104 protein-coding genes and 1 pseudogene (2 of these 105 cut by a window edge) are annotated in these 114,610 nt (G+C 70.0%); 66 read left to right on the top strand and 39 right to left on the bottom strand.

Going from position 1 to position 114,610, the window contains the following annotated elements; translation table 11 throughout:
• Positions 1-110: the 3' portion of a YceI family protein gene (locus tag OG607_RS16105; RefSeq protein WP_405723804.1), read on the top strand. The gene continues 463 nt to the left of window position 1, outside the view; only the last 110 of its 573 coding nucleotides appear in the window; its start codon lies beyond the left edge, outside the window; it ends in the stop codon at positions 108-110.
• A 98-nt stretch (positions 111-208) separates the two neighbouring features.
• Entirely contained in the window at positions 209-1,474 is a 1,266-nt protein-coding gene (locus OG607_RS16100) for a PP2C family protein-serine/threonine phosphatase (RefSeq protein WP_405723803.1), read from the top strand.
• Positions 1,475-1,540: 66 nt separating this feature from the next.
• On the opposite strand, the gene OG607_RS16095 is transcribed toward OG607_RS16100, so the two are convergent.
• Together OG607_RS16095 and OG607_RS16090 are read right to left on the bottom strand one after the other, a co-directional pair.
• On the bottom strand, positions 1,541-2,122 hold the full coding sequence (locus OG607_RS16095) for a Uma2 family endonuclease (RefSeq protein ID WP_405723801.1): 582 nt from the start codon (positions 2,120-2,122) through the stop codon (positions 1,541-1,543).
• A 77-nt stretch (positions 2,123-2,199) separates the two neighbouring features.
• On the bottom strand, positions 2,200-2,754 hold the full coding sequence (locus tag OG607_RS16090) for a hypothetical protein (protein WP_405723799.1): 555 nt from the start codon (positions 2,752-2,754) through the stop codon (positions 2,200-2,202).
• Positions 2,755-2,963: 209 nt separating this feature from the next.
• On the opposite strand from OG607_RS16090, the gene OG607_RS16085 reads away from it, so the two are divergent.
• The 5 genes from OG607_RS16085 to OG607_RS16065 all read left to right on the top strand — a co-directional run bounded on the left by OG607_RS16085 (position 2,964) and on the right by OG607_RS16065 (position 13,279).
• Positions 2,964-5,144, top strand: a complete 2,181-nt coding sequence (locus OG607_RS16085; RefSeq protein ID WP_405723797.1) for an N-6 DNA methylase — start codon at positions 2,964-2,966, stop codon at positions 5,142-5,144.
• A gap of 97 nt (positions 5,145-5,241) precedes the next feature.
• A complete protein-coding gene (locus tag OG607_RS16080; protein ID WP_405723795.1) occupies positions 5,242-7,251 on the top strand; it encodes an N-6 DNA methylase in 2,010 nt (669 codons plus the stop codon).
• Positions 7,248-8,483, top strand: coding sequence for a restriction endonuclease subunit S (locus OG607_RS16075; protein WP_405723793.1), 1,236 nt, complete (start codon positions 7,248-7,250; stop codon positions 8,481-8,483). The genes OG607_RS16080 and OG607_RS16075 overlap by 4 nt, the downstream gene beginning before the upstream one ends.
• On the top strand, positions 8,480-11,677 hold the full coding sequence (locus OG607_RS16070; protein WP_405723792.1) for a type I restriction endonuclease subunit R: 3,198 nt from the start codon (positions 8,480-8,482) through the stop codon (positions 11,675-11,677). Before OG607_RS16075 ends, OG607_RS16070 begins: the two co-directional genes overlap by 4 nt.
• 546 nt (positions 11,678-12,223) lie before the next feature.
• Positions 12,224-13,279 (top strand): EcsC family protein, encoded by a 1,056-nt coding sequence (locus OG607_RS16065; RefSeq protein WP_405723791.1) that lies wholly within the window; start codon positions 12,224-12,226, stop codon positions 13,277-13,279.
• Between the two features lie 125 nt (positions 13,280-13,404).
• Here OG607_RS16065 and OG607_RS16060 read toward each other — a convergent pair whose 3' ends face one another.
• Together OG607_RS16060 and OG607_RS16055 are read right to left on the bottom strand one after the other, a co-directional pair.
• Positions 13,405-13,617, bottom strand: coding sequence for a DUF397 domain-containing protein (locus OG607_RS16060; protein WP_405723790.1), 213 nt, complete (start codon positions 13,615-13,617; stop codon positions 13,405-13,407).
• Positions 13,614-14,465, bottom strand: coding sequence for a helix-turn-helix domain-containing protein (locus OG607_RS16055; RefSeq protein ID WP_405723788.1), 852 nt, complete (start codon positions 14,463-14,465; stop codon positions 13,614-13,616). The genes OG607_RS16060 and OG607_RS16055 overlap by 4 nt, the downstream gene beginning before the upstream one ends.
• A gap of 146 nt (positions 14,466-14,611) precedes the next feature.
• On the opposite strand from OG607_RS16055, the gene OG607_RS16050 reads away from it, so the two are divergent.
• The 4 genes from OG607_RS16050 to OG607_RS16035 all read left to right on the top strand — a co-directional run bounded on the left by OG607_RS16050 (position 14,612) and on the right by OG607_RS16035 (position 17,961).
• On the top strand, positions 14,612-15,085 hold the full coding sequence (locus OG607_RS16050; protein WP_405723787.1) for an ATP-binding protein: 474 nt from the start codon (positions 14,612-14,614) through the stop codon (positions 15,083-15,085).
• A 105-nt stretch (positions 15,086-15,190) separates the two neighbouring features.
• Complete coding sequence (locus OG607_RS16045; RefSeq protein ID WP_405723785.1) at positions 15,191-16,801, top strand: serine/threonine-protein kinase; 1,611 nt, start codon at positions 15,191-15,193, stop codon at positions 16,799-16,801.
• 205 nt (positions 16,802-17,006) lie between these two features.
• Positions 17,007-17,747, top strand: coding sequence for a hypothetical protein (locus tag OG607_RS16040; protein WP_405723784.1), 741 nt, complete (start codon positions 17,007-17,009; stop codon positions 17,745-17,747).
• A 55-nt stretch (positions 17,748-17,802) separates the two neighbouring features.
• The gene (locus OG607_RS16035) at positions 17,803-17,961 is read left to right on the top strand and encodes a hypothetical protein (RefSeq protein ID WP_405723782.1); all 159 of its coding nucleotides are present in this window, start codon (positions 17,803-17,805) and stop codon (positions 17,959-17,961) included.
• Positions 17,962-17,976: 15 nt separating this feature from the next.
• On the opposite strand, the gene OG607_RS16030 is transcribed toward OG607_RS16035, so the two are convergent.
• Positions 17,977-18,474, bottom strand: coding sequence for a DUF4232 domain-containing protein (locus OG607_RS16030; protein WP_405723780.1), 498 nt, complete (start codon positions 18,472-18,474; stop codon positions 17,977-17,979).
• 75 nt (positions 18,475-18,549) lie between these two features.
• Complete coding sequence (locus tag OG607_RS16025; RefSeq protein ID WP_405723779.1) at positions 18,550-20,328, bottom strand: FtsX-like permease family protein; 1,779 nt, start codon at positions 20,326-20,328, stop codon at positions 18,550-18,552.
• Between the two features lie 175 nt (positions 20,329-20,503).
• On the opposite strand from OG607_RS16025, the gene OG607_RS16020 reads away from it, so the two are divergent.
• From OG607_RS16020 to OG607_RS15980, 9 genes are all read left to right on the top strand, one after another.
• The gene (locus OG607_RS16020; RefSeq protein WP_405723778.1) at positions 20,504-21,754 is read left to right on the top strand and encodes a sensor histidine kinase; all 1,251 of its coding nucleotides are present in this window, start codon (positions 20,504-20,506) and stop codon (positions 21,752-21,754) included.
• Positions 21,715-22,401 carry a response regulator gene (locus tag OG607_RS16015; RefSeq protein WP_405723776.1) on the top strand — a complete coding sequence of 229 codons (687 nt, stop codon included), beginning with the start codon at positions 21,715-21,717 and terminating at the stop codon, positions 22,399-22,401. Before OG607_RS16020 ends, OG607_RS16015 begins: the two co-directional genes overlap by 40 nt.
• A 264-nt stretch (positions 22,402-22,665) precedes the next feature.
• The gene (locus tag OG607_RS16010; protein ID WP_405723774.1) at positions 22,666-23,583 is read left to right on the top strand and encodes an LAETG motif-containing sortase-dependent surface protein; all 918 of its coding nucleotides are present in this window, start codon (positions 22,666-22,668) and stop codon (positions 23,581-23,583) included.
• Between the two features lie 234 nt (positions 23,584-23,817).
• Positions 23,818-25,056 carry a M14 family zinc carboxypeptidase gene (locus OG607_RS16005; protein ID WP_405723772.1) on the top strand — a complete coding sequence of 413 codons (1,239 nt, stop codon included), beginning with the start codon at positions 23,818-23,820 and terminating at the stop codon, positions 25,054-25,056.
• A 29-nt stretch (positions 25,057-25,085) separates the two neighbouring features.
• Positions 25,086-25,943, top strand: a complete 858-nt coding sequence (locus OG607_RS16000; RefSeq protein WP_405723770.1) for a DUF4190 domain-containing protein — start codon at positions 25,086-25,088, stop codon at positions 25,941-25,943.
• 77 nt (positions 25,944-26,020) lie between these two features.
• Positions 26,021-26,776 (top strand): GntR family transcriptional regulator, encoded by a 756-nt coding sequence (locus OG607_RS15995; RefSeq protein WP_405723768.1) that lies wholly within the window; start codon positions 26,021-26,023, stop codon positions 26,774-26,776.
• Between the two features lie 109 nt (positions 26,777-26,885).
• Positions 26,886-27,332 (top strand): RpiB/LacA/LacB family sugar-phosphate isomerase, encoded by a 447-nt coding sequence (locus OG607_RS15990; RefSeq protein WP_405723766.1) that lies wholly within the window; start codon positions 26,886-26,888, stop codon positions 27,330-27,332.
• On the top strand, positions 27,329-27,496 hold the full coding sequence (locus OG607_RS15985; protein ID WP_405723764.1) for an SPOR domain-containing protein: 168 nt from the start codon (positions 27,329-27,331) through the stop codon (positions 27,494-27,496). Before OG607_RS15990 ends, OG607_RS15985 begins: the two co-directional genes overlap by 4 nt.
• 10 nt (positions 27,497-27,506) lie before the next feature.
• Positions 27,507-27,929: a (deoxy)nucleoside triphosphate pyrophosphohydrolase gene (locus OG607_RS15980; protein ID WP_405723762.1), complete on the top strand. Its 423-nt coding sequence runs from the start codon at positions 27,507-27,509 to the stop codon at positions 27,927-27,929.
• Here the strand turns inward: OG607_RS15980 and OG607_RS15975 are convergent.
• Both OG607_RS15975 and OG607_RS15970 read right to left on the bottom strand, forming a co-directional pair.
• Positions 27,820-29,115, bottom strand: coding sequence for an MFS transporter (locus tag OG607_RS15975; protein ID WP_405723760.1), 1,296 nt, complete (start codon positions 29,113-29,115; stop codon positions 27,820-27,822). The two genes, OG607_RS15980 and OG607_RS15975, sit on opposite strands and share 110 nt — an antisense overlap.
• Entirely contained in the window at positions 29,112-29,699 is a 588-nt protein-coding gene (locus OG607_RS15970; RefSeq protein ID WP_405723758.1) for an ArsR/SmtB family transcription factor, read from the bottom strand. The genes OG607_RS15975 and OG607_RS15970 overlap by 4 nt, the downstream gene beginning before the upstream one ends.
• 175 nt (positions 29,700-29,874) lie before the next feature.
• Between OG607_RS15970 and OG607_RS15965 the strand changes: the two genes are divergently transcribed.
• Entirely contained in the window at positions 29,875-32,499 is a 2,625-nt protein-coding gene (locus OG607_RS15965) for a SpoIIE family protein phosphatase (RefSeq protein WP_405723756.1), read from the top strand.
• A gap of 131 nt (positions 32,500-32,630) precedes the next feature.
• Positions 32,631-35,258 carry a SpoIIE family protein phosphatase gene (locus tag OG607_RS15960; RefSeq protein WP_405723754.1) on the top strand — a complete coding sequence of 876 codons (2,628 nt, stop codon included), beginning with the start codon at positions 32,631-32,633 and terminating at the stop codon, positions 35,256-35,258.
• 422 nt (positions 35,259-35,680) lie between these two features.
• On the opposite strand, the gene OG607_RS15955 is transcribed toward OG607_RS15960, so the two are convergent.
• From OG607_RS15955 to OG607_RS15940, 4 genes are all read right to left on the bottom strand, one after another.
• Entirely contained in the window at positions 35,681-36,448 is a 768-nt protein-coding gene (locus tag OG607_RS15955) for a succinate dehydrogenase/fumarate reductase iron-sulfur subunit (RefSeq protein WP_405723752.1), read from the bottom strand.
• The gene (locus OG607_RS15950) at positions 36,445-38,364 is read right to left on the bottom strand and encodes a fumarate reductase/succinate dehydrogenase flavoprotein subunit (protein WP_405723750.1); all 1,920 of its coding nucleotides are present in this window, start codon (positions 38,362-38,364) and stop codon (positions 36,445-36,447) included. The genes OG607_RS15955 and OG607_RS15950 overlap by 4 nt, the downstream gene beginning before the upstream one ends.
• 1 nt (position 38,365) lies before the next feature.
• Complete coding sequence (locus tag OG607_RS15945) at positions 38,366-39,190, bottom strand: hypothetical protein (protein ID WP_405723748.1); 825 nt, start codon at positions 39,188-39,190, stop codon at positions 38,366-38,368.
• 74 nt (positions 39,191-39,264) lie between these two features.
• Positions 39,265-39,555, bottom strand: coding sequence for a hypothetical protein (locus OG607_RS15940; RefSeq protein WP_405723746.1), 291 nt, complete (start codon positions 39,553-39,555; stop codon positions 39,265-39,267).
• Between the two features lie 274 nt (positions 39,556-39,829).
• Here OG607_RS15940 and OG607_RS15935 point away from each other — a divergent pair, with 274 nt between their 5' ends.
• Positions 39,830-41,551: an ABC transporter family substrate-binding protein gene (locus OG607_RS15935; RefSeq protein ID WP_405723744.1), complete on the top strand. Its 1,722-nt coding sequence runs from the start codon at positions 39,830-39,832 to the stop codon at positions 41,549-41,551.
• Here OG607_RS15935 and OG607_RS15930 read toward each other — a convergent pair.
• Complete coding sequence (locus OG607_RS15930) at positions 41,538-42,707, bottom strand: hypothetical protein (protein ID WP_405723742.1); 1,170 nt, start codon at positions 42,705-42,707, stop codon at positions 41,538-41,540. The genes OG607_RS15935 and OG607_RS15930 overlap by 14 nt on opposite strands.
• Positions 42,708-42,918: 211 nt before the next feature.
• Between OG607_RS15930 and typA the strand changes: the two genes are divergently transcribed.
• From typA to OG607_RS15890, 8 genes and pseudogenes are all read left to right on the top strand, one after another.
• Positions 42,919-44,784, top strand: a complete 1,866-nt coding sequence (gene typA / locus OG607_RS15925; RefSeq protein ID WP_405723740.1) for a translational GTPase TypA — start codon at positions 42,919-42,921, stop codon at positions 44,782-44,784.
• A gap of 629 nt (positions 44,785-45,413) precedes the next feature.
• A complete protein-coding gene (locus tag OG607_RS15920; RefSeq protein WP_405723738.1) occupies positions 45,414-47,027 on the top strand; it encodes an ABC transporter substrate-binding protein in 1,614 nt (537 codons plus the stop codon).
• Positions 47,028-47,181: 154 nt separating this feature from the next.
• Positions 47,182-48,108: an ABC transporter permease gene (locus tag OG607_RS15915; RefSeq protein ID WP_405723737.1), complete on the top strand. Its 927-nt coding sequence runs from the start codon at positions 47,182-47,184 to the stop codon at positions 48,106-48,108.
• On the top strand, positions 48,101-49,042 hold the full coding sequence (locus OG607_RS15910; protein ID WP_405723735.1) for an ABC transporter permease: 942 nt from the start codon (positions 48,101-48,103) through the stop codon (positions 49,040-49,042). The genes OG607_RS15915 and OG607_RS15910 overlap by 8 nt, the downstream gene beginning before the upstream one ends.
• Positions 49,043-49,053: 11 nt before the next feature.
• Positions 49,054-50,112 carry an ABC transporter ATP-binding protein gene (locus tag OG607_RS15905; protein ID WP_405723733.1) on the top strand — a complete coding sequence of 353 codons (1,059 nt, stop codon included), beginning with the start codon at positions 49,054-49,056 and terminating at the stop codon, positions 50,110-50,112.
• Positions 50,108-51,136 (top strand): annotated as a pseudogene (locus OG607_RS15900) (ABC transporter ATP-binding protein); the annotation flags it as partial. The gene OG607_RS15905 and the pseudogene OG607_RS15900, both read left to right, overlap by 5 nt.
• A gap of 102 nt (positions 51,137-51,238) precedes the next feature.
• Entirely contained in the window at positions 51,239-51,658 is a 420-nt protein-coding gene (locus tag OG607_RS15895; RefSeq protein WP_405723731.1) for a hypothetical protein, read from the top strand.
• Positions 51,655-52,032: a VOC family protein gene (locus OG607_RS15890; RefSeq protein ID WP_405723729.1), complete on the top strand. Its 378-nt coding sequence runs from the start codon at positions 51,655-51,657 to the stop codon at positions 52,030-52,032. The genes OG607_RS15895 and OG607_RS15890 overlap by 4 nt, the downstream gene beginning before the upstream one ends.
• Here the strand turns inward: OG607_RS15890 and OG607_RS15885 are convergent.
• Positions 51,987-52,865: a GNAT family N-acetyltransferase gene (locus OG607_RS15885; protein ID WP_405723727.1), complete on the bottom strand. Its 879-nt coding sequence runs from the start codon at positions 52,863-52,865 to the stop codon at positions 51,987-51,989. The genes OG607_RS15890 and OG607_RS15885 overlap by 46 nt on opposite strands.
• A gap of 169 nt (positions 52,866-53,034) precedes the next feature.
• Between OG607_RS15885 and pip the strand changes: the two genes are divergently transcribed.
• On the top strand, positions 53,035-53,949 hold the full coding sequence (pip, locus tag OG607_RS15880; protein WP_405736805.1) for a prolyl aminopeptidase: 915 nt from the start codon (positions 53,035-53,037) through the stop codon (positions 53,947-53,949).
• On the opposite strand, the gene OG607_RS15875 is transcribed toward pip, so the two are convergent.
• From OG607_RS15875 to OG607_RS15850, 6 genes are all read right to left on the bottom strand, one after another.
• On the bottom strand, positions 53,937-54,854 hold the full coding sequence (locus OG607_RS15875; protein ID WP_405723725.1) for a GNAT family N-acetyltransferase: 918 nt from the start codon (positions 54,852-54,854) through the stop codon (positions 53,937-53,939). The two genes, pip and OG607_RS15875, sit on opposite strands and share 13 nt — an antisense overlap.
• Before the next feature lie 77 nt (positions 54,855-54,931).
• Positions 54,932-56,626, bottom strand: coding sequence for an ABC transporter family substrate-binding protein (locus tag OG607_RS15870; protein ID WP_405723723.1), 1,695 nt, complete (start codon positions 56,624-56,626; stop codon positions 54,932-54,934).
• Between the two features lie 61 nt (positions 56,627-56,687).
• Complete coding sequence (locus tag OG607_RS15865; RefSeq protein WP_405736802.1) at positions 56,688-58,811, bottom strand: dipeptide ABC transporter ATP-binding protein; 2,124 nt, start codon at positions 58,809-58,811, stop codon at positions 56,688-56,690.
• A 5-nt stretch (positions 58,812-58,816) separates the two neighbouring features.
• Entirely contained in the window at positions 58,817-59,776 is a 960-nt protein-coding gene (locus tag OG607_RS15860) for an ABC transporter permease (protein WP_405723721.1), read from the bottom strand.
• A 56-nt stretch (positions 59,777-59,832) separates the two neighbouring features.
• Positions 59,833-60,813, bottom strand: coding sequence for an ABC transporter permease (locus OG607_RS15855; RefSeq protein ID WP_405723719.1), 981 nt, complete (start codon positions 60,811-60,813; stop codon positions 59,833-59,835).
• Positions 60,814-61,533: 720 nt separating this feature from the next.
• Positions 61,534-62,271, bottom strand: coding sequence for an SAM-dependent methyltransferase (locus OG607_RS15850; protein ID WP_405723717.1), 738 nt, complete (start codon positions 62,269-62,271; stop codon positions 61,534-61,536).
• 187 nt (positions 62,272-62,458) lie between these two features.
• Between OG607_RS15850 and OG607_RS15845 the strand changes: the two genes are divergently transcribed.
• The 9 genes from OG607_RS15845 (at position 62,459) to OG607_RS15805 (ending at position 73,447) form a co-directional block, all read left to right on the top strand.
• Positions 62,459-62,986 carry a SigE family RNA polymerase sigma factor gene (locus tag OG607_RS15845; protein WP_405723715.1) on the top strand — a complete coding sequence of 176 codons (528 nt, stop codon included), beginning with the start codon at positions 62,459-62,461 and terminating at the stop codon, positions 62,984-62,986.
• The gene (locus OG607_RS15840; protein ID WP_405723713.1) at positions 62,979-63,656 is read left to right on the top strand and encodes a hypothetical protein; all 678 of its coding nucleotides are present in this window, start codon (positions 62,979-62,981) and stop codon (positions 63,654-63,656) included. The genes OG607_RS15845 and OG607_RS15840 overlap by 8 nt, the downstream gene beginning before the upstream one ends.
• 141 nt (positions 63,657-63,797) lie before the next feature.
• On the top strand, positions 63,798-65,441 hold the full coding sequence (locus OG607_RS15835; protein ID WP_405723712.1) for an ABC transporter substrate-binding protein: 1,644 nt from the start codon (positions 63,798-63,800) through the stop codon (positions 65,439-65,441).
• Positions 65,442-65,511: 70 nt separating this feature from the next.
• Positions 65,512-66,435 carry an ABC transporter permease gene (locus OG607_RS15830; protein ID WP_405723711.1) on the top strand — a complete coding sequence of 308 codons (924 nt, stop codon included), beginning with the start codon at positions 65,512-65,514 and terminating at the stop codon, positions 66,433-66,435.
• A gap of 23 nt (positions 66,436-66,458) precedes the next feature.
• Positions 66,459-67,445 (top strand): ABC transporter permease, encoded by a 987-nt coding sequence (locus tag OG607_RS15825; RefSeq protein ID WP_405723710.1) that lies wholly within the window; start codon positions 66,459-66,461, stop codon positions 67,443-67,445.
• 14 nt (positions 67,446-67,459) lie between these two features.
• Positions 67,460-68,458: an ABC transporter ATP-binding protein gene (locus OG607_RS15820; protein ID WP_405723708.1), complete on the top strand. Its 999-nt coding sequence runs from the start codon at positions 67,460-67,462 to the stop codon at positions 68,456-68,458.
• Positions 68,451-69,473 carry an ABC transporter ATP-binding protein gene (locus OG607_RS15815; protein ID WP_405723706.1) on the top strand — a complete coding sequence of 341 codons (1,023 nt, stop codon included), beginning with the start codon at positions 68,451-68,453 and terminating at the stop codon, positions 69,471-69,473. The genes OG607_RS15820 and OG607_RS15815 overlap by 8 nt, the downstream gene beginning before the upstream one ends.
• A gap of 269 nt (positions 69,474-69,742) precedes the next feature.
• Positions 69,743-70,510 carry a BTAD domain-containing putative transcriptional regulator gene (locus OG607_RS15810; RefSeq protein ID WP_405723704.1) on the top strand — a complete coding sequence of 256 codons (768 nt, stop codon included), beginning with the start codon at positions 69,743-69,745 and terminating at the stop codon, positions 70,508-70,510.
• 33 nt (positions 70,511-70,543) lie between these two features.
• Positions 70,544-73,447: a BTAD domain-containing putative transcriptional regulator gene (locus OG607_RS15805; RefSeq protein WP_405723702.1), complete on the top strand. Its 2,904-nt coding sequence runs from the start codon at positions 70,544-70,546 to the stop codon at positions 73,445-73,447.
• A 214-nt stretch (positions 73,448-73,661) separates the two neighbouring features.
• On the opposite strand, the gene OG607_RS15800 is transcribed toward OG607_RS15805, so the two are convergent.
• The gene (locus OG607_RS15800; protein ID WP_405723700.1) at positions 73,662-75,038 is read right to left on the bottom strand and encodes an IS1380 family transposase; all 1,377 of its coding nucleotides are present in this window, start codon (positions 75,036-75,038) and stop codon (positions 73,662-73,664) included.
• Between the two features lie 487 nt (positions 75,039-75,525).
• Positions 75,526-75,993 carry a hypothetical protein gene (locus OG607_RS15795; protein WP_405723698.1) on the bottom strand — a complete coding sequence of 156 codons (468 nt, stop codon included), beginning with the start codon at positions 75,991-75,993 and terminating at the stop codon, positions 75,526-75,528.
• 191 nt (positions 75,994-76,184) lie between these two features.
• Here OG607_RS15795 and OG607_RS15790 point away from each other — a divergent pair, with 191 nt between their 5' ends.
• Positions 76,185-77,216 (top strand): hypothetical protein, encoded by a 1,032-nt coding sequence (locus tag OG607_RS15790; protein ID WP_405723696.1) that lies wholly within the window; start codon positions 76,185-76,187, stop codon positions 77,214-77,216.
• A gap of 17 nt (positions 77,217-77,233) precedes the next feature.
• Here the strand turns inward: OG607_RS15790 and OG607_RS15785 are convergent, their stop codons facing one another.
• The gene (locus tag OG607_RS15785) at positions 77,234-79,405 is read right to left on the bottom strand and encodes an alpha/beta fold hydrolase (RefSeq protein WP_405723694.1); all 2,172 of its coding nucleotides are present in this window, start codon (positions 79,403-79,405) and stop codon (positions 77,234-77,236) included.
• A gap of 222 nt (positions 79,406-79,627) precedes the next feature.
• Between OG607_RS15785 and OG607_RS15780 the strand changes: the two genes are divergently transcribed.
• From OG607_RS15780 to OG607_RS15745, 8 genes are all read left to right on the top strand, one after another.
• Positions 79,628-79,822 carry a hypothetical protein gene (locus OG607_RS15780; RefSeq protein WP_405723692.1) on the top strand — a complete coding sequence of 65 codons (195 nt, stop codon included), beginning with the start codon at positions 79,628-79,630 and terminating at the stop codon, positions 79,820-79,822.
• Between the two features lie 297 nt (positions 79,823-80,119).
• Positions 80,120-80,998 (top strand): N-acetyl-1-D-myo-inositol-2-amino-2-deoxy-alpha-D-glucopyranoside deacetylase, encoded by an 879-nt coding sequence (mshB, locus tag OG607_RS15775; protein WP_405723690.1) that lies wholly within the window; start codon positions 80,120-80,122, stop codon positions 80,996-80,998.
• Positions 80,995-81,363, top strand: a complete 369-nt coding sequence (locus tag OG607_RS15770; RefSeq protein ID WP_405723688.1) for a DUF6113 family protein — start codon at positions 80,995-80,997, stop codon at positions 81,361-81,363. The genes mshB and OG607_RS15770 overlap by 4 nt, the downstream gene beginning before the upstream one ends.
• A 194-nt stretch (positions 81,364-81,557) precedes the next feature.
• Positions 81,558-83,585, top strand: coding sequence for a hypothetical protein (locus OG607_RS15765; protein WP_405723686.1), 2,028 nt, complete (start codon positions 81,558-81,560; stop codon positions 83,583-83,585).
• Positions 83,586-83,717: 132 nt separating this feature from the next.
• A complete protein-coding gene (locus tag OG607_RS15760; protein ID WP_405723684.1) occupies positions 83,718-84,659 on the top strand; it encodes an ABC transporter ATP-binding protein in 942 nt (313 codons plus the stop codon).
• Positions 84,656-85,396, top strand: coding sequence for an ABC transporter permease (locus tag OG607_RS15755; RefSeq protein WP_405723682.1), 741 nt, complete (start codon positions 84,656-84,658; stop codon positions 85,394-85,396). The genes OG607_RS15760 and OG607_RS15755 overlap by 4 nt, the downstream gene beginning before the upstream one ends.
• A 24-nt stretch (positions 85,397-85,420) precedes the next feature.
• Complete coding sequence (locus OG607_RS15750) at positions 85,421-86,653, top strand: sensor histidine kinase (protein WP_405723680.1); 1,233 nt, start codon at positions 85,421-85,423, stop codon at positions 86,651-86,653.
• 84 nt (positions 86,654-86,737) lie between these two features.
• Positions 86,738-87,355 carry a response regulator gene (locus OG607_RS15745; protein WP_405723678.1) on the top strand — a complete coding sequence of 206 codons (618 nt, stop codon included), beginning with the start codon at positions 86,738-86,740 and terminating at the stop codon, positions 87,353-87,355.
• A 21-nt stretch (positions 87,356-87,376) separates the two neighbouring features.
• Here OG607_RS15745 and OG607_RS15740 read toward each other — a convergent pair whose 3' ends face one another.
• Together OG607_RS15740 and OG607_RS15735 are read right to left on the bottom strand one after the other, a co-directional pair.
• Entirely contained in the window at positions 87,377-88,225 is an 849-nt protein-coding gene (locus OG607_RS15740; protein ID WP_405736799.1) for a tetratricopeptide repeat protein, read from the bottom strand.
• Positions 88,226-88,241: 16 nt separating this feature from the next.
• Entirely contained in the window at positions 88,242-89,213 is a 972-nt protein-coding gene (locus OG607_RS15735; protein ID WP_405736796.1) for a GNAT family N-acetyltransferase, read from the bottom strand.
• A gap of 140 nt (positions 89,214-89,353) precedes the next feature.
• Between OG607_RS15735 and fdxA the strand changes: the two genes are divergently transcribed.
• Together fdxA and dapC are read left to right on the top strand one after the other, a co-directional pair.
• Positions 89,354-89,674 (top strand): ferredoxin, encoded by a 321-nt coding sequence (gene fdxA / locus OG607_RS15730; protein WP_003985062.1) that lies wholly within the window; start codon positions 89,354-89,356, stop codon positions 89,672-89,674.
• A gap of 101 nt (positions 89,675-89,775) precedes the next feature.
• Complete coding sequence (gene dapC / locus OG607_RS15725) at positions 89,776-90,918, top strand: succinyldiaminopimelate transaminase (protein ID WP_405723676.1); 1,143 nt, start codon at positions 89,776-89,778, stop codon at positions 90,916-90,918.
• Positions 90,919-90,994: 76 nt separating this feature from the next.
• Here the strand turns inward: dapC and OG607_RS15720 are convergent, their stop codons facing one another.
• Both OG607_RS15720 and OG607_RS15715 read right to left on the bottom strand, forming a co-directional pair.
• On the bottom strand, positions 90,995-91,459 hold the full coding sequence (locus OG607_RS15720) for an ATP-binding protein (RefSeq protein WP_405723675.1): 465 nt from the start codon (positions 91,457-91,459) through the stop codon (positions 90,995-90,997).
• A 227-nt stretch (positions 91,460-91,686) separates the two neighbouring features.
• Entirely contained in the window at positions 91,687-92,697 is a 1,011-nt protein-coding gene (locus tag OG607_RS15715) for a heavy metal transporter (RefSeq protein ID WP_405723673.1), read from the bottom strand.
• 51 nt (positions 92,698-92,748) lie between these two features.
• On the opposite strand from OG607_RS15715, the gene dapE reads away from it, so the two are divergent.
• Both dapE and OG607_RS15705 read left to right on the top strand, forming a co-directional pair.
• Complete coding sequence (dapE, locus tag OG607_RS15710; protein WP_405723671.1) at positions 92,749-93,822, top strand: succinyl-diaminopimelate desuccinylase; 1,074 nt, start codon at positions 92,749-92,751, stop codon at positions 93,820-93,822.
• 298 nt (positions 93,823-94,120) lie between these two features.
• Positions 94,121-94,933 (top strand): TIGR00730 family Rossman fold protein, encoded by an 813-nt coding sequence (locus OG607_RS15705; RefSeq protein ID WP_405723669.1) that lies wholly within the window; start codon positions 94,121-94,123, stop codon positions 94,931-94,933.
• Positions 94,934-94,951: 18 nt separating this feature from the next.
• On the opposite strand, the gene folP is transcribed toward OG607_RS15705, so the two are convergent.
• Positions 94,952-95,812 carry a dihydropteroate synthase gene (folP, locus tag OG607_RS15700; RefSeq protein WP_405723667.1) on the bottom strand — a complete coding sequence of 287 codons (861 nt, stop codon included), beginning with the start codon at positions 95,810-95,812 and terminating at the stop codon, positions 94,952-94,954.
• A gap of 127 nt (positions 95,813-95,939) precedes the next feature.
• Between folP and OG607_RS15695 the strand changes: the two genes are divergently transcribed.
• Complete coding sequence (locus tag OG607_RS15695; RefSeq protein ID WP_405723665.1) at positions 95,940-96,284, top strand: DivIVA domain-containing protein; 345 nt, start codon at positions 95,940-95,942, stop codon at positions 96,282-96,284.
• Positions 96,277-96,873: a DNA-3-methyladenine glycosylase I gene (locus OG607_RS15690; protein ID WP_405723663.1), complete on the top strand. Its 597-nt coding sequence runs from the start codon at positions 96,277-96,279 to the stop codon at positions 96,871-96,873. The genes OG607_RS15695 and OG607_RS15690 overlap by 8 nt, the downstream gene beginning before the upstream one ends.
• 241 nt (positions 96,874-97,114) lie before the next feature.
• On the opposite strand, the gene OG607_RS15685 is transcribed toward OG607_RS15690, so the two are convergent.
• Positions 97,115-97,897, bottom strand: a complete 783-nt coding sequence (locus OG607_RS15685; RefSeq protein WP_405723661.1) for an enoyl-CoA hydratase/isomerase family protein — start codon at positions 97,895-97,897, stop codon at positions 97,115-97,117.
• A gap of 267 nt (positions 97,898-98,164) precedes the next feature.
• On the opposite strand from OG607_RS15685, the gene OG607_RS15680 reads away from it, so the two are divergent.
• Positions 98,165-98,332 carry a DUF3117 domain-containing protein gene (locus tag OG607_RS15680; RefSeq protein ID WP_018561471.1) on the top strand — a complete coding sequence of 56 codons (168 nt, stop codon included), beginning with the start codon at positions 98,165-98,167 and terminating at the stop codon, positions 98,330-98,332.
• Between the two features lie 89 nt (positions 98,333-98,421).
• Here OG607_RS15680 and OG607_RS15675 read toward each other — a convergent pair whose 3' ends face one another.
• The gene (locus OG607_RS15675; protein ID WP_405736794.1) at positions 98,422-99,129 is read right to left on the bottom strand and encodes an O-methyltransferase; all 708 of its coding nucleotides are present in this window, start codon (positions 99,127-99,129) and stop codon (positions 98,422-98,424) included.
• Between the two features lie 108 nt (positions 99,130-99,237).
• On the opposite strand from OG607_RS15675, the gene sigE reads away from it, so the two are divergent.
• The 5 genes from sigE (at position 99,238) to OG607_RS15650 (ending at position 103,410) form a co-directional block, all read left to right on the top strand.
• Positions 99,238-100,002: an RNA polymerase sigma factor SigE gene (sigE, locus tag OG607_RS15670; RefSeq protein ID WP_329312884.1), complete on the top strand. Its 765-nt coding sequence runs from the start codon at positions 99,238-99,240 to the stop codon at positions 100,000-100,002.
• Positions 99,999-100,778: an anti-sigma factor family protein gene (locus OG607_RS15665; protein WP_405723659.1), complete on the top strand. Its 780-nt coding sequence runs from the start codon at positions 99,999-100,001 to the stop codon at positions 100,776-100,778. Before sigE ends, OG607_RS15665 begins: the two co-directional genes overlap by 4 nt.
• A gap of 75 nt (positions 100,779-100,853) precedes the next feature.
• Positions 100,854-102,218 carry a S1C family serine protease gene (locus OG607_RS15660; protein ID WP_405723657.1) on the top strand — a complete coding sequence of 455 codons (1,365 nt, stop codon included), beginning with the start codon at positions 100,854-100,856 and terminating at the stop codon, positions 102,216-102,218.
• A 98-nt stretch (positions 102,219-102,316) separates the two neighbouring features.
• Positions 102,317-102,754: a sec-independent translocase gene (locus OG607_RS15655; protein WP_405723655.1), complete on the top strand. Its 438-nt coding sequence runs from the start codon at positions 102,317-102,319 to the stop codon at positions 102,752-102,754.
• Positions 102,755-102,777: 23 nt separating this feature from the next.
• A complete protein-coding gene (locus OG607_RS15650; protein WP_405723653.1) occupies positions 102,778-103,410 on the top strand; it encodes a hypothetical protein in 633 nt (210 codons plus the stop codon).
• Positions 103,411-103,443: 33 nt separating this feature from the next.
• Here the strand turns inward: OG607_RS15650 and OG607_RS15645 are convergent, their stop codons facing one another.
• Genes OG607_RS15645 through OG607_RS15635 form a run of 3 tightly spaced genes read right to left on the bottom strand, consistent with a single transcriptional unit; the run spans position 103,444 to position 106,372 of the window.
• A complete protein-coding gene (locus OG607_RS15645) occupies positions 103,444-104,598 on the bottom strand; it encodes an Mrp/NBP35 family ATP-binding protein (RefSeq protein ID WP_405723651.1) in 1,155 nt (384 codons plus the stop codon).
• Between the two features lie 42 nt (positions 104,599-104,640).
• Positions 104,641-105,132 (bottom strand): DUF1003 domain-containing protein, encoded by a 492-nt coding sequence (locus OG607_RS15640; protein ID WP_405723649.1) that lies wholly within the window; start codon positions 105,130-105,132, stop codon positions 104,641-104,643.
• The gene (locus tag OG607_RS15635; protein ID WP_405723647.1) at positions 105,122-106,372 is read right to left on the bottom strand and encodes a magnesium transporter MgtE N-terminal domain-containing protein; all 1,251 of its coding nucleotides are present in this window, start codon (positions 106,370-106,372) and stop codon (positions 105,122-105,124) included. The genes OG607_RS15640 and OG607_RS15635 overlap by 11 nt, the downstream gene beginning before the upstream one ends.
• A 174-nt stretch (positions 106,373-106,546) precedes the next feature.
• Here OG607_RS15635 and OG607_RS15630 point away from each other — a divergent pair, with 174 nt between their 5' ends.
• Entirely contained in the window at positions 106,547-107,236 is a 690-nt protein-coding gene (locus OG607_RS15630) for a hypothetical protein (RefSeq protein ID WP_405723645.1), read from the top strand.
• 126 nt (positions 107,237-107,362) lie between these two features.
• Here the strand turns inward: OG607_RS15630 and OG607_RS15625 are convergent, their stop codons facing one another.
• Positions 107,363-107,902 (bottom strand): hypothetical protein, encoded by a 540-nt coding sequence (locus tag OG607_RS15625; RefSeq protein ID WP_405723644.1) that lies wholly within the window; start codon positions 107,900-107,902, stop codon positions 107,363-107,365.
• 71 nt (positions 107,903-107,973) lie between these two features.
• Here OG607_RS15625 and OG607_RS15620 point away from each other — a divergent pair, with 71 nt between their 5' ends.
• On the top strand, positions 107,974-108,852 hold the full coding sequence (locus tag OG607_RS15620; protein ID WP_405723642.1) for an alpha/beta fold hydrolase: 879 nt from the start codon (positions 107,974-107,976) through the stop codon (positions 108,850-108,852).
• On the opposite strand, the gene OG607_RS15615 is transcribed toward OG607_RS15620, so the two are convergent.
• Positions 108,849-109,757, bottom strand: a complete 909-nt coding sequence (locus tag OG607_RS15615; RefSeq protein ID WP_405723640.1) for an NYN domain-containing protein — start codon at positions 109,755-109,757, stop codon at positions 108,849-108,851. The two genes, OG607_RS15620 and OG607_RS15615, sit on opposite strands and share 4 nt — an antisense overlap.
• 235 nt (positions 109,758-109,992) lie before the next feature.
• On the opposite strand from OG607_RS15615, the gene OG607_RS15610 reads away from it, so the two are divergent.
• Entirely contained in the window at positions 109,993-110,133 is a 141-nt protein-coding gene (locus tag OG607_RS15610; protein ID WP_405723638.1) for a hypothetical protein, read from the top strand.
• A 69-nt stretch (positions 110,134-110,202) separates the two neighbouring features.
• Here OG607_RS15610 and OG607_RS15605 read toward each other — a convergent pair whose 3' ends face one another.
• The 4 genes from OG607_RS15605 to OG607_RS15590 form a co-directional block, all read right to left on the bottom strand.
• A complete protein-coding gene (locus tag OG607_RS15605; RefSeq protein WP_405723636.1) occupies positions 110,203-110,817 on the bottom strand; it encodes a MarC family protein in 615 nt (204 codons plus the stop codon).
• A 34-nt stretch (positions 110,818-110,851) separates the two neighbouring features.
• Positions 110,852-111,715: a PHP domain-containing protein gene (locus OG607_RS15600; protein ID WP_405723634.1), complete on the bottom strand. Its 864-nt coding sequence runs from the start codon at positions 111,713-111,715 to the stop codon at positions 110,852-110,854.
• A gap of 85 nt (positions 111,716-111,800) precedes the next feature.
• Positions 111,801-112,442 carry a DUF6758 family protein gene (locus OG607_RS15595; RefSeq protein ID WP_405723632.1) on the bottom strand — a complete coding sequence of 214 codons (642 nt, stop codon included), beginning with the start codon at positions 112,440-112,442 and terminating at the stop codon, positions 111,801-111,803.
• A 69-nt stretch (positions 112,443-112,511) separates the two neighbouring features.
• On the bottom strand, positions 112,512-113,096 hold the full coding sequence (locus OG607_RS15590) for a suppressor of fused domain protein (RefSeq protein WP_405723630.1): 585 nt from the start codon (positions 113,094-113,096) through the stop codon (positions 112,512-112,514).
• Between the two features lie 442 nt (positions 113,097-113,538).
• On the opposite strand from OG607_RS15590, the gene OG607_RS15585 reads away from it, so the two are divergent.
• Positions 113,539-114,610, top strand: the 5' portion of a protein-coding gene (locus OG607_RS15585) for a magnesium and cobalt transport protein CorA (RefSeq protein ID WP_405723628.1). Its footprint extends 44 nt past the window's final position; 1,072 of the gene's 1,116 nt are visible here — the first part of the coding sequence; the start codon lies at positions 113,539-113,541; its stop codon lies off the right edge, out of view.

Here is a 114,610-nt window from a genome sequence, read left to right as displayed (position 1 = left end):
GCGTCGTCCAGTCCGAGTGGGGCATCAAGCCGTATTCAGGCCTCCTCGGCGCCCTGAAGGTCCGTGACGCGGTCGACATCGAGTGCACCGTCGTTCTGCCGAGAGGCTGAGCGGAAGGGCTGCGGCCATGAACCGGCGATATCGGCCATCGGCATCAGGGACGGAGAAGCGCCGGCCCGAACCCGCCGCGGATCCCGGGCCGCGGGCCATGGCCGAGCGGCTGGCGAACCCCTCCCGCCTCCAGGAGCAGTGGCAGGGGCTGCTGGACGCTGTGCTGGCCATCAGCCGCGAACTGGACCCGGACGTGGTGCTGCACCGGATCGCCACCACCGCGATTGAGCTGGTCGACGCCCGTTACGGCGCGCTGGCCGTCCTGGACGAGGACGGCGTGCGGCTGTCGGACTTCGTCTTCGTCGGGCTGAGCGAAGGGCAGCAGGCCCGGATGGACCAGTGCCCCCTGCCCTCCGGCAAGGGACTGCTCGGGCAACTGCTCCGCCGCCCCGGACCGCTGCGGATCGCCGACGTCCCCACCCATCCCGGGCACTCCGGTTTCCCGCCCGGCCACCCGCGCATGCACTCCCTGCTCGGGGTCGCGATCACCGTGCGCGGGCGGGTGTACGGCAACCTGTACCTTACCAACAAGCGGGGCGGGCGGCCCTTCGACACCGATGACGAGGCCGTCGTGGTGGCGCTGGCCGGCGCGGCCGGGGTAGCCATCGAGAATGCCCGCCTGTACCAGCGTGTGCAGCGCAACGCCGAGCAGTTCCAGCGCCTGCTTCTGCCCCAGCTGCCCGATCTGCGTCCCTTCACCGCTGCGGCGGTCTACCGCCCTGCTGTCGCGCCCGCCCACCTCGGCGGAGACTGGTACGACGCCCTGCTCCTGCCCGACGGCGCCTGCGCAGCCATCATCGGCGATGTGATCGGCCACGACCTGTACGCCGCGGCCGCCATGGCCCAGATCCGCAACATGCTGCGCGCCCTGGCCTACGACCGGTGCACCCCGCCCAGCGCCATCCTCACCCAGCTCGACCGTACGCTGCTGGCGATCACCGAGGGCGCCATGACGACCGCGTGCCTGGCCCGTATCGAACCCCCCGGCCCGGACTGCCGGCACTGGATGCTGCGCTGGAGCACCGCCGGACACCTGCCGCCGCTGCTGCTCCTGCCCGACGGTGCCACCCGCTACCTGTACGCGGACCCCGGCATCCCCCTCGGCGTCGACGCCGGGCGGCCCCGGCCCGACCACACCCACTCGCTGGCCCCCGCGACCACCGTCATCCTGTTCACCGACGGCCTCGTCGAACAGCCCGGACACCCCCTGGACGCTGGACTCCACACCATCGCGGCCGTCGCGTCGGCCAACGCAGGGCAGCCCCTGGACCGGCTGTGCCGGACCCTGGCCGACAACCACCCCAGCGACGGACATGACGACATGGCTCTGCTGACCTTGCAGTTCCCAGCCATCGCAACGTGAGCAAAGGGACCCGGATGCGACGGTGCCGCGCCCGACGGAGATGGCGTGCTGACTTGGTGCTGACCTCTAGCTGCGCCGTGGTGGGGTGAGCTTGTCGAGGTCCAGGCTGATCTCGAAGGGCAAGGTGAGTTCCAGGACGCCTCGGAAGATACCGGCAGGTGCATAGGCGCCGGTCGGTTCGTCGAGTTCGTAGACGTGGACGACGGGAGCGCCGCTCTCGTCCTCGACGCACCAGTAGTGCGGGATGCCGGCCTCTGCGTACTTGCGGAGCTTGACCGTCCGGTCCCGGTGCGCGGACTCGGGTGAGACGACCTCGATGACGAGTCGTACCTCGTTCGGTGTGAACCAGGTACGGTCTCCGTCGTAGTCGGCCGTCGTCAACAGGAGATCCGGTTCGGGCCGGTTTCGCTCGTCGAGCTTTATGGTCATCTCGCGGCCGACGCTGACATCGGCAGGTGCCTGCTCCATGAGGGCGACGGTGAGCATGGTGACGAGGTGGCCGTGCCACCACCGCTGGGGCCACATCATGAAGACGAGGGCTCCGTCGATGAGCTCGGTGTGGCGAGGCGCCTCGGGGAGGCGGTCCAGGTCCTCCGCGAACCAGCCTTCCGCGCGCGGCGGGCGCATCCAGCCGGGCAGCGCGGTCATGGCTCAACCGTAGCGACTCGACCGGGCCCGGGCCACGAGATCGTCAACGGGGCGACCGCCCGACCTGAGAGCCCGGATCAGCCGGCCTTCGTCCACTTCTGACAGCCGTTGGTCTTGAAGACCTCGCCCTTGCGGAGGGTCACCAGGCCCGATCCTTGGAGGTTGTTGTTGGCGATGATCGAGTCGAAGTCACCGCTGGAGTCCTTGGCCCGCTCCCAGTAACAGCCCCAGGAGTCCGCAGGGCCGGCGGTCTTGTAGGTCCCGGCTGCGATGTCCGTGCCGACCAGGTATTCGCCGTCCCCCGCGAAGCTGGTCGACGGGCCAGGTCTCTTGGTCTTCTTCGGCTTGGCGGTCGCGGTCACTGTCTCGGTCACGGTCGGTGCGGGGGCCGCCTCGGCGGTGACCGTGGCCGTCACCGCAGGTCGCGGCTTCGCGGAGTCGGCCGGGGTGGCAGCGGCGGCCGTGCCGTTCTTGCCGCTGGCACTCCCGATTCCGCTGCCGAGGGAGAAGGCGACGAGCGCGGTCGCGCCGTAGGTGAGCCAGGCCTTGCGACGCGACCGCTTCGGGGCGGGCGGCTGCGGTATGGGGCCGTAGGCGCGAGAAGGGCCGAAGGGCGGCGTGGTCGGGTTCATGTTTCCTGCTCCGATCGGTTGGGCGCGGCAGGCGAGGCCATGGATCAGGCCGCCTCGGCGCATGCCTCACAGAAGGGCGCGCAGAGGAGCACCTCACCCTGGAAGCTTCTACAGGTAAGCATGAACGTGAAAGCACCGTCAAACGTCTTGACGGATTTGACGCATGGCATAGGGTGTTTACTGTTCACTCCAGAAAGGTCCAGGAGCCCATGCCAAAGCCATCAGCAGAGGTGACAGCAGCGGAGGTCTCGCGCATCGCGGGTGTTACGCGCGCCACCGTCAGCAACTGGCGTCGCAGGCATGACGACTTCCCGGCTCCGTCCGGCGGCACCGAAACCAGTCCCCTCTACGACCTGGAGCAGGTACGCGCCTGGCTGCAGGCCCGTGGCCAGTCCGTCGCCGCCACGCCCTCGGAAGAACTGCGCACCACGCTGCGGCTGCACGGGGCAGGAAGCGGCGTGGCGGCCCGGCTGCTTCCGCTGGTACTCGCCGCGTCCCGTCGGAGTGAGGACGAGCTCACCGCCCTCGCCGGACTGTCCGACGCGGATCTCGTGGCCCGAGCGGACTCAACAGCCGCCGAACTCGCCGACACGGTCCCCGGCACGGCGAGCCTGCGCTACGAGCCGAAGGACGCGGATGTCCTGCGCGCCCTGGTTCTCTGCGTACGCGGCGCGGGCGGCCAGGCGACGTTGCGTGTTCTGGCTGAGCGCGAGTTGGAGGACAGCGCTGCCAGCGGCACGTACGAGACTCCCGTGGTGCTGGCCGAATTGATGGCACGCCTGGCCACCACCACCCCCGACTCGGCCGCTTCCCTCCCCGTCCGTGTCCTCGACCCCGCATGTGGCAGCGGGACTTTGCTGCTGCAGGCCCATCTGCTCGGCGCGGATGGCTTGTACGGACAGGACTCCGTGCCGGTGCAGGCGCAGCGCAGCGCCGTCGGGCTGCTGCTCGCCGCACCCGACGCCGAGGTGGTCGTGCAGGCAGGGGACAGCCTGCGCTCCGACGCGTTCCCGGACCTTCTGGTCGACGCGGTGCTCTGCAACCCGCCGTACGGCGACCGCGACTGGGGACATGAGGAGCTGGCGTACGACCCACGCTGGGCCTACGGCGTCCCGCCGCGCGCCGAGTCAGAACTGGCCTGGGTACAGCACGCCCTGGCCCACCTCGTCCCCGGCGGGTACGCCGTGCTGATGCTGCCGCCGGCCTCCGCCTCCCGTACGTCTGGTCGTCGGATCCGTGCGGAACTCGTCCGCAGCGGCGCCCTGCGTGCCGTGATCGGCTTGCCTCCGGGGGCCGCCCAGCCCCTGCACATCGGGCTCCAGGTGTGGGTGCTGCAACGACCTGAACCGGGCGGCCAGGAGCGGAAATCGGTGCTCTTCGTCGACGCGGGCGGCGTGGGCGGCGCGAGCGACGGCAACGACGACCGACGCGGTCGCGGGACGGCCCGAGGGCGCGGCAAGCGAGGCCCAATCGACTGGGACCAGCTCAGCGCCGCAGTCGTCCCCCGATGGACGGCTTTCGCCAAGGCCCCCGACACGTTCGCCGACGCCCCCGGAACAGCCCGCGCCGTCCCGGTCGTCGACCTCCTCGACGAGTTCGTCGACCTCACCCCGGCCCGCCAAGTCCGCGCCACGGCCGCCGACATCGATCCGGCCGCGACCGCCCGCCACACCGGCGCGTCACTGCGCCGACTCACCGGATACGCCGACACCCTGGCCCGCGCCGCCGACCGCGGAGCCTGGAAGCCGGCCGGTGACATGGCGCGCGAATGGCGTACGGCGACGGCCTCCGACCTCGCCCGGGGCGGCGCACTGGAGATCCTCCGCGCCGTGCCCGACAGCCGGGAGTCCCGCGACGAGACCTGGCGGGCCCGGCACGCGGGCCGACCCGTCCTCACAGGTCACGACATCGCCCGCGGCCTACCGGCGTCCGGCGAACTTGCCACCCTCCCTATCGAGTCCGCCCCGGTCATCGCCGCCGGTGACGTACTCGTACGCGCGCTCGCCGAGGAGCACGGACTCATGGCCCGAGTCGCCGACGACGCGGACGCCGGAGTTCTGCTGGGCCACGACGTACACCTGTTGCGGGCGGACGGCGGGCGGCTCGACCCATGGTTCCTCGCCGGCTTCCTGGGCTCCGAGGACAACCTCGCCACCGCCTCCACCGGCAGCACGATCCTCCACATCCAGCCGGGACGGCTGCGCGTTCCGCTGCTGCCGTTGGAGGAACAGCGGCGCTACGGCGAGGCGTTCCGGCACATTCACGAACTGCGGTCCGCCGCCCGTGCCGCGGCCGACCTCGCCGAGGAGACAGGGCGTGCGCTGGTCGCCGGACTGGCGGCCGGTGCGCTCCTCCCGCCTGACGGTCAGGGGCACGGCCAGTCGGGCTGAACGGCACCACGGCATGCCCACCTCCACCACACTTGTCCGTACCGTCACCGCCACCAGGCGGGCAGGCGGGACTGCTCGGAAGGAACCGGGGAACCCCTTGAACAGCAGCAAGCACACGGAACTGGCGAACCACGCCTGGTCCGTCGCCGACCTTCTGCGCGGCGACTACAAACAGTCCGACTACGGCAAGGTCATCCTGCCGTTCACCGTGCTGCGCCGCCTGGAGTGCGTCCTGGAGCCGACGCGCGACGAGGTCGTCGCGACCGTCGCCAAGTTCGCGGGCCAGGAGATGGACCCTGGCCACTTCCTGCGCCGCGCTTCCGGCCACTCCTTCTACAACAAGAGCGACCTCACGCTGCGGAAGATCGCTGCCGACCCGCAGAACGCGGCGAAGAACCTGCAGATCTACGTCGGCGCCTTCTCCGACAACGCCCGCGAGGTCCTCGACAAGTACGAGTTCAACCAGCAGGTCAGGAAGCTCGACGGCGCGAACCTGCTCTACCAGGTCATCGGCAAGTTCACCGACCTCGACCTGCATCCCGATGTCGTGCCCAACCACAACATGGGCTACATCTTCGAGGAGCTGATCCGCCGCTTCGCCGAGCAGTCGAACGAGACCGCGGGTGAGCACTTCACCCCGCGCGAGGTCATCAAGCTGATGGTCAACCTGCTGGTGGCCCCCGACGCGGACGCGCTGATGCTGCCCGGCGTCGTGCGTACGGTCATGGACCCGGCCTGCGGCACGGGCGGCATGCTCAGCGCGGCGGACGACCGCATCAAGGCCCTCAACCCTGGCGCGACGGTCGAGGTGTACGGGCAGGAGCTCAACCCCGAGTCCTGGGCGATCTGCCGGTCCGACCTCATGATCAAGGGCCAGGACCCGGAGAACATCGCCTTCGGCAACTCCTTCAGCGACCCCGGGCACTCCCGAAAGAGGTTCGACTACCTCCTCGCCAACCCGCCGTTCGGCGTGGAGTGGAAGAAGGTCAAGGACGAGGTCGAGTACGAGCACAAGTCGCTCGGCGACGCGGGCCGCTTCGGCGCGGGCCTGCCACGCATCAACGACGGCTCGTTCCTCTTCCTCCAGCACATGATCTCGATGATGAAGCCGGTCGACGTGAACGGTGGGGGCGGCTCCCGCATCGCCATCGTTTTCAACGGCTCGCCGCTCTTCTCGGGCGCGGCCGAGTCCGGTGAGTCCAACATCCGCCGCTGGATCCTGGAGAACGACTGGCTGGAGGCGATCGTGGCCCTCCCCGACCAGCTCTTCTACAACACCGGCATCTCGACCTACTTCTGGATCCTCACCAACCGCAAGGACGCCGACCACAAGGGCAAGGTCGTGCTGCTGGACGCGCGCGATTACTGGCAGAAAATGCGCAAGTCGCTGGGCGACAAGCGCAAGGAGTTGGGCGACGGGACGAACGGCCGCACCAACCACATCGGCGACATCACGCGGCTGTACGCGGAAGCCGTCCAGGTCGCCAAGGACCCCGCGCACCCGCTGCACGGCAAGGTCAAGGTCTTCGCCAACGAGGACTTCGGCTACCAGCGCATCACCGTCGAACGTCCGCTGAAGCTGCGCTTCGACGTTACGGAGGCGACGTTGGCGGCGCTGGCGGAGTCCAAGCCGGTGGCGAGGCTGGAGCGGAGCGAGGAGTTCGTGGCGGCCCTGCGCCCGTTGCTCGGCTCGTCGTGGATGACGAAGTCCGAGGCGTTCATCGCACTCAAGGACGCGGTCGTGGCGGCCGGCCTGACGTGGCCCTCCGGTGCGCCCTTTGCGAAGGCGGTACGGGAGGCAGTCGGGGTACGGGATGCCGAAGGCGAGGTCCAGAAGATCAAGGGCGCGCCGGAGCCGGATGCGGACCTCCGGGACTACGAGAACGTCCCGCTCGGCGAGGACGTCGAGGACTACCTCAAGCGCGAGGTGCTGCCGCACGTCCCGGATGCTTGGATCGACCACACGAAGACGAAGATCGGGTACGAGATTCCGGTCACTCGGCATTTCTACGTGTACGAGCCGCCGAGGCCGTTGGTGGAAATTGATGCGGAATTGAAGTCACTAGAGGCGGAGATTCAGGCTCTGCTGGGGGAGGTGACAGGGTGACGAAGGCTACGCTGCCACTCAAGGCTTTCGCTGAGGAAGCGCAGACAGGGCCATTTGGTTCGCAACTGCATTCGGAGGAGTACATCGAAGACGGAGTTCCGGTCATCAATCCGTCCAACATCAAAGATGGGCGACTAGTTGCTGATCGATTTTCAACAGTTAGTGAGGAAACCTCACATCGTCTGAGAGTGCATCGTCTCCGCGCCGGTGATCTAGTGTTCGCGCGCCGAGGAGAGCTTGGGCGTGCCGCTGTTGTTTCCGGACGAGAAGAGGGATGGCTATGCGGTACAGGATCTATTCGGGTACGCGTGAATCATGACCAACTAGATCCGCATTTTGCTGGATACGCATTGCAGAGCGCTGAAATTCGGAGCTACTTCGAGCAGCGAGCTGTCGGCAGCACCATGGGGAATCTAAATACGACGATTGTTCTTGGCGCCCCCATCCGAAATGCTCCGTTGGAGGAGCAGCGGCGCATTGCCGACTTCCTCGACGTCGAGGTCGGGAAGATCGACGATCTAATTTCCAAAAAGCTTCGCCTTATTTCGCTCATGGAAGAGCGAATTAATAGCCGCATCCTGGAACAGGTGGGAGCGAGTCAACTTGTTCGGTACTCGACGGGTACTCCTGTTCTGCCGATTCGCCGAATCCTGATCAAGGTGATCCGGCCAGCTGTCAAGAACGAGGGTATTGTCACCGCCTTCAGGGATGGTCAGGTGACGGAGCGTGGCCAACGGCGGGCTGAGGGGTACACTCTCTCCGCGTCCACGGAGGCGCAGGGGCAATACGTCCAAGCAGGGGACGTGGTGGTCCATGGCCTTGATGGCTTTGCTGGAGCTATCGGAACGTCGGAATCGAACGGGAATTGCAGTCCCGTTTACCATGTGTGCGTCCTGTCCGGGGATGGTGATGCGCATTTCATGGGTAGATTCCTTCGACTTCTTGCCATCCAGGGATACCTGGGAAATTTTGCAACTAGCACGCGGGAGCGGGCGGTTGACTTTCGCAACTGGGACCTCTTCGGAAGAATCCCCGTCCCCGTTGTCCCGGCGCCAGAGCAGCGGGAAATTGGCGCGTGGATTATCAAGCTGCGCCCACTCCGCAATGCAGTTGAGCGCTCCAAAGCGCTGGCGGCCGAACGTCGCCAAGCCCTGATCACAGCCGCCGTAACCGGCCAGTTCGACGTAACTACCGCCAGCGGGCGCAACGTAACGGGCGGAGTGCCGCGATGAGCCCCATCCACACCGAGTCTGCCTTCAGCGACGCAATCGTCGCTGCCCTGGTCGAGCGTGGCTGGCGCGAGGCACGCCCGCAGGACTACCGGGCCGATCTCGGCCTGGACACCAACGAGTTGTTCACCTTCATAGGGGCCACCCAGCCCGACGAATGGAACGAGCTGCTGACCGTTTACGGCAGCGACCCGAACGAGGCCCAGCGCGGATTCGCCGGTCGCGTCGACCAGGCCATCGCCACCAACGGCCTCTTGGACGTCCTCCGCAACGGCGTCAAGGACCGCGGCGTCCTTCTCCGCGTCGCCTACTTCAAGCCGAACCTCGTCGCCCACGATTCCATCCTTGACGGCTACAGGGCCAACCGCCTCACCGTCGTCCGCGAACTCGAGTATGCGACGAAACAAGCGGACTGGGGCAACCGGCTTGACCTCACCCTCTTCCTCAACGGAATCCCCGTCGCCACGGCCGAGTTGAAGAACCCGCTGACTAAGCAGGGCGTGGAGCACGCAAAGGAGCAGTACCGCACCGACCGCGACCCGACCGAGCTGATCTTCACGCGCCGCGTCGTGGCCAACTTTGCCGTGGACCCGGACCTGGTCTTCGTTGCCACCCAACTCAAGGGCAAGAACACCCGCTTCCTCCCCTTCAACACCGGCTCCAACGGGCCCGGCCAGCCGGGCGGCGCCGGCAACCCGGACCCGACCGCCTTCGGCATGTACGCGACCTCGTATCTCTGGGAGCAGGTCTGGCAGCCGGACAACTGGCTAGACCTGCTCCAGCGGTTCGTGCACCTGCACAAGAGCAAGACGCCCGGCGGCGGCAGCACCAAGACGATGGTCTTCCCACGGTTCCAGCAGTGGGACGCGGTCAAGAAGCTCACCGCGCACGCCGCCACCCACGGGGCGGGGCACGACTACCTGGTCATGGCTTCGGCCGGCTCGGGCAAGTCGAACACCATCGGCTGGCTCGCTCACCGCCTCAGCGACCTGCACACCCCCACCGACCCCGGCGAGCTCGACGCTGAGGCCGTGGCCAAGGGCCTCAAGCCGGGCGTGCCGGTCTTCGACAAGGTCATCGTCATCACCGACCGCCGCAACCTGGACGCCCAGCTCCGCGAAACCGTCGGCAATTTCGAGCAGACCGCAGGTCTCGTGGTAAAGATCGACGAGAAGCTCGGAGCGAAGGGCGAGCAACTCGCCAAGGCCCTCTCCCGCGACACGGGGAAGATTGTCACGGTCACCCTGCACTCCTTCCCGGCGCTGCTCGACTACCTCCAGCGCAACCCCACCGAGATCCAGGGCAGCCGGTTCGCGATCATCGTGGACGAGGCGCACTCCTCGCAGTCCGGCGACGCCGCCACCGCCGTACGGTCCGCACTGCGCGACCTCGGCCTGGACTCCGACTCGGACGACGAGGGCGCGACCACGGTCAAGGCCCCGGCCGCCACCCTCGACGAGCAGCTCAGGAAGAAGGCCGAGCAGCGCTCTCGCGCCGCGAACCTCTCCTATTTCGCCTTCACTGCCACGCCCAAGGCCAAGACCCTCGAACTCTTTGGCACACTCCAGGACATCGACGGCAGGGCGACCTACCGGCCCTTCCACACATACTCCATGCGGCAGGCGATCGAGGAAGGGTTCATCCTCGACCCGTTGCGCAACTACGTCACGTACAACACGTACTGGAAGCTGGTGAACCGGAACCCCGACGAGCGGGAGGTCGACCCGTCGAAGGCGAACAGCCTGCTCGCCCGGTACGCGCTGACCCATGACTCGACGGTTGCTCAGCACGCCCAAGTGATCGTGGAGCACTTCGTGGCGCACAGCCGTGGTCGCATCGGCGGGCGGGCTAAGTCGATGGTCGTCACCGCCTCGCGGCAGTCCGCCGTGCAGATGGCGCGAGCGATCAAGAGCTACATCAAGGACCGGGACTACGACACCAAGTACCCCGACCTGGGCGTCCTGGTCGCTTTCTCGGGCTCGCTCACCGTCGACGGCGAGGAGACCACTGAGCCGAAGGAGAACGGCGGCCTGTCGGAGAGCGCGCTGCCGAAGGCGTTCGCGTACACGCGCGCCGACGACAAGGCGGTCCGCGCCGGCGGCGCGGGCCAGCGGGAGTACAAGATCCTGGTCGTGGCGGAGAAGTACCAGACCGGTTTCGACCAGCCGCTCCTGACGACGATGTACGTCAACAAGACGCTGGCCGGCATCTCCGCTGTCCAGACGCTGTCCCGGCTGAACCGGACCGCCGAGCGTAAGTCCCAGGCAGACCTGGCCGTGCTGGACTTCGTCAACGAGGCCGAGGACATACAGGATTCCTTCCGCCCGTACTTCGAGGAGGCGATGACCCTCCCCTCCGACCCGAACCTGCTCTACACCGCGCAGAGCCGGGTCATGCAGGCGCCGATCCTGTCCGGGCAGGAGATGGACGAGTTCGCTGCCGCGTACTTCGCCGCCAAGGAGAAGGCAGCAGGCTCACAGTCCAAGTGGGAGAAGCTCCACGCCGAGCTCTACCGGCTGCTTTCCCCCGCCGTGGCTCGCTTCTCGGCACTCCTCGAAAGCGAGGATGAGGACGACCAGGAGACGGCGGAGGACTTCCGCGCCGACCTCAACGACTACGTCAGGAAGTACGGCTTCCTGGCGCAGATCGTCCCCTACCGGGACGCCGAGCTGGAGCGGCTGCACCTCTACGGCCGCTACCTCCTCAACCGGCTGCCGCGCCGCGCGGACGGCGGCGTGGACATAGGAGAGATCGACCTCAGCCATATGCGGGTGGAGAAGACCGGCGAGTACGACGTCTCCCTCACGGCAGAGGGGGCGACGATGATGAAAGGCTTTGGTGACGGCTCGGGTGGCGCGAAGGAGGAGGAGAAGTCGCTGCTCTCCCAGCTGATCGACAAGTTCAACGAACGCTTCGGCACGGAGTTCACCGAGCAGGACGTCATCCGGCCATTCGAGGAGGCCAAGGCCGACCCCAAGGTGCGGGCGGCGGCCGTCGTCAACGACGAGGACAACTTTGGGCTCGTCTTCGACAACGTCTTCGCGGACAAGATGGCCGACCACATCGACACCATCGCGGGCATGGGCCGCCAGTACTTCGGCCCCGACAAGGGCTTCAAGTCCAGCCTGGACCGCAGTGCCCGCAAGGCCGCGTGGCGGATGATCCGCCGCGAAGAGGGCCTGGACGACGGCGTCTGATGCGTATGCCCCGGCTGGACGTGCCGGCCGGGGCGCCCTTTGGAGAACGTCGTGAGCACAGCCGGACCACTGCACGGAGCTGGTCCCGCGCCCCGAACGTACCCCCGACGCCGTCCGCGTGGTGCTCGCCCGGATCGCCCCTCACCGCCTGGACGAGATGGAAAGCACAAGGAAGAAGCACTCGCCGCCGCCATTCGGGCCAGCAGGATCGGGCACCTCAAACGGCATTGGATCTGCATCACGGTCCGGGGCCAAGCGGTATTCACCGCAGTGGGCGGTTCCTTCAGCCCGTCGCCCAAGGATGTCCCTTGAATCTTCCACAGACCTCGGCGAACGCGTATTCTGCTTCATGATGTTCCTCCCGGGAGACTCACCAGCACTAACTAGCGTCCCCTGGACGGGAGTTACGCCACTCACCGTAGCGACCCGGCGAATCTGGCTGAGGTCACAGCGGGAAGCTACAAGGAGTTCGTCGCCCAGCGGCGCAGACTCATGGCCGCGATCATGCGGGACTGCTTCCAAGCACTCTGATACTGAGGTGACGACATGATTCTCTCTGCTTACGAACAACTTGAGTGGGACCGACTCCAGAAGCGAAAGGCGGATTCCCTCAACAAGCAGGCGAGGAACCTACTTCCGCAGTCGGCCCGGGACCGACTCGCTTCGCTCGGCCAGAAGGCGATGAACACCCCGGGTGCCGACAAAGTGGTTGCCGCCTACGGCGGAGCCGCAAGGGGTCTCGGCAAGGCTGTGGGAGACACCGCAAGCCGGACAGTGAGCAAGAGACGAGTCGTTGAGCAGTTTCGACGTGCCGGACACGATATCGCCGGGTTGGACGAGATCCGCGAGCTCGACCTGCGGGTCGTCGATGACGTCGCGAGGCACAATTTGGTTCGGTACGGCCACGCGCTCTCGGCAGCGGCAACTGGCCTTGGATCCGCTGCAGCCGTGACAGGCGGAGAGGTGCTCGCCAGCGCCGGAACAATCGCCGGTGCAGGGGCGGGTGCCGCACCCGGATTCGGAACCGTAGCCGGGGCGATGGCCGCCGACACTGCAATGATGCTCGCCCTTGCCACTCGAACGGTCGCCGCCACAGCTCTCTACTACGGCTACGGCCCAAACGATCCCGAAGAGGAACTCTTCGTGATGTCCGTGATTGCTCTCGGAATGTCCACGGGCACATCCGCGAAGACGGCCGCGTACGCCGAACTGTCTCAACTCACCCAGTTGCTAGTAAGGAACGCTCCTTGGGCCAAGTTGAACGAGAAGGTTCTCACCAAGATCGCCCAGACCTTCGCAGCGAAGTTCGCGCAGCAGCTACCGAAGAAGAAGCTCGGGCAGTTCGTGCCCATCGCTGGCATGGCTGTTGGCGCTGGGCTGAGCTACATGCTCATCGATCGAATCGCTGTTTCGGCGCGCGACGCGTATCGCGAACGCTTCTTGATCGAGAAGTCAGGCGGGGACCTGACCGGTGACCCGAACTACGGCGACGCCGACCTCGCGCAGGACGATGACGCGATCGGCGTGATCGAACTGCTCCGGGAGGAGGATGCTCTGCCGACGTCTACCCCGTCCGACGCCGAGGACCAGTCGGCCAACTGAGCTCGGCGAAATACCGCAGTGATACCGCAGCAGAACCGTTAGAGACCCGAATCAGCCGTCGCCGACCCCGTGGGTGCCCGGCCGCCTGTGCGACTGAGCGCCCACGAGGGTTACGAATGTAGGGCTCAGATGGTCTGGTCGGCGGCCAGCCGAACGAGCCCGGCCCATGCTTGGGGGGTGACTGTCAGGACCGGTCCGGACAGGTCCTTCGAGTCCCTGATGAGTACGGCGTTCAGGGCGGCTGCGACCTCCAGGCACTCACCACCCCCGCCGCCGCTGTAGCTGCTCTTGAACCAGGCCGACTCCGGCACAGACGCCTCGGCGCGCTGAACGCTCATTTCTCTCCCAGCAGTTCCTCGATGAAGGCCAGCGACTCACGAGGGGTGAGCGCCTGTGACCGGAGGATGCCATATCGGGCGTTGAGCTCACGGATCTTTCCGACGCTGGTGTAGAGGCGGCTGTCGTCCTGGACCTCGGTGTACGCGATACGTCGACCCTCGGCGGTGTCAATTAGGTTGAAGGGTCCGCTCAGCCCAGCATGGTCCTCTCGGTCAGTCGGCATAAGCTGAATCTCCACGTTGCGGTTCTGTCCAACCAGCAGGATCTGCTCCAACTGCCCACGCAGCGTTGCCCGTCCACCGATGGGCTTGCGCAGCACCACTTCCTCGATGATGAAGCTCAGCAGTGGGGCTGGGCGGCGAGTGAAGACGTCCTGCCGCGTCATTCGGGCTGCCAACCGCTGTTCAATGACGTCGTCATCCAGCAGTGGGCGCTGCATCTGGAAGACGGCCCTCGCATACTCCTCCGTCTGCAACAGGCCCGGCACAGCGTGAGCCGCGTACACGTACAGGCCGACCGCACCGGCCTCCAACCGCGCCATGTCCCGGAAGAACGCCGGATACTGTGCCCGCCCCACCTCCTCCGTCAGCGCCTTGAGGACGCCCCCGGCGTCCAGCACCTCGTCCGCGCGGTCGATGAACCTGGGGGAAGGGATCCGCCGTCCCTGCTCGAAGGACGCGATCGACTGGGCCGCGTAGCCCGTGAGCTTCCCGAACTCCGGCCGTTCTAGGCCCGCCCGGACCCGCAGCAGCTTTAACTGCCGCCCGAACGCCGTCACCACGCCAGACCCTGGCTCGTCCTCCGGCCTCGGCCCGGCGTCTTCCCGTACGCCATCGCCCTGTTCCATCGGCACCGCCTCCCCGTTCCAACGCCGCGCCCCGAGTCGCGTCACGCGGTACGCCGCGTACACCTCACCACCCCGCCGCGTACAACCCGCACGCGGCGGTGCGTCACCACTGGTCACGCTACGCCACCGCCGGAACCGTTGAGGGCATGAACGATGAGACCAATCCCCTCTCCGGCATCGTCAATCCCGCTGTCCCCACCCTCCACTTCGCCATGCGGTTCAGCTCCACCCCGCGCGGTGCGCGACTCGCCCGGCGTCTTGCGGGGCAGCGGCTCGATGCTTGGGGCATCCCCTACGACTGCGACGCCCACCACTGCCTGACGCTGATCGTCGCCGAGCTCGCTGCGAACGCCGTCCGGCACGGCCGGGTCCCCGGTCGCGACTTCCACCTCTCGCTAACCTCAGCCGTGGCCTGGGACGCCACGACCGTACGCATCGAGGTCACCGACACCCGTACCGAGCGCGTACCCGTCGTCGTAGGAGCAGTGACGGAGGTCCGCGACTCCGGACGCGGGCTGCTCCTCGTGGAGCACCTCGCCCACCGGTGGGACTGGCACCCGCGCGCCAACGGCCCCGGCAAGACGGTCTGGGCGGAGTACGTCCTGCCGACGAAAGGCTGACCGGTCACCGCGCACTCGCACCTCGCAATCGCTGGACGGAAGATCGACGTAGCGGTATGACTTGACCCCTGACTGTGACCGTTCCACACGCACACCGGGGGCACTGTGCCGCAGGAGGCGATCTCCGACCGCTACGAGCTCTTGGAGGAGCTCAGCCACGGCGGCATGGGCGATGTGTGGCGCGGCTATGACGCCGTGCTGGACCGGCCGGTCGCCGTGAAGCTGATCCGGCAGGCTTCGGTCATCTCCCCGCAGTTGGCCGAGGAGTTCGCCAAGCGGTTCAAGCGCGAGGCCCGCATCACCGCGCGCATCCAGCACCCGGGCGTGCCGCAGGTGTACGACGCGGTGCTCGACGAGTCGTACGAGCGGCTCTTCCTCGTCATGGAACTGGTCGACGGCGTACCGCTGTCCGCCTACATTCACCCCGGCCGCCCGCTGCCGGTCAGCTGGGCGGCCGCCGTCGCCGCGCAGGTCGCGACCGTGCTGTCGTACGCGCACGACGTGCCGGTCATCCACCGCGACCTCAAGCCGGGCAACATCCTCGTCGCCCGCGATGGCACCGTGAAAGTCCTCGACTTCGGCATCGCGGCGATTCTGCGCACCGACGTCACCAAGCTGACCGCGACGGGCAGCCCCATAGGCACCCACCAGTACATGTCCCCCGAGCAGGTGCGCGGCGGACGCATCACCCCGCAGACCGATCTGTACGCGCTGGGCTGTGTGCTGCACGAACTCCTCAGTGGGCACCTTGTCTTCGAGGCGGACAGCGAGTACCTGGTGATGTACCAGCACGTCAACGCCGCCCCCACCCCGCTGCGGCAGCTGCGGCGCGATGTCCCCGAGGCGCTGGAGGAACTGGTCCTGCACCTGCTGCGCAAGGCGCCGGAGGCGCGGCCCGCCGACACGCAGGAGGTGTACGCGCGGCTGCTGCCGTTCCTTCCACCGCCGGGCCAGGAGCCGGGCGCGGCCGACGCCGGGCCGGCCGGTGCTCCCGACCCGACGGGAGTCTTCCGTCACCCGTTCGCACCCCGGGCCCGCACCCAGGCCCCGGCGGCCGGTGGCCTGACGCCGACGGCCGTCGACCCGGGGGCCCAGCCGGTCCCCGTCCCCGCCCAGCTGCGTGAGGACATCAAGGCGGCGTACGCCCATTCCAACGCCCTCCTGGAGGAGGAGCGCTTCGCGCAGGCCGCTGAGGTGCTCGGCGAGGTCATCGAACCGGCCGCGCTCGCCCTCGGCTCCGAGAGCAAGCCGGTCCTCGGGCTGCGCCGCCAGCGGGCAGCCATCCGCCTCCTTGGCGGTGACTACCGGGCCGCTCTGCCCGAGTTCGACGCGCTCGCCGACGCGTACGCCCGCATCGCCGGACCCACCGGCAAGCAGGCTCGCGCCTGCCGCGCCCAGGCCGCCCGCTGCCGTGCCGAACTCGGCCAGGTCACCGCCGCACTCGCCGCGCTCCAGGGCGTGCTGAACGTCGTACGGACCGTCGACAGCGACGTCAGCGAGGAGGCCGTGGAGCTGCGGCACAACATCGGGATGCTGCTCCTCGCCCAGGGCCGGGCCGCCGAGGCCCGGCAGGTCCTCGAACCGCTCCACCAGGACATGTGCATGGTGTTCGGCCCCGACGACGAGATGACCGTCGAGATCGCCGAGGCACTCGCCGTGATCCGTCTAGGCCTCGACGGCGATAGCGGCGCAGCAGCCGGCGACGCCGACGGATGAACCGCTCGCACACCCGCAGCCACCGGACGCACGCAGCGCACACGCAGAACGGGACCCCATGCCGCATCTCACCTTCGACATCGGCTTCTGCGCCCAGCTCGGGTCGCCTACCCGAGGGGCGCGTGGGCGAACGGCGGCCGGGTAGGCGGTTGGGTGCCGGAGGACGTACGGACCGGTACGCCGACGATGTCCACAGGAGGCTTCCATGGAGCTCAGGATCGTCAATCGGAGTGGGAAATTCCGTCCCCCGCGGCTGGTGGAGCCGCCGGCCTCGGGGTATCTGCACTTGGCCGCCGCGGTCGAGCCGCCGGCCGGCCGGATCCCGCGACCAGGCAACAGCCCGAGCAAGGAGGCGCTGCTCGGCACGCTCAAGGCCGCCGCGGGCGATCTGAACGGCGCGACCGCGGTGAAACGGGCCAGCGTCTACCGGGGGCTGACGGTGCCGCCGCCCGTCGGGTTTGCCCGGCAGGCCGGGCACCCGGCGCGGTACGACGTGGTGATGCTGGTGGAGACCGAGTCGCAGGACGACATCGAGGAGGTGCGGGGCAGCCCGACGTACAAGGACGTCCTGGGCCTGCTGGAGGACACGTCGGCGGATGTGCACACCATGGCCGCGCGCTGCCGCAAGTGCATCGGGGACGTGGACCGCAGCCGCCAGGGTCTGTTCCTGTTCAACTACTTCGTGGGCGCGGACCCGGAGGTGTCGTACGAACTGTGGGACCACCTCGCCGGCTGGTTCACCGCCGAGACCGGGCTGGACAACTCCCTGCTGCTGGAGCCGCTGGGCGAGGCCGACTACCTGTTCGTCAACCACGCCCGCTGGGACCTGGCGGCGCCGGCGCTGGCCGTGCGGCAGTTCACCAAGCCCAGCTTCTACCGCTACGTACTGTCCAACCTGCGGGTCAACAGGACCGGAGCGATGCCGTTGCTCTACCACCTCGCCTGACAGCGCGGACAACGGACAACGGACAACGGACAACCAGGAGCAGGGAGGCGCCGCCATGGACGACAAGCGGTCGGAGGAGCCGGGCACGGACACCGGTGTTCCCAAGGACCCGCCAGAGCCGCCCGACACCGCCAGGCGTGAGGACGAAGTCGTCCAGGTGCCGGGCACGGCCACGGAGGACGGCGAGGCCGAGGAGCCCGAGCCGCCCGACTGAGGCGGGGAGACCGTCCTACCGGGCGGTGACGGGGCTGACCTGGAAGATGTTGGAGCAGACCCGCCACCGCGCGGGGATCAGAACGGAGCGGTGGGAGCCCGGCGGGTACACCCGCAGGTAGGTGCCGGTCGGACGGCAGGGGCCGCCGATGGGGCCGTTGGCGGTCCGGATGACGGCGGTGACGGTGTGGCCGCGGGTCACCCTGACGGTGCGGTAGGACTGGCCGCTGTGGGTGGCGGCGGGGCCGATCTGCCGGTGGGCGGCGTTCAGGACGCTGACGCCGGGGTAGCCGCGCAGGGTGCAGCTTCTGGTGCTGGTGTTGGTGAACCGGATCGACCAGTACAGCGAGCCCGCCGCCGCGTCCTTGCGGCCCATGGACAGGTGCAGGTCCCTCACCGAGCAGGTGCGTGGGCCGGGGGCCGCTTGGGCTTGGACGGCGCCGAGGGCGGCGCCTCCGCTGGCGAGCACGGCGGTCAGTGCGACTGCTGCGGCGCGTTGGGAGAGGGGGAGCATGGCACAACACCTCCACTGCGATTCATGCTGCTTTGCGTACATATCTAACGACACGTGACGATATCGGATGGTTGCTTATGTCGCGAGATCGGGACCGTGGCACCGGATGCGCGTCACCCACATGGCGGGCAGCGCCGTGAACACCGCCGCCAGGCCCGCGCAGACCGCCGTCACCGCGCCCATCGCCCGCCAGGGGACGACGGCGGGGGAGCCGACGCCGAGCAGTGCGAGGGCGCAGCGCAGGGCGGTGAGGTTGAGGAGGGTGACGGCGGTGCCGAGGAGGGCGCCGGTGGTGACGGTGAGGAGGGATTCGGCGGTGAGGAGGCGGAGGATCTGGGGGCGGGTGGCGCCGGCGAGGCGGAGGAGGGCGAGTTCGGGGGAGCGGTGGGAGGTGGCGAGGGTGAGGGTGTTGGCGAGGGAGATGGCGGCGTAGAGGAGGGAGAGGCCGAGGACGAGGAGGAAGCCGAGGCGGGTGTAGCGGTTGGTGCGGGGGTGGGTGGCGGCGAGCCAGGCGGCGGTGGTGCGGACGGTGGCGTCGTAGGGGGCGGCGGCGTGGCGGAGCCGGGTGGCGGCCGCGGCGGAGGGTGCCTGCACCTCGATGCGGGTCACGGCGGCTCCGGGTGCGTTGCGCGGGGTGACGTAGGCGGCGTTGTCGCCGGTGCCGGTGCGCATGACGGCGACGATGCGCAGGCTCCGGTGGGTGCCGTCGGCGAGGCGGAGGGGGACGGAGGCGCCGAGGGTGTGCCGCTCCCATTCCTGGGTGACGATGATGCCGGCGTCGTCCAGGTCGGCGACGGACCCTGCGGCCAGTGGCAGGCGGGCGACCTGGGCGAGGGCGGCGGGGTCGGCGGCCCAGGCCTCGGTGCGGACTTCGACGAACCCCTCCTCCAGGACGGTGAGTTCGGTGGCGGCCAGGGGGAGTGCCGGCGCGCCGGGCACGTCGAGCCGGGCGGGCAGCCGGTCGCCGGTGAGGACGTAGTCCGTGGAGGCGGTGCGGGACCGGGCTTCGGCGGCCTTGGCGGCGCCGATGGTGGCGGCGGAGCCGAGGAGGGAGCCGGTGAGGCCGACCATCACCAGGACGGGCGCCGCGACGGCGGACGTGCGGCGGATGCCGGCCGAGGCGTTCTCCCGGACGAGCCGGCCGGCGTACGCGGTCAGCCGGGCCGGGGCCCAGGCCAGTGCCCGCAGCAGGGGGCGTACGAGGACCGGCGCGAGCAGCCCGACCGCCGAGATCAGCAGCATCGGCTGCCATGTGTACGTCTTCCGCTTCAGCAGGTCCCCCGGGTCGAAGCCCAGCCGCCACCCCGTCAGCCCCGCCGCGCACACCGCCAGCCCCGCGCCCCACGCCCACCGTCCCGCCGTCATGGCCTGCTCCTCCACGGCCGCCTCCCGCAGTGCCTCCAGAGGCCCCACCCGGCCCGCCCGGCGGGCGGCGGCGTACGTCCCGGTCAGCGCGACCGCCAGCCCCGTCCAGAAGGCGGCGTGCAGCGGCCAGGTCTGATGGCCGATGGCGTACGAAGCCGGGGCCAGCCCGTGTGCGATCGTCCACCGGGCCATCAGCGGCGCCCCCGCCTTCCCGAGTGCGCACCCGGCGGCCGAGCCGGCCACCCCGACCGCAGCCGCCTCCGCCAGCACGAGCCGCCGCAGCTGGCCGCGCGTCGCCCCGGCCAGCCGCAGCAGTCCGAGCTCACGGCGGCGCGCGGCGATGGCGTACGAAAAGGTGGAGGCGACGACGAAGGCCGACACGAAGGTCCCGATACCGCCGGCCGTGCCCAGCAGGGCATTGAGCGCAGCTGTGTCGGAGGCCGCCAGGCCGAGGCCCGTCATGGTCATCAGGGCGACCCCCAGGGCCACCGCCAAGAGTGTTCCCAACTGCGTTGGCCAACGGCGCCGTAGCGACCGCATCGCGATTTTCAGCATGCTCGCAAGCCAAGCGCCGGGCGGGCGGCCGGTCAGCGGGGCGGGGGCGAGTGGTGAGGGTATGGCCAGCCCTACCGCGCGGGGAGCGGGCCTCTCCTACGGTGGCGGGATGCGGATTCCCTGGCGGCCGGCCGCCTACCTGCTCAGCGGAGGTCTCACCGGCGCCGCCGCCTTCACCGTCATGCTGTTGCTCGCCGCCGCCGGCACCGCCCTCGCGCCCGTGCTGGTCGGCCTCCCCCTGCTGGCCGCCCTCGCGCTGTCCGGCGTGCCGTACGCGGCCGTCGAACGCCGCCGGCTGCGCCTGCTGGACCCCCAACCCGTGGCCGACCCCCACCGGGACCCGGACCGCACCGGCATCACGGCCTGGGCGGGTACGCGGTTCGGGGAGCGGGCGACCTGGCAGGAGCTGGGGTACGCGGTGCTCGCCGCCACCGTGCTGTGGCCGCTGGAACTGCTGGCGGTCGGCGGAGCCTTCGCGGTGCCGACGGATCTGCTGGCGACGCCGTTGCTGCTCGCGGCGGACGGTGAGCAGGCCAACCCGCTGAAGCTGCACGCCGTCACGGGATATCCGGCGGCGCTGGCGTGCGCGGCGGCAGGCCTGCTGCTGCTCCCGGCGCTCCTGTACGCCCTCGGCCCGGTGGCCCGGGCCCGGGCGGCGCTGGCCCGGTGGCTGCTCACGGCGGGCGGGACGGCGGAACTGGCCGCCCGGGTCACCGAACTGACGACGTCCCGGGCCCGGCTGGCGGCGGCGTTCGACGCGGAACGGCGCCGGATCGAGCGGGATCTGCACGACGGGGCCCAGCAGCGGCTCGTCGCGCTGTCCATGACGCTCGGGCTGGCCCGGCTGGACGCGCCGGCCGGCAGCCCGATCGCCGGTCAGCTGGCCAAGGCGCAAGCCGAGGCAGGGCAGGTGCTGGCGTCCCTGCGGGAGCTGATCAACGGCATCCATCCACAGGTGCTCACCGACCGGGGGCTGCCGGACGCGCTCGCGGACGCGGCGGACCGCTCGCCGATACCGGTGGAGACACAGGTGGACCTCCCCGGGCGGCTGCCGGAGGAGGCCGAGTCGGCCGCGTACTTCGTGGTCTGCGAGGCGCTCGCCAACGCGGCCAAGCACAGCGGTGCGAGCGGCGTCACCGTCACCGGCGGCCACGACGGCTCGCGGCTGACCGTCGAGGTGCGCGACGACGGCCGGGGCGGCGCGGACGCCGCGCGCGGCACCGGGCTCACGGGACTGGCCGACCGGGTCGCCGTCGTGGACGGCAAACTGACCCTGACCAGTCCGACCGGTGGCCCGACCCTGCTGCGCGTGGAGATCCCTTGCACCCTCCGCTCCCTTCGCACCCTCCGCTCCGAATAGTCCTCGCCGAGGACTCCGTCCTCCTCCGGGAAGGCCTCGTCGGCCTGCTCGCCCGCTTCGGGCACGAGACGGTCGCCGCCGTCGGCGATGCGGACGCCCTCGAAGCGGCCGTCGCCGAGCACGGTCCCGACATCGTCGTAACCGACGTGCGCATGCCGCCCGGCCACTCCGACGAAGGCCTGCGGGCCGCACTGCGCATGCGCGAAAACCGTCTGCGCGAAAACCGGCCCGCCCTCCCCGTCCTGGTCCTCTCCCAGTACGTCCAGCGCTCCTACGCCGCCGAACTCCTCGACTCCGGCGACGGCACGGCCGTCGGCTACCTCCTCAAGGACCGCGTCGGCCACATCGAGGACTTCCTCGACGCCGTCACCCGCGTCGCCGCCGGCGGCACCGTCATCGACCCCGAGGTCGTACGCCACCTCCTCGCCCGCCGCCGCGACCCCCTCCAGCGCCTCACCGCCCGCGAACGCGAAGTCCTCGCCCTCATGGCGGAGGGCCATTCCAACGCCGAGCTCTCCCGCCGCCTCTCCGTCACCGACGCGGCCGTCGGCAAGCACATCGGCAACATCCTGATGAAGCTCGACCTCCCGCCCGCGCAGGAGACCCACCGCAGGGTCCTGGCCGTGCTGACCTACCTGAGGTGCTAGCCTCCCTCGAACAGGTGGGCGGTGCGATTTGTACGCCGGAGCACTACTCGAACGTAATGTGACTGCCCGTTATCGAACTGTGTGTCTCGGCAGGTTGACAGGCTTCTATGGGACCAACAACGATGCGTGATGCGCCTGTGGCTTCAGTGCCCAGGGCTTGCTAGACCACTCCTGCTCGGCACTGCTTCCGGCCTGCTCTCGTACGGGGAGAGCGGTCGGCCCCCCTCGCGTTGCCGGGCCACGTATCGCCAGATTGGTAACTGCATGTCCATATCGAGACGTGTCACCATGCGGCGGCTGCTCGGCGTCAGCGCCGCAGCTCTCGCTCTCTCCGTCGCGGGCTCCACCGCCGCCTACGCCTGTGAAGGCGGCAAGGGCTGGGACAAGGGCACCCCGGCCGGTTACAAGCCGGGCAACGGCGGAGGCACCAAGACCTCCACCGACAAGTGCGAGTTCTCCGTGGACGGCACCGCCTGGTACTCCTCCGTCAAGGTCGACGAGGTCAACCTCAAGCCCGCAGACGACGGCAAGGTCCACGTCCAGGTCCGGACCGCCTCGGACTCGGCGTCCTGCACCGCGTCGCTCGCCTCGTACCGCACGCACGGGCCCACCTGGCAGACCTCGGGCAAGCAGGTCTTCCACGACTGGGACACCGTGTCGGTGAAGGCCGGTCAGACCGACACCCTCGACGTCGCCTTCCCGGACGTGAGCTGCTACGCGCAGATCGACCTCTACTACGGCAACACCAAGTACGACGGCAACTACAACGCCAACGACGGCTACACCCACGGCGACCTGCCCGAGGGCCCGGACCACGCGGTCATCGGCGACAAGAAGATCGCCTGGTGGAACGGCGGTACGAAGGACTGCACCACCCAGACGGTCCCCTCGGACAGCCCCACTCCGACGCCCACGCCGTCCTCGGTGGAGTCGACCCCGGCCACCTCCGAGTCGGCGACCCCCAGCCCGTCGGAGTCCTCGGCCTCGCCGTCGGACTCGGAGTCGACGACCACCTCCTCCGCCTCCGCCTCGGAGTCGACGACCACCACCACCGGTGACGACCTCGCCGAGACCGGCAGCAACGGCACCGGCGTCATCGCCGGCGGCGCCGCGCTGCTCCTGGTCGCGGGCGGCGGCGTACTGTTCGCCACCCGTCGCCGTCAGGCGGCCCGCCGCCACTGACGTACGTCAAAGGCAGTGCGAGGGGCGCGTCCCGGCCGGGGCGCGCCCCTCGCGCATGAGTGACTGAGCGCGACGGAAGCCAACCGAGCTTCAACAAACAACAACGCGCTCTAGCCTGCGGTGTGCGCGAATTGGAAGAATCCGTCCCCAGACCGCACCAACGCTCCGGGGGACTTGATGAAGGCATCGGGGGAGAGCGTCCTCTGCGACGATCGCTATCCGACAGTGGACGAGGTGACCGCGTCAGCCCGCTCGCTGGCGGTCCGGATGCCATCGCTCTGCCGGCTCCGGCAGGTCGGCACGTCCCGGGGCGGAGAGCCGCTGTGGCTGCTGTCCATAGGCCACGGCCGCCGCAACGTCCTGGTCGTGGCGGGCCCGCACGCCAACGAGATGATCGGCGGCGCCACCGTCGTACGGCTCGCCGAGCGGGTCACCACCGAGCAGCCCCGGCTGCTGGCCGGAGCGGACGCGTCCTGGCACTTCCTGCTGTGCGCCGACCCGGACGGGGCCCGGCTCAACGAGGCGGTCCCGGAGACCGAGTTCACGATGCTCGGCCACTACCGGCACTTCTTCCGGCCGTGCGCCGCCGAGCAGCCCGAGTGGCTGGCCGCGGACGGCCGCCTCAATGACGCCCTGCCGGAGACTCAGGCGCTGATCCGGGTCATCGACGAGCTCCGCCCGGTGCTGCAGGTGTCGCTGCACGGCATAGACGTCGGCGGGAGCTTCGTCCAGCTGACCCACGACATACCCCGGCTCGCCGAGCGCATCGCCAAGTCCGCGGCCGAGTTCGACATCCCCCTGGAGGCCGGTTCCTCCGACGCCTTCCACTGGCCCAGCCCCGGCCCCGGCGTCTACGTCATGCCGCCGCCCAGCAGATACCGCTCCCGCGAGGACGCGGACAACTCCACCTGGACGTACATCCAGCGCTACGGCGGCGTCACCGCCATCGCCGAAGTCCCCATGTGGGCCTGTGACCGCGCCGCCGACACCTCCCCGCACCCCGACGCCGGCGCGGCCCTGTGCGCGGCCGGCGACGCCCTGCGGCACGGCAGCCACGTCGTCAGCCGCCTCATCGCCGAGGTCCGCCCCCACCTCGCCGACCGCGACGGCGGCCCCCTGCTGCGCGCCGCCGCCGAGATCGCCGCCGTCGGCCCGATCCTCGCCGCCGACTGGGACCCGTCCCTGCGCGGCTCCGCCGCCCCGCCGCTGCCGCCCATGACCCGGGCCCGGGTCAGCAGCGTCGAGATCTACACGCAGCGCCTGCCGCTGCGCGCCGCCTCCATGCTGCTGCGTTTCGTACGCGGCATCGAACCGGTGCCGCCCCTCACCGAGTTGCGCGGCCGGCTCGAACACCTCGTCACCGACTGGTGCCGGGCGTACGAGACGGCCCACCGCGCCCGCTGGATCCCGGTCCGCCACCAGGCCGAGCAGCACGCGCGTGCGGCGATAGCCTGCTTCGAATTGCTGGGCTGAGGCGGCCCGGTACGGCGTAGGATCCGCCGGTGGACATACCCCCGCCTCCTCCGCCGCCGCCCTCGCTCCCGCCCTCGCCGGAGGAGCCGCAGCCCAACTCGCCGTACGGCCCGCAGCCGGGCGCGCCCTACGGTCCGCCCGGCCAGCCGTACAACTCCGCGCCCGCGCAGGGTGCGTACGGCCCCAACCCGCCTTACGGGCCCTATCCGCCCCCGCCGTACGGCTACTACCCGCCGCCGCCCCCGCTGCCTCCGTTCAGCGGCCTGGCGATCGCCTCCTTCGTCGTGGCGATGAGCTGCGTTCCCCTGCTCGGCGCGGTCTTCGGCATCATCGCGCTGAGCCAGATCCGCCGCCGCGGCCTGAGGGGCCGGGGCTTCGCGATCGCCGGGACGGTGCTCAACAGCCTGTGGACGCTGTTCATCGCCGCGATGATCGTCCTCGGCTCGCTCGGCTACCTCGACGACGACTCGACCGATGTCCAGTACCTCTTCCGGGGTGAATGCGTCAGCGCCGCCGGCGGGCTGGAGGGCCGGTCCTCCGTCGATGTCGTGCCCTGCTCCGACCCCCACGACGGGGAGGTGTACGCGGTGGTGACCGGGGCTCAGTTCCTCAGCGACGACGGCGGCTATCCGGGCGACGACCTGATGCGCCGGTACGCGCAGGACCGCTGCGGCGCGATGGAGGACGACTATGTCGGGGACGCCTCGCAGCTGCCGGCATCGGTCGACGTCTTCTACTACACACCCACCCGCAGTGACTGGTCCCACGGCGATCAGAAGGTCATCTGCCTGCTCGGCGACGACGACGGCGGGCTCACCGGATCGCTGGAATCCGGCTCCTCCTCGGGCTCGTCGTCCGGCTCGTCCTCGGACGATGCCAGCGTGTAATCAACTGGCCAGGACTTGCGGGCGACCACCCTGAGTTGCGAAGCTGTTGCAGTCAGTCAACCCGAGGGAGGGGCCCCGTGCCTTTCGGTGAGCAGCCCGCATACCTTCGCGTCGCCGACGATCTGCGGCGCAAGATCCTGGACGGCACCCTCCCACCGCACACCCGGCTCCCCTCCCAGGCCCGCATCCGCACCGAGTACGGGGTCTCCGACACCGTCGCTCTGGAAGCGCGCAAGGTGCTGATGGCCGAGGGCTTCGTCGAGGGCCGCTCCGGTTCGGGGACGTACGTACGCGAGCGCCCCGAGCCGCGCCGCATCGTCCGCACCGGCTACCGCCCGGGGGCCGGCCAGTCCACGCCCTTCCGCCAGGAGCAGGGCGACGAGGGCTTCAAGGGCACCTGGGAGTCCACCAGCGTCCAGGACTCGGCCACCGCCCGGATCGCCGAGCGGCTGGGCATCCGGCCCGGCGACCGGGTGATGCGCACCCGCTACCTCTTCCGCTCCGAGGGCGAGCCCATGATGCTCTCCGTGTCCTGGGAGCCGATGGCCGTCACCGGCCGCACCCCCGTCCTGCTCCCCGAGGAGGGCCCGGTCGGCGGCCAGGGGGTCGTCGAGCGGATGGCCGCGCTCGACCTCGTCGTCGACAACGTCTCCGAGGACATCGGCGCCCGGCCCGGCCTGGCCGAGGAGACCTCGGTGCTGGGCGGGGTGCCGGGGCATGTCGTGATCGAGATCCAGCGCACGTACTACGCCTCCGGCCAGCCGGTGGAGACCGCCGACATCGTGATCCCGGCGGAGCGCTACCGGGTGGCGTACCGCATGCCTGTCAAGTGATGACCGTTCCCGACTGATCCAGTCAATCACCGTACGTTCGACGACTCGTTCGAGTCGTTTCGCGCCCGAACGTGTCCGTCACGTCACGTTCGGGCGTAGGCTCCGGCATATGCGCATTGCCGTTTCGTCGGACATGGACGAGCCCGTCGCCCGCCTCGTGGTCGACGAGCTGCGACTGCGCGGTCACACCGTGCTCGCCTACGGAGCCCTGCGCCCCGGCGACCGCCACGACTGGGCCTGGAGCGCCGCCTCCGCCGCCCGCGCCGTCTCCGAGGGCCACGCCGAACAGGCCGTCGTCTGCTGCTGGACCGGCACCGGCGCCGCCCTCGCCGCCAACAAGGTCCCCGCCGTCCGCGCCGCCCTCTGCCCTGACGCCTACACCGCCGACGGCGCCCGCCGCTGGAACGACGCCAACACCCTCGCCCTGAGCCTCAGGCTGACCAGCGAGCCCCTCCTCAAGGAGATCCTCGACGCCTGGTTCGCCGCCGCCCCCAGCGGCGAGGCCGACGACCGCGCCAATGTCGCCCACATCGCCCACCTGGAGGAGGCCCGATGAGCGAGCTCCCCTGGGTTGTCATACGCCAGGACGACAACGGCAACCGCTACCGCGTCGGCCGCTACGAAACCCGCGAGGAGGCCGAGCGCATCGCGGACGCGCTCGACACCCGAGGGCACAAGCAGCTCTACACCATCGAGCGAATAGACCAGCACGCGACATAGAGTGCCGCGCATGCCCGAACCCCTCATCGTCGTGGTCGGCGCCGCCCTCCTCCACGAAGGCCGCCTCCTCGCCGCCCGCCGCAGCGCCCCGCCCGAGCTCGCCGGCCGCTGGGAACTCCCCGGCGGCAAGCTCGAACCCGGCGAGTCCGCCGAGCAGGCCCTCGTCCGCGAGCTCCGTGAGGAACTCGGCGTCGAAGCCGAGCCCTTGGAGCGCGTCCCCGGCGAATGGGCCCTCAAGCCCCCCTACGTCCTGCAGGTCTGGACCGCCCGCCTCCTCTCCGGCACCCCCCAGCCCCTCGAAGACCACGACGAGCTGCGCTGGCTCACCCCCGAGGACGCGGATTCCGTCGACTGGCTCGACCTGGACCGCCCCGCAGTGGCCTGGGCGGCGGCGCGGCTGTCAGCGGCGGCGCGTGCCGGACGGCCGGGCTGAGGGTGCCCGCGATGGCGATGGCGAGCATGGCGGCGGTGAGGACGAGGACGGTGCGGACGGGGCCGACGGTGGAGAGCAGGTAGCCGGCGCTGAGGGAGCCGAGGGGGAGGACGCCCCAGGAGAGGGTCTTGGCGGCGCTGGCGACCCGGCCCAGGAGGTCGTTGGGGACGAGGGTCATGAGGTAGGTGACCAGGACGACGTTCCACATCGGGCCGACGAAGGCGGTCCCGGCGGCGATCAGGCCGAGGAGCAGCGGGCTCGGGGCGACTGCGAGCAGGGGGAGCAGGGCCGCCCAGACCCAGTTGACGCCGATGATGACGGCCTTGGGGCTGAAGCGGCTGTGCAGGCGGCCGGCTGCCAGGGCGCCGAGGAAGCCCCCGCCGCCGTAGATGCCGAACATGAGGCCGATGTCGCCGGGAGAGGCGTCCAGGCGCTGCGCGAGGAGCACCAGGGTCAGTGCGAGGGCCTGGAAGATCAGGTTGCTGGCGGCCACCAGGAGCACGGCCGTGCGCACCAGGCGGTGGCGCCACAGCCAGCTCAGGCCGCGCCGGGTGTCCTGCCACAGGGACTGCGGCTCGCCGCTGCGTTCCCCCTGCAGGTCGCGCCGGACGAAGAGCAGTGCGACGGCGCCGACCGCGTACGAGAGCGCGTCGGCGACGAAGGGCAGGGCGCGGCTCACTCCGAAGAGGAGACCGCCCAGCGGTGGGCCCGCGAGGGCGGCGCCACGGGACTTGGCCTCGTTCTGGGCGAGGGCGGCGGGCAGCAGCGCGTCCGGGACGATGACGGGGAGGGCGGCGCTCTCCGTCACACCGAAGAAGGCGAAGCAGGTGCCCTGGGCGAACGTGACGACTGCGAGCTGCGCGACCGTGAGCACGTCCAGCCCCAGGGCGAGCGGCACGGTCGCGAGGGCCAGGCCCGCGGTGAGCTCGCTGACGATCATGATGCGGCGGCGGTTCCAGCGGTCGGCCAGGGTGCCCGCCGGCAGATGGGCTATCAGGTACGGGAGGGTGCCGGCGGCTCCGACGAGGCCGGCGTCGGAGGGGGAGCGGGTGAGCGCGAGGACGAGCAGGGGTAAGGCCGTGGCGGTGACGCTCGCACCGAGGGTGGAGATGATCTGGCCGGCCCACAGGACCAGGAAGTCGCGGTTGCGCCACAGGGACGGCGGGGCGGGGACCTCGGTGGTCATGTGGGCTCCCGCTCGTCGGGGGTGGGGAAGGCGTTGAAGAGGACCGTGATGTGGCGGCTGCCGGGGGAGGCCTGATCGGGTTCGCGGTGCCAGCGGCTGAGCAGGGCGATGTACTCCTCGGCGAACTCGGCCAGTTCGGCGGCTGTGAGCGTCGTGCCGCCGAGGGAGTTCATGGCCGCTGTGCCGAACTCGCCGAAGGCATCGGGGTCGGCCATGAGATCGGCCAGGAAGGCGGTCAGGGTGCGGTCGGCGCGATCGCGCCACTGGCGGAAGATCTCGCGGGTGACCGTCTCGGCCTCGGGGGTCGTGGGGCGGCGGGGCAGCCTTACGTCCTGGGGTACGGAACGCCAGTACCTGCGGCGGCCGGCCGAGCGGGCGTGGTCCTCCTCGATGAAGCCGAAGCGGGCGAGCCGGCGGAGGTGGTAGCTGGTGGCGCCGCGGTCGGCGCCGAATTCGGTGGCCAGGTCGGCGGAGGTGGCGGGTCCGTGGCGTTCGAGATGGGTCAGCATCTGCTGGCGCAGGGGATGGGCGAGGGCTTTGAGGGCGTCGATGTCCGACAGTTCGCGGGGCGGTTCGCTGGGCATGTTGAGAAGATATCTATGCAAACTTTTCTTCTCAATCTCTGGAGGTCTACGGTTGACGTAGTTGACAGGTTCGCGCGCAGCGCCGAGGTGGGATGCGGAGGAATATCGGGTATGGGGGGATTGATCCGCCAATGGCCGGGAAGCCGGCCCGGCTCTACCCGGTCTGGATGTGGACGTGGACGGCGTGAGCGCGAGCGTCGACGGTAGCGGGAGCAGTGGGACCAGCGGGACCGGTGCGGCCTCGGAGGGCCGGGAAGTGGCCGGGCCGGCGGGGTCGCGTGCCCGGAACCGGGGCGGGGGGCTGCAGCCGGGGCACTCGCAGGGGCAGGAGGCCGCCCGCAAGGCGGGGACGCTGCTGGACGAGCTCAAGGTGGCCGTGGTGATGCTGGACACCAGCGGCCGCGTGCTGCTCTGGAGCCCGCTGGCCGAGGAGATGCTCGGGTGGGCCGGCGAGCACGTCGTGGGCCGCAGGCTGACCGGGCTGCTGGTCACCGACGCCGGGGGCGCGCATGCCCGGCGGATGGCGGCAGTGCCGTCGCCGGGGCCGGCCGAGCGGATTCTGGCGGAGCTGCTGGGGGCCGGGCGGTGGACGGGGATCCTCACACTGCGGCACCGGGACGGGCACTCCGTACAGGTGGAGGCCAGGGCGTCGCTGCTGGTGGACGGGGACGGGCGGCCGTTCGTGCTGGCGTCGGTCGCCGAGACCAGCCAGCTGCGGACGCTGGAGCACGACCTCGCCGCGCTGGACAGCCTCTTCGACAGCTCGCCGCTGGGCGTGGCGATCTTCGACACCGATCTGCGCTACGTCCGGGTCAACGAGGCCCTGGCCCGGATGAACGGCCTCCCCGCCACCGAGCACATCGGCCGCCGCGCGGCGGGCATCGTCAACCCGAAGGTGGCCGACGAGCTGACCGTGCTGCAGCAGCACGTGCTGGACACCGGCCGCCCGGTGATCGACTTCGTCATCCCGGCGCCGACGGGCCACGGCCATCGCTCGGTGTCGTACCACCGCCTGGAGGACCGGGCGGGCCATGTCCTGGGCATCAGCTGCACCGTGATGGACGTGACCGAGCGGCAGCAGGCGCATGTGAAGATCGAGCGGGCCCGGCAGCGCCTCGCGCTGCTGAACGACGTCGGCTCGCGGTTGTCGGACCTGCTTGACGTACGCCGTCTGGCGGAGACCCTCGCGGAGGCGCTGGTGCCGCGCTTCAGCGACTTCAGCGGGGTCATCCTGCACGCCGCCGTGCCGGACGGCGGGGAACTGCCGATGCACACGTACGGCGAGACCACGCAGGAGATGCGGCAGCTCGGCATCGGCAAGATCAAGAGCGGTCCGCTGGTCGACCTGATGATCGGGATCGGGAAGGTCATCAAGGTCACCACGGAGGGGACCTTCGGGACGGCGCTGCTCACCGGCAAGCCCCAGCTGGTCGAGGGGGAGGAGCAGTTGCGCGCCACGACGTATCCGGGGGATCCGAAGATCCAGGCGGCGATCGACCTCGGCGTCCACTCGCTGATCGTCGCGCCGCTGCGCGCCCGCGGCATCATGCTCGGGCTGCTGGTGGTGAGCCGGATCGAGGGCCGCGACCCCTTCGACCAGGACGACCTCGCGCTGGTGATGGAGCTCGCCGACCGCTCGGGCGCGGCGCTGGACAACGCCCGGCTGTACGTACGCGAGCGGGAGGGTGCGCTGATGCTGCAGCGCAGCCTGCTGCCGCAGAGCGTGCCCGAGCCGCCCGGCGTGCAGCTGGCCTTCCGCTATGTGCCCGGCAGCAGCGGGGCGGCGGCCGGCGGCGACTGGTTCGACGCGATCCCGCTCGCGGGCGGGCGGATCGCGCTGGTGGTCGGGGACGTGATGGGCCACGGGCTGCGCGCGGCGGCCACCATGGGGCGGCTGCGCACGGCGGTCCGCACCCTGGCGGGCCTGGACATGGCCCCGGACGAACTGCTGCGCCGCGTCAACGACCTGGGCGACGACCTCGCGCAGAGCCGCGCCGAGGGCTGGATGGCGACCTGCGTGTACGCGGTCTACGACCCCTCGACCCGCCGCTGCACCGTCGCCTGCGCGGGGCACTTTCCGCCCATCCTGGTCGTCCCGGGACCGGACGGCGAGGTGCGGCAGCTGGAGGTCCCGGCGGGCGTGCCGCTGGGCGTCGGAGGCGTGGACTTCGAGTCGGCGGAGGTCGAAGTGCCGGACGGGGCCGTGCTGGTGCTCTACACCGACGGTCTGGTCGAGGCGCGCGGCGAGGACATCTCGGAGGGCATCGACCGGCTCTGCGCGGTCCTGCGCGCGACCCAGTCGGAGGGGGAGGGAGCCTCCCTGGAGGACGCCTGCGACGACCTGCTGGCCAGTATGACCCCGGGGCGCGAGCCGGACGACGTGGCGCTGCTCATGGCCCGCCTGGGCGGCCTCCCCGAGGGGAGCACCGCCTCCTGGACCTTCGCCGCCGAGCCGAGCGCCGTACGGCAGGCCCGGCGGCATGTCCGCGAGACGCTCAGCGACTGGGGGCTGCACACGATCGTGGACATCACGGTGCTGCTGGTCAGCGAGCTGGTCACGAACTCCCTGCGGTACGCGCACGGGCCGATCGGCGTCCGTATGGTCCGCGGCACCTCGCTGCTGGTGGAGGTCTCCGACCCGCTCCCCGACCCGCCGCGCGAGCGCTCCGCCGCTGAGGACGACGAGGGCGGCCGCGGCCTGCAGTTGGTCGCCCGCGCCTCCCGCCGCTGGGGCACCCGGCACGGTCCGCTGGGCAAGACGGTCTGGTTCGAGCTGGCGCTGGACCGGCGGCACACATAGGGGTTCCCCTCTTGCCTGGGTCCGACGTGCGTATGCCGGGCTGTGCAGGGTAGTTGAACTGGGCGCAAAGCGGAATCCGTATGTGCTGAGATGATGCTGTGATCGACAAGACCATGTGCGGAACGGGGTGAATGCTGAATACTCGGCACGAGCCGGTCCGTAAGTGTGAGCTGGAGGGGTCGGGCGTGAGTGTTGAGCCATCGGGTGGCGAAGAGCCCCGGAACCCTGCGGTCACTGCCTCGCGCCAGCACGTCTGGCAGTCCAGCCCGGCCGGATCGATATACGACTACATCCGAGTGGCCTCCTTCTCGATCGGCCCGGACGGCCGCATCGAGCAGTGGAGCGAGCGCGCCGAGGAGTTCTTCGGCACGCCCGCCGCCAAGGCGATCGGCAAGGACCCGATCACGGCCTTCGCGCCGGAGGACCTGTGGGACCGGGGCCACGAACTCGTCGTGGAGATACTCGACGGCCGCGAGTGGATCGGCGTGACGCCGTACCGGGACGCGTCCGGGGGCGAGGGCCTGGCCGAGATCTACGTGATGCCGTCGGAGAGCCGGGACGGCGGGCGCGGGGCGGTCTGCATCGCGGTGGACGTGCGCGTACTGCGCTCCATCGAGACCGATCTGGCGTCCTCGCAGGCGGTGTTCGGACAGTCGCCGATGGGCTTCATCATCTTCGACACGGACCTGAAGCTGCTGCGCGTCAACGAGCAGTTCGCCAACACCTTCGGGAAGCCCGCCAAGGACTACAAGGGCCGCACCCCCTACGACTTCCTGTCCCGGGTCGAGGGCGACCGCCTCACCGCCGCGCTGCGCCAGGTGCTGGAGAGCGGCGACCCGGTGCTGAACATGACGCTGGTCGGCCTGGCCCACAGCGAGGAGGCCGGCGCCAAGGCCAGCCGCCGGCGCTGGTCGGTGTCGCTGTACCGGCTGCACGGCGGCAGCGGGCGGCCGATCGGCGTCGCCGGCATGGCCCAGGATGTGACGGGCCGTCAGCGTGCGGAGCGGGAGGCGGCCCACAACCGGCGCAACCTCGCGCTGCTCAACGAGGCGGGACGGCGGATCGGCAGTTCCCTGGACCTGGAGACGACCGCGCGCGAGCTGCTGGACGTCGCCGTGCCGAGCTTCTGCGATCTGGCCTCGGTGGACCTCTACCAGTCGCTGCTGTCCGGCGAGGAGGGCCCCGTCGGCACGGCCGACGGCAGCGGCGAGATACGCCGGGTCGCCTTCGCCAGTGCCGTCTCCGACGCCCCGGTCGGCCGCGAGCCGGTCTCCGTCGGCGCGGTTCACCGCTACCCCTTCTCCTCGCCCTACGCCAGCGCCCTGCGCACCGCCCAGACCCAGACCCAGGTCCCCGAGTCCGACGAGGGCTCCGGCGCCGGCTTCGTACAGTCCACCCTGGCGGTGCCGATGGTCGCCCGCGACACGGTCCTCGGGCTCGTGCAGTTCTCCCGGGCCAAGGGCAGCGAGCCCTTCAACGAGCGCGACCGCATGCTCGCCGAGGAACTCGCCTCACGGGCCGCCGTCAGTATCGACAACGCCCGCCTCTACCGCCGCGAGCACGAGCGCGCGCTGATACTGCAACGCAGCCTCCTGCCCCCGGGCAACCCCGAGGCGGCCGGACTCGACATCGCCTGCCGCTACCTCCCCGGCAACATGGAGACCGAGGTCGGCGGCGACTGGTTCGACGTCATCGAACTGCCCGGGCACCGCACCGCCCTGGTCGTCGGCGACGTCATGGGGCGGGGGCTGCGCGCAGCCGTCGCGATGGGCGAACTCCGCACCGCGGTACGCACCCTGGCCCTGCTCGACCTCGAACCGGCCGACGTCCTCACGGCGTTGGACGAGGTCGCCCGCGGCCTCGGCGGCCCCGGCGACGACGGCCCCCGGCACGGCAAGACCGGCAACAAGGCCAAGGACGCCGCCGCCGGCCTGTCCGAGGTCTACCTCGCCACCTGCGTCTACGCCGTCTACGACGCCGTCACCCGCCGCGTCACCATCGCCAACGCCGGCCACCTCCCCCCGGCCATCGTCGAGCCCGGCGAACCCGCGCTCCTGCTGGAGGTCCCCTCCGGCATGCCGCTCGGCGTCGGCGGCGAGCCCTTCGAGGAGGTCGACGTGGACCTCCCCGACGGCGCCCTCCTCGCCCTCTACACCGACGGCCTGGTCGAATCCCGCAACCACCCCCTCGACGAGGGCCTCATGGCCTTCCGCGAGGCCCTCGACGACTCCCAGCGACCCCTCGAGGACGTCTGCGACCACATACTCGCCCGCCTCGACACCGCCCACGGCGAGGACGACATCGCGCTGCTGATGGCCCGCGTCCAGGGCCTCCCCGAGGACTCCGTCGGCGACTGGGTACTCGAACCCGACCCGAAGTCCGTCTCCAAGGCCCGCGAGTTCGCGCGCGAGCGGCTCCTGTCCTGGGGCCTCGGCGAGCTCGTCGACACCACCGAACTCCTCGTCAGCGAACTCGTCACCAACGCCCTGCGGCACGGCCACGGCGACATCCGCCTGCGGCTCCTGCGGGACCGCACCCTCGTCTGCGAGGTCTGGGACGACGCCCTCGTCCAGCCCCGCCGCCGCCGCGCCCGCGACACCGACGAGGGCGGCCGCGGCCTCCAGCTCGTCACGCTCCTCAGCTCCGCGTGGGGCTCGCGCCGTACGCACATGGGCAAGACGGTGTGGTTCGAACTCGCCCTGCCGGGCGACGAGTCGACCCGCGAGATGTCCGAGGAGGAGCTCCTCAGCCTCTTCTGAAACCCAGCCCGTCCGGCGATTGAGGACACGCCCGGAGGGCGTTCGGGGTCCAGGGGCGGAGCCCATGGTTTCGGGAAGGGGCGGGGTGGGGGAACACCCCCTCGCTTCAGCTCCGGCGGCGGATCACGTTCCCCAGCCACACCAGCGGATCGACTGCTCTTCACGCCGCCCTCGCGGGCGCTTCGCTTGCTTCGGGACGGCTGCGCCGGACTCCGTCCGTCGGGTCGTGGGCGCCGGGGGCCGGGGCGTGCGGCCGTGGGGTCAGCTCCGGCGGCGGATCACGTTCCCCAGCCACACCAGCGGGTCGGCTCCTCTTGACGCCGCCCTCGCGGGCGCTTCGCTTGCTTCGGGACGGCTGCGCCGGACTCCGTCCGTCGGGTCGTGGGCGCCGTGGGCCGGGGCCGGGGCCAGGGCCCAGGGGGTCAGCTCCGGCGGCGGATCACGTTCCCCAGCCACACCAGCGGATCGTACTTGCGGTCCACCGCCCGCTCCTTGAGCGGGATCAGCGCATTGTCTGTGATCTTGATGTGCTCCGGGCAGACCTCCGTACAGCACTTCGTGATGTTGCAGTACCCCAGCCCGTGCTCGTCCTGCGCCGACGCCTTGCGGTCCAGCCCAGCCTCTTCCGCCGCGTCCAGCGGGTGCATGTCCAGCTCGGCGATCCGCATCAGGAAGCGGGGCCCGGCGAAGGCCGCCTTGTTCTCCTCGTGGTCGCGCACCACGTGGCAGGTGTCCTGGCACAGGAAGCACTCGATGCACTTGCGGAACTCCTGCGAGCGCTCCACATCGGCCTGTGCCATCCGGTACTCGCCCGGCGCGAGCCCGGCGGGCGGCACGAAGGAGGGCACCTCCCGCGCCTTGGTGTAGTTGAAGGACACGTCGGTCACGAGGTCCCGCACCACGGGGAACGCCCGCATCGGCGTCACCGTGATGGTCTCCTCCTCCCCGAAGACCGACATGCGCGTCATGCACATCAGGCGGGGCCGGCCGTTCACCTCCGCGCTGCAGGAACCGCACTTGCCGGCCTTGCAGTTCCAGCGCACGGCGAGGTCGTTGGCCTGGGTGGCCTGGAGCCGGTGGATGATGTCGAGGACGACCTCGCCGTCGTGCACCTCGACGTCGTAGTCCTGGAGGCCGCCGCCCTCGGCGTCGCCCCGCCAGACCCTGAAGTGCGCCTTGTACGTGCTCAACGGTCCAGCTCCTCGTCGGTGAGGTACTTGAGCAGCTCGTCCTGGTCGAAGAGGGCGAGCAGATCGCCGCGGACGGGCGGCATGTCGCGGCGGGTGACGGAGATCTGGCCGAGCAGGTCCTCCGCGGGTTCGGCGAGCGCGCAGACCAGGTTGAGCTTGCGCCAGTTGCGGTCCATCTCCGGGTAGTCGTCGCGGGTGTGGCCGCCGCGCGACTCCGTACGCAGCAGCGCGGCGCGGGCGACGCACTCGCTGACCAGGAGCATGTTGCGCAGGTCGAGGGAGAGGTGCCAGCCGGGGTTGAACTGGCGGTGGCCCTCGACGCCGGCCCGGCGGGCGCGCACGCGCAGGGTGGCGAGGCGGTCCAGGGCCTCCTGCATCTCGTCGGCCCGCCTGATGATGCCGACGAGGTCGTTCATGGTCTGTTGCAGCTCCTGGTGGAGGCCGTACGGGTTCTCCGGGGCCGCCGTGGAAGCGGGGTCCTCCGCCTCGGCGCTGAAGGGCCGCAGGGCCTCGGCCGCGGCGGCGTCGATCTGCTCCTCGTCGATCGCGGGGCGCGCGCCGCCCAGCCCGGCGGCGTACTGCGCGGCGTGCTGCCCGGCCCGGCGGCCGAAGACCAGCAGGTCGGACAGGGAGTTGCCGCCGAGGCGGTTGGAGCCGTGCATGCCGCCGGCGACCTCGCCGGCGGCGAAGAGCCCGGGGACGCCGGTGGCGGCGGCGGTGTCGGGGTCGACGTCGACCCCGCCCATGACGTAGTGGCAGGTGGGGCCGACCTCCATGGGCTCGGCGGTGATGTCGACGTCCGCGAGCTCCTTGAACTGGTGGTGCATGGAGGGCAGCCGCCGCTTGATCTCCTCCGCCGGCAGGCGGGTCGACACATCGAGGAAGACCCCGCCGTGCGGGGAGCCGCGGCCCGCCTTGACCTCGGAGTTGATGGCGCGGGCGACCTCGTCGCGGGGGAGCAGTTCGGGCGGGCGGCGATGGTTCTCGGGGTCGGCGTACCAGCCGTCGGCCTCGTCCTCGCTCTGCGCGTACTTCTCCTTGAAGACGTCCGGGATGTAGTCGAACATGAACCGCTTGTCTTCGCTGTTGCGCAGGACGCCGCCGTCGCCGCGCACGGACTCGGTGACCAGGATCCCCTTCACCGACGGAGGCCAGACCATCCCGGTGGGGTGGAACTGCACGAACTCCATGTTGATCAGCGGCGCCCCCGCCAGCAGCGCCAGGGCGTGCCCGTCCCCGGTGTACTCCCAGGAGTTGGACGTCACCTTGAAGGACTTGCCGATCCCGCCGGTGGCCAGCACCACGGCGGGCGCCTCCATGACGAAGAAGCGCCCGCTCTCGCGTACGTAGCCGAAGACCCCGCTCACCCGGGGGCCCTCTTTCAGCACCCTGGTGACCGTGCACTCCTGGAAGACCTTCAGCCGGGCCTCGTAGTCCCCGTGCTCCTTGAAGTCCTCCTGCTGGAGCGAGACGATCTTCTGCTGCAGCGTACGGATCAGCTCCAGGCCGGTCCGGTCCCCGACATGCGCGAGCCGGGGATACTCATGGCCCCCGAAATTGCGCTGCGAGATCCGGCCGTCCTTCGTCCGGTCGAACAGCGCGCCCCAGGTCTCCAGCTCCCACACGCGGTCCGGCGCTTCCTGCGCATGCAGCTCGGCCATCCGCCACTGGTTGAGGAACTTCCCCCCGCGCATGGTGTCCCGGAAGTGGACCTGCCAGTTGTCGTGCGGATTGGCGTTGCCCATGCTCGCCGCGATGCCGCCCTCGGCCATCACGGTGTGCGCCTTGCCGAACAGCGACTTGCAGATGACGGCGGTCCGCAGCCCCTGTTCCCGGGCCGCGATCGCGGCGCGCAGCCCGGCGCCGCCCGCGCCGATCACCACGACGTCGTACGTGTGCCGCTCGACTTGCGTCATGTCAGAAGAACCTCGGATCGTGGAATGCGCCGCTCGCGACAAGGAACACGTAGAAATCCGCCACCGCCACACTGATCAGCGACGCCCACGCGAGCTGCATGTGACGTGCGTTCAGCTTCCCGACCCACCCCCAGAGCCGATAGCGCACAGGGTGCTGGGAGAAGTGCTTCAGCCGGCCGCCCACGATGTGCCGGCAGGAGTGGCAGGAGAAGGTGTACGCCCAGATCAGGACGATGTTGGCCAGCAGGATCAGCGTGCCGAGCCCCGCGTGCCCCCACTGGCCGTGGGTGTCCCGGAAGGCCAGCACGACGTCGTAGGTCAGGATCCCGGCGACCGGGATCGCGAAGTAGAAGAAGTACCGGTGGATGTTCTGCACGATCAGTGGGAAGCGGGTCTCCCCGGTGTACCTGGCGTGCGGCTCCGCCACGGCGCAGGCCGGCGGCGACTGCCAGAAGCCCCGGTAGTACGCCTTGCGGTAGTAGTAGCAGGTCAGCCGGAAGCCCAGCGGGAAGATCAGCACCAGCAGGGCGGGGGAGAGCCCCCACCAGTCCCCGAACAGCGGCCATCGCGCCCCCAGCGGCATGTCCACGCAGTTCGCGCCCAGACAGGGGGAGTAGAAGGGCGAGACATACGGCTCGCTGTAGTAGTCGGCGTTCGCGAAGGCCCGCCATGTCGAGTACGCGACGAACGCCGTCAGCCCCAGTGCGGTGACGAGCGGCGACACCCACCATCGGTCGGTACGCAGGTGCCGGGCGGCGATCGCCGCCCGGCCGCTCGTCAGTACACCGTTCTTGCCTGTCGTTCCGGTCGTCGTTCCGGTGGCCAAGGATCACTCCTGGGAAGGGGAGCGCGGATGGGGGTGTCTGCGCGTCGTACGTCCCGTGCCTACGGGTCCCGTGCCTACGGGGCGTGCCCGTACGGCGATCCCAGCCCCTCGTCCTCCGCGCCCGACCACAGCTTCGGGTCGTACGGCGTGTCCGAGATGGTCACCATCTCGGGGCGGGGTTTCGCGCCGCTCTGCGGCGCGCTCTGCCGCAGCAGCGCGAGATCCTCACGCAGATGGTCCGTATCGGCGCGTACGCGCCGCATGTCGACACTGTTGCCGCCGACATGTTGCTCCAGCTGCGAAACGGCCCTGTTGAGGTCGTCGAGCCGACGCTGAACCGTTGACAGGTCGTCCTGCAGGGACATGGCTGTCCTCACCTCCGCCACGTTGCGGGTGCGCGACGCTAACGCCAGGAGAGTGTCGCGCGTCACAGTCGCGCTTGGGAAGAGATCTGCACCGATTCTCCCACGGAGGTGTGCCCTCAGCCCGTCCGGCCAAGCAGGACTACGCCGCTCGGGTGGCAACGCGCCCCGTGCGCGCCGTGTCGGGCGCCCGGCGCGCACGCGGTCCCTTTCAGTAGGTGCGATAAGCGGCAAATACCGCAAGTGATCATGGCCCCGCTCGCGGAGGTACGGACCCATGGCCCGCAGCGTCACTCTCACCGGCACCGCGCTCACCGCGGCGCTGGCCCTCGCGGTCGCCGGATGCTCGTCCGGCCCGGACGACTCCGCCGCCGGTACCGACATCGCGACCGCCCCGCGCGACTCCGTTCGGGACGGGGGGACGCTGCGATGGGCGGTGGACTCCGTGCCGGCGACGCTGAACGCGTTCCAGGCGGCAGCCGACGACACGACGGCGCTGGTCACGGGCGCCGTGCTGCCGGTGCTGTTCCGGCTGGACGGCAGGGGGCGCCCGCAGCGGGACGCGGACTACCTGGAGTCGGCCGAGGTGGTGGACACCGCGCCGAAGCAGGTCGTGACGTACCGGCTCAATCCGAAGGCCAGGTGGTCGGACGGCCGTGCCGTCACCGCCGCGGACTTCACCGCCCAGTGGAAGGCGCTGAGCGGCAGGGACGACGCCTACTGGACCGCGCGCAACGCGGGCTACGACCGGATCGCCTCGGTCAGGCCCGGCAAGGACGCCCGCGAGGTCCGGGTCACCTTCGCCCGCCCGTACGCCGACTGGCAGTCGCTCTTCTCCCCCCTTTACCCGGCCTCGGTCACCGGCACCGCGACCGCCTTCAACGAGGGTGCCCGCTACAACCTCCCCGCCTCGGCCGGTCCCTTCTCCGTCGGTGTCGTCTCGGCCAGGGCCGGCACCGTCACCCTGGTGCGCAACCGCTCCTGGTGGGGCGACCGCGCCAAGCTCGACGCGCTCGTCCTGGCCGCTGTGCCGCGCGCGAAACGCCCCGCCGCGCTGGCGGCCGGGACGCTGGACATGGCGGCGTTCGAGCCCGCGTCCTACGCCGCCCTGCGCAAGCAGGAAAAGGCGAAGAAACTCGTCCTGCGCAAGACGGCCGAGGCCGCCTACTCCCAGCTCGCCCTCAACGGCGCCTCGGGCGCGCTCGTCGATGAGCGCGTACGCCATGCCGTGGCCCGCGCGATCGACCGCCAGGCCATCGCCGACGCCGTCCTGAAGCCGCTCGGCCTGCCCGCGAAGCCGCTGGGCAACCACCTGCTGCTCGCGTCGCAGGAAGGTTACGCCGACCACAGCTCGGCCCTCGGCTCGGTGAGCGCCTCGTCCGCACAGGCGCTGCTGGCCGATGCGGGCTGGAAGCCGGCCAAGATGCAGCCCGCCGGGGAGGGCGCGAACGCCGCCGGGCCGGCCCTGCACAGCGTCAGGACCGGCAAGCTCCTGACCCTGCGCTTCCTCCTCCCGGAGTCCTCGCGCACCCTCGACCGGGTCGGCGCCCGCATCGCCCGCATGCTCGCCCGCATCGGCGTACGCACCGAGATCACCCGGGTCGCCGACGACAGCTTCTTCCGCGACCACGTGGCCTCCGGCGACTTCGACCTGGCCCTGTACTCCTGGCCCGGCACCGCCTACCCGGCCACCGACGACCACCCGATCTTCGCCAAGCCCGAGCCCGCCGCCGACGGCACCCTCACCGTCAAGCAGAACTACACCCGCGTCGGCACCGACCGGATCGACCAGCTCCTCGACCAGGCCGCCGCCGAACTCGACCCCTCCGCCGCCCGCGACCTCACCGCCCGCGCCGACGCCCGCATCTGGGCCGCCGCCGCCTCCATCCCTCTCTACCAGCGCCCCCAGCTGGTCGCCCTGCGCCCGTCCGTCGCCAACGCCGGAGCCTTCGGCTTCGCGACCCCGCGCTACCAGGACATCGGCTTCAGGAAGCAGTGACCGTCGTCCGGTCCAGCAGCCGCCTCGTCACCGCGACCCGGTCCAGCCCGGGCGCGGTGCGTTCGGCTTTCGCCAGTACCTCCCGCGCCTTCGCCGCCTCGCCCAGATACGCCAGCGCCACCGCCCGTGTGCAGAGCGCCCGCGCCCGCGACAGCGCGTCCGGTGCGATTCCGGCGGCGTACGCGGCCTGCTTGGCCGCCTGCTTCGGCCACTGCTTCAGCAGCGACTCGACCGCCCCCAGATCGGTCACCCGCACCAGCAGCGGCTGCGTGTCCCGGATCTCCTGCATCGTCCGCGCGAACTGCGGCAGCGCCTCGTGCGGCTGCCAGTGGCCCGCCGCGACGCCGTCGGCCATCGCGGCCGCGTACACCGCAAGGGCTCCCGCCTTCGGCTGCGCCGCCTCGGACCGCTCGTACAGTGCGTTCGCCTGCTCCGCCGCCTCCGCGAAGCGTCCTTCCGCGAGCGCCAGCGTGCACGCCGTGCCCAGCCACCGCGGGCTTGAGTCGTTCTCGCCCAGCGCCGCCCGCGCCTCCCCGATCCGCCCCGTCAGCAGCTTCCGCGACGCCTCCAGCACGGCCGGGGCGTATGTCCACTCCTCCAGCCGCCGCTGCTGGTCGCCGAACGGCAGCCGGAAAACCGTCCAGAACGCGGACATCGGCGTTCCCGGCTTGGCCAGCAGCAAGGTCATCACCGCGATCCCCAGCCCGATGCTCACCATCGGCCAGACGGCCGCCACCGCGACCGCCAGCGCCGCCTCCACGGCCAGGACGCCCGCCACCGCCGACCACAGCCGCCACTTCCGTGGCCGCACCAGCACCGAGCACGTGTTGAACGGCACGACCGGCACCGGCCGGAACACCAGCAGCCGCCCGGCCACGGTCGTCGAGCCCAGCCACTTCCCGGCCCCGACCGACATCGTCACCACCGTCATCCCCGCCCACCGGCTCACCAGCAGCGACAGCAGGACGTGCAGCTCCAGCCCCAGCAGCATCCCCAGCAGAAAGGTGAACGGCCCCGCCGGCGAGTCACCGGCCAGACGCGCGCCCATGAACCCGAGGACGCCGGCCGGAATGATGACGAGAAACCGCTGGGCGCTCCTGCGGCGCCGCTTCTTGGCGGGCGCGGGCGGAAAGGTGTGTGACGCGCTGCTGAACATGGCCGCGATCATGACAGACGCGTTGTCCCTGGCGACAGGGTGTTTGCGCAACGTTGGCACACCGTGGCGGCCGGCGGCGGGGAGCTGCCCGGGCGGCCGATACCGCCTGAGCCCCGTACCATGGGGTGAGGCCGTGGCTTGACTCGCCCGGCGGGCAGGTGTGCCGATGAGGGCGCGCCGCCACCCACCAACCCGGGAGAAGCGCCGCAGTATGCCCACGCGCCACGACATTCGTAACGTCGCCATCGTCGCCCACGTCGACCACGGCAAGACGACCCTCGTCGACGCCATGCTGAAGCAGGCGGGCGCTTTCGCGGCCCATCAGCACCTCGACGACCGCATGATGGACAGCAATGACCTCGAACGCGAGAAGGGCATCACCATTCTCGCGAAGAACACCGCCGTCAAGTACCACCCCAAGGGCGGTGGCGACCCGGTCACCATCAACATCATCGACACCCCCGGCCACGCCGACTTCGGCGGTGAGGTCGAGCGCGGCCTGTCCATGGTCGACGCGGTCGTCCTGCTGGTGGACGCCTCCGAGGGCCCGCTGCCGCAGACCCGCTTCGTGCTGCGTAAGGCGCTGCAGGCCCAGCTGCCGGTGATCCTGTGCATCAACAAGACGGACCGCCCGGACTCCCGGATCGCCGAGGTCATCGACGAGACCTACGACCTCTTCCTGGACCTGGACGCGACCGAGGAGCAGATCGAGTTCCCGATCGTCTACGCCTGTGCGCGTGACGGCGTCGCCTCGCTCACCAAGCCGGAGAACGGCACGGTCCCGCCGGACAGCGACAGCCTGGAGCCGTTCTTCTCCACGATCCTGAGCACCGTCCCCGCCCCGGTGTACGACGACGCGGCGCCGCTGCAGGCGCACGTCACCAACCTGGACGCGGACAACTTCCTCGGCCGGATCGCGCTGCTCCGCGTCGAGCAGGGCCACCTGAAGAAGGGCCAGACCGTCGCGTGGATCAAGCGCGACGGCACGATGAGCAACGTCCGGCTCACCGAGCTGATGATGACGGAGGCGCTCACCCGCAGGCCCGTCGAGTCGGCCGGCCCCGGTGACATCTGCGCGGTCGCCGGCATCCCGGAGATCACGATCGGCGAGACCCTCGCCGACCCGGAGAACCCGATCGCGCTGCCGCTGATCACGGTCGACGAGCCGGCGATCTCGATGACCATCGGTACGAACACCTCGCCGCTGGTCGGCAAGGGCGGCAAGGGCCACAAGGTCACCGCCCGCCTGGTGAAGGACCGCCTGGACCGCGAGCTGGTCGGTAACGTCTCGCTGCGCGTCCTGCCGACCGAGCGTCCCGACGCCTGGGAGGTCCAGGGCCGCGGTGAGCTCGCGCTCGCCATCCTGATCGAGACCATGCGCCGGGAGGGCTTCGAGCTGACCGTCGGCAAGCCCCAGGTGGTCACCAAGCAGGTCGACGGCAAGATGTACGAGCCGATCGAGCGCATGACGATCGACTCCCCCGAGGAGTACCTCGGCGCGATCACGCAGCTGATGGCGACCCGCAAGGGCCGCATGGAGACCATGAGCAACCATGGCTCCGGCTGGGTCCGCATGGAGTGGATCGTGCCGTCCCGCGGCCTCATCGGCTTCCGTACGGAGTTCCTGACCCAGACCCGTGGCACCGGCATCGCGCACTCCATCTTCGAGGGCCACGAGCCCTGGTTCGGCGAGCTGCGCACCCGTAACAACGGCTCGCTGGTGGCGGACCGGTCCGGCGTCGTGACCCCCTTCGCGATGATCAACCTCCAGGAGCGCGGCGTCATCTTCGTCGAGCCCACCACCGAGGTCTACGAGGGCATGATCATCGGTGAGAACTCGCGTTCCGACGACATGGACGTGAACATCACCAAGGAGAAGAAGCTCACCAACATGCGTGCGGCTTCCGCGGACAACACCGAGAACGTGGTGCCCCCGCGCAAGCTCTCCCTGGAGCAGTCGCTGGAGTTCTGCCGCGACGACGAGTGCATCGAGGTCACCCCGGAGACGGTCCGCATCCGCAAGGTCGTCCTCGACCAGAAGGAGCGCGGCCGCACCGCGTCGCGCGCGAAGCGGTAACACCCGCCGAAGGGCCCGTTCACCTCACCTCGCGTGAGGGGGACGGGCCCTTCGGCGCTTTCCGGCGAACCGTGGGGATAACCCTCGGTGTCCAAAGGACCGCGACATGGCAGCATGACCGCTAGAGCCGTGGGTACCAGCACTGGTTGCCGCTCTCCGAGGCCCTGTGACACAGCCCCGCCCATCACTCAGCGTGACGGATGGGACTGCAACTCCAGCCTCACCGGCGCACGGTTCGCAGCTGGTTACTCCGTGGGGTGACGCGCGTAGCGTTCTATACGCGGTACGGCCATCATCACGTGAGTCTCCGTGGGTCTTCGCTGTCCGGATATCGGACACTCATTCTCGGAAGTTGTGTTAAGAGTCCGTTTCGCGGCTGTCTGTCTACGTTCTAAATGTCCGATATGTGGGACAAGTTGCTGCCTGATGTGATGAAAGCGAGACCATTTGGATGTGGTTCAGAGGCTGAATGTGCTCGATAGTTGGACCCGTTGAGCTCGGGTCAATGGGTCATGCGCTGATGGGGCGCGCCGGCTCACGAGCACGGGTAGCCGGTTCCGCTGTCAGGGGTGTCAGCGTGTAACCGACGCCCTTCATGTACTGACAGTGACTCCTGAGGAGGGGAACCCATGCGCGGTGCCAAGAGTGCCAAGTGGGTAGTGGGCACGATTGTTGTTGCCCTGGCCGCGACTGCCTGTGGCGGCAGTGACGGCGGTTCGAGCACCAAGTCCGACGGCATCGTGTCCATGGAGATCGGTGAGCCGCAGAACGGGCTCGTCCCGAGCAACACCTATGAGACCGAGGGCGGTGAGGTCATCGACTCCCTGTTCACCGGCCTCACCCGGCTGAACGCCGACAACAAGGTCGTCAACGACCTGGCGGCGTCGATCGAGACGACCGACAGCAAGGTCTGGACGATCAAGCTCAAGAGCGGTTACACCTTCCACAACGGCGAGAAGGTCACCGCCTCGTCCTTCGTCGACGCCTGGAACTACGGCGCCAACCAGGACAACGCGCAGCAGACCAACGCGCTCTTCTCGCACATCGCGGGTTACGCGGACCTGAACCCGGGCGAGGGCAAGAAGGTCACCACGACCACGATGTCCGGCCTCAAGGCGGTGGACGACAGCACGCTGAGTGTCACCCTCACCGCGCCGTTCTCCGCCTTCCCGTCCCAGCTTTCCTTCACCGGGTTCTCCCCGCTGCCGAAGGCGTTCTTCAAGGACCCGAAGGGCTTCGGCGAGAAGCCGATAGGCAACGGCCCTTACGAGATGAAGGGCAGCGTCAAGCACAACGAGTCGATCAGCGTCGTCAAGTACGACAAGTACCCCGAGGCCAAGAACTACGAGGTCAAGGGGATCAACTTCAAGATCTACTCTGACCAGGACACGGCCTACAAGGACCTGGTCGCGGGCAACATCGACATCGACGACTCGATCCCGACCTCTGGTCTGGCCACGTACAAGAAGGACCTCGGCGACCGCGCGATCGACGAGTCCGACTCCGGCGTCGGCTACCTCGGCTTCCCGCTGAAGTACAACAAGTACTTCGCCAACGTGAAGCTGCGGAAGGCCATCTCCATGGCCATCGACCGGGAGACGATCGCGTCGAAGATCTTCCTCGGCTCGCGTATGCCCGCCGACGACTTCATCAGCCCGATCATCGAGGGCTACCGCAAGGGCGCCTGCGGCGACGCCTGCACGCTGAACCCGACCGAGGCCAAGAAGCTCTACAAGGAGTCCGGCGGCCTTCCGGACGACAAGCTGGAGATCGGCTACAACGCCGACGGTGACCACAAGGCCTGGATCGAGGCCGTCGCCAACGAGCTGCAGCAGAACCTCGGCATCAAGGTCACGGCCAAGCCGTTCGAGCAGTTCGCGACCATCCTGAACGACCTCGACGCGAAGAAGTACAGCGGCGTGTTCCGTATGGGCTGGAACATGGACTACCCGAACATGGAGAACTACCTCGCGCCGATCTTCTCCAAGGACGCCATCGCGAACGGCTCCAACTACGCGGGCTACTCCAACCCGGAGTTCGAGAAGGACCTCAAGGCCGGTGACCAGGCGCCGACTTCGGCCGAGGCCATCAAGCAGTACCAGGCTGCGGACGACATCATCCTCGACGAGATGCCGTACATTCCGGTGTACTTCTACAAGCTGAACGCCGGCTACAGCAGCAAGATCAAGAGCATGAAGATCGCCGGTGGCGACGTCCTGTGGGACACCGTCAAGCTCGCCTGAGCAACCGAGTGAGCGCCAGCCCTTTGAACTAACGGGCTGACGGGGGTGGGCAGGGGGAGTCCGCGAGGATTCCCTCTGCCCACCCTGTCTGCCGTCCGCCGTCCGTCCTGCCACCCCTCCGGCATCGGGCGGGTCAGCACCCTCTGGAGAACCGATGGGCCGATTCGTCGTGCGCCGTATCTTGCAGGCGATCCCTGTACTGATAGGCGTCACGTTCATCATCTTCTGCCTGGTCTTTGCCCTGCATGGCGACCCGATCCAGGCACTGGCCGGCGAGAAGCGCGCCGACCCCAACATCGCGGCGATCCTGCGCGAGCAGTATCACCTCAACGATCCGCTGATAACGCAGTACTGGTACTACGTCAGCGATCTGGCCCGAGGTGACCTGGGCACGACGTACAACGGCCGGGCGATCTCCGACATCGTCTCGGAACGCTTCCCCGTGACGCTCCAGCTCTCGCTGACCGCGTTCGGGATCGAGGCGGTCATCGGCATCCTTGCGGGCATCTACTCGGCCCTGCGCAAGGGCAAGTTCATCGACAACCTGGTGCTGATCAGCACCCTGTTCCTGATCTCGATCCCGGTCTTCGTGCTCGGTAACGTCCTCCAGCTGGAGTTCGGCGTCAAGCTCGGGATCACCCCGGTGGCGGGCATCGAGGACGGCTGGCCCTCCAGCTACATCCTGCCCGGCTTCGTGCTGGCCTCGACATCGATGGCGTACATCGCCCGGCTGACCCGCACCAGCATGATGGAGTCGGTGCGAGCCGACTACGTCCGTACGGCCATTGCCAAGGGGCTGCCGTACCGCCGGGTCATCGGCGTGCACGCACTGCGCAACTCGCTCATCCCCGTGGTCACCTTCCTGGGCATGGACCTCGGAGCGCTGATGGGAGGCGCGATCATCACCGAGCGGGTCTTCAACCTGCCCGGCATCGGCGGGCAGCTGGCCCAGTCCGTCTATCTGCGCGAGCGTCCCACGGTGGTCGGCCTGGTCACCATGCTCGTCCTGATCTACCTGGTGGCCAACCTCGTCGTAGACGTTCTCTACGCCGTGCTCGACCCGAGGATCCGCTATGAGTGAGAAGACCATCGAGAAGTCCGCTCCGGTCGAGGACGCGGTGCCCGACAAGGCGGCGATCGCCGAGGAGAAGGCAGCGGCGCGCGAGGCCAGCCTGTTCAAGGACGGCTGGGCCGACCTGCGCAAGAGCTGGATGTTCATCATCTCGGGCGCGGTCATCGTCCTCCTGCTCGCGCTGGCCATCGCACCGCAGCTCTTCACCGCCCGCAGCCCGTTGAGCGACGGCTTCTGCCAGCTGCAGAACTCGATGAACGGGCCGTCGTCCAGTCATCTGTTCGGGTACGACCTCCAGGGCTGCGACATCTACACCCGCACCGTCTATGCCACCCGCAACTCGATCATCGTCGGTGTGGTGACCAGCGCGCTCACCACCCTGATCGGTGGCCTGCTCGGCATGATCGCCGGCCTGCGGGCCGGCTGGCTGGACTCGGTCCTGTCCCGGGTCACCGAGGTGTTCTTCGCGCTGCCGCTCATCGTCGGCGCACTGCTGATCGCGTCGATGTTCGGTGCCGGGGACGCCTGGTCGGTCTCCGTCATCATGGCCGTTCTCGGCTGGCCGCAGGTCTACCGGATCATGCGCGGCGAGGTCATCGCCAACAAGCACAACGACTACGTCATGGCGGCCAAGGCGCTCGGTGCGAGCACCGGCCGAATAGCCTTCCGCCACATCCTGCCGAACACCCTCGCCCCGGTGATCGTCATCACGACGATGAACCTTGGCGTCTACATCTCCGGTGAAGCGGCGCTGTCGTATCTCGGCATCGGCGTCCAGGCCCCGAACATCTCCTGGGGTCTGATGATCAGTGACGTCCAGGACCGGTTCCTGACCTCGCCGCACGCCCTGCTCTTCCCGGCCGGGGCGCTCAGCATCACGGTGCTGGCGTTCATCATGCTCGGCGACGCGGTTCGCGACGCCTTCGACCCGAAGCTGCGCTGAGGAGGGCGTAAATGACCATCATCGAAGACACGGCAGGCGTACCCTCCCCCCGGCGAGAGGCCGACAACGGTCTGCCTCTGCTCGAAGTGCGCGACCTGCACGTGGAGTTCCACACCCGTGACGGTGTCGCCAAGGCAGTGAACGGCGTCAACTACACCGTTGCCGCCGGTGAGACCCTCGCTGTGCTCGGCGAGTCCGGCTCCGGCAAGTCGGTGACCGCCCAGGCGGTCATGGGCATCCTGGACATGCCGCCCGGCAGGATCCCACAGGGCGAGATCCTCTTCCGCGGCCAGGACATGCTGAAGATGTCCTCGGAGGAGCGGCGGAAGATCCGCGGCCGGAAGATCGCCATGATCTTCCAGGACGCGCTGTCCTCCCTCAACCCCGTGCTGAGCGTCGGTTACCAGCTCGGCGAGATGTTCCGCGTCCACCAGGGGGCCTCCCGCAAGGAGGCCAAGGCCAAGGCCATCGAGCTGATGGAGCGGGTCCGTATCCCGGCCGCCAGGGAGCGGGTCGGAGATTTCCCGCACCAGTTCTCCGGCGGCATGCGCCAGCGCATCATGATCGCGATGGCGCTCGCGCTGGAGCCGGACCTGATCATCGCGGACGAGCCGACCACCGCCCTTGACGTGACGGTCCAGGCCCAGGTCATGGACCTGCTCGCGGAGCTGCAGCGCGAGTACAACATGGGCCTCATCCTGATCACCCATGACCTCGGCGTCGTCGCCGATGTCGCGGACAAGATCGCCGTCATGTACGCGGGACGGATCGTCGAGACGGCGCCGGTGCACGAGCTCTACAAGCGCCCGGCACACCCGTACACGCGTGGCCTGCTGGACTCGATCCCGCGCCTGGACCAGAAGGGCCAGGAGCTCTACGCGATCAAGGGTCTCCCGCCCAACCTCCTGAAGATCCCCACGGGCTGCGCGTTCAACCCGCGCTGCCCCAAGGCACAGGACATCTGCCGTACGGAGGTGCCGGTCCTCGCACCGGTCACCGAGCAGGACGGCAGTGAACTGCCGGGCCGCGGAAGCGCGTGCCACTTCTGGAAGGAGACGATCCATGGCTGAGCCCATCCTCCAGGTACGCAACCTGGTCAAGCACTTCCCGCTGACTCAGGGCATCGTCTTCAAACGCCAGATCGGTGCGGTCCAGGCCGTGGACGGTGTCTCCTTCGACCTGCACCAGGGCGAGACCCTGGGCATCGTCGGAGAGTCGGGCTGCGGCAAGTCCACCGTCGCCAAGCTGCTCATGCGCCTGGAAACGGCCACCGCGGGCGAGGTCCTGTACAAGGGCGAGGACATCACCAGGCTGTCCGGCCGTGCCCTCAAAGCGGTGCGCCGCAACATCCAGATGGTGTTCCAGGACCCCTACACGTCCCTGAACCCCCGGATGACGGTCGGCGACATCATCGGCGAGCCCTTCGACATCCACCCCGAGGTGGCCCCGAAGGGCGATCGCCGGCAGCGCGTCAAGGAGCTCCTCGACGTCGTCGGCCTCAACCCCGAGTACATCAACCGCTACCCGCACCAGTTCTCCGGCGGCCAGCGCCAGCGCATCGGCATCGCCCGCGGCCTCGCGCTCAACCCGGAGATCATCATCTGTGACGAGCCGGTCTCGGCACTGGACGTCTCGGTGCAGGCACAGGTCATCAACCTGATGGAGAAGCTGCAGGACGAGTTCAACCTCTCCTACATCTTCATCGCCCACGACCTGTCCATCGTGCGGCACATCTCCGACCGCGTCGGCGTCATGTACCTCGGCAAGATCGCCGAGATCGGCACCGACGAGCAGATCTACGAGCACCCGACCCATCCCTACACCCAGGCCCTGCTGTCGGCTGTCCCGGTCCCTGACCCCGAGGCGCGCGAGCACCGCGAGCGCATCATCCTGGCCGGCGACGTCCCGTCCCCGGCCAACCCGCCCTCCGGCTGCCGTTTCCGTACGCGCTGCTGGAAGGCCCAGGACAAGTGCGCCACGGACGTGCCGCTCCTGGCCGTCCCTGAGCGGTTCGCCGGCTCCGACACCCCGGCCGCGCACGACTCGGCATGCCACTTCGCCGAGGAGAAGGACGTAGTCGGCGCGGCCTCCTAGGGCTCGCTGTCCCAGGGACTGCTGGAGGGTGCCCACGCGATCGCGTGGGCACCCTTCGCGTGCCGGACGGGACTGTCGGTGCCGCCTGGCATCCTCGGGGTCATGATCCCCTGGACTCTGAAGGACATCGACGAGGCCCTGCACGCCAGTTGGGCCGCGGACACCTGCTCGCCGGATGACCTCCCGCGAGCCCCATGGCATCCCGGCAACCCGGCCTGGGGACACTGCGACATCACCGCCCTCGTCGTGAACGACATCTTCGGCGGCGACCTCATGGTCGGCGAGGTGTACCTCGACGACGAGCAGGCCGGTTACCACTGGTGGAACCGCCTTGCCACCGGGGTCGAGATCGACCTCACCCGTGAGCAGTTCCGCCTCGGCCAGGTCGTCACCGCGGCCCGCCTCGTCGAGCGGCCCCCGGGGCCGCTGCCCCGCCGCTGGGCGGAGTACGAACTCCTGCGCGAACGGGTTGCCGCCCGTCTCGGCTCCCTCCCGGCCCCGGCCCCGGCAGGAACACGGTGATCGGGCACCTGCAGTGCGTGGTGCTGGACTGCTCCGACGCACCCGCACTCGCCCGCTTCTACCGCGCACTCCTCGGCGGGACCGTCAACCGGCCCGATCCTCGGTGGTCCCTCGATGACGGCTGGGCGACCCTCCATACGGGAGGAGGCCAGGTGCTGGCCTTCCAGCGTGTCGACGACCACCGGCCCCCGCTGTGGCCGGACCCCGGCCGCCCCCAGCAGCTCCATCTGGACATCTGCGTCCAGGATCTCGACCGTGCCCACGCCCAGGTCATGGACCTGGGCGCCAAGCTGATCGACGACGGTGGAGGCACCCGCAGTTGGCGGATCTACGCCGACCCGGCAGGCCACCCGTTCTGCTTGGTCCGCGACTGATCCTCGGGGGCGATTGCCGTGGCGCCGCACATGCGGGTGTGATGCCATACGCGCCACGGCCGGGCGTCGGCGCGGTGCCCCGCGCGGAGCAGGGCGTCGCGCATGGGGTGGTTGTCGGTGTCGACGTCGGAGAGGATGGCGTGGAAGCCGCGGTGGCGGGCGGCGAGATGGGCGGCGCGCAGGAGGTCGTGGATATGGCCGTGGCCGCGGTGGGCGGGCAGCACGCTGATGTGAACGATGGTGGCGACGCCGGGCTCGTCGAAGGCGCTGAGGGCGACGCAGCCGACGGGCCGGCCGTCCCGGTCCTGGGCGAGGAGCCAGGAGGCACTGTCGGCGACGGGGTCGTACCAGGCCAGGAGCGGCGCGATGTCGTCGCCTGAGGCGCGGAGCCCGCGGTCGAGGGTGCCGGACCGGGATTCGGCGAGTGCCCGGGCGAACCGGCCCTCACCGACGTCGGCCAGGGGGCGGAAGACCAGGTGGGCGGGGGCGGGGAGGGGCTGTCCCCGGTCGGCCCACCAGTAGCCCTGCTTCTCCTGGAAGAGGGTGAAGCCGCAGTCGGCGGCGAGGGCGAGACGCTGGGGGATGTGCGGATGGACTTCGGCGTTGTGGCGCAGGTCGAGGACATCGCCCGGGGCGAGGGAGCCGATGGCGGCGCGGATGACCGCGCGGGCGGCGTCGGTGCGGCCGGGTTCCCAGCGCAGACCGACCAGCATGCGGGCCCCCTGCGCGGAGGCGATGTCGGCGGGGCTCTCGGTCATGGAAACGCGGGCCTGTACGGTGCCGTGTTCCTCGGCGGTCCAGCGGGCGGCAGGCTCGTCATGGGTGATGTTCACTGACCGCGAGGCTAGGGCGCTGCGTGGTGCGGTCGCCATGGGTTTTCCCCGGGAAAACGGGCGGCGTGGCCGAGATCGTGCCGGTAGCCTCGGCGGGTCGTTTTCCCGCCTGAGGAGGCCCACCGCCGTGACCCAGCAGCAACCCCTGCTCGAGCCCTACGCCCAGGGCATGCTGGATGTCGGCGACGGCAACCAGGTCTACTGGGAGACCTGCGGAAATCCCGACGGCAAGCCCGTGCTGGTCGTGCACGGTGGACCGGGCTCAGGCTGCAGCGTCACCAGTCGCCGGTCCGCGGACCCGGAACGCTTCCGCGTGGTCCTGTTCGACCAGCGCGGGTGCGGCCGCAGTCGGCCGCATGCCTCCGATCCGGCGACCGGCCTGGAGCACAACACCACGCACCACCTGATCGAGGACATGGAACGGCTCAGGGAGCACCTGGGCATCGACCGGTGGCTGCTCTTCGGGGGTTCCTGGGGCTCCACGTTGATCCTCGCCTATGCCGAGCGCTATCCCGAGCGGGTCTCGGAGATCGTGATCATCGGGGTCACCATGACCCGTCACGAGGAAGTCGAGTGGCTCTACCGGGGCGTCGGCCGGCTGCTGCCGGGGCCGTGGGAGGCATTCCGGGACGCCCTGCCCGAGGAGGACCGGGAGGGCGACCTGGTCGCCGCGTACAGCCGGCTGCTGAACGGCGAGGACGAGGACACTCGGGTCAAGGCGGCGCGGGACTGGGTCACTTGGGAGGACGCCGTCATCGCGCACGAGGTCCTCGGCCGGCCCGGCGCCTACAGCAACCGGCCCCCCGACGCCCTGATGGCCTTCACCCGGATCACCGCCCACTACTTCTCCCACGACGCCTGGCTGGAGGAAGGCCAACTTCTCCGCGACGCCCACCGCCTCGCCGGCATCCCCGGCACCCTCATCCACGGCCGCCTCGACCTGGGCTGCCCCCTGAAGACCGCCTGGGAGCTGTCCAAGGCCTGGCCGAACGCCGAGCTGAAGGTCATCGACGACTCCGGGCACACCGGCAGCCCAGCGATGCGGGACGCGATCCGCGACGCGATGGAGCGCTACGCCGGGTAACGGCCTGGGGAGGAAGGCGCCGTGAACCGGGTGGAGCGCACCTTCTCGGCGAAGCCGCAGCGCAGGTACAGGCGGGCGGCGGTGTCGTTGTCCGAGCCCAGGGACAGGTACATCGCGCGGGCGCCGGCTTCGTGGGCATCGGCATTCACGTGGACCACGAGCGCGGCCCCGATGCCCCGACGGCGGAAGCCGGGGTCCACGGCCACGTACTCCAGCCGCCCGAAGTCGGTGCCGCCCAGGTACATCCACAGCGCGCACCCGGCGACCTGGCCGTCCTGTTCGACCAGGGCCACCCGGCAGCCGTCCTCGACGACGTAGGCGGTGAGCCGGCGACGGTGCTCGCCCGGTTCGCCCGGCCACTCGTGGGCGCTGGCCAGGAGCCGGGCGAGCCGGTCGAAGGCCGGGTCCCGCGGGCCTGTGAGCCGGCGTACGGGATGGGCCGGGGCGGCGGGCGGATCCGGCGGGACGAGGTACTCCATCTCGGTCGAGCCGCTGCCCCGGGCCCAGCCCTGGGCCCGGAGGGCCTGTACGAGCAGGGTGTTGGCGTCCTCGACGTAGTTCAGCGGGGCCGGATCGCGAGGGGCCCGGAGCAGCAGGGCGGCCAGTGCCGCTTCTGCGTACGCGGGGGTGCGCCAGGCGGCGTCGAGGAGCGGGCCGATCGCCCAGCAGGTGCCGTCGGTGGTGTCGAGCAGCAGGCCGGTGAGGCCGATGGGTGTTCCGGCGCCGTCCTCGATGACGAGGAGGCGTTCGTCGGCGGGGTTGTCGAACTGGGCGGCCTCGGCGAGGAGTTCACGCGCGTTGTCGCAGCGCGGATAGCCGAGGCCTTCTTCCGGGAGGGTGGTGCTGCGCCGGCACAGTCTGTCCAGCAGCTCGGTGTCGCCGTCGCCGGCGGGGCGCAGTCTCACGTCGGCGAGTCTCACAGAACGAGGCCGGTCCCGGCATCCGTATAAACGGGTGCCGGGACCGGTGGGGTGCTCGGGTGTTACTTGGTGAAGCCGATGTCCTGGTAGCGCGGGTCCGCGAAGCCGTAGGCGCCGAGGTTGACCAGGGTGCTCTTGACGGCCTTGATCTCGGGGCGCTGGTAGAGCGGGAGCAGGTTGGCCTGCTTCCAGATCAGGACGTCAGCGGCGTTGGTGTCGACGATGGCCTGGGCCGGGTCGGTGTCGGCGGAGGCCTTCTTCATGGCGGCGTCGAGTTCGTCGCTGCCCACGCCGGTGTAGTTCTGCTGGATGTTGGATCCGACGGGCTTGGCGTAGATCGACTGGGTCGAGGAGGTCGGGAAGGGGGTCCCGATCCACGAGAAGACGGTCAGGTCGAAGTTGCCCGGGGTGACGTACTTGTCGAAGAAGTCCTGCAGCGGCACGGACTTGATGTTCAGCTTGATGCCCACGGCCTTCAGCATCGGCTGCATCAGCTTGCCCTCGTTGGCCGAGACGCTGACGGCGGCCGGGATGACGAGGTTGAGCTCCAGCACCTTGCCGTTCTTCTTGCGGTACTCGCCGTCGAGCTTCCAGCCCGCCGCTTCCAGCGAGGCCTTGGACTTGGTCGGGTCGTACGTTCCGTACTCGCCGGAGTTGTCCTTGTAGCCCTTCTGGTTGGTGACGAAGAAGTGGTTGTTCAGAGGGGTCGGCGTCCAGCCCAGGCCCTGCAGGTCGGACTTGGCGATGGCGTCACGGCTGAGCGCCTGGGTGACGGCCTGCCGCACGGCGACGTCCTTGAGGGCGCCCTGGGTGCCGTTGATGGTGAGGTGGCGGTAGTTCGGGCCCGCGGCCTCACGGATGGAGGCGCCCTTGACGGCCTTGGCCTGCTTGTAGGCGGCCGGGTCCGGACCGACGTCGAAGAAGTCGACCTCGCCGTTGGCGAAGGCTCCGGCGGTGGCGTCGGAGTCGAGCGCACGGTAGATGATCTTGTCGAGGATCGCCTTGTCGCCCCACCAGCTGGTGTCGCGGACCACGGTCAGGGTCTTGGCGGTCTTGTCGATGCTGCCGAACTTGAAGGGGCCCGCGGTGACCGGGATCTTGCCCAGGTAGCCGCTGTTGAAGCCCTCCACGGTGCCGGTGACCGAAGCCGGGTAGAGCGGGCTGAACAGGCTCTTCCAGTCACCGAAGGAGCTGGCGAAGGTGACGACGACCTCCTGGTCGTCCTTGCCCTTGGCGACGCTGGCGATGAGGTTGTAGCCGGTGCTGGAGGAGATCTTGTACTTGGTGTTCTTGCCGTTCAGGGCCGTCCACTGGGCCAGGAAGTCCTTGTACGAGATCGCCGTGCCGTCGGACCACTTGGCCTTCGGGTTGATCTCGTACGTCACGACCTGCTTGCCGGAGCTCTCGTCGACCTTGGCGGAGGTCAGGTAGTCCGGGTCGGGGCTCACGGTGCCGGTGGCGTCCGACTTCATGATGATCGGCATCAGGGCGCGCTCGACGTCGAAGCCGTCCGAGAGCGTTCCGTCGATCTCGTTGTAGTTGAAGTTTTCGGCGATCTCGCCGAGCGGCCAGTTGAGGGTGCCGCCCTGCTTCAGCTTGGTCCGGTCCGTCGCGGCGATGTTGTTGGCGGTGGACTTCGGGACCGAGGTCTTCTTGCCGTCGTCCTTGGTGTCGCTTCCGCCACCGCACGCGGTCAGGGTCAGTGCGCCTGTGGTGACCAGCGTGATCAGCGCAAGGGACGTACGGGTTCTCTTCAAGGGTGCTCTCCTCATACGGGGCGGAGTGGGACAGGGACGGTGAGAAGCAGGGGCGCTGTGGCTACAGCACGGTTGCGGCTGCCGCGTAGTGGCAGGCTGCGCCATGGCCGGGGCGGTCGGTGAGGTCGTGCAGGGCCGGGTCCTCGTCGCGGCAGCGGGTGCGGGCTGTCTCGTCGAGGGTGGTGAACTTGGGGCAGCGGTTGCGGAACCGGCACCCGCTCGGCACGTCCGCCGGGCTGGGCAGGTCGCCGGTGAGCAGGATCCGCTTGCGCTGCCGTTCCTTGTGGGGGTCGGGCAGCGGCACCGCCGACAGCAGGGCCTGGGTGTACGGATGGGAGGGGGCCTCGAAAATCGACTCGGCGCTGCCGATCTCGACGATCCGGCCGAGGTACATCACGGCGATCCGGTCTGCGATGTGCCGTACGACGGTCAGGTCGTGGGCCACGAACAGATAGCTCAGCCCCAGCCGGGCCTTGAGCTCGTCCAGCAGATTGAGTACGCCGGCCTGGATGGAGACGTCCAGCGCCGAGACCGGCTCGTCGAGGATCACCAGTTTGGGCTCCAGCGCCAGCGCGCGGGCGATGCTGATGCGCTGTCGCTGGCCGCCGGAGAACTCCGCAGGGAATCGCTCCGCGTGCTCCGGATCCAGGCCCACCTGGTGCAGCAGCTCGGGTACCCGGGCGGCGATCCGGTCCTTGGCCCAGCCGTGCGTCTTCAGCGGTTCGGCGATGATGTCGCCGACCGGCATCCGGGCATCCAGCGCGGCCATCGGGTCCTGGAAGACCACCTGGAGGTCGCGGCGCAATGCCTTGCGGTCATTGCCCTTGAGGCCGCGGATGTCCTTGCCGAATACGGTGATCGTCCCGGACTGCCCGCTCGGCAGGTCCAGGATCTCCAGCAAGGTGGTGGTCTTGCCGCAGCCCGACTCGCCGACCAGGCCCAGCGTCTCGCCCTCGCGGATGTCGAAGCCGATGCCGTCCACCGCCCGGACCGTGCCGACCTGCCGCTTGAACACCGCGCCCTTCATCAGCGGGAAGTGCTTGACCAGGCCGTCGATTTCCAGAACCGTTGCCCGCTCCTCCCGGGGTGCCCGCGCCGTCGCCGCCGTCTGGGGCAGCTCCGGCACCGGGTAGATCTCTGCGGGGACCAGGGGACCGCCGTCCGCCAGTTCGGCGCTGCGGTGGCAGGCGGCGAAGTGGCCGCCGTCGTCCGCCGAGTCGACCTCCGTCACGAGGAGCTCGGGCTCGATCTCGCGGCAGCGGTCCACGGCGATGGGGCAGCGCGCCTCGAAGGGGCAGCCCGGGGGCAGGTCGTGCAGCGAGGGCGGGTTGCCGTCGATGGGGGTGAGCGCGTGCTGCCGGTCGTCGTCGAGCCGGGGGATCGAGCCCAGCAGACCGATGGTGTAGGGCATGCGCGGCGTGTAGTAGACCTCGTCCACCGAGCCGGTCTCAACGGGCCGGCCCGCGTACATCACCTGGACGCGGTCGGCGAATCCGGCCACGACGCCGAGGTCGTGGGTGATGACGACGATGGCGGCGCCGGTGACCTCCTGGGCGGTCTTGAGGACCTCCAGGATCTGCGCCTGGATGGTGACGTCCAGGGCGGTGGTGGGCTCGTCGGCGATGATGACCTTGGGGTCGTTGGCGATGGCCATCGCGATCACCGCGCGCTGCCGCATGCCGCCGGAGAACTCGTGCGGGAAGGCGTCCACCCGGCGGCCCGGGTCGGGAATGCCGACCATGTCGAGCAGCTCGATCGCGCGCTTGCGGGCGGCGGCCTTGTCCAGGTCCTGGTGGATCCGGAGGGCCTCGATGATCTGGTCGCCCACCGTGTAGACAGGGGTCAGCGCGGACAGCGGGTCCTGGAAGACCATCGCGATGTCCTTGCCACGGATCTTGGTCATCGACCGGTCGTCCAGACCGAGCAGTTCGGTCCCGTGGAGCTTTACGGAGCCGCTCACCGCGGCTGTCTCGGGCAGCAGGCCGAGTACCGCCATCGACGACACCGACTTGCCCGATCCCGACTCGCCGACGATGCCCAGCACCTCGCCCGGCCGCACGGAAAAGGAGACACCGCGTACCGCACGGACGTCGCCGGCCTCGCTCGGGAAGGTGACAGAGAGGTCGGTGACCTCCAGAGCGGGGGCGAGTTCCGGCTCCGCGGTCAGCTCGCGGCTGCTCAGAATGGCGGTCACGACGTGGGTCCTTCCTGGGACTTGCGGTTCTTCCTGGCCTTGGCGCGGCTGGAGTTGGGGTCGAGGGCGTCGCGCAGCCCGTCACCGATGAAGGCGATGGACAGGCAGATCAGTACCAGGCACCCGGCCGGGAAGTAGAACAGCCAAGGAAAGGAGGGGGCGGCCGGGGTGCCCGTGGCGATCACCGTGCCGAGTGACACGTCGGGTGCCTGCACGCCGAAGCCGAAGTACGACAGGCTGGTCTCGCCGATGATCGCGGTGCCCACCTGGATCGTCCCGTCGATGATCAGCATCGAGGCCATCGACGGCAGGATGTGCCGGAAGATGATCACCGGGGCCGGTACGCCCATGTACTTGGCGGCCTTGACGAATTCACGGTCCTTCAGGGTGAGCGTCATGCTGCGTACCACCCGGCCCGTGATCATCCAGCTGAACGCCGCCAGCAGCACCACGAAGACCAGCCAGGTGGTCCCCTGGAACAGGGGAGAAAGCACCGCGATGATCAGGAAGTTGGGCATCACCAGAAGCAGGTCCACGATCCACATCAGGCCGCGGTCCGTCCAGCCACCGAAATAGCCGGCGCTTGCCCCTACGGCGGCCGCCAGGACGGTGCAGATCACACCGGTCAGCAGACCGATGACCAGGGACTTCTGCATGCCCCGCGCGGTCAGCGCGAACAGGTCGGAACCGGTCTGGTCGGTGCCGAACCAGTGGCTGGCCGACGGCGGCTGCTGGAAGGCGTTGAAGTCCAGGTCCGTGTAGCTCCACTTGTAGAACAGCGGGGCGACGTAGGCCATCAGAAACAGCAGGATGAGCATCAGCAGCCCGAAGAGCGCTGTGCGGTTGCGCGCGAAGCGGATGGCGGTGAGCCGGGTCCGGCTTCTGCGCTGCGGGGCCGGCCGCGTGGTGACGGCGGTGGACGCCGCGGGTTGTGCGGAAGGAGTCTGGACGGCCATGGTGGCTTTCCTCTGGGCGCGGGATCGGGGCGGCTGGTTACGGGGCGGGAGGAAGCTCAGCTCATCCGCACGCGCGGATCGAGGGCCGCGTAGAGCACGTCGGACAACAGGCCCGCGATCAGGACGACCACGGCGGTGAACAGGCCGACCGCGGCGGTGGCGTTCACGTCATTGGTGCTGATCGAGTTGACCAGCCACTCGCCCATCCCGTGCCAGCCGAAGATCTTCTCGGTGAAGGTGGCGCCGGTGAAGAGGAGAACGACGTTGTAGACGAGCAGTGGCACAACCGGCAGGACCGCGGTGCGCAGGCCGTGCTTCATCAGCGCGGCCTTCCGGCTCAGGCCCTTGGCGCGGGCGGTGCGCAGGAAGTCGCTGCCCAGCACGTCGAGCATCGAACTGCGCTGGTAGCGGCTGTACAGGGCGATCTGGATGACGATCAGCGTGAGGCTGGGCAGCAGCAGGTGCTGAAGCCGGCTGAGGAGGATCTCGCCCGTGCCGCTCAGCCCTGGGTCGTACTCCCCGGTGTACTCGATGACCTTGTGCCCCACGGCGTCGTTGAGATCGATGGCCCAGAGCTTCAGCGTCACGGCGATCACGAACACCGGCATGGCAAGCACCCCGAACGACGCCAGGGTCGAGATGCGGTCCGATGCCCGGTACTGCCTGATGGCCCCCCATGCGCCGACCATGACGCCGCCCACGGATCCCAGCAGTGTCGAGATGAGCAGCAGCCGGGTGCTCACGCCGACCCGGCGGCCGAACTCGTCGTTGACCTGGCCGCCGGTGACGGTCCGCCCCAGATCGCCGTGCGCGACGCCGCCAGCCCAGTGGCCGAAGCGGACCAGAAGGGGCGTGTCGGGGTTGAGGTTGTACTCGTTGAGAGTGGCGGTCACCGAGGCTGCCGAGGGCTTCGGGTTACGGCCCTCGAAGTTGGCTCTCGGGTTGAGGCTGATCGCCGCGAGGGCGTAGGTGAGGGAGGCCGCGATGATGACCAGCGCCAGGTAGTTGACGAAACGGCGCAACATGAAACGGCCCACGTGCTCAGCTCTCTCGTGTGGCCCTCACCCCGGTGTGACGGGTTCGAGCGTTGGGTTTCCAAAAACATGAATAAATGCACAACGGCTGCGCCGGACGGTTCCCTAGTCCGGCGCGCCGAATTATCATTCCTGAAACAAACCGGGAGCGCCCCCGCCCTTGCGTTCGTGTGGTGTCCGGCCGGACTCCGCAGGTCCCAGGGGGACTTGTGGGTTGGGTGGACTTTCGCAACTTATTTATAGCGGCGTCAACGAGCGCTGAGCGGTCTTGATGAATCCGTTATCTGCTTTGCAGAAATCTGACCGCGACAGCGGGTTATCCCTCCTTGACAGCACATAGCCGAAGAAGGGTGATACGGGCGCGTGTGAGGGATACCCCTCGCGCACCCTTCACGGTGCGGCCGCGATGTCGGACGGGTGAGCAGCAGGCCGCAGGGCACGAGGACGAAGGCCAGGCGTTCGGCGACCGGGGCGATCGCGGTCCGGGCGCCGAACGCCTGGCCCAGCAGGCGGGCGATTCCGGCGGTGAGCAGCGCAAGGTCCAGCGCGAAGGAGAGTACCGCCCCGGCCGGCCAGGGCGAGGGCGCCGACGACGATGCCGCTGAGGCCAGGACCGCGACCTGTCCGGCATCGACTACGTCTGTTTCTGGGTCGACGGCATCCACCTGCGGATACGCCCGGACCAAGCCAGGGCCAGGTCGGCGCGTCGGGACTTGTCCGGGGTCAGCCGGATGTTTGACGCAGGACCAGACTGACGAACCCCCACGTGTCCCGGTAGACGCGCAACCATTCGGTGCGGCGGGTCGTGGCTGTCTCAAGCACCTGCGAGCCGGCCGGGTCGGCAGGGTGATCCAGGGCCCATGAGGCCAGTGACCCCCAGCAGGCCCACTCGTAGTCGTCCAGCTCACGGCGCGTGCTGACATGCCCGTGGACGGGAGTCCACCCGTCGGCGACGACGCGGTCCACGGTGGTCGCCAGATCGGTGAAGTCCCCGAGCATCTCGACGGCCTCCTGGGACGGCTCACGTTCCCAGAAGCCCTCACCGATCAGGACGCGTCCGCCCGGAGCCAGGTGCTTGCGCGCCGCCGCGAGGGTGGGCAGCAGGCCGCCGAAGGCGTGCGTGGCCCCAACACTGATTACCAGATCGAAGGAGTGCGCGGAACGGAAGCCCGCGGCTTCCTGGTGGTGCAGTGCAAGGCGCGCTTGGACGCCCAGACTGCTCGCGGCCTCACGCGCCTGTCGAAGGGCGTCCTCGGAGATGTCGACGCCCTCGGCGCGCAATTGCGGGTGCTCGGTCAGGGCGCGCAGAAGCCATTCCCCGCCGCCGCAACCCAGGTCGAGTATCCGCTCGTCGCCACGTGGGACGCCACGTTCCAGCAGTTGTCGCACCGAGTCGTCGTCCAGCGGGGACTTGATCGGGTGGTTGGCATGGGCGAGCCTGGAGATCTGTTCACGGTTCACCGGCGCAGCCTGACAGCGCCGGAGGTCGCACGCACGTCGATTTCCTCCGCGGACTGGGCGCCTGTCAGACCACCCGCGTCTCCGCCTCGTCGGATCCTCGTGCATCGATTTTGCCCGTAACATTCCGCCGCTCCCCGGCGTGCTCACTGCAGGGAAGCAAGCAAAACGGGAACACGGACGGGGGCACATGTCGACGCAAGCGGCTCAATCACCGGAGGCGGAGTTCGACGCCTTCTACACCGCCACCGCCAAGCGGACGGTCGCCATGGTCTACGCCATGACCGGGGACCTCGGCGAGGCGGAGGACGCGGTGCAGGAGGCGTACGCGAGGGCGTGGCTGCGGTGGGAGCGGGTGACGGCGCAGGGGGATCCGACGCCGTGGGTGCGGACGGTGGCGATGCGGCTGGCGGTGAGCACGTGGCGCAGGACGCGGAACCGCCTGAGGGCGCAGTTGCGGCACGGGCCGGCGGCGGATGTCCCGGGGCTGTCGGCGGACCGGGTGGCGCTGGTGGCGGCGCTGCGGGAGCTGAGCGCGGACCAGCGGCGGGCGGTGGTGCTGCACCATCTGCTGGACCTGCCGGTGGAGGAGGTGGCCCGGGAGACCGGAGCCTCGAACGGAGCGGTACGGACCCGGCTGAGCCGGGCGCGGAAGATCCTCGGCGAGCGGCTCGCCGACACCAACACGCAGACCGAGGGAGTCACTGCTCATGGCTGAGGTCGACGAGATGGCGCAGGGCCTGACGGTGCGGCTGGCCTCCCCGGCGGACGTACGGGCCATGGGCGAGCGGCTCCGCAGCCGCAGGCGGGTGGCGATGGGGGCAGCGGCGGTGGTCGTGGTGGCGGCGATGGGGGCCGGGTCGTGGGCGGTGCTGGCGGGTGGCGCGCCGCACGGTGCGGGGCCTGCGGTGCCGGCGAGCCCGCATCCGTCCAGCTCGAATCCGTATGTCTCGGGCGACATCATCGTCGGGATGGAAGCCGCCGACCTGCCGTTGAATTCGGAGCTGCACTGGACTGTCTACGCGCCGAGCCACCCGCGATCCGTCAACGACACCCTCCCGAATGTGGGCCTTGACGAGGCATGCGGTAGCCCCGGCGCGGGTCATAAGTACCAGTTCATGCAGGGCGTCCGGAACTTCTCGGGCAAGGGCGGGGCCAGGGCCCGGCACCGCGATACGGAGTACAACACCGGCGCCATGGCGACGGCCGCGGTGTCGGATACGGAGGCCGCGCTGACCGAGTGCGGTCTGACGTGGCATGAGGATGGTTCCGCCTCCTACTACGCCGGTACGGCGAAATCCGGCGTGCCGCTGAAGGTCACCATCGAGCGCTACGGCAGGTGGGTGGCCGTCACGGAGGTCCAGAACGTCGCCCGGCTCGCGCAGTAGAGAGCGGCACCGGCCGGGCCCGTCACGGGGGTGCGGGCCCGGCACCCGTTTGGGTGACGGCGGCATGCGGCAGGGTCCGACCTGGGATGTCATGGGTAACAAAGTGTCATTTGTGAACCATGACACCCAGGGAGGCACCCGATGCGCGGAGCCACGCGCTACAAGTGGGCGGCCGGTGCGGCGGCCGTCGTGCTCGCCGCCACGGCCACGGCCTGCGGTGGCGGGGGAGGCGGTGGCGGGAGCAGCAGCAGCGCGAGCGGGGTGCTGAGCGCGTCCTGGACGGACCCGCAGAACCCGCTGGAGCCGGCCAACACCAATGAGGTGCAGGGCGGCAAGGTGCTTTCGATGATCTTCCGGGGGCTGAAGAAGTACAACCCGAAGACGGGTGCGGCCGAGAACGCCGTCGCCGACTCGATCGAGACCTCGGACTCGCAGAACTTCACCATCAAGCTCAAGAGTGGCTGGACCTTCAGCAATGGCGAGAAGGTCACCGCGGACTCGTTCATCGACGCCTGGAACTACGCGGCGCTGACGACGAACAAGCAGATCAACTCCTCCTTCTTCTCCTACATCGACGGCTACGACAAGGTCCACCCGGAGACCGGTTCCCCGGCCCTCAAAGACCTGTCCGGGCTGAAGAGGACCGGCGATCTGAGCTTCACCGTCAAGCTCAACCAGAAGTTCTCGACCTGGCCGGACACCCTCGGCTACTCGGCCTTCATGCCGCTGCCGCAGGCCTTCTACACCGATCACGCGGCCTGGGTGAAGACGCCGATCGGCAACGGCCCGTACAAGGTGGACTCGTACACCAAGGGCACCGGCATCAAGCTGCGCAAGTGGACCGGCTACAAGGGCGACGACGCGGCCGACAACGGCGGGGTGGACCTGAAGGTCTACACGGACAACAACACCGCCTACACCGACCTGCTGGCGGGCAACCTCGACCTGGTCGACGACGTCCCGGCCTCGCAGCTCAAGAACGTCAAGAGCGACCTGGGCGACCGCTACCTCAACACCCCGGCCGGCATCATCCAGACCCTGTCGTTCCCGCTCTACGACAAGAACTGGTCCGGCAGCGGCTCGGAGAAGGTCCGCCAGGGCATCTCGATGGCGATCAACCGCGCGCAGATCACCCAGACGATCTTCCAGAACACCCGCACCCCCGCCACCGACTGGACGACACCGGTGCTGGGCACCGCCGGCGGCTACAAGGCGGGCATCTGCGGTGACGTCTGCACCTACAACGCCACCGAGGCCAAGAAGCTGATCGAGGAGGGCGGCGGGATCCCCGGCGGCACCCTGAAGGTCTCGTACAACGCAGACACCGGCTCCCACAAGGACTGGGTCGACGCGCTGTGCAACAGCGTCAACAACGCGCTGGGCAACGACAACGCCTGCGTCGGCAACCCGGTCGGCACCTTCGCGGACTTCCGCAACAAGATCACGAACAAGCAGATGACCGGGCCGTTCCGGGCCGGCTGGCAGATGGACTACCCGCTGATCCAGGACTTCCTGCAGCCGCTCTACTACACCGGCGCCTCGTCCAACGACTCGCACTTCAGCAACGCGGACTTCGACAAGCTCGTCGACCAGGCCAACGCCGAGAGCGACACCACGAAGGCCGTCGGCCTCTTCCAGGACGCCGAGAAGATCCTCGCCGAGCAGGTCCCGGCGATCCCGCTGTGGTACCAGAACGGCAGCGCCGGCTGGTCGGACAAGCTCTCCAACGTCGCCCTCGACCCCTTCAGCGTCCCCGTCTACAACGAGATCAAGGTCAGCAGCTGACGCACCCGGACCGCGGCCGGGTCCTCAACCGTCCGGCCGCCGTCACGGCCCCGACCCTCGGGAAGGCCCTATGGGACGCTATGTGATCCGCCGTCTGCTGCAGATGATCCCGGTGTTCATCGGCACCACCCTGCTGATCTTCTTCATGGTCTACGCCCTCGGCGACCCCGTCGCCGCCAAGTGCGGGGACCGCGCCTGCGACCCCGCCACCGCCGCGCAGATCCGGCACGACCTCTACCTCGACCACCCCCTGTGGCAGCAGTACCTGCACTACATGGCGCAGATCTTCCAGGGCGACTTCGGCACCGCCTACAACGGCCAGCAGGTCACCGAGCTGATGGGCAGCGCCTTCCCGGTCACCCTGCGGCTGACCATCGTGGCGATCCTCTTCGAGATCGTCATCGGCATCACCCTCGGCGTCGTCACCGGCATGCGGCGCGGACGCCCCGTCGACACCGGTGCGCTGGTGCTGACCCTGATCGTGATCTCCGTCCCGACCTTCGTCACCGGCTACGTCCTGCAGTACCTGCTCGGCGTCAAATGGGGCGTCATCGAGCCGTCCGTCTCCACCGAGGCTCCCTTCAACGAGCTCATCGTCCCCGGCCTCGTCCTCGCGCTGGTCTCCCTGGCCTACGTCACCCGGCTCACCCGCACCTCCATCGCCGAGAACGCCCGCGCCGACTACGTACGCACCGCCATCGCCAAGGGCCTGCCGCGCGGCCGCGTCATCACCCGCCACCTGCTGCGCAACTCCCTGATCCCGGTGGTCACCTTCATCGGCACCGACATCGGCGCGCTCATGGGCGGCGCCATCGTCACCGAGCGGATCTTCAACATCCGCGGCGTCGGCTTCCAGCTCTACCAGGGCATCCTGCGGCTCGACTCGGCGACCGTCGTCGGCTTCGTGACCATCCTGGTGATCGTCTTCCTGGCGGCGAACCTGCTGGTGGACCTGCTGTACGCGGTCCTGGACCCGAGGATCCGTTATGCGTAGGCGCTCCGAGCGGAGGTCCCGTCATGCCTGAGCCCAAGAACCACCCCGACGAGGCCATGGAGCCTGCGGGCGGCACCGGGGCGACCATGGACCTGGCCCAGGACGAGGCGCGCGGCCTGGAGCGCCCGCCCGGCCACGAGACCGTGCCGGACGGGACGACGGAGAAGCCGCGGAGCCTGTGGTCGGACGCGTGGCGGGATCTGCGGCGCAATCCGGTGTTCATCGTGTCGGCGCTGGTGATCGCCTTCCTGGTGGTGATCTCGATCTGGCCGGGCCTGATCGCCAGCGGCAATCCGCTCAGCTGCAACCTGGCCAACTCCCAGAAGGGCTCGGCCCCCGGCCACCCCTTCGGCTTCGACAACCAGGGCTGCGACGTCTACACCAGGGTGGTCTACGGCGCCCGCGCCTCCGTCACCGTCGGCGTCTGCGCGACCCTCGGGGCGGCGATCCTGGGCAGCGTGCTGGGCGGACTGGCCGGCTTCTTCGGCAGCTGGGGGGACGCCGTCCTGTCCCGGGTGAGCGACATCTTCTTCGGCATCCCGATCGTGCTGGGAGGGCTGGTGTTCCTGTCCGTGGTCACCGGCACCACCGTCTGGCCGGTGATCGGCTTCATCGTCCTGCTGGGCTGGCCGCAGATCGGCCGCATCGCGCGCGGCTCGGTCATCACGGCCCGCCAGAACGACTACGTACAGGCCGCGCGGGCGCTCGGGGCCGGCAACTCCCGCCTCCTGCTGCGGCACATCGCGCCCAACGCCGTCGCCCCGGTGATCGTGGTCGCGACGATCGCGCTCGGCACGTACATCTCGCTGGAGGCGACCCTGTCCTACCTCGGCGTCGGCCTGAAGCCGCCGACCGTCTCCTGGGGCATCGACATCTCCCAGGCGTCCAGCCAGATCCGCAACGCGCCGCACATGCTGCTGTGGCCGGCGGGCGCGCTGAGCGTGACCGTGCTCGCGTTCATCATGCTCGGCGACGCGGTGCGCGACGCCCTCGACCCGAAGCTGCGCTGATGACGGAGGCGTCAATGACCACCGAGCCGACCGAGCCACCGCTGCTGGAAGTACGCGACCTGCACGTCGAGTTCCGGACCCGGGACGGCGTCGCCAACGCCGTCAACGGCGTCAGCTACACCGTCAGCGCCGCCGAGACCCTCGCCGTCCTCGGCGAGTCCGGAAGCGGGAAGTCGGTGACCGCCCAGGCGGTCATGGGCATCCTCGACTCGCCGCCGGGGTTCGTCACGAAGGGCGAGATCCTCTTCCGGGGCCAGGACCTGCTGAAGATGAACGCCGAGGACAGGAGGAAGGTGCGCGGCGCGAAGATGGCGATGATCTTCCAGGACGCGCTGTCCTCCCTCAACCCCGTGCTGAGCGTCGGCAACCAGCTCGCCGAGATGTTCATCGTCCACGAGGGCCTGTCGAGGAAGGACGCCAAGTCCAAGGCGATCGAGCTGATGGACCGGGTACGCATCCCGGCGGCCCGGGACCGGGTCGGCGACTACCCGCACCAGTTCTCCGGCGGCATGCGGCAGCGCATCATGATCGCGATGGCCCTGGCGCTGGAGCCGGACCTGATCATCGCCGACGAGCCGACCACGGCCCTCGATGTCACCGTCCAGGCGCAGGTCATGGAGCTGCTCGCGGAGCTGCAGCGCGAGTACAGCATGGGCCTCATCCTCATCACCCACGACCTGGGCGTGGTGGCGGACGTCGCCGACTACATCGCCGTGATGTACGCGGGCCGGATCGTGGAGACCGCCCCCGTCCACGAGATCTACCGGCACCCGGCCCATCCGTACACCAAGGGCCTGCTCGCCTCCATCCCCCGCCTGGACCAGAAGGGCCAGGAGCTCTACGCGATCAAGGGCCTGCCGCCGAACCTGCTGCACATCCCGCCCGGATGCGCCTTCAACCCGCGCTGCCCGATGGCACAGGCCGTGTGCCGCACGGATGTGCCGCCGCTGTACGAGGTGAGCGCGACGCGGGCCAGCGCGTGCCACTTCTGGAAGGAGACCCTTGATGGCTGAGGCGAGGGAGCCCATCCTTCAGGTCCGCGACCTGTACAAGCACTTCCCGCTCACCCAGGGCATCCTGTTCAAGAAGCAGATCGGCGCGGTCAAGGCCGTGGACGGCGTCGACCTCGACCTCTTCGCCGGCGAGACGCTGGGCATCGTCGGCGAGTCCGGCTGCGGCAAGTCGACCATGGCCAAGCTGCTGATGAACCTGGAAAGGGTGACCTCCGGCCGGATCCTCTACAAGGGCGAGGACATCACCAAGCTGTCCGGCCGTGCCCTCAAGGCGGTGCGCCGCAACATCCAGATGGTCTTCCAGGACCCGTACACCTCCCTCAACCCCCGCATGACGGTCGGCGACATCATCGGTGAGCCGTACGAGATCCATCCCGAGGTCGCGCCGAAGGGCGATCGCCGCAAGCGGGTCCAGGACCTGCTGGACGTCGTCGGCCTCAACCCCGAGTACATCAACCGCTATCCGCACCAGTTCTCCGGCGGCCAGCGGCAGCGCATCGGCATCGCGCGCGGGCTGGCGCTGCGGCCGGAGATCATCGTCGCGGACGAGCCGGTGTCGGCGCTGGACGTGTCGGTGCAGGCGCAGGTCATCAACCTCATGGAGCGGCTGCAGGACGAGTTCAGCCTCTCGTACATGTTCATCGCCCACGACCTGTCGATCGTCCGGCACATCTCCGACCGCGTCGGGGTGATGTACCTCGGCAGGATCGTCGAGATCGGCGGCGACGAGCAGATCTACGAGCACCCCACCCACCCCTACACCCAGGCCCTGCTGTCCGCCGTCCCCGTTCCGGATCCGACCGCCCGCGAGCACCGCGGGCGCATTGTCCTGACGGGCGATGTCCCCTCTCCGGCCAATCCGCCGTCCGGCTGCCGCTTCCGTACCCGTTGCTGGAAGGCACAGGAGCGCTGCACGCTGGAAGTCCCGGCGCTGGCCGTCCCGGCGGTCTTCCGGGGCGTGGACACGCCGGCGGCGCACGACAGCGCGTGCCACTTCGCGGAGGAGCAGAAGTAGGGCAATGCCTCGCATACCGGGATTGATTTCTTTAACACGCAGGCAACTCAACCGTCGCATCACCGATATACGGACGCTACACGCTGATCAACGTACGGCCGTGCGGGTGCCGTAAGCCGGTCGGGGCGACATCGTCGCCCCGACCGGCTGCATTTGTCCGCGGTGCGGCGGCCGTGCATGCAGGCCGTGCACGATCCGTGCGGTTTCCGTGCGGACCGGTGCGAGTGTCTCCCCTGGCAAGAATGCGACGGGCGTGACGGGGAGTGCGGATGGACATCCGGTTGCTGGGATCTGTGGGTTTCGAAGCTGAGGCAAGAGTGGTCCGTCCGGTGTCCGGGCGGGCCGGGGCGCTGCTCGCGTCCCTCGCGTGGCAGCCGGGCGAGTTCGTCTCGGACGGCATCCTGAGCGAGCGGATCTGGGGCGTTTCGCCGCCGGTGGATCCGCGGGGAGCTCTCTTCACTGCTGCCAAGCGGCTGCGGCAGGCCCTGGCGGAAGCAGGTCATGCCCACCGTGTGGTCCGGCACCGGGGAGGCTATCTCCTTGACATCGGGCCAGAGGGCGTCGATCTTCATCGATTTCGGAGCCTTGTCGGCCAAGGCCGGGCGGCGGCAGAGGACGAGGCGGCTGCCCGCTTCTACGAAAGTGCTGCCGGGCAGCATGCCGGAACGCCGCTGGCAGATGTCGAATCCGCCTGGGCGGAGCGGGTACGTGAGGCGCTGCGCCGGGAGCATCTCGCGGTGCGCGTCGCAGCCGCCGCAGCATGGCTCCGCGTCGGGCGCACCGCAGGGCTGGTGCCCGATCTGTCGTACCTCGCCGATGAGCATCCGCTGGACGAGACGATCACTGGCCTCCTCATGCTGGCGCTGCACCGGCGGGGGCGCCAGGCCGAGGCGCTGGAGCGGTACTCGCTCATCCGCGGCCGGCTCATCGAGGAACTCGGTGACGAGCCCGGCGGGGATCTGCAGGACCTGCATGCTCAACTGCTCCGCCGTAACGCGAGCGCGCGGACGTGTGCTCTGGTCTCGTCGGCACGGTGATCCCCGTCGCACGCCTGGTCTATCTTTGGGCCCGTGAATGGGACTGTGGCCGGGACGGACGTCGAGTTCGGCCTGCTGGGCCCCTTGGAGCTCAGTGTGGCTGGGCACGAGGTCAGGCTCACGGGCAAGCAGCGAAGCCTTCTGGCGCTGCTCTTGCTCGCGGCCAACCGCGTGGTGTCAACTGACCAGCTGGCACAGGGGATTTGGGGCGAATCGCCGCCGGCCAGCGCCGCAGCTCGGATACGGGCCTTGGTCACTGATCTACGCAGGGCCCTTGGCTCCACTGGTGATGAGTTGATAGTCACCAGGAAGCCGGGATATGTCCTGTGGACTCAGGCGGCGCGGCTGGATGTCGACGCCTTCGGGCTGTTGGTCGAGCAAGCCCGCCACGACATCAAGCAGGATCTGCCTTCTGACGCGGTCGAGCGATACGACGAGGCTCTTGCGCTATGGCGAGGGACCCCTCTGGCCGATGTGGAAGCAGGCGCCATTGAGGCGGACATCGCTCGTCTCGAGGAGCAGCGTATGGACGCTCTCGAAGAACGAGCGAACGCCAAACTGCTGGTGGGCCGCCACATAGAGGTCGTTTCCGAACTGACGAGCCTGTCGGCCGCGCACCCGATGCATGAACGGTTGCGCGGGCTGTTGATGTTGGCGCTGTATCGGAGCGGGCGGCCGGCCGAGGCGCTGGGTGTCTTTGCCGACACGCGTAAGGTGCTGGCCGATGAGCTGGGCATCGATCCCAGCGCTGAATTGGCTGACCTCCATCGGCGAATCCTGGATGCCGACCCGGAGCTGCTGCACCGGCCCTCGCAGCCTGAGCCTTCAGCCGAACTGGTCATTCCCGCCCAGCTACCCGCCAGCGTCCCTGACTTCACTGGCCGGGACTCCTTGGTTCAGGAGTTGGACCGACAGCTCACCGGCGACCAGAGCGTCATCATGGCGATCTCAGCCGTAACCGGTATTGGGGGCGTTGGTAAGACTGCCCTCGCGGTTCGCGTTGCCCACCTGCTGCGAGGCTGCTATCCGAACGGCCAGCTATATGTTGATCTTCAGGGAAACGGCGGGAATCCCGCTGACCCAGAGGTCGTGCTGGGAGCGTTCCTGCGAGCGCTGGGCGTCAGTAACTCCAAAATCCCTGCCGCGCTGGAAGAGCGGGCCGCTCTCTACCGTTCCACCTTGTCCGGACGCCGCGTGCTGATACTTCTGGACGATGCGAGGGACGCGGCTCACGTACGACCGTTGCTGCCGGGGGCACCCGGCTGTGGTGTGGTGATCACCAGCCGGATCCTGATGGGCGACCTTGAAGGTGCCCGACAGGTGTATCTCGGGGTCATGACACCGGACGAAGCCCTTGAGCTGTTCAGCAAGATTCTGGGAAAGGACCGGGTCGAGGCCGAGCACCAAGCTGCCTTGGACGTGGTTGCGGCTTGTGGCTACCTGCCCTTGGCGGTCCGAATCGCCGCGTCACGGTTGGTCACGCGACGTGCGTGGACGCTGTCCTACATGGCAAGAAGATTGAGCGACGAGCGGCAGACGCTTGATGAATTACAGACAGGCGATCTTGCGGTCAGAGCCACCTTTGAGCTGAGCTATGCGCACCTCGCACCGGAGCATGCACGAGCCTTCCGCCTTCTGGCTTTCCCTGACAGCATTGTTTTCTCGGTGGACATGGCTGCTGCCGTGCTGGACATGACTGAAGGCGGAGCTGGGAGAATACTTGAGTCCCTGGCCGATATGAACCTCATTGAGGCGGTGTCGCCGGAGCGTTACCGTTATCACGACCTGCTGAGGATTTACGCACGCGATCGCGTAGAACGCTTTGAGAGTGAAGAGTCCAAGACGGCTGCTCTTGCTCGGCTGATGGATTTCTATCTAGCTTCCACCAGAAATGTCTATGAACTCGAGTTGCCCGGCGACCGAGCTTTGGATCACCTGAGCCCCGTTTCCCGTCCAGGTTTGGCATTCACCTCGCGAGGCCACGCCTTGGAGTGGCTGTTCGCCGAAGCTCCTGGTCTTCTCGTTGTTGCACACCAAGCTGCAGCCTGTGGTTCAGCAGCAACCCTGCGACAGGCAGCGGAACTGCTTCTTCTGACAAATACACTGCATGAGTCGGGCAGTCATGTCCGCCAATTTGAGCAGGTCGCGAGCGCAGTGATGTCTGCAGCGGAAGAGCGGGGTGACGAGTATTCCGAAGGGCGGGCTCGCGTGCATCGCGCCCAGTCGCTGATGTCTGCCGGACGTATTGCGGAGTCCGGGATGGAGGCCAGGCGCGCGCTGCCGCTGGGGCGTATTACAGGCGACCCCGTTACTTTCGGATACGCTCACAATCTGCTCGGTATCTCTGAACGCTGGGCGGGCCGATTTGCCGAAAGCGTGCAGCACTACACTGTGGCCTTGCAATCCTTTCGCGAGGACGGAAATATGCCGGCGGAAGCGTCTACGCTGGGGAACTTGTCCCGCCTGCAGGTAGAACTCGGAGACGTGGACTCCGCTGTGGAGAACGGCCGTCGGATGGCCGATATTTACAAGGATTTGGGGGCCGGATCTAGATACGGAAACGGCCTGTATGTCATGGGGGTTGCCTTGACTGCAGCGGCCCGCCTTGGCAACGCCCAGATGCACTTGACCGAGGCGATGGGCATCTTTCAAAGCGAGCGTCAGCGAATGTGGGAAGGCCTGACGCACTTCCGGTTGGCCGATATGCACATCCGGGCAGATCAGTGGCAGGAGGCTCTGCCGCATGCCGAACACTCGGTCGCCATCCTGAAGGAAGTCGGCGCAGTCCAGCAGGCAGCGGAGGCCCTTAAGCTGCTCGCCCGGATCCTGGGGAATTTTGGACAGGATGTACGGGCCCGGGCTTGTCGGCGAGAGGCACTGGCCGTGAATACCGGGCATGAAGCGCAGGAGACAGACGAATCTCAAGAGGACCGGTGATATTGGCTCAGGTGATGCCTCCGCAGGCATCTATGCCTTGACAACCCACCTAGCCTCGATCTTTCATAGCGACCCGTCGGCTTGTCCGGCGGGCCGTTTTGGCTTGTTGGGCCGGTCGCGGGCAGGGTGAGGGCCCGTCTGTCGCGTCGGGTGGGCGCCGGGTTCCACGGCTCCGGCCGTTGGAGTGCTCGTCGAGATGGGGCTTTGCCGCTGGTCAGCCGGGCTTCGGGAGGGCTTGCAGGCGGGCGAACGCGCTGGTGATCAGGTCGGTCCAGGGCCAGTGGCGGGCGAGGCGGAGGTAGTGGCGGCGGCCTGTCGTCACGAGGTGGGCGGCGGCGGAGAACAGCCGCAGCCGTAGGCGTTTGGGCTCCCAGCGGCGGACGGGCCCGGTCAGGGCGAGCATGGGCATCCAGGCCAGCAGGTCGAGCGCGATCTGGACGATCTCCAGCCAGATCCGGTTCTGCGCGGTGCCGTGCAGGGGCAGGTTGCGCAGGCCGGTGTCGCGGGCGGCGCGGATGCGGTCCTCGGCCCGGGCCCTCTGGCGGTGCCGCAGCTCCAGCCGGGCGATCGGGATGTGCTTGGTGTTGGTGGCGAACGCGGTGAGCCGCATGCCGTCGGCGTCGGTGAAGCGCAACTGCGCGCCGGGGTGGGGCCGTTCCTTGCGGACGATCAGCCGCATCCCTTTCGGCCAGCCGGTCAGGACGTCCCCGGCGAGCTCGGCGACCCAGGCACCGTCACGGACCTGGCCGCCGGGTTCGACGGCCGGCGTCCAGGCCGAAGCCGGGACCTTCAGCACGGCCTGGTGAACCGCGTCGGTGATGGTCATCCCCACCGAATACGACAGCCACCGGCCGCGCGTGGAAAGCCAGTCGAGGAACTCGTGGGTGCCTCCGGCGGAGTCGGTGCGGACCAGGGTGGCTCGTCCGCGCCGGTACTTCTTCGGCAGCTGGGCCAGGGCCAGGCGGGCGATGTCGATGTGGTCGGCGGCGGTGTTGCTGCCCGCGTTCCCCGGCCGCAGCAGACCCGCCACCGGTTCCCCGGATCCTTGGTGACCGTGGTCGACGAACGCCAGCAGCGGGTGATGCCCGAAGGTCTTCTTCCAGGTCGCGGCGGCGTCCTCCTTCTCGGAGTGCGCCAGGACCAGCACCCCGTCGATGTCCACGATCACCTCGCCGCCCGTATCCGGGGCCGCCTCGCCGGCCAATCGCCATGCGCGCTCGCGGACTTCGGCCCGTGCCCGGCGGATGGCCGCCAGCGCACGGGGACCGGCCGCGGCCAGCACACCGATCAGGCGGGAGACGGTCGGATCGGAGGCAACCGGCCCGAACACAGCGGGCTCGGCCCGCAGCACGCCGATGTCCGCCAGGCAGTCCCCGCCCAGGGCCACGGCAAGCGCGACGTCCAGCAGTACCTTCCCGGGATCATGCACGGCGCGGGCCTTGCGCCACGGCACCAAGGCCGTCGACATCGCCGCATCCAGCCCAGCCTTGCGGACCGTCTCGACCAGCAGGACGGCCCCGGCCTGTGAAACAACGCCGCGACCCCCGCCCTCGACGCGGACACGCGGGTACAACCCGATACGATTGCTCACCTGGAAAGTGCCTCCGACAGGCGCGGGAACAAGGGCCTAGACAATCCTTATTCTTGCTGGTCAGAGGCACTTTCTGCTCATCTGACCACCCGTCGGACAAGCCGCTCAGGTGACTCCGCGAGGTTAACTACGCGGAGCCGATCACGCGAAGGTGATGAGGCAAACGACCCTGACCGCACCCCGGGTCCCGTTCTTTACCGTGCGGGCGACCTCATCACTGCGAGCATAGACGGACGGGGACGGCAGCCGCGGAGTGCCCGGGTGGGGAAGGCGGCATGCCGCTTCACCTGAGAAGTGCTTCCTTCCCCGCACCCAACAGGACCCTCCACAAGTCCCAATATCGCTGGTCAGAAGTACTTCTCGCAGCTGTGATCAAGCCTCGGACAGCCCGGTTCGTGAAAGCCCGAGGCTAGGCGAGGCGCCCACCGCCTTGGGTGCCTCGCCTAGGTGGAAGCCCCCCTCGGGCCTGTGCCGCCGTGCAGGTCGATCAGTAGTCGATCGTCCAGAAGAACGGGCTCTTGGCGCTGGTCCTCTTTCCGGACTTCACCTTGCCGCCGACCGACTTGAGATATCCACCCTTGGTGTTGGCGAAGGGTGTCGAGGCGCCGTCCCTGGTGCTCGCGTGAACCCAGAGGTACCGTGGATCGGCGCTGCTGCACCATGCCAGGGTCGGGGTGCCCTCGAACTTCTTCGGCGCATACAGGCAGAAATCCGGATCGTCCATGTTCAGGATCAGGTTGCCCGAGATGTACCAGCTGTCCTTGTAGCTGTTCTTGTTGCACTTCGCCAGCGAGACGGTTCGCTTCGTGACATTTCCCCAGAGGCACTTCTTGCTGTAGTTGTTCTTCAGGATGACACCCCTGACGTTTGCCTGTGCCTCGGTTACGCCCGTCCCCAGGATCACCGAAGCGGCGAGTGCTCCGGCGAGGATTCCAGTACCAAGTATTCGCTTCATCTTTTCCCCGTTGGGTGTGTGGTGTTCGCGTTGTGTGATGCGCTGACCAGGAAATCCTTGCAGTGGCCTCTGTCGTACGTCTGTCGCCGCTCTGTCGTGACGATGCCGCTGTCCCTGAACGGTCCGGGCACTCCGTACGTATCCAGTACGTATCAGGAGCAGACTGCCCGTCACGGGCCCAGGAGGTGGCCATGCGGCAGGGATTCGCGCTCGCCAGTACGGCGCGACGAGTCGGCGCGCTCGTGTGCGGCGTGCTCGCGCTTGTCGAGGCCGGATGGGTGGCCCAGGACGTCAGCGTGGTCGGCGGGGACGGGCTCTGGCAGGTGTGGGCGGGGCTGGCGGTGCCGGTCGGGGGCGCGCCGCTGAACACCTCGGTGGTGGACGCGGCGCTGATCGGGTTGTACGCGGTGACGGCGGTGGCGGCCTTCAGGGCGGTCGCGGCGGGGGCGTTCGTGGCGGTGGGCGTGGTCACGCTCGCCCTCAGGGCCCCGGCGGTGCTGATCCTGGGCGGGCAGTGGGACGGGTCGATGGATGTGCAGGGTCAGCTGGTGCTGACCGCGGCCGGCGAGGTGCTGGGCGCGGTGGTGCTGCTGGTGACGGTGGTGCGGGGACGGCGGGTGCTGCCGGGGCGGGAGCCGTCGCCGCCGAGGGCGGCCGCCGGGGTGCTGGCGGGGCTGTTGCTGCTGGTCGTGGCCGGGATGATGGGCGCCTGGCAGTTCTCCCGGATGGCGGGACTGGACGGCGCGGAGCAGCCGCCGGGGTTCTTCTGGCGGACGGTCACCGGCGGCTATCTGGTGAACGCGCTGCTCGGGACGCCGTTCGGCTGGCTGAGCTGGTCGACGGTCGGGCTGTGCGCGGCAGCGGCCGTCGCGTCGATGGTGCGTATGCCCTGGGCCCGGCCGATGGGGATCGCGGTGGCCTGGCTGCTGCTGCCGCTGGCGGTGCCGGTGCTGGCCGCCACCGAGCTGACGGCCCCGACGGTGGGACAGTTCGGGGCGGCCTTCGCGGTGGTGGCGGCCGTGGTGGTGACGCTGCTGCTGCTCCCACGGGCGGAGGGGCCCTTCGGGTGGCGGTCGGACTCCTTCGACCCGGACGAGTTCGCCGGGTTCGCCGGGCAGGACACGCTGACCATGCCGACGTTCGGGGCCTACGGCGGGACGTACCTGGACCCGCCGCCCCCGGGACCTCCTCCGGGGGCGGCGGGATACCTCGGGCCCGGGTAGCCCCGGCCGGATGGGACCTACGCGACGCCCAGCGAGCGCTTGAGGAAGGCGACCTGGAGCAGCAGCAGGTTCTCGGCGACCTGCTCCTGCGGGGTCATGTGGGTGACGCCGGAGAGCGGGAGCACCTCGTGCGGGCGGCCGGCGGCCAGCAGGGCGGAGGAGAGCCGCAGGGTGTGGGCGGCGACGACGTTGTCGTCGGCCAGGCCGTGGATGATCATCAGGGGGCGGACCTGGGAGGCGGCGGCGGACAGGCCCTCGTCGGTGATGAGGGAGTTGCGGGCGTACGCCTGCGGGTCGTCGTCGGGGTGGCCGAGATAGCGCTCGGTGTAGTGGGTGTCGTAGAGCCGCCAGTCGGTCACCGGGGCGCCCGCGACGGCCGCGTGGAAGACGTCCGGGCGGCGCAGTACGGCCAGGGCGGCGAGGTAGCCGCCGTAGGACCAGCCGCGGATGCCGACGCGGCCGAGGTCGAGCGGGTGGGTGCGGGCCAGGGACCGCAGGGCGTCGACCTGGTCGTCGAGGGTGACGGCGGCGAACTCGTGGGCGACGGCCTTCTCCCAGGCGGGGGAGTGGCCGGGGGTGCCGCGGCCGTCGGCGACGACCACCGCGAAGCCCTGGTCGGCCAGCCACTGGGACTCCAGGTAGGCGCGCTGGGCGCTGATCACCATCTGGCCGTGCGGGCCGCCGTACGGGTCCATCAGGACCGGCAGCGGGCCGTCGCCGTCCCGGTAACCGGTGGGCAGCAGGACGGCGGCCGGGATGCGGCGGTCGCCGGCCCGGTCCAGCACCGGGCGGGCGGTGAGGACGGGGGTGGCGGCGTACGAGGCGACCTCGGTCAGGGACTTGTCGTCGCGCAGGACGCGCACCAGCGGCGAGGTCCGGCCCAGGGAGGACGAGGAGAGTACGGTCACCGGGCCCGAGCGCACGGCGGAGTGGACGCCGGGGGTATCCGAAATTCGAACAATCCCGGGGGTGCCGTCGCTGCCGTCGTTGCCGCCGCCGTCGCCGGGGACGCGGTACCCGACCCGGTACACATGGATCTCGCCGGTCTCCGGGAGCGTGGCCGCCGCCCCCGCCGAGGCCGCCACCAGGATGTCCTCGTCGCCGATGTCCAGCACCGCGCGGACATGCAACTCCGGGCCGGTGAGGATGTGTTGCCCGGCGGCAAGGGACCTTGATCCGCTTTCGTCCGTGATTCTCACGAGACGTCCGTCGGCGGTCCACGCCGGGACACCAGGGAAAAGATCAAGCCAGATTTCGTCCTCCTCCCTGTGCGCCTCACTGGTGTTTCCTGTGCCTGGATCGACCGCCAGGAACAGCTCGCCGCGCTGGTCGCGGGCCTGTACGAGCAGCAGCGGCGGGCCGCCCGCCGACCAGTGCACCTGGGCCAGATACGGGAAGGCCTCGCGGTCCCACGCCACGGGCGTAGGCGCCGCGGAGCCGTCCAGGCCCAGCAGGACCAGGCCGACCTCGGCGTTGGCCGTCCCGGCCGCCGGATAGGCCACCTCGGCCGGGGCCTGCGCCGGGTTCGCCGGGTCGGCGATCCACCAGCGGCCGACGGGCGACTCGTCCACCCGGGCGGCGAGCACGGCCGTGCCGTCCGGGGCCCACCAGTAGCCCCGGCTGCGCGACATCTCCTCGGCGGCGATGAACTCCGCCAGCCCGTACGTGATCTGATCGCCCTCCGGCTCGGCCAGCGCCCGGTCCCCCGTGCCGTCGGCCTCCACCACGCGCAGGGCGCTCCCGGACACGTACGCCACCCGGCGGCCGTCCGGCGACGGGTGCGGGTCCACGACGGGGCCGGGCACGGCAAGCTCGCGGGCGGTTCCGGCACGCAGTTCGGCCACGAACAGCCGGCCCGAGAGGGCGAAGGCGGCAAGCTCCCCGGCGGCGTCGGTCGCATAGCCCACGATGCCGGCCGAGCCCTCCCGGCTGCGCTCGCGCCGCGCCCGCTCGGCGGCCGGCAGCTCCTCCTCGGCGCCCGACAGCAGCGCCTCCGGATCGGCGGCGATCCGCTCCTCGCCGGTGGCCAGGTCCAGCACCCACAGCAGGTGGGAGCGGTCCGTGCCGCTACGGGAGCGGAGGAAGGCGACACGCTCCCCGTCCGGCGAGACGGCGAACGCGCGCGGTGCGCCCAGGGTGAAGCGCTGGGTCCGGGCGTACTGGCGGGGGAACGACAGCGGTTCGGTCATACACCGACACTAGAGCCCGCCCGGCGGCCGGACAGGCGCATCCCGGGCGCTTGCGCCGGGCGTGCGCGGGAGTGCGAACCGACGGGATCCAGCCATGCGCCCCCGCATGCTTCTGTGCACCGACCTATGCGGTGGGACACAAAGTTAAGATCCGTTGCCGAGAGTGGGTAATAACCCCCTGGCAACTGCTGTCCCGACCCTGAGCCCTGGAGGTGAGCCGCTGTGGCGCTTTCGATTTCGGCGGTGCTGCTGCTGCTGATCGTCGTGGTCCTGCTGGTTCGTAAAGCCGGGCTGAAGGCGGGGCACGCGGTCGTCTGCATTCTGCTGGGGTTCTACCTGTCGGCGTCGTCGTGGGCGCCGACCATCCGGGACCTCACCAACAGCGTGGCGGGCATGATCGGGGGCATCAACTTCTGACTGCCCGCGCGGCGCCGTCATAGGGGCGCGGGGAACTGCGCGACCGGCCCATCACGGCCCGCAGGCTCCGTGCCGGGCCTCGCGCGGAGCGCTTAGGGCCTGTCCGGCGGATCTCCGTGGCGTCGCGTGCCCTGGCACCAGCGCTCGCCGCGTTGTCGTCGGTCAACGACGTCCCCCAGCTAGACGCTGGGAGGTGCCCCCACCGCGTCGCTTCCCTCCTCCGCCTTGCGATCGCAGGCGCCAGACCCCGCTCCTTCTCCCACGGAGATCCGCCGGACAGGCCCTAGGCTCTGTCCTGTGACAGTTACCTCCGGCCGCAGACTGCTGCTCGTCCACGCCCACCCCGACGACGAGTCGATCGGCAACGGGTCGACCATGGCCAAATACGCGGCCGAGGGCGCCCACGTGACGCTCGTCACCTGCACCCTCGGCGAGGAGGGCGAGGTGATCCCGCCCGAGCTGGCGCACCTCGCCCCCGACCGGGACGACACCCTCGGCCCGCACCGCATCGGCGAACTGGCCGCGGCCATGGCCGAACTCGGGGTCACCGACCACCGGTTCCTCGGCGGCCCCGGCCGCTACCGCGACTCCGGGATGATGGGCGTCGCGCAGAACGAGCGGCCGGACTGCTTCTGGCAGGCGGACCTCGACGAGGCCGCCGGGCACCTCCTCGACGTCATCCGCGAGGTGCGCCCGCAGGTGCTGGTGACGTACGACCCGAACGGCGGCTACGGCCACCCCGACCACATCCAGGCGCACCGGGTCGCGATGCGGGCCGCCGACCTGGCGGCGGAGGCGGGCCTGGGCATCGAGAAGGTCTACTGGAACTGCATCCCGCGCTCGGAGGCCGAGGCCGGCCTCGAACGGCTGCGGGCGAGCGGCGTCCAGGCCCCCTTCGAGGGCATCGCGTCGGCGGACGACCTGCCGGGCATCATCGACGACTCCGAGATCACCGCGGTCATCGACAAGCAGGGCGCGTACGCCCCACAGAAGACGGCCGCCATGAAGGCGCACACGTCGCAGATCGCGGTGGACGGATTCTTCTTCGCGCTCTCCAACGACCTGGGCCAGCCGCTCTTCGGCGCCGAGTACTACCAGTTGGTGCGCGGCACGGCGGGCGACACCCGGCCGGAGGAGGACCTCTTCGCGGGCGTGGCGGAGGCCGGTGCCCTGTGAAGCCCGCCGTGAAGTACCTCTCCTACGCGCTGCTCGCGGTGCTCGGCGTGGCCGTCGCCGCGGCGGGCGCGCTGGTGCAGGACGCATGGCTGCCCGGCGGGCTGCTGCTGGCCCTGGCGGGCAGCGCGGGGCTGTTCTGGGGCGGCTCGAAGCTGACCCGCAACCGGGTCGGCGCGGTCGTGCCGGCGGGGCTGTGGCTGCTGACGGTGCTGTTCCTCAGCCAGACCCGGCCGGAGGGCGATTTCCTCTTCGCGAACGGCATCGGGCCGTACGCGTATCTCCTCGGCGGATCGATGGCCGGAGTGATGTGCGCCACGCTTGCGCAGCCCGGCTTCGCGAGTGACGGAGCAACTGGTGCACCATAGGCGCCAACATGCCGCCGGGTACAGGACGGTTGTCGCCCGATTCAGTGGTTGACGCCGTTTATGTCCCGTCGGTACGGGCGGCCGTGTAGTCAGTCACGGGCGCCCACTCAGCGGCGCCCAGTATGGTGGTGCGCGCCGCCGGGCCGCCCGCGGATGGCCGTTACGGGTGGCGAAGCGAACCGGGAGAGCCTGCTTTGAGTCGTGAAACTGACAGTTCGTCCTCTGGCACCGGGGACCGGTCCCAGGGCGGGACGCAGGGGCGTGGCGGAGCCGCGTACCCGTCCGGCACCCCGCCGTACGGCACCCGACCGTTTCCCTCGCTGCACCCGCAGGAGCGGCCACGGGACGGCGAGCCGGCCCCCGAGGCACCGGCGGACGAGCCGAAGACCGAGACCACACTGACCACCCGGGTACGGATCAACATCCCCGGGTCCCGGCCGATTCCGCCGGTGGTCGTGCGCACGACGGTCGACGGTTCGGACACCGGTTCCACGGAGCTGCCCGACGGCTGGACCGTCGGCGGCGACCCGGCTCCGGCCGCTCCGGCATCCCCGGCCGCCCGGGCGGGCCAGGCGGCCCCCCAGGCTCCCGCCATGCCGGCGGCCCCGGCGCCCGCCCCGGCCGCCGCCCAGCCGGACAAGCCCGCGCCCAGCGACTGGTTCGCCCCGCGCAAGGCGGGGCCCCCGGCGCCGGGCGCCTCCGCCCCGGCCCCGGCCGCCGCCCCGGCGGAGACCACGCAGCAGATGCAGATGCCGGTGCAGCCCCCGGCCCCGGCGCCCGCACGTGCCCCGGCGCCTGCCCCGGCCATGGACGGCGCCGACGCCACGCAGCCGCTCAGCCTCTCCGACATCGCCGCCGCCGGTCCGTCCACGCCGCAGCCGCCGCCGCAGGGCCGGCGCCCCAACATCCCCTACCTCAACGAGGGCCCCGGTGGCGCTCCGGCCGGCCCCGGTCCCCGTACGCCGCGCGCCAACCGCCCCTTCCCGGGTGCGCCGGGCACGCCGGGCGCACCGGGCGGTCCGGGGGCTCCTGGGGGCACGCCGTTCCCCAGCTACCAGCCGCCCGCCGGTCCGACGAGCGGCCCCATGACCGGCGAGATGCGGGTGGCCCCCGCGTCCGCGCCCAACCCGGCTTTCGCTCCTTCGCCCTCCCCCTTCCCGCCCGGCCCCGGCGAGACCCTCGTCAGCGGCATCCCGGCCGCGCCGTTTGCCCCGACGCCGGTCACCAAGCCGGTCCCGGCCGCGGCCAAGCGGCAGGAGCCCGCGGCCAAGGGCCGCTCCAAGGTGATACTGACCGGCGTCGCCCTCGTCACCGTCGCCGGAATCGCCTACGGCGTCGGCCTGTTGATGGACCACGCCGACGTGCCCGCCGGCACGACCGTCCTCGGCGTCAGCATCGGCGGCAAGTCCAGGGCCGACGCCGTCGCCGAGCTCGAATCCAAACTGGGCAAGCGCGAGACCGACCCGCTCACCGTCACCATCGGCGACACCCAGAAGAAGCTCACCCCTTCCTCCGCCGGCCTCGACGTCGACCTCGACGCCACCGTCGCCGATGTCGCCCACCGCGACTACAACCCCGTCACCGTCATCGGCTCCCTCTTCGGCGGCACCCGCGTGGCCACCGCCGAACTGGTCATCGACGACGAGAAGCTCACCGCCCGCCTCGGCACCCTCTCCGACGAGCTCGGCTCCGGCTCCACCGCCACCGAGGGCATGGTCAAGTTCACCGACGGCAAGGCCGTCGCCGTACCCGGCAAGGCCCGCACGGGCATCAACGTCAGCGCCTCCGTCGCCAAGGTCAAGGACGCCTACCGCACCCGCCTGGAGACCGGCGTCAACACCGCCGTCCCCCTGTCCGTCACCACGGTCCAGCCCAAGGTCACCCAGGCCAAGCTCGACGCGGCGGTCAACGGCTTCGGCAAGACGGCGATGTCGGGCCTCGTCACGGTCAACGCGGGCTCCGGGCACGTCCTCCTGCTCGGCGACCTCTCGCTGCCGAAGATCCTCACCATGACCGCGGACGACAGCGGCAACCTCCAGCCGCACTTCGACCTCGCGGCCCTCAAGACCGTGATGTCCGACACCTTCGACGGCGTACTCCTGGAACGCGGTGACGGCAGCAAGACCGAGGTCACCCCGCAGGACGTCGCCAGCGCCATCCTTCCGGCGCTGAAGACCACCGACGCGAGCAAGAAGACCGTCACCTTCCCCAACATCGCCTGACAGCGGCCGCGGGCGGGGTAGGGAGCCCTCCCACCCCGCCCCGGGCCCGTCCGGCGGCCATGACATCTGTCACCCCCAGGACAGGAGCCACGGCACTGCCGCCGGCCCCGCCCGCCCGGCGAAGCTTGCCGTATGACCGCAACCGCAACCCGCACAGCGGGATCCGCGACAGGGACACCGGCCACCGCCGCCGTCCACTTCGCCGACGTCAGCAAGAGCTTCGGCGACGTACATGCCGTCGCGGCCCTCAGCCTCACCCTCCACCCGGGTGAGACCGTGGCCCTGCTCGGCCCCAACGGCGCGGGGAAGTCGACCGCGCTCGACCTGCTGCTCGGCCTGCGCACTGCGGACTCCGGCACGGTCGCGCTCTTCGGTACGACCCCCCGCGAGGCGATCACGCAGGGGCGGGTCGGCGCGATGCTGCAGAGCGGCGGGCTGATGGACGAAGTGACCGTACGCGAGATCGTCCGGCTCGCCTGCGACCTGCACCCGCGTGCGTATCCCGTGGACCAGGTGCTCGCCACGGCCGATCTGACCGATATCGCCGGCCGCAAGGTCAACAAGCTGTCCGGCGGCCAGGAGCAGCGCGTGCGCTTCGCGCTGGCGACCGCCGGGGCGAACGACCTGATCGTGCTGGACGAGCCGACGACGGGGATGGACGTGTCGGCCCGGCAGTCGTTCTGGACCACGATGCGCGCGCAGGCGGCGGAGGGCCGCACCGTGCTCTTCGCGACGCACTACCTGGAGGAGGCGGACGCGATCGCCGACCGCGTCCTGGTGCTGCACCAGGGCCGGCTGCTGGCGGACGGAACGGCCGCGGAGATCAAGGCGCGGGCCGGGGCGCGGCGGATCGTCTTCGACCTGGACGTGGCGGACGAGACCCTGCTGCGCGGCCTGCCGCACGTGGCCTCGCTGGAGGTGTCCGGCCGTACGGTCCGGATCGGTTCCAACGACGCGGACGCGACCGTCCACGCCGTCTACGCGGCGGGCCTGTACCCGCGCAATCTTGAAGTCGCCGGACTCGGCCTGGAGCAGGCGTTCCTGGCCATCACCGAGGAGGCCTCGGCCGCATGAGGACACTGATCAGGCTCGAGATCGTACGCGCGCTGCGCAACCGGAAGTTCATGTTCTTCAGCGTGATCTATCCGCCGGTGCTCTTCCTCCTGCTGACCGCCGGCGCGGATTCCCACAGCAAGCTCTCGGGCACCAACGTGTCCGTCGTCATGTACTACATGGTCGCGATGTGCGCCTTCGGCGCCATGACCGCCGTCCTCATGGGCAACGCCGAGATGATCGCCCGCGAGCGCGACAAGGGCTGGGTCCGCCAGCTGCGGCTCACCGCCCTGCCAGGGCGTGGCTACGTCACCGCGAAGATCGCGTCGGCCGCGGCGATCAGCCTGCCGTCGATCGTGCTGGTCATGGTCGTCGCGGCGGCGGTGAAGGAAGTGCGGATGGACGCCTGGCAGTGGGGCGGGATCCTGCTGTCGAGCTGGGCCGGCAGCTTCGTCTTCGCCGCGCTCGGGGTCGCCATCGGCTACCTCGCTACGGTGGACACCGCCCGCCTGATCGCGATGTTCTGCTACTTCGTGCTGGCGATGCTGGGCGGGCTGTGGATGCCTTTCACGGTGTTCCCGGCATGGCTGCAGCACATCGCGGAGTACCTGCCGGCGCGTCCGTACGCGGCGCTGGGGCAGGCGATCGAGTTCGGCGACGCACCGCACCTGAAGGACATCGCGGTGCTGGCCGTCTACCTTGTGGTCTTCGCGGGCGGTGCGGCATGGATGTACCGCAAGGACACGGCGAAGGCGTAGGCGCAGGCGTGACGGAGGCAGACCATGGCTGAACGGAAAGGGCCCCGGCCGCCCTGGCAGACCGGGACCGCCGACGACACCCTGGCCATGGGCCGGGTCCCGGAGAACCGCCGTCAGGCCATGGTCAAGCTGCTGTGGGTCGGCATGTGGATGCTCTATCTCGCGTCGCCCGTCACGGACCTTCTCGACGGCCACCACTCGCTGCTCGCGCTGATCGCCGGGTGGATCGGGCTCGTCGGCTTTGTGATCACATATCTGACACTGGTGTTCCTGCGCACCAACCAGGACCACCAGCCGCTCTGGGTGCCCATCACCCTCGCCGCGCTCTGCCTGCTGGCGGTCGTGCTGTCGCTCACTCTCGGTGACTCCTGGCTGGTCCTCTTCGTCTACGCGGCCGTCGCCATGGGCGCCGCGGTCCCGCCCGTCCACTCCCGCTGGGCCATTCCCATGGTCACGGCGCTGCTCTTCGGCTGCGGCGCCCTCATCGACGCCACGGACGATCTCGTGGTCTCCCTCGGCATCCCCTGCTTCCTCGGTGGCTTCGCGATGCTCGGCATCCGCCAGCTCATCCGTACGATGCGCGAGTTGCGCGAGGCGCGGCGGACGATCGCCGACCTGGCGGCGACCGAGGAGCGGCTGCGGCTCGCCCGCGATCTGCACGACCTGCTCGGGCACTCGCTGTCCCTGATCACCCTGAAGAGCGAACTGGCCGGCCGCATGCTCCCGGGGCGCCCGGAGGACGCGGCCGCCCAGGTCGCCGACATCGAGCGGGTCAGCCGGCAGGCCCTGGTCGACGTACGGGAGGCCGTCAGCGGATACCGGCGCCCCACGCTCGCCGTAGAGCTGGCCGGCGCGCGTGCCGTCCTGCTGGCAGCCGGCATCGAGGCCGACCTCGACCCCGCGCAGTGGGCCGGGCACGAGCGGCTCGGCGCGGACGAGGAGGGCGCGCTCGCATGGGCCCTGCGGGAGGCGGTGACCAATGTCGTACGGCACAGCGGGGCCGGCCGCTGCGTCATCGCCGTGACGGTGGGCGCGGACGCGGACGCCATCGCGCTCACGGTGTCGGACGACGGCCGTGGTGCGGAGCCCGGGCGGGGCCCCGGCAATGGGCTCACGGGGCTCGAGGAGCGGCTGCTGCTGGCCGGGGGCCGGTTCGAGGCCTCGGGTTCCGGTGCGGGCGGCGGATTCGTGGTGCGGGCGTCCGTGCCGCTGGTGGGAACGGTGGTGGCGGCTGAATTCAGCCCGTCCGGCGATTGAGGACAAAGCGGGCTGGGCGGTGCAATCCGGCGAACGTTTGCCGTCACCGCATCGGCGGCGGGCGCTGGCCCTACGCTGATCTCCATGACTGAGCAGTCCGTACGAGTCCTCCTCGCCGAAGATCAGTCGATGGTCCGGGAGGCACTGGCCACTCTGCTCGGCCTTGAGGAGGACATCGAGGTCGTCGCCCAGGTCGCCCGGGGCGACGAGGTCGTCGGCGCGGCCAAGGAGAGCGCCGCCGATGTCGCACTGCTCGACATCGAGATGCCCGGCATGACCGGCCTGGACGCGGCGGCCGCTCTGCGCGACGCCCTGCCGGCCGTCAAGATCGTGATCGTCACGACCTTCGGCCGCCCCGGCTATCTGCGCCGGGCCATGGAATCGGGCGCGCACGCCTTCCTGGTCAAGGACGCTCCGGCCGCGCAGCTCGCGGATGCCGTACGCCGTGTGCTGCGCGGCGAGCGCGTCATCGACCCGGTGCTGGCGGCGGCAGCCCTGGCCGAGGGCGCGGATCCGCTGACGGGGCGCGAGCGGGACGTACTGCGTACGGCGGCCGATGGGGCGCTGAACGCGGAGATCGCGCGGCGGCTGCATCTTTCGGAGGGCACGGTGCGCAACTACCTGTCCACGGCGATCCAGAAGACGGGCGCACGCAACCGCGCGGAGGCGGTGCGGATCGCGCGGGAGCGCGGCTGGCTGTAGGGCTGTGGAAGCGGCCGGCGGTCAGTTCAGGAGCGCCCGTGCCGCCTGGGCCTGGCTCCGCATGGAGGCCGCCGCACCGGGGTCGATGCCGGCGATGATGTCGGCGTAGGCGTCCATCTCGTCGGCGCCGGTCGCGAAGTCGCCCTTCTGGACGAGCAGTTGCGCCCGCTCGAAGCGCAGCCGGGCCGGATGCCGGGGCAGCAGGAGGGACAGCTCGACGGCCCAGAGCTGGACGCGGAGGTGCTCGGGGCGGGCGGAGGCCCAGGCGCGGATGTTGTTGAGGATGCGCAGCACGATGTCGAGGGGATCGGCAGGGGAGAGCATGCTCGGCGCCAGCGGCGCCCCCGTGGCGCCGGCGACGAGGAGGCTGACGTCGTCGTCGCCGAGGAGGCGGCCGCCGTGGAAGGGGTCGGCGAGGACGAAGACGCCGGCGGGGTCGCCGAAGCCGACGACGAAGTGACCGGGGAGGGCGACGCCGTAGACGGGGGCGCCGGTGCGGCGGGCGACCTCGATCCAGATGACGGACAGCAGGATGGGCAGGCCGCGACGGCGGTGGAGGACCTCGTGCAGCAGGGAGGACTCCAGCCGCTGGTAGTCCCCGGGGACGCCGCCGAAGCCGCAGCGGGTGCCGAGCAGCTCGGCGAGGGCGCCGGCCCAGCCGGCGGGGGTGGCGTCGGGCCGGTAGGGGAGGAGACCGGCGAGGCGGTCGAGCTCGATCTGGGCGGCGTCCACGAAGGCGTCGAGGACGTCCGGGGTGGCGTCGGCGAGTTCGGGGTCGGCCTGTGCGCCGATGAGCAGGCACAGCGCCGCGAGGTCCGGCCGCGCCTCGCGGGCGGCTTCGGCGAACCGCTGCCTGATGCTCTCGTCCATGGCCATGGGGGCAGGCTCACCCCTTCGGTGCGCGTCGGTAGTGATAGCCGTGATGCGTCGTGAAGCCCATCCGGTCGTACATGCTCCGCGCCCCCTCATTGTCGGCCTCGACCTGCAGGTACGCGCCCGAGGCGCCCTCCTCCATGGCCCGCCGCGCCAGCGCCGCCATCACTGCCGTGCCCAGCCCCTGCCGCCGGTGGGCCGGGTCGACCTCGATCACGCCGAACAGCGCCCAGGGGCCGTCGACCACGCACCGCCCGATGGCGCCGGGGGCGGTCGCGAACCACACCGACGGCCCGCCCACGAGCACCTTGAGCGCCTCCGCGCTCAGCGCGCCCGTGCGGTGGTAGCGCGCCAGCCACGCGTCGTCGACCTCGCGCGACAGACGTACGCGCTCCGCGCCCGGGAGGTCGGCGACCGGCTGGACGGGCGCCGTACGGATGAGGGTCGGGGCCTCGGCGGTCCAGCCGAGGCGGTCCAGCTCCGCGACCACCGGGTCCTCGTCCACGACCTGGATGTACGGGGGGAGGGAGCGGGCCGCGTACCACCGCATGACCTGCGCGGCGGCGTCGGACACGGGTATGCCGGGGTCGCCCAGCGGCAGGGCGGAGTTCGCCCGGCGGGTGAACCCTCCGGCGGCCCGCAGCGTCCAGTCGCCGAGCCGTTCGGTCTCGGAAGCGGGCCAGCCGCGCGCGGCGAGTTCCTGCAGTTCGCGGGCGGTGGCGCGGGGCGGGCGGACCCCGCGCCGGACCGGGGCGTCGGGGACGATCTTGCCGGCGACGACGGCGGATTCCACGATGCGGACGGTCTCGCCACCGCGTCGCGTGACGACAAGGACCCCGTCGTTCCAGGATGTGAGAACTCCGACCGCGTCAGCGAAGAGCGGCCGGCCCCCCACGACCTCGGTGATCCTCCGTACCGATACGCGTTTGCCCACGTCAGAGTGGGTTAGGTGTAGTTCGAGCCGTCCCCCGGAGGCGAAATCCATGCCCATCGCGGCCCCTCCTGTTCGTCAGTTGCCCAAGAACGGAGATACTAGAGGCGGGCATCGACGACGCCGCGCTCCCGCGCGCCACCCGGCGAAGCCGATAATCGGCCGCCGCGCCCTGATCGAGGAGGAACGACAGCGTGACCTACGTCATCGCGCAGCCTTGTGTCGACGTCAAGGACAAGGCGTGCATCGAGGAGTGCCCTGTTGACTGCATTTACGAGGGCTCCCGGTCCTTGTACATCCACCCGGACGAATGCGTCGACTGTGGTGCCTGTGAGCCGGTCTGCCCGGTGGAGGCCATCTTCTACGAGGACGACACCCCGGAGGAGTGGAAGGACTACTACAAGGCGAACGTCGAGTTCTTCGACGAGCTCGGCTCGCCCGGTGGCGCCTCCAAGCTCGGGCTGATCGAGCGTGACCACCCCTTCATCGCCGCACTGCCCCCGCAGAACGGCTGATCGGGGACCACAATCCCAAGATCGCGACATCGGGTCCCGCATGGCGCAGTTGCCGTGCGGGGCCGCCGTTTTACCGCTGCCGCACTGCCGCCCTGCCGCAAATGAAAGAGAGCTCCGCCGTGGCCCGAGTCTCCGACCGCCTCCCGGCCTTCCCCTGGGACCGGCTCGAACCGTACAAGGCTGAGGCGTCCGCCCACCCCGGGGGCGTGGTCGACCTGTCGGTGGGCACCCCCGTCGACCCGGTTCCGGAGATCATCCAGGACGCCCTGGCGGCGGCCTCGGACAGCCCGGGCTATCCGACGGTGTGGGGTACGGCCGCACTGCGCGCGGCGATCACCGGCTGGGCCGGGCGGCGACTGGGCGCGGCGGGTCTGGCCGACACCAATGTGCTGCCGGTGGTCGGCTCCAAGGAGCTGGTCGCCTGGCTGCCGACCCAGTTGGGCCTCGGCCCGGGGGACAGGGTCGCGTATCCGCGCCTGGCCTACCCGACGTACGAGGTCGGGGCGCGGCTCGTGGGCGCGGAACCGGTGGTGTACGACCCTGGGACATTTGCGGCTGGCGCCGCGGGCGCGGAGCTGGACCCGGCAGGCCTGAAGCTGCTGTGGCTCAACAGTCCCTCCAACCCCACGGGCCGCGTCCTCACCAAGGACGAGCTGCGCAGCGCGGTCGAATGGGCGCGTGCGCATGACGTGTTGCTGGTCAGCGACGAGTGCTACCTGGAGCTGGGCTGGGAGCCGGACGCCGAACCGGTCTCCGTACTGCACCCGGAGATCTGCGGCGGGTCGTACGAGGGCGTCGTGGCCGTGCACTCGCTGTCCAAGCGGTCCAACCTGGCCGGCTACCGGGCGGCCTTCCTGCTCGGCGACGAGAGCGTGCTGGGCGAGCTGCTGCAGATCCGCAAGCACGGCGGAATGATGGTCCCGGCCCCCGTGCAGACCGCGACGATCGCGGCCCTCGGGGACGACGGGCACGTGGCCGTTCAGCGCGAGCGCTACGCCCGGCGCAGGGCCGTGCTGCGGGCCGCCTTCGAGGGCGCGGGCTTCCGGATCGAGCACAGCGAGGCCAGCCTCTATCTGTGGGCGACCCGGGACGAGAGCTGCTGGGACACCGTCGCCGAGCTGGCCGGGCGCGGGATCCTGGTGGCGCCGGGGGACTTCTACGGCGCGGCGGGGGAGCGGTACGTACGGATCGCCTTCACGGCCACCGACGAGCGGGTGGATGAAGCGGTACGGCGTCTGAAGTAGCCCGTACAGGCGGTGGAAAGCCAAGGGCCCGGAGAGGCGAAGACGCTCTCCGGGCCCTTCGTGCGGCTGTGGGGGGTCAGCCGCCGATCGGGAGGCCCGCGTTGGCGATCGGCAGCTGGCCCACGGGCAGCTGGCTGATCGGCAGGCCCTTGAGGGGACCGGCGCCCTCGGCGCCCTTCGCGGTGCCGCCGAGGCCGCCGGCCGTACCCTTGAGGGCGCCGGCGGCGTCCGTCGCGGTCTTCTGGGCGACCGGGGCGGCGGTCTTGGCGGCGCCGCTGAGGGTCTTCCCCGGGTCGGGCAGCGCCTTCTGCAGGGACGTGACTGTCTTGGTGCCCTTGGCGACGCCCTCGACGGTGTTGCTGAGGTCGGCGCTCTTGGCGAGGTCGGCGGTCTTGTCCAGGCTGGTCAGTCCACCCAGTTGGCCGACCTGCGGCAGCTCTGCGGCCGACGCGGCGCTGGCGCCGATGCCGACCAGGGGAGCTGCCGCCGCGCCGACCAGCAGGGCGGCCCGGGCGATCCGACGCGTGAGGGGGAGGGACATGGTGCTCCTTTTACGGAGAGACGACGTGACATGTCCGCGGGGCGGACGCCGTGACTACCGCGTGAAGAGCTGGAAGGTTGCGGCCGTTCGAGGTAAAGAGTTGGTAATGCGAACCGCTGATGAAACGTCACAGCCCTTGATTCACAAGGGATTTCAGGGCTATTGGAGTGGTTCCGCAGCTGATGGGTTTGGCGTATCAGTGACCCACCTGCGGGTGAATTGCCGCACTATTGAGCGACGGTGATCGTCACGTTCTGCGCATGTGAGGCTTTGGTCACCGCACCGGTTTTCTGCCATCCCTTGCCCGAATCCGCCGCCTGCCATTCGCGGTCCCGGAAGCCGACCTTCTCGACCTTGAGCTCATGCGCATGGGCCACCGCCCACTGCGCCAGCTCCCAGCCGCGCCGCTTCTCGTCGCTCTGTGCGTCGCTGCCGGACGGCACCGCCGACGACACGGCCACGGTGCGCGCGGCGCCGGAGCCGCCGCTGCCGCTGTCGTTGGACGCCTTGCTGTCCGAGGTGTCGGACGTATGTGATGTACCTGACATTTTCGCGGTCGAGGCCGTCACCTTGGAGCCGAACTCGCGGCTCAGCCGGGCGCGCACCTTCGCCGGATCGCCGCCCCTGAGCTTCGCGCCGCTCGTGGCCGTCGTGCAGTTCAGCGCGGCCGACACCCGGCCGGTCAGTGCCGTGGCCAGCAGTGCCGCATCCGCCTCGTGCTTCGCGTACGCCTGCGGATAGCCGCTCTTCTGCACCTTCTGGGCCGCCACGGTCAGCGGGAGCCGCGAATAGCCGTGGATCTTGACCAGGCTGTCGAAGAATTCATTCGACGCGTGGACCGGGTCCATGATCTGCGCCGCCGTCCCCCAGCCCTGCGACGGGCGCTGCTGGAACAGCCCCATCGAATCCCGGTCGCCGTGGTTCAGATTGCGCAGCCCCGATTCCTGCAGCGAGGTCGCCAGCGCTATCGTCACCGCCCGCTCCGGCAGGCTCCGGGACGAGGCCACGGCCGCGATCGTCGAGGCGTTCGCCGCCTGCTGCGGCTCCAGCTTCAGCGTCCGGCCGTCCGCCGTCACCGTGCATCCCGCGTGCTGGGAGCTGCCCTCGGTGATGTGTTCCGTCACATATCCGGCGATCCCGAGCAGCACCAAAGCCGCCACGGTGAACCGGAACAGGCGCCCCTTCTTCTTCGGGGTGCCCCCGGTCGGCGTCGTCGCTGTCTTCGGGGTCTTCGGCACGGCCGACACCGTACCGAAGACGGCTGTGTGCGCGGCGGTAAGGTCGAGCGCATGGGCACGCCTTCTTCTTCTCTCGACCTCAGCCAGGACGCCGCCGCCGTGACGGCGCAGCTCGTCGACATCCCCTCCGTCAGCCTTGAGGAGAAGCACCTCGCCGACCTCGTCGAGGAGGCGCTGCGCCCCCTGCCGCACCTCACCGTCGACCGCGACGGCAACTCGGTGGTGGCACGCACCAACCTGGGCCGGGCCGAGCGCGTCGTCCTCGCCGGCCACCTGGACACCGTGCCCATCGCCGACAACGTGCCGTCCCGGCTCGACGCGGACGGCGTGCTGTGGGGCTGCGGCACCTCCGACATGAAGTCCGGCGTCGCCGTGCAGCTGCGGCTCGCCGCGACCGTGCCGGAGCCCAACCGCGACATCACCTACGTCTTCTACGACGCCGAGGAGATCGCCGCCGAATTCAACGGCCTCAAGCGGCTCGCCGAGACCCACCCCGACTGGCTGTCCGGCGACTTCGCGGTCCTGCTGGAGCCCAGCGACGGCAGGGTCGAAGGCGGCTGCCAGGGCACCCTGCGGGTACGCGTCGAGACCACCGGCCGCCGGGCCCACTCCGCCCGCAGCTGGCTCGGCGAGAACGCCATCCACAAGGCTGCCCCCGTCCTCGCCCGCCTCGCCGCGTACGAGCCGCGCCAGGTGCCCATCGACGGCCTGCTCTACCGCGAGGGGCTCAACGCGGTCCTCATCGACGGCGGCCATGCCACCAACGTCATCCCGGACTCCTGCGCGGTGACCGTCAACTACCGCTTCGCCCCCGACCGTTCCGAGGCCGAGGCGTTCGCCCACGTCACCGAGGTCTTCGACGGCTTCGAGGTCGTGCTGACCGACAGCGCCCCCGGTGCCCTCCCGGGGCTCTCGCACCCCTCCGCCGTGGACTTCGTCCAGGCGCTCGGCCTGGAGCCGGCCCCCAAGGACGGCTGGACCGACGTCGCCCGCTTCTCCGCGCTCGGCGTGCCCGCGGTCAACTACGGGCCCGGTGACCCGAAGCTGGCCCACACGCGGGAGGAGCATGTCGCGGTCGCGGCGGTGCTGGAGGCCGAGGAGAAGCTGCGCGCGTGGCTTTCGTAGGCACGTGCGAGGCCAGGGCCTGTCCGGCGGATCTTGGCCGGGTCCGCGACGCCACAGCGACATCAGCCGCTGGCGCGGCGGGCAGCGCCTCGCGGCGTTGCCGAAATACCCACAGGAAACCACCCTGTGGGCGTTTCGGCGCCTTGCGATGCACCGCACCAGACGCCGCGGCCTGTCCGACCAAGATCCGCCGGACAGGCCCTAGCCCGTAACGCGCAATTAAACGGCGCGTTCTTGATCCGCCCCCGTACCGCGTGCGTACGCTGGCGACACGATCCGCCACCGGAAGGAGCTCGACATGAGCAGCTCAGACGCCTCGAACGCAGAAGAGGCCGCGGTAGCGGAGAACGCCGCGGCCGAGGGCCGCCGCCCGCTGGACCGGACCTGGCCCGAGCGCCAGACCGGTCCCGTTACGCGCCGGCGCGGCCAGGTCCAGGGCTCCACCACCGACCAGCGCCTCCTCGACACACCCCGTGGGCCGTCCGACTGGGTGCACGGCGACCCCTGGCGCGTCATGCGCATCCAGTCCGAATTCGTCGAAGGTTTCGGCGCCCTGGCCGAACTCGGCCCCGCCGTCAGCGTCTTCGGCTCCGCCCGCACCCGGCCCGGCTCCCCCGAGTACGAGGCCGGTGTCGCCATCGGCCGCGCCCTCGCAGAAGCCGGCTTCTGCGTCATCACCGGCGGCGGCCCCGGCTCCATGGAAGCCGCCAACAAGGGCGCCGGCGAGGCCGGCGGTGTCTCCGTCGGCCTCGGCATCGAGCTGCCCTTCGAGCAGGGGCTCAACCCCTACGTCGACATCGGCGTCAACTTCCGCTACTTCTTCGTGCGCAAGACGATGTTCGTCAAGTACGCCTCCGGCTTCATCGTCCTCCCCGGCGGCTTCGGCACGCTGGACGAGCTCTTCGAGGCTCTGACGCTGGTCCAGACACGCAAGGTCACCCGCTTCCCGATCGTCCTGTTCGGCACGGCGTACTGGCAGGGCCTCATCGACTGGGTCCGCAACACCGTCGTCGACGGCGGCAAGGCGTCCGCCCTCGACCTGGACCTCGTCCACCTCACGGACGACGTCGGCGAAGCGGTCGCCCTGATGACGAAGGAAGCGGCGGCGTAGTTCCGCGGCCGACAGGCCCTACGCCAGGCCCCGGCGGGCCACCGCCGGGGCGCGGTGGCCCGCGATCGACGCCACCATCTCCAGCACCTGCCGGGTCTCCGCGACCTCGTGCACCCGGTACACCTGCGCCCCGAGCCAGGCCGAGACCGCCGTCGTCGCCAGCGTTCCGACGAGCCGCTCCTTCACCGGCCGGTCGAGCGTCTCGCCGACGAAGTCCTTGTTGGACAGCGACACCAGCACCGGCCACCCGGTGGCCGTCATCTCCGGCAGCCGCCGTGTCGCCTCGAGCGAGTGCCGCGTGTTCTTGCCGAAGTCGTGCCCAGGGTCGATGAGAATCCCGTCGCGCCGCACGCCCAGCCCGGCCGCGCGCTCGGCGAGCCCCACCGTGACCTTGAGGATGTCCGCCATGACATCCGCGTACGCGACCCGGTGCGGGCGCGTACGCGGCTCCGCGCCGCCCGCGTGCGTACACACGAGCCCGGCGCCGTACCGGGCCGCGACCTCGGCCAGGCGCGGGTCGACGCCGCCCCAGGCGTCGTTCAGCAGATCCGCCCCGGCCTCGCACACCGCTTCGCCGACCTCGTGCCGCCAGGTGTCGACGCTGATGACGACATCGGCATGCCGCCGCCGCACCTCCGCGACGAAGTCGACGGTGCGGCGGATCTCCTCCTCGGCGGAGACCTCTTCCCCGGGCCCGGCCTTGACCCCGCCGATGTCGATGATGGCGGCGCCCTCGGAGACGGCCTGGGCGACCCGGGCGAGCGCGGGCTCGTCGGTGAAGGTGGCGCCCTGGTCGTAGAACGAGTCGGGGGTGCGGTTCACGATCGCCATGATCACGGGCTCGTGCGGGGCGAATTCCCGGGTCCCAAGGCGCAGCATTACGAGGTCCTCCTCAGATAGTCCGCCTGTGAATCTAGCCGCCACTGACGAATCACAGCACGGCGTGGCACGATCGTGGCGTAAACCTCAGTCCGTACCCGTCCGTTCGTACCACCGGGAGATCGTCTTGTTCTGGTTCATGCTCATCGCGCTGGTCGCGGTGGTCGCCGCGGTGGCACTCGCCGTGCTGGGCGACGGCGGGGTGCTGCGCGATGTGGAGCCCGACCGGCTGGACGACCGGCTGCCGGGGGACCGCCCCCTCGAGCGGGCGGATGTCGACCATCTGCGGCTGCCGCTCGCCGTACGCGGCTACCGCATGGTGGACGTCGACGAGGTGCTGGACCGCCTCAGCGCCGAACTGGCCGAGCGGGACGCGCGGATCGCGGAGCTGGAGGCGGAGCGGGCCGGGCAGCGGGCCACGGCGACCGCGCTGGTGAAGGAGCCGTCGGAAGACGCACGGCCGCATGAGTGACGCCGTCGCGGGTCCGGACGGGCTGCTGCGCTGCCCGTGGGGACTGTCCGCGCCGGACTACGTCACGTACCACGACACCGAGTGGGGCCGGCCGGTCCACGGCGAGGAGGCGCTCTTCGAGCGGCTCTGCCTGGAGGCCTTCCAGTCCGGGCTGTCGTGGATCACGATCCTGCGCCGCCGCGAGGGCTTCCGCAAGGCCTTCGCGGGCTTCGAGGCGGAGGCGGTCGCGGCCTTCACGGACGCCGACCGCGAGCGGCTGCTCGCCGACACCGGCATCATCCGCAACCGCGCCAAGATCGACGCCTCGATCGCCAACGCCCGCGCCGCGATCGCGCTGCGCGAGACCTATGAGGGCGGCCTCGACGCCCTCATCTGGTCCCACGCCCCCGACCCCGCCACCCGCCCCGCCCCCCGCGCCCTCGCCGACATCCCCGCGGTGACCCCCGAATCCACGGCCCTCGCCAAGGACCTCAAGCGCCGCGGCTTCCGCTTCGTCGGCCCCACCACCGCCTACGCCCTCATGCAGGCCTGCGGCCTGGTCAACGACCACCTCACGGACTGCCACGCCCGCGCCGGCACCTCTTCTTGACGCCGTCCTCGCGGGCGCTTCGCTGGCTTCGGGCGGCTGCGCCGGACTCCGTCCGTCGGGGCGGGACGGGCCCGGCGGGGGCGTGCGGCTCCCCCCGGAGGGGGGTAGTGGCCCGTGCAGCGCGGCGCTGACTCCTCTTGAGGCCGTCCTCGCGGGCGCTTCGCTGGCTTCGGGCGGCTGCGCCGGACTCCGTCCGTCGGGGCGGGACGGGCCCGGCGGGGGCGTGCGGGCCCCGGAGGGGTCAGTGGCCCGTGTAGCGGGGCTTCTCCTTCTTCAGGAACGCCTCGACGGCGATCGTGTGGTCGTCGGCCGCCCCGGCCAGGGTCTGGAGCTCGTCCTCCTTCTCCAGGGTCTCCAGCAGGGAGTGCGACGCCCCATAGGCCAGGGAGGCCTTGATCGCCCCGTAGGCGACCGTGGGGCCCTGTGCGAACAGCCGGGCCACGGCGGCGGCCTCGGCGGCCAGGTCGGCGGCGGGGACGACGCGGTTGGCGATGCCGAGGTCGAGGGCCTCGGCGGCCGGGACCGTACGCGGGAAGAAGAGCAGGTCGGCGGCGCGGCTGGGGCCGACGAGGCGGGGCAGGGTCCAGGAGGCGCCGGAGTCGGCGGTGAGGGCGACGCCGGCGAAGGAGGTGTTGAAGGAGGCCGAGTCGGCGACGACCCGGTAGTCGCAGGCGAAGGCGAAGCCGGCTCCCGCGCCGGCGGCGACGCCGTTGACCCCGGCGATGACCGGCTTCGGCATGGTGGTGATGGCGGTGACGATGGGGTTGTAGTGCTCGCGCACGGTCGTCATCACAGCCCCGGTGGGCAGCAGGGTGATGTGCTCCTTCAGGTCCTGGCCGACGCAGAACGCCCGCCCGGTCGCGGTGAGCAGCACGGCCCGTACGGCCTTGTCCCCGGCGGCTTCCTGAAGGACCTCCCGGAGGGCGACCTTGGCCTCGATGTTGAGCGCGTTCATCGCTTCGGGGCGATTCAGGGTGATGGTGGCGAGCCCGTCGCTCACCTCGTACAGCACGGCGTCGGCCATTTCGGCCCCCTTTTCGTTGCGGCTCGCGTTCGGGCCAGCATGCCGGAGATCGCCACGGGCGAACATGCGGGGTCTGCCTATCGCCGCCATATCGCAGAGTGATCACCGAAATGGACGGTTTTGTGCGGCCCGCTTCTCGAACGGATGGGAACCGATGTTGGTCATCGGGTCACGCGATGCGGGATAATGGCCGAGAACCAATGTGTTCGAGTCCGGAGGCGCCTGGGCCCCCGGTTGCGGAAGCTGGTTTCAGGAAGGGGAACGAGCATGGCGGCCATGAAGCCGCGGACGGGTGATGGCCCGCTCGAGGTGACCAAGGAGGGGCGGAGCATCATCATGCGAGTTCCGCTCGAGGGCGGCGGACGGCTTGTCGTCGAGCTGACACCCGACGAGGCGGACGCGCTCGGAGAGGCGCTCAAGAAGGCCATCGCCTGACACCGGCGAACGAAATTCTTCCGGCTCCCGGCGGCATGTATTCACTTACGTGCCACCGGGAGCCGTCGCGTTCCGGGGCCGGACAGGCCCTATCGGCGCCGTACGGCGCAGAGCAGTCCGTCGTCCGTCGGCAGCAGTACCGGGGCCAGAGCCTCGTGGTCGCGGACCGAGCGCATCAGCTCGCGAAGGCGTACGACCTCGGGCTCCTGGTGGGCGGCGTCCATCGAACGGCCCTGGGCGAAGGTGCCCTCGAAACAGACCAGGCCACCCGGACGGAGCAGACGCAACGATTCGGCTAGATAGTCGGGGTATTCGAGCCGGTCGCCGTCGCAGAAGACGAGGTCGTAGCCGCCGTCGGCGAGCCGGGGGAGGACTTCCAGGGCGCGGCCGGGGATGAAGCGGGCGCGGTTCGCGGCGAAGCCGGCCTCGCGGTAGGCGGTGCGGGCGAGCTGCTGGCGGTCGGGCTCGGAGTCGACGGTGGTGAGCACGCCGTCGGGGCGCATGCCGTGCAGCAGGTGGATGCCGGAGACGCCGGTGCCGGTGCCGATCTCGACGACCGCCTTGGCGTCGGCCGTGGCGGCGAGCAGCCGCAGGGCCGCGCCGGTGCCGGGGGAGACGACACGGAGCCCGGCTTCACGGGCACGGCTGCGGGCCCGTATCAGCGCGTCGCCCTCGGCGACGAAGGCGTCCGCGAACGCCCAGCTCGCCTGCCGGTTGCCGGTAATCGCCCTCTCCCTGTGCCTGTTCCTGAACGCCGCGCGCGTACGGCCCGCGTATGCCCGCGTTGGCGACTGTATCCGCTGCGGTCGGGAACCCGCTGATGGGACTGCGCGTTATGAAGGCAGCGGGGCATCAGCACCGCACATGTGCAACGTACTTATCCGGAGCTAACGGGCGAGGTGGATATGGTAGGGGCTCTACTGGAGACCACCAGAGCCGACAGGGGAGGTGCGGCTGCGGCGGGTGACCGGGGAGTGCTGCGGCGCTTCCGAAGGTCGGCCGGCGAGCCGGAATCCGTGACGAATACTGCTGACGACCGTCCGTCCACCGACGACTCCGTAACCGCGACGTTCGCAACCGACGGGGACGCTCAGGCGTGGACTCCGCCCTCGTGGGAGGAGATCGTCAGCACGCACAGCGCACGGGTCTATCGCCTCGCGTACCGGCTGACGGGCAACCAGCACGACGCCGAGGACCTCACACAGGAGGTCTTCGTCCGCGTCTTCCGTTCTCTGTCGACGTACACGCCGGGCACTTTCGAGGGCTGGCTGCACCGCATCACCACCAATCTCTTCCTGGACATGGTGCGCCGCCGCCAGCGGATCCGTTTCGACGCGCTCGGCGACGACGCGGCCGAGCGGCTGCCCAGCCGTGAGCCGTCCCCCGCGCAGCACTTCGCGGACACGCATTTCGACGCCGACGTCCAGCAGGCGCTGGACACCCTGGCGCCGGAGTTCCGGGCCGCGGTCGTGCTCTGTGACATCGAGGGTCTGTCGTACGAGGAGATCGCCGCGACGCTGGGCGTCAAGCTCGGCACCGTACGCAGCCGTATCCACCGCGGGCGCTCGCATCTTCGCAAGGCGCTGGAGCACCGCGCCCCCGCGGCCCGCCCCGGGCGGGCGCCGGCGCTGGTGACCGGGCAGCCGGGCCTGGAGGGCGGAAGAACGTGACCCCCACCGGCGAGCACCTCACGCCTGCCGAACAGCACCTCGGCGACCGCCTCGCCGCTTTCGTCGACGGAGAGCTGCACGACGATGCCCGGGACCGGGTGATGGCGCATCTCGTCACCTGTCCGGGCTGCAAGGCGGCCGCCGCCGAGCAGCGGCAGCTGAAGAACGCGGTCGCCGCCGTGGCCCCGCCCGCCCTGTCCGCGGGTCTGCTGGCCCGGCTGCAGGGCCTGCCCGGCGGAGGAGACAGCGACCGATCAGGGCCGTTCGGCGGTGGCGACGACGGCACGGAGGAGAGCATCGAGGACGGCATAGTCGAGGCGACCAGCCTCGGCGGCCAGCGGCTCAGCGGCAATGTCTTCGGTGGTCTCGGCTCCTTCGGCGGCTTCGGCAGGCGCCGCGAGGACTTCCTGGCGATCCCCGAGCCGTCCCCGGGCTTCCGGATACACGAGGTCGACCGGGAGCGGCCCGGGAACGCCTCGCGCGGCCGGCGGTTCGCCTTCGCGGCGGCCGGTGCCTTCTCCATGGCGGCCCTTGCCATCAGCGGCGCCGCCCTGCCGCTGGAAGGCATGGCCGACGGCGGTACGGACGACCCGGGCGCGGCGGTGTCCCCGGCCGATGTGCGCGGCGGTGTGCGCGGCACGCAGATCCAGGGCGAGGACCTGGTCGGCCTGGTGGCGGGTGTCACCCCGACCCCCACGGTCTCGCCCAGCGCGTCGGTCTCACCGGCCGAGCTGGCACACACCCTGGTGCTGGGCAGCGCTTCCACCACCCCCTGACCGACGGCTGCGGGCGGCGCCGACTCCTGGTTCAATCCCAGTGAGTGGTGGTCGTCGGCCGTCGTAGGGGATTGCATGAGCGTGGGGAAGTCCGCCGGGCCGCAATGGTGGAGCCGCCCGGACCCGCACCCGACCCCGGAGCCGGAGCCGGAGCCGGATTCAGCCTCGGAGGCGGAACCGGCCCCGCAGTCCTCCCCGCCCGTGCCGCGTCATGCTCCGGATCCGTACGACACCCCGCCCTACGGCGGCCCGCGCCCCTGGGCGCCGGCCCCGCCCGTCCAGCCGCCGATCTCCATCGGCTACTGGCAGCACGCGGCGGCCCCAGCGCCGCCGCAGACGGCTCCCGAGGGGCGGCGGGCCCGTCTGGGTCCCGGGCTCGTCGTGGTGGCGCTGGTGGCCGGGGCACTGGGCGGGGCGGCCGGAGCGTATGTGAAGGCCCACGACGGCACGGGCGCGGCCGCCGGCCCGCCCCGGGCCCACGCATCGGCGAGGACGGCGGACCGGGCACCGGACAGCGTCGCGGGCATCGCGGCCAGGACCCTGCCGGGGGTGGTCTACATCCACGTCAGGACCGGCAGCGGCGAGGCCACCGGCACCGGCTTCGTGCTCGACGGGCAGGGCCACATCCTCACCAACAGCCATGTCGTGGAGTCCGCCGGCGACGGCGGCACCATCTCCGTGACCTTCAGCGACGGCCGGGTCGCCGCAAATGCCGGGATCGTCGGCCGTGACAGCGGCTACGACCTGGCCGTCATCAAGGTGTCCGGGATCGCGGGCCTGCGCCCGCTCGCCCTCGGCGACTCCGACTCCGTCCGGGTCGGTGACCCGGTCGTGGCCATCGGCGCCCCCTACGACCTGGAGGGCACCGTCACCTCCGGCATCATCAGCGCCACCCACCGCCCCATCACCGCCGGTGGCGAGACGGACGGCACGGATGTCTCCTACGTCGACGCCCTCCAGACCGACGCCCCCATCAACCCCGGCAACTCCGGCGGCCCCCTGGTCGACGCCCGCGGCCTGGTCATCGGCATCAACAGCGCCATCCGCTCCTCCGGCAGCGGCCTCGGCGACACCGGCCAGGGCGGCAGCATCGGCCTCGGCTTCTCCATCCCGGTCAACCAGGCCAAGCTCGTCGCCCAGGAGCTGATCAGCACCGGCAAGGCCACCCACCCCGTCATCGGCGTCGGCATCAACATGGCGTACGCGGGCGACGGCGCCCAGGTCAGCGACCAGGTGACCGCGGGCGGCCCCGGCGACCGGGCCGGGATCCGCGCCGGGGACGTCATCACCGCGATCGACGGCGAGGCCGTGCACAGCGGCGAGGAGCTGATCGTACGGATCCGCAGCCACCGCCCGGGCGACGACCTCACCCTCACCGTGGTCCGGGGCGGTGAGCGGCGTACGGTGCCGCTCACGCTGGGCAGCGCGACGGGCAGCTGAGCTGTGTGCTGGCCTAGTGTTGACCGTTGGCCCTCCCGTATACCCGGCTTCGCCAGGTACGGTGATAGCGGCCGGTCCGTTTACGTAGGAGCTGCAGGGTGTTCTTCGACATAGGCCCGCTGGAGATTTTGGCGCTGGCGATCCTCGGCGTGCTCGTTTTCGGCCCGGACAAGCTTCCCAAGGTCATCCAGGACGTCACGGGCTTCATCCGGAAGGTGCGGGCCTTCTCGGACAGTGCCAAGGAGGACATCCGCAAGGAGCTGGGCCCGGAGTTCAAGGACTTCGAGTTCGAGGACCTCAACCCCAAGAACTTCGTCCGCAAGCAGTTGCTGGACAACGACGAGCTGGGGCTGAAGGACATCCGCAACGGCTTCGACTTCAAGGAAGAGGCCGCCGCGCTGACCGAAGCGGTGCATTCGACCGGGCCGTCCTCCGGGTCGTCGTCCACGTCCTCCTCCGACACGCCGGACCGGCTCCGTAAGCGGGACCAGGCGGAGCCTGCGGATCCTCCGCCGTACGACTCCGACGCCACCTGAGGCCGGGGCGCTATTCTCCCTTCGTGGAGACGACAGCTGATACAGAGCACCGCAGATTCGACAGTCAGCTCGACGGCTACCTCAAGGCCGACTTCCCCTGGTACGGGCTCGACGAGGCATTCACCGGCCATCGCTGGCTGAACCCGCCCGGGGTCAGCGCCGACGGCACCGTCGAGCACGGCTCCGTAGGCCACGGCGACGAGCCCTCCGTCAAGGTCGAGCCCACCCCTGACCTGCGCCGCTTCGCCGTCGTCGTCTCCGTCGCCCACCGCCCCGGCCGGCGCAGTGCCGACGGCACCGGCGTCCTGGAGGCGACCTCCGTCTCCTCCGCCGCCTGGCTCGCCGGCTCCGGGCTCCTGTCCTGCACCTGGCCCACCATGATGGAGCGCCACCTCCGCCAGGACTGGCTCGACCAGCAGACCGCCATCGCCTGGGACCTCGCCGACGCGCTCGACGGCCCCGGCTGGTCCTCGCTCACCCTGCCCGTGGACGGCGTGCCCACGCCCTTCCACTACCGCGAGTCCGAGTACGGCTGGGTGCTGGCCGGCTCCGCGCGCGGTGTGCACCTCGGCGCCTACGGGCGCGGCATGTCCGCGTACGGGCTGGGGCTGGCGGCGGTCGTGGACATCACGGCGTACGCGCGCGACCACCGGTAGACCTGCCACCGGTGGTCCCGTCGCGTCCCGCCGTCAGAACTTGTTGCGCGGCGTGATGCCCAGCGACATCCCCGCCAGGCCGCGCGCGCGGCCGCCGAGCTTGCCGGCGATCGACCGCAGCGCGGAACCCGCCGGGGACTCGGGGTCGGTCAGAACGACCGGGCGGCCGTCGTCGCCGCCTTCCCGCAGCCGTACGTCGATCGGGATCTGCCCGAGAACCGGCACCGTGGCGCCGGTGGTCTTCGTCAGGCCCTCCGCGACGCGCTGGCCGCCTCCGCTGCCGAAGACGTCGATGATCTCCTCACAGTGCGGGCACGGCATGCCGGACATGTTCTCGACGACGCCGACGATCTTCTGGTGGGTCTGGACGGCGATCGACCCGGCCCGCTCGGCGACCTCGGCGGCCGCCTGCTGCGGGGTGGTGACCACGAGGATCTCCGCGTTCGGGACGAGCTGAGCGACGGAGATCGCGATGTCGCCCGTCCCCGGCGGGAGGTCGAGCAGGAGGACGTCGAGGTCGCCCCAGTAGACGTCGCCGAGGAACTGCTGAAGGGCCCGGTGGAGCATGGGCCCGCGCCAGACCACCGGCGTGTTGCCGGGGGTGAACATGCCGATGGAGATGACCTTCACGCCGTTCGCGGAGGGCGGCATGATCATGTTCTCGACCTGGGTGGGGCGCCCGTCGACACCGAGCATGCGCGGCACGCTGTGCCCGTAGATGTCCGCGTCGACCACGCCCACCTTCAGCCCGTCCGCCGCCATCGCGGCGGCGAGGTTGACGGTCACCGAGGACTTGCCGACGCCGCCCTTGCCGGAGGCGACCGCGTAGACCCGGGTCAGCGAGCCGGGCTGGGCGAAGGGGATCTCGCGCTCGGCCTGGCCGCCGCGCAGGGAGGAGGCGAGCTCGCGGCGCTGCTCGTCGCTCATCACGTCGAGGTCGACGGTGACACCGGTCACGCCGGGGACCTTGGAGACGGCGGCGGTGACGTCACGGGTGATGGTCTCGCGCAACGGACAGCCGGACACGGTCAGATAGACCGACACGGTCACGGCCCCGCCATCCGCGATGTCGACCGATTTCACCATGCCGAGGTCGGTGATCGGCTTGTGGATCTCCGGGTCGTTCACCGTCGCGAGCGCGGCGCGCACCGCGTCCAAGGAGGGGGATTCGTGCGTGTCGGTAGCCATACCGTCGATGGTACGGCGCGCGCGGGGAGGCCCGGTCGTCGCCTACGTCACGCCGTCCCGGCGCTCGTCCAGTTCCTTGAGCAGATCCTGCAGCTCCGAGCGCATCCAGTCCCGGGTCGCGACCTCGCCGAGCCCCATCCGCAGCGCGGCGACCTCGCGGGTCAGGAACTCGGTGTCGGCGATGCTGCGCTCGTTCTGCTTGCGGTCCTGCTCCAGGTTGACCCGGTCGCGGTCGTCCTGGCGGTTCTGGGCGAGCAGGATCAGCGGAGCGGCGTAGGAGGCCTGCAGGGACAGCATCAGCGTCAGGAAGATGAACGGGTAGCGGTCCCAGCGCAGATCGTCGGGAGCGAAGACGTTCCACAGCACCCACGCGATGATGACGGCCGTCATCCAGGCGATGAAGCGCATGGTGCCCAGGAAGCGGGCGATCTTCTCCGACAGCCGCCCGAAGGCCTCCGGGTCGTACGCGGGCAGCAGGCTGCGCCGCCGCAAGCGGGGCTGGTCCAGGCGGACGCGGGGGCGGTCATCGGCCATAGTCGGCCTCCCGCCAGTCGTCGGGGAGCAGGTGGTCCAGTACGTCGTCGACGGTGACGGCGCCGAGCAGGGAGCCGCTGTCGTCGACGACGGGCGCGGCGACCATGTTGTAGACCGCGAGATAGCTGGTGACGTCCGGCAGCGCGGCGTCCGGGGCGAGCGGCCGCAGATCGCTGTCGACGATCGAGCCGACGAGGGTGTACGGCGGTTCGCGCAGCAGCCGTTGGAAGTGCACGGTGCCCAGGTACTTACCGGTCGGGGTCTCGTCCGGGGGCCGGCAGACGTAGACCTGCGCGGCGAGCGCGGGGGACAGGTCCGGGTTGCGGACGCGCGCGAGGGCGTCGGCGACGGTGGCGTCGGGGCGCAGTACGACGGGGTCTGTGGTCATCAGACCGCCGGCCGTCCGCTCCTCGTACGACAGCAACCGCCGCATGTCGGCGGCGTCGTGCGGCTGCATGAGGCCGATGAGCCGTTCCTGCTCGGCCTCCGGGAGCTCGGAGAGCAGGTCGGCCGCGTCGTCCGGGTCCATCGCCTCCAGGACGTCGGCGGCGCGCTCCTCCTTGAGCTTGCTGAGGATCTCGATCTGGTCGTCCTCCGGCAGCTCCTCCATCACATCCGCCAGCCGGTTGTCGTCCAGCGCAGCCGCGACCTCCGCGCGGCGCTTGGGCGCGAGGTGGTGCAGCACGTTCGCCAGATCGGCCGGGCGCAGCTGCTCGTAGGCCGCGAGCAGCGCCTGCGTGCCCTGGCCCTTCTCGTCGAGCGAGAAGCCGGTGACCGCCGACCACTCCACCGTCAGGGTCTCTCCGCGCCGCCGCAGCGGCCCGCCCTTGCCCCGCCGTACGAAGACCTTGTCGATCTCCCAGTCGCGGCGGGCCGGCAGCCGCACCATCGAGACGTCCAGCACGGTCACCTCCTCGCCGCCGTCGGTGAGCCGGACCCGCCGGTCCAGCAGCTCGCCGAGCACGAGCGTCTCGGTCGGCCGCTGCTCGAAGCGCTGCATGTTGACGACGCCGGTGGTGATCACCTGGCCGGATTCGACGCCCGTGACGCGCGTGATCGGCAGGAAGATCCGGCGCCGGCTCACCACCTCCACGACGAGCCCGAGGACCCGTGGCGGCCGCCCGCCGACCCGCAGCATCACCACCAGGTCCCGGACCCGGCCGACCTGATCACCGTTCGGGTCGAACACGGGTACGCCGGCGAGATGCGAGACGAAGACCCGGGAGGTACCGGCGGGCATGCGGTTCCTCCTTCTCCGGTGGGGATGCCCCCTCAGGCTAGCCCGCGCCGATCATCGGCTGCGCGCCGGACTGCTCCCGGCGGGCTCGCCCCGGGCTCACCCCCAGGCTCGCGGCGCGACGGTACGTTGCGGTAGCTTCGGCTCCGCTTAGCCTTCCCAGGAGGATGATCACCTGTGTTTCCCGGCCGCCGGTCAGCCCTGTTACTCATCCTCGGGGCGGTCTGCGCCGGCTGCGCCGGTGATCCGGACGCCGGGACCAACGGCGTCGCCAAGCTCCCGCCCAGGACCATCGAGAAGCGGGCCCGAGCCGCCGCCGGCACCGCCGACACCGTACGGATGTCCGGCACCGTCTCCAGCAACGGCAAGACCTACCGCCTCGACATGCGCCTGCGCGGCAACGGCGGCCTCGGCGAAGTCACCGCCAAGGGCAGCACCTTCGAGCTCCTGCGAGTCGGCGACGACCTCTACCTCAAGGCCGGAGCCGACTTCTACGGCGCCGAGGTCGGCGCCAAGCTCAAGAACAAGTACGTCAAGGTGCCCACCGGCGACCCCGCCTACCGCCAGTTCAGCGGCTTCACCGACAAGGAGGTCCTCCTCGACGGCCTCTTCGTCCTCGACGGCACCCTCGCCGTTGGCGACCACCGCTCCGTCGACGGCACCCGAACGATCGCCGTCACCGGCGACGGCGGCAACGGCGGGACCCTCGACGTCTCCCTGGAAGGCGCCCCGTATCCGCTCCGCTACGAGCGCGCCGGCGGCGCGGGGACGCTGAAGCTGGCCGACTGGGGCAAGGACTTCACCCTGCGGGCGCCCGACGCGGACCATGTCGTGGACTACGGCAAGTCGGTGACGCGAGCCAGCTGACTGCTTCGGGCGAGGCGGGTGCGCACCTGTGGGTCGTGGCCGGTTGCTCGCGCAGTTCCCCGCGCCCCTACGGGCCCCGGAAGGGGCGCGGGGAACTGCGCGAGCAACCCACGCGACCCTGCGCTATTACCGCCGCTTGCGCCGGAACAAAAGCTTTGGCAGCCCGGCGGGGATCGGCAGCCGCGTGGTCGCATCTGTCACCACGGGCGCCGCCGCCCCGCTGGCGCTGGGCATCGCGCCGGGCCGTTCGCCCGGCTCGCCGGCCGGCTCCAGCCGCAGGACGCGGCACTGGCGCGCCCAGCGCTCGGTCATGGCCTCGCCGTCGGGCGCGTTGAGGCGCTTGCCCTTGAGCTCGTTGACGGCGGCGGTCCAGGCCTCGCCGCGCGCTTCGAGCTCGACGACCCTGGCGGGGAAGGAGACCAGTCGGCCGCCCTTGTCCTTGCTGCGCACGGTCACCGTGGCGGAGCCGCCGTCGGCGAGCCCGGGCAGGGGCTGCTCGCTGTCGCCGCCGACGACGCAGACGGCGCCGTCGACCCAGGCGTGCCACAGGGCCTGCGGCGCCGCGGAACCGTCCGCGGCGACCCATACGAGCCCGGACTTCTTCGCGGCTTCCTCGACCAGAGCCTGGTCGAGGAGGGCTTGCCCAAGGGGCACCGTCTCCGTCATGTCTCCACCATATTGCCCAGCCGATCGACTCCGGCTCGGGCCCTGTAACCGGAGACCGTTAGCCTCGGGCCATGAGCAGGCCGCCTTTCCTCACGCTTCCCGACCAAACCCGCGCCTATCGCCTTCAGACGGCCCGCGGGGCGTTCGCGGTGCTGGACACCACGCCTCCCGCCGGGACGGCGACCAGGGGCACGGCGCTGCTGATCCCCGGGTTCACCGGCAGCAAGGAAGACTTCATCGCGCTGCTGGAACCGCTGGCGGCGGCCGGATTCCGTACGGTCGCGGTGGACGGGCGCGGGCAGCACGAGACCGGCGGCCCGCGCGACGAAGCCGTGTATGCGCAGGCCGAACTGGCGGCGGACGTCATCGCGCAGGCGCATGCGGTGCGCGACGCGGGCCCCGTGCATCTGCTGGGGCACTCCATGGGCGGCCTGGTGGTCCGCAGGGCGCTGCTGGACGGCGGCGCGGACGGCTGGGCGTCGCTGACGGTCATGAGCTCGGGGCCGGCCGCGATCGAGGCGGAGCAGCAGTCGCGTACGCAGCTGCTGATCGACGCGCTCGCGGGCGGCCTGGACATGGAGACCGTCTGGCAGGCCATGCGCGCGATGGACGTCGAGGACGCGGGCGCGCCGGCCCCGGAGGCTTCCACGGACGCCGTCGACGAGTTCATGCACCGCCGCTGGCTCGGCAACGTCCCCGAGCAGCTCGTCGTCACCGGCCGGCAGCTCGTCTCCGAGCCCGACCGGGTCGCGGAGCTGGCCGCCGTGCCCCTCCCCAAGCTGGTCATCTCCGGCGCCGTCGACCACGCCTGGCCGCCGGCCTGGCTCGACGACATGGCCAAGCGCCTGGACGCCAGCCGGGCCGTCATCGAGGGCGCGGAGCACTCCCCGAACACGGAGCGGCCCGAGGCGACGGCGCAAGCGCTGAGCGCCTTCTGGGGGCAGTGCTAGAGCTGCGCCTGCAGGTGCTCCCAGAAGCCGTCGCGCAGGACGCGCCGCAGGTCCGCGTGGCCGCGCAGGGAGATGTTGAGCATCCCCTCGGCCTCCACCAGCAGCTCCTGGTCGTACGCGGGCGGCAGATACGGGTGTCCGGGCAGCAGCTCGGCCAGGGTTTCGCGGCCGCGGGTGGCGAGCCACTGCGCGGCGACGCGGGCGCCGACGAAGTGGACGTCCTCGCGGGTCGGGACGATCCCCGGGCCGGCCGGCAGGTCGCCGCCCGTGCCGTAGGCCGGGGCGGCCCGCCGGGTGATGTACGGCTTGCAGAAGTCGAGGTCGAACGTGCGCTGGCTGTCGACCTCCCACAGCAGCGGGTCGGCCTGGTTGCGGCCGGTGTCGGCCTCGATGCCCCAGAGGTGGACGCGGGCGCCGTAGCCCTGGGCGGCCTCGACCGCCGAGACCAGGTCCTCGTCGCCGCCGATGAGGACGGCGTCGCTGATGGCGCGGTGCCGGGCGAGGTTCTCCAGGTCGGAGCGGATGAGGGAGTCCACGCCCTTCTGCTGCCGGCTGGCGTTGAGATTGCCGAGCCGCACCTTGACGTCCGGCAGCTCGGCGATCCGTTCCTGTTCGGGGGTGTGAATACGGCGCCGGGCACCGTCGTACCAGTACACGCGCAGCAGCCTGCTGTCCGGGAAGAGGGCCCGTGCCTTGTCGATGAAGGCCTCGATGATCGCCTCGGCGTCCAGCTCGAAGGCCCGCCGGTCCTCGGTTCCCGCGACGAGCCGGCCGGCGGCGGCGTAGACATAGCCGGCGTCGACGAAGACCGCGTGCGTGGCGGGGGTGGTGGCGACCTCGGCGAGTACGCGTTGCAGCAGCTCGTTGGTCCGCTCGATGGCGGCCAGGACAGCGTCGTCGTTCATAGGGATCACATTGTCGGGCGGTCCGGCGGCTGCGCACAACCGGAGGCGCTGCCGGCAGGTAGTTAGGCTCGAGAAAGTTTTCGTTAGCGTACGGAATGTTTTCCTGAGATGATTGGTTGTGCAGTCATGGAAGCCGGGACCTGAGTCCCTGGCAATCCAGACTTAACGGACAAGTAATGGCTGTGACGCAGCCCACCGCTCCAATGGAGGAGTGCCCGGACGAAGGGAGAAGCCCATGCGCTTCGAGATCATGCGCCTCAACGACCAGGACGGCACCGCCGTCGACAGCACGGTCGTGGACGCCGCCTCCGTCAAGAAGATCGTTCAGAAGGCTGCCGAGACCGGCGAGCGCCTCTACATCCGCCCCGCGCAGTAGGGGTCAAGAGGACTTCAGCTTTACGCAGCGGGGCCCCGTACGAGGACGTACGGGGCCCTTTCGCATGCGTCAGCCTTCGCCCCTGATGAAGCCGAAGACGCCGTTGGCGATCTGCTGCACCGCGATCGCGGAGAGCAGCATGCCGGACAGCCGGGTCACCAGGACCACGCCGCCCTCCTTGATCAGCCGGATGATCAGCAGCGAGTAGCGCATCGTCAGCCAGAGCACCACGTGCATCGCCACGATCGCCGCCCAGACCGAGGCCTGCTGTCCCGTCGTGTCCGCCTTCTGCACCGCAAGGATCACGGTCACGATCGCCCCTGGCCCGGCGATCAGCGGCATCCCCAGCGGCACCAGCGCGACGTTCACTTCCTTGGTCTGCCTGGGCTCGTCCATCTTGCCGGTGAGCAGATCCAGTGCGATGAGCAGCAGCAGGAGGCCTCCGGCCACCATCAGGGCCGGTACGGACACGTGCAGGTAGTCCAGGATCTGCTGCCCGCAGATGCCGAAGACCGTGATCACGCCGAGCGCGACGGAGGCGGCCTGCCAGGCCATGCGGCGCTGCGTGCGGGTGGCGCGGCCGGAGGTGAGGGCGAGGAAGATCGGCGTGATGCCGGGCGGGTCCATGATCACGAAGAGCGTGACGAACACGGAGCCGAAGAGGGTGACGTCGAAGAGGTCCATGGGGCTTCCGATGTGTGAGGGCGATCGAGCCGGGTCAGGCGCTCCGCAGGGGCGCCGCACCGGTGGCGCGCCGCACGATCTCCTCGTACACCGCCGGGTCGGTGACATGGTCGCCGAGCCGGATCGTCTTGCGCGTGCCGTGGTAGTCGCTGGACCCCGTCACGAGAAGCCCCAGCTCGGCCGCGATGCCGCGCAGCCGCGCCCGCGTGGGCTCGTCGTGGTCCATGTGGTCGACCTCGATGCCGTCGAGGCCGGCGGCCGCGAGGTCGAAGATGACGGAGTCGGGCACGCACTCGCCGCGCTTGACGGCGGCGGGGTGGGCGAAGACCGTCACGCCGCCGGCGTTCTTGACCAGGCGGACGGCCTCGAAGGGGTCGAGCTCGTGCTTCTCGACGTACGCACGGCCGCCGGGGCCGATCCATTCCGGGGTGAAGGCCTCGGCGATGCTGCCGACGAGGCCGGCCTCGATCAGCGCCTGGGCGACGTGTGGGCGCCCGACTGCGCCCTCGCCGGCGATCTCGGCGACGCGCTCCCAGGTGACGGGGATGCCGAGGCCGACGAGCTTGGCGACCATGGCCTGCGCGCGGCGCGTGCGGTCGTCGCGCACGAGCTCGCGCTCGCGGTGGAGCTCGGGCTCCTGGGGGTCGAAGAGGTACGCGAGCATGTGCAGGCTGACGCCGCCGACGCGGCAGGACAGCTCGGCGCCGGTGACCAGGGACAGCGGGCGCGGGCCGTCGAGCTCGCGCAGCGCCTTCTCTGCCTCGGCGTGGCCGCCGACCGTGTCGTGGTCGGTGAGGGCGACGACGTCGAGCCCGGCGGCGGCCGCGTTGCGGATCAGCTCGGCCGGGGTGTCGGTGCCGTCCGAGGCCGTGGAGTGGGTGTGCAGGTCGATGCGCACGGCTTGGACTCCAAGGCGGTCGGCAATAGAAGCGGGGTTGTGATTAGTAGGATAACGGCCTTGGAAGCCTTGGAATTCGAGGGGCTCAGGAGTTGATCAGGCGAGGTGACAGCGCACCGCACGGCACGAGGTCGACCTCGGCGCCCGCGTCCCGCAGGTCGGTCAGTATCAACTCGTCGTACATCAGCAGGCCCGACTCCTCGGGCCAGACGACGGCCCACAGCCACAGGCCGAAGGACTCACCCGCGAAGACCGCGCGGTCCGGCGGCACGCCGGTCACGTGCCACAGCGGCGTGGGCCGTCCGGCCGCGATCACCTTGGCGGCCGGCGGCTTGCCGACGCACATCTGCGGGCCCGGATCCGGTCCGGGAATGCCGGCGAAGTACGAGCCGAGACCGACTCCCAGCTCCTCGGCCACGAGCACCATCTCACCGACCCCGCCGAGCGGCCCCGGTCCCGAGCACGCCACGGCCGTCGCCCGCCCGCCGCTGCGGTCGTCCCCTGCGGACGCCACACCGGTGAACAGCCAGCCGACCGGCAGCGGCCACGGCATCCAGACCGGCACATGGGCGCGGTTCACCACCACGCTCAGCGCCTCGACGCTCGGTGGGACGACGGGCTGCAACGGCTGTACGGCGCCGTGCTCGTCGCACTGCCAGGAATCGGAGAAGAGGCCGGGCGCTCGCACCCGGCCACCGCACTTCGGGCAACTGGGTTCGCCCCTCATACCGCCCAACAGTCCTCCCGAGGCGTGCCCGCGTCAAGGACGATCACCCGTCCGGCGTGGATCGGCGCGTCACGCCAGGCTTACGGCCCCACGCGCCGGGTCCCGCAGATCGGTGCCGTACCGCAGCCAGCGCTCCTGCAGAGCCCCCGCGCCGTGCACCCGCTTCCACGCCGCCTCCGTGTGCGTCATCGGGAGCAGCGGGAAGAACCGCACCGGGTCCACGGGCTCATCCGGCTCCAGGTCCGCCACCAGACCTCCCGGCTCCGCCACCAGCACCGCCGCGAACGGCGCGCCGGGCCAGAGCGGTTCGCCTACGTCGAGTGAGTTCCCGGGGGCCACGACCACACCCTCCACCTGAGGGGAGGCCGCCAGCACGGCGAGGGGCCGCAGCACCTTGTCGGTGTCCGCGCGTCCTGCGCGCAGCGAGAGCACGAGTTCCGCGCGCGGCCCGCGCAGGGGGTCCGCGACCGCCGCCAGGGGGTCGTTCATCGGGGCGCGGGACATGCCCAGCGTCACGTATCGCACCAGGTCACCGTCGCTGAAGCGGAGCACCTCGATGCGCTCGGTGCCGAGAAACGTCACCGCCGCCCGCGCGTCCGGTTCCCCGAGCGTCATGCGCAGGCGCGCTTCCACCAGCTCCAGTACGTCGACCATGGGGCGAGCATAGAGCGCGTATCGAACAGGCAAAGCGCCCAGGTTACGCGGCGTCACACCTCGGTCCCCTGGTAAGGTGAGCTGCTGGCTACGCTCAATGAGAGGTTGCGTTCTGTACGCGATCCGGGCGGGAGCCGCTACATCTTCCCCAAGCGGGGACCGGCCGGAGGAGGTGGGGGCTGCAAATGGATCCTAGTCGACCGCGCAGTACGGGCAGCTCTTCCGCCACCCGGCCTTTCGCGTACTGATCCCCAGCGTTCCCTTCCCGGCCATCCTGCCGTGAAACACGGTTTCCCTGGGTTTTCCGGGTACGCGTACTCGAGGCTTCAGCAGCACCGGAAGAGCTCCCTGAACTGCGCTGTGATCACCCTGCTCTGTTGATCAGCATTTCAGGACGGCGTCCTGTTGTTACGCCGTCGGCCAGTCCGTGAAGGAGCTTGCCATGTCGATGATCCGCGACCTTCGTGCAGTTGTCCGCCCCACGCTGCGCAAGAGCCATGCGTCCTACGACTACGGCCCGAACTCCGCCCGCACGCCCGTCCCCAGCTCGGTCGTCGACTGCGCCGTCTACCGCGACGGCCGCCGCGCCAGCGACCACGTCAGCCCGCGCGAAGCGCTGGACAAGGTGCGCGCGGCGGGCGAGGGCTTCGTGTGGATCGGCCTCCACGAGCCGTCCGAGCAGGAGTTCTCCGGTATCGCCGAGGTCTTCGGCCTGCACCCGCTGGCCGTCGAGGACGCCGTCCAGGCCCACCAGCGGCCCAAGCTGGAGCGGTACGACGACAGCCTCTTCACCGTCTTCAAGACCATCCGCTACGTCGAGCACGCCGAACTCACCGCCACGAGTGAGGTCGTCGAGACCGGCGAGGTCATGGTCTTCACCGGCCGGCGCTTCGTCATCACCGTCCGCCACGGCGGCCACGGTTCGCTGCGCGCCCTGCGCCACCGCCTGGAGGACAACCCCGAGCTGCTCGCCAAGGGCCCCTCCGCCGTCCTGCACGCCATCGCCGACCAGGTCGTCGACGACTACCTCGCCGTCACCGACGCCCTCCAGGACGACATCGACGAGGTCGAGATCGACGTCTTCTCCGCCGCGCAGGGCCGCTCGGCCCGGAGTGGCGGCGACGCCGGACGTATCTACCAACTCAAGCGTGAGGTCCTGGAGTTCAAGCGCGCGGTCTCCCCGCTGCTGCGGCCCATGCAGCTGCTCAGCGAGCGCCCCATGCGGGTCGTCGACCCCGAGATCCAGAAGTACTTCCGCGACGTCGCCGACCACGTCGCCCGCGTCCACGAGCAGGTCGTCGGCTTCGACGACCTCCTCAACTCCATCCTCCAGGCCAACCTCGCCCAGGCCACGGTCGTCCAGAACGAGGACATGCGCAAAATCACCGCCTGGGCCGCCATCTTCGCCGTCCCCACCATGATCACCGGCGTCTACGGCATGAACTTCGACCACATGCCCGAGCTCCACTGGCGCTTCGGCTACCCGACCGTCCTCGTCGGCATGGTCCTCGTCT

Source organism: Streptomyces sp. NBC_01537 (assembly GCF_045040445.1).
Lineage (GTDB): Bacteria > Actinomycetota > Actinomycetes > Streptomycetales > Streptomycetaceae > Actinacidiphila.
The sequence above is the reverse complement of the archived record's forward strand: the minus strand, read 5'-3'. Positions and strand labels throughout refer to the sequence as shown.

Bases quoted from the DNA above. Each gene is read 5' to 3' on its own strand.
- OG607_RS16100 (WP_405723803.1), top strand. From the start codon at position 209: ATGGCCGAGCGGCTGGCGAACCCCTCCCGCCTCCAGGAGCAGTGGCAG.
- OG607_RS16095 (WP_405723801.1), bottom strand. From the start codon at position 2,122: ATGACCGCGCTGCCCGGCTGGATGCGCCCGCCGCGCGCGGAAGGCTGG.
- OG607_RS16090 (WP_405723799.1), bottom strand. From the start codon at position 2,754: ATGAACCCGACCACGCCGCCCTTCGGCCCTTCTCGCGCCTACGGCCCC.
- OG607_RS16085 (WP_405723797.1), top strand. From the start codon at position 2,964: ATGCCAAAGCCATCAGCAGAGGTGACAGCAGCGGAGGTCTCGCGCATC.
- OG607_RS16070 (WP_405723792.1), top strand. From the start codon at position 8,480: ATGAGCCCCATCCACACCGAGTCTGCCTTCAGCGACGCAATCGTCGCT.
- OG607_RS16065 (WP_405723791.1), top strand. From the start codon at position 12,224: ATGATTCTCTCTGCTTACGAACAACTTGAGTGGGACCGACTCCAGAAG.
- OG607_RS16060 (WP_405723790.1), bottom strand. From the start codon at position 13,617: ATGAGCGTTCAGCGCGCCGAGGCGTCTGTGCCGGAGTCGGCCTGGTTC.
- OG607_RS16055 (WP_405723788.1), bottom strand. From the start codon at position 14,465: ATGGAACAGGGCGATGGCGTACGGGAAGACGCCGGGCCGAGGCCGGAG.
- OG607_RS16050 (WP_405723787.1), top strand. From the start codon at position 14,612: ATGAACGATGAGACCAATCCCCTCTCCGGCATCGTCAATCCCGCTGTC.
- OG607_RS16040 (WP_405723784.1), top strand. From the start codon at position 17,007: ATGGAGCTCAGGATCGTCAATCGGAGTGGGAAATTCCGTCCCCCGCGG.
- OG607_RS16035 (WP_405723782.1), top strand. From the start codon at position 17,803: ATGGACGACAAGCGGTCGGAGGAGCCGGGCACGGACACCGGTGTTCCC.
- OG607_RS16030 (WP_405723780.1), bottom strand. From the start codon at position 18,474: ATGCTCCCCCTCTCCCAACGCGCCGCAGCAGTCGCACTGACCGCCGTG.
- OG607_RS16020 (WP_405723778.1), top strand. From the start codon at position 20,504: ATGCGGATTCCCTGGCGGCCGGCCGCCTACCTGCTCAGCGGAGGTCTC.
- OG607_RS16010 (WP_405723774.1), top strand. From the start codon at position 22,666: ATGTCCATATCGAGACGTGTCACCATGCGGCGGCTGCTCGGCGTCAGC.
- OG607_RS15990 (WP_405723766.1), top strand. From the start codon at position 26,886: ATGCGCATTGCCGTTTCGTCGGACATGGACGAGCCCGTCGCCCGCCTC.
- OG607_RS15985 (WP_405723764.1), top strand. From the start codon at position 27,329: ATGAGCGAGCTCCCCTGGGTTGTCATACGCCAGGACGACAACGGCAAC.
- OG607_RS15980 (WP_405723762.1), top strand. From the start codon at position 27,507: ATGCCCGAACCCCTCATCGTCGTGGTCGGCGCCGCCCTCCTCCACGAA.
- OG607_RS15975 (WP_405723760.1), bottom strand. From the start codon at position 29,115: ATGACCACCGAGGTCCCCGCCCCGCCGTCCCTGTGGCGCAACCGCGAC.
- OG607_RS15970 (WP_405723758.1), bottom strand. From the start codon at position 29,699: ATGCCCAGCGAACCGCCCCGCGAACTGTCGGACATCGACGCCCTCAAA.
- OG607_RS15960 (WP_405723754.1), top strand. From the start codon at position 32,631: ATGCTGAATACTCGGCACGAGCCGGTCCGTAAGTGTGAGCTGGAGGGG.
- OG607_RS15950 (WP_405723750.1), bottom strand. From the start codon at position 38,364: ATGACGCAAGTCGAGCGGCACACGTACGACGTCGTGGTGATCGGCGCG.
- OG607_RS15940 (WP_405723746.1), bottom strand. From the start codon at position 39,555: ATGTCCCTGCAGGACGACCTGTCAACGGTTCAGCGTCGGCTCGACGAC.
- OG607_RS15935 (WP_405723744.1), top strand. From the start codon at position 39,830: ATGGCCCGCAGCGTCACTCTCACCGGCACCGCGCTCACCGCGGCGCTG.
- OG607_RS15930 (WP_405723742.1), bottom strand. From the start codon at position 42,707: ATGTTCAGCAGCGCGTCACACACCTTTCCGCCCGCGCCCGCCAAGAAG.
- typA (WP_405723740.1), top strand. From the start codon at position 42,919: ATGCCCACGCGCCACGACATTCGTAACGTCGCCATCGTCGCCCACGTC.
- OG607_RS15920 (WP_405723738.1), top strand. From the start codon at position 45,414: ATGCGCGGTGCCAAGAGTGCCAAGTGGGTAGTGGGCACGATTGTTGTT.
- OG607_RS15915 (WP_405723737.1), top strand. From the start codon at position 47,182: ATGGGCCGATTCGTCGTGCGCCGTATCTTGCAGGCGATCCCTGTACTG.
- OG607_RS15910 (WP_405723735.1), top strand. From the start codon at position 48,101: ATGAGTGAGAAGACCATCGAGAAGTCCGCTCCGGTCGAGGACGCGGTG.
- OG607_RS15905 (WP_405723733.1), top strand. From the start codon at position 49,054: ATGACCATCATCGAAGACACGGCAGGCGTACCCTCCCCCCGGCGAGAG.
- OG607_RS15895 (WP_405723731.1), top strand. From the start codon at position 51,239: ATGATCCCCTGGACTCTGAAGGACATCGACGAGGCCCTGCACGCCAGT.
- pip (WP_405736805.1), top strand. From the start codon at position 53,035: ATGCTGGATGTCGGCGACGGCAACCAGGTCTACTGGGAGACCTGCGGA.
- OG607_RS15860 (WP_405723721.1), bottom strand. From the start codon at position 59,776: ATGGCCGTCCAGACTCCTTCCGCACAACCCGCGGCGTCCACCGCCGTC.
- OG607_RS15845 (WP_405723715.1), top strand. From the start codon at position 62,459: ATGTCGACGCAAGCGGCTCAATCACCGGAGGCGGAGTTCGACGCCTTC.
- OG607_RS15840 (WP_405723713.1), top strand. From the start codon at position 62,979: ATGGCTGAGGTCGACGAGATGGCGCAGGGCCTGACGGTGCGGCTGGCC.
- OG607_RS15835 (WP_405723712.1), top strand. From the start codon at position 63,798: ATGCGCGGAGCCACGCGCTACAAGTGGGCGGCCGGTGCGGCGGCCGTC.
- OG607_RS15830 (WP_405723711.1), top strand. From the start codon at position 65,512: ATGGGACGCTATGTGATCCGCCGTCTGCTGCAGATGATCCCGGTGTTC.
- OG607_RS15825 (WP_405723710.1), top strand. From the start codon at position 66,459: ATGCCTGAGCCCAAGAACCACCCCGACGAGGCCATGGAGCCTGCGGGC.
- OG607_RS15820 (WP_405723708.1), top strand. From the start codon at position 67,460: ATGACCACCGAGCCGACCGAGCCACCGCTGCTGGAAGTACGCGACCTG.
- OG607_RS15815 (WP_405723706.1), top strand. From the start codon at position 68,451: ATGGCTGAGGCGAGGGAGCCCATCCTTCAGGTCCGCGACCTGTACAAG.
- OG607_RS15810 (WP_405723704.1), top strand. From the start codon at position 69,743: ATGGACATCCGGTTGCTGGGATCTGTGGGTTTCGAAGCTGAGGCAAGA.
- OG607_RS15795 (WP_405723698.1), bottom strand. From the start codon at position 75,993: ATGAAGCGAATACTTGGTACTGGAATCCTCGCCGGAGCACTCGCCGCT.
- OG607_RS15790 (WP_405723696.1), top strand. From the start codon at position 76,185: ATGCGGCAGGGATTCGCGCTCGCCAGTACGGCGCGACGAGTCGGCGCG.
- OG607_RS15785 (WP_405723694.1), bottom strand. From the start codon at position 79,405: ATGACCGAACCGCTGTCGTTCCCCCGCCAGTACGCCCGGACCCAGCGC.
- OG607_RS15760 (WP_405723684.1), top strand. From the start codon at position 83,718: ATGACCGCAACCGCAACCCGCACAGCGGGATCCGCGACAGGGACACCG.
- OG607_RS15755 (WP_405723682.1), top strand. From the start codon at position 84,656: ATGAGGACACTGATCAGGCTCGAGATCGTACGCGCGCTGCGCAACCGG.
- OG607_RS15750 (WP_405723680.1), top strand. From the start codon at position 85,421: ATGGCTGAACGGAAAGGGCCCCGGCCGCCCTGGCAGACCGGGACCGCC.
- OG607_RS15745 (WP_405723678.1), top strand. From the start codon at position 86,738: ATGACTGAGCAGTCCGTACGAGTCCTCCTCGCCGAAGATCAGTCGATG.
- OG607_RS15740 (WP_405736799.1), bottom strand. From the start codon at position 88,225: ATGGACGAGAGCATCAGGCAGCGGTTCGCCGAAGCCGCCCGCGAGGCG.
- OG607_RS15735 (WP_405736796.1), bottom strand. From the start codon at position 89,213: ATGGATTTCGCCTCCGGGGGACGGCTCGAACTACACCTAACCCACTCT.
- dapC (WP_405723676.1), top strand. From the start codon at position 89,776: ATGAAAGAGAGCTCCGCCGTGGCCCGAGTCTCCGACCGCCTCCCGGCC.
- OG607_RS15720 (WP_405723675.1), bottom strand. From the start codon at position 91,459: ATGTCCCTCCCCCTCACGCGTCGGATCGCCCGGGCCGCCCTGCTGGTC.
- dapE (WP_405723671.1), top strand. From the start codon at position 92,749: ATGGGCACGCCTTCTTCTTCTCTCGACCTCAGCCAGGACGCCGCCGCC.
- OG607_RS15705 (WP_405723669.1), top strand. From the start codon at position 94,121: ATGAGCAGCTCAGACGCCTCGAACGCAGAAGAGGCCGCGGTAGCGGAG.
- folP (WP_405723667.1), bottom strand. From the start codon at position 95,812: ATGCTGCGCCTTGGGACCCGGGAATTCGCCCCGCACGAGCCCGTGATC.
- OG607_RS15690 (WP_405723663.1), top strand. From the start codon at position 96,277: ATGAGTGACGCCGTCGCGGGTCCGGACGGGCTGCTGCGCTGCCCGTGG.
- OG607_RS15685 (WP_405723661.1), bottom strand. From the start codon at position 97,897: ATGGCCGACGCCGTGCTGTACGAGGTGAGCGACGGGCTCGCCACCATC.
- OG607_RS15680 (WP_018561471.1), top strand. From the start codon at position 98,165: ATGGCGGCCATGAAGCCGCGGACGGGTGATGGCCCGCTCGAGGTGACC.
- sigE (WP_329312884.1), top strand. From the start codon at position 99,238: ATGGTAGGGGCTCTACTGGAGACCACCAGAGCCGACAGGGGAGGTGCG.
- OG607_RS15660 (WP_405723657.1), top strand. From the start codon at position 100,854: ATGAGCGTGGGGAAGTCCGCCGGGCCGCAATGGTGGAGCCGCCCGGAC.
- OG607_RS15645 (WP_405723651.1), bottom strand. From the start codon at position 104,598: ATGGCTACCGACACGCACGAATCCCCCTCCTTGGACGCGGTGCGCGCC.
- OG607_RS15640 (WP_405723649.1), bottom strand. From the start codon at position 105,132: ATGGCCGATGACCGCCCCCGCGTCCGCCTGGACCAGCCCCGCTTGCGG.
- OG607_RS15635 (WP_405723647.1), bottom strand. From the start codon at position 106,372: ATGCCCGCCGGTACCTCCCGGGTCTTCGTCTCGCATCTCGCCGGCGTA.
- OG607_RS15625 (WP_405723644.1), bottom strand. From the start codon at position 107,902: ATGACGGAGACGGTGCCCCTTGGGCAAGCCCTCCTCGACCAGGCTCTG.
- OG607_RS15620 (WP_405723642.1), top strand. From the start codon at position 107,974: ATGAGCAGGCCGCCTTTCCTCACGCTTCCCGACCAAACCCGCGCCTAT.
- OG607_RS15615 (WP_405723640.1), bottom strand. From the start codon at position 109,757: ATGAACGACGACGCTGTCCTGGCCGCCATCGAGCGGACCAACGAGCTG.
- OG607_RS15610 (WP_405723638.1), top strand. From the start codon at position 109,993: ATGCGCTTCGAGATCATGCGCCTCAACGACCAGGACGGCACCGCCGTC.
- OG607_RS15605 (WP_405723636.1), bottom strand. From the start codon at position 110,817: ATGGACCTCTTCGACGTCACCCTCTTCGGCTCCGTGTTCGTCACGCTC.
- OG607_RS15595 (WP_405723632.1), bottom strand. From the start codon at position 112,442: ATGAGGGGCGAACCCAGTTGCCCGAAGTGCGGTGGCCGGGTGCGAGCG.
- OG607_RS15590 (WP_405723630.1), bottom strand. From the start codon at position 113,096: ATGGTCGACGTACTGGAGCTGGTGGAAGCGCGCCTGCGCATGACGCTC.